Source organism: Streptomyces sp. 63XJN7_1_ISO-PGPR-S23-121, from assembly GCF_056173025.1.
Map to the genome: position 1 here is coordinate 3,866,621 of NZ_CM149653.1, position 113,395 is coordinate 3,980,015.

General features: G+C 68.3%; 97 protein-coding genes and 15 pseudogenes. 42 read left to right on the plus strand and 70 right to left on the minus strand.

Going from position 1 to position 113,395, the window contains the following annotated elements; genetic code table 11:
* Positions 1 to 219 precede the first annotated feature (219 nt).
* From AC0VYN_RS17100 to AC0VYN_RS17115, 4 genes are all read left to right on the plus strand, one after another.
* Complete coding sequence (locus AC0VYN_RS17100) at positions 220 to 564, plus strand: ankyrin repeat domain-containing protein (RefSeq protein WP_475536902.1); 345 nt, start codon at positions 220 to 222, stop codon at positions 562 to 564.
* Complete coding sequence (locus AC0VYN_RS17105) at positions 561 to 1,070, plus strand: hypothetical protein (protein WP_475536754.1); 510 nt, start codon at positions 561 to 563, stop codon at positions 1,068 to 1,070. The genes AC0VYN_RS17100 and AC0VYN_RS17105 overlap by 4 nt, the downstream gene beginning before the upstream one ends.
* Positions 1,067 to 3,724: a helicase associated domain-containing protein gene (locus AC0VYN_RS17110; protein ID WP_475536755.1), complete on the plus strand. Its 2,658-nt coding sequence runs from the start codon at positions 1,067 to 1,069 to the stop codon at positions 3,722 to 3,724. The genes AC0VYN_RS17105 and AC0VYN_RS17110 overlap by 4 nt, the downstream gene beginning before the upstream one ends.
* Before the next feature lie 811 nt (positions 3,725 to 4,535).
* On the plus strand, positions 4,536 to 4,934 hold the full coding sequence (locus AC0VYN_RS17115) for a replication-relaxation family protein (RefSeq protein ID WP_475536756.1): 399 nt from the start codon (positions 4,536 to 4,538) through the stop codon (positions 4,932 to 4,934).
* A gap of 242 nt (positions 4,935 to 5,176) precedes the next feature.
* On the opposite strand, the gene AC0VYN_RS17120 is transcribed toward AC0VYN_RS17115, so the two are convergent.
* The 4 genes from AC0VYN_RS17120 to AC0VYN_RS17135 all read right to left on the minus strand — a co-directional run bounded on the left by AC0VYN_RS17120 (position 5,177) and on the right by AC0VYN_RS17135 (position 17,668).
* Entirely contained in the window at positions 5,177 to 5,365 is a 189-nt protein-coding gene (locus AC0VYN_RS17120; protein WP_475536757.1) for a hypothetical protein, read from the minus strand.
* Between the two features lie 630 nt (positions 5,366 to 5,995).
* Positions 5,996 to 6,748 (minus strand): hypothetical protein, encoded by a 753-nt coding sequence (locus tag AC0VYN_RS17125; RefSeq protein ID WP_475536758.1) that lies wholly within the window; start codon positions 6,746 to 6,748, stop codon positions 5,996 to 5,998.
* Between the two features lie 81 nt (positions 6,749 to 6,829).
* A complete protein-coding gene (locus AC0VYN_RS17130) occupies positions 6,830 to 13,885 on the minus strand; it encodes a polymorphic toxin-type HINT domain-containing protein (RefSeq protein WP_475536759.1) in 7,056 nt (2,351 codons plus the stop codon).
* A 126-nt stretch (positions 13,886 to 14,011) separates the two neighbouring features.
* A complete protein-coding gene (locus AC0VYN_RS17135) occupies positions 14,012 to 17,668 on the minus strand; it encodes a LamG-like jellyroll fold domain-containing protein (protein WP_475536760.1) in 3,657 nt (1,218 codons plus the stop codon).
* Positions 17,669 to 18,735: 1,067 nt separating this feature from the next.
* Between AC0VYN_RS17135 and AC0VYN_RS17140 the strand changes: the two genes are divergently transcribed.
* Entirely contained in the window at positions 18,736 to 19,296 is a 561-nt protein-coding gene (locus AC0VYN_RS17140; protein WP_475536761.1) for an EF-Tu/IF-2/RF-3 family GTPase, read from the plus strand.
* Here the strand turns inward: AC0VYN_RS17140 and AC0VYN_RS17145 are convergent.
* Positions 19,297 to 20,543 (minus strand): IS3 family transposase gene (locus tag AC0VYN_RS17145; RefSeq protein WP_475532227.1). Its coding sequence is split into 2 segments (ribosomal slippage): positions 19,297 to 20,210 and positions 20,210 to 20,543, totalling 1,248 coding nucleotides; the frame shifts between segments, so codons are not numbered across the junction.
* A 213-nt stretch (positions 20,544 to 20,756) separates the two neighbouring features.
* On the minus strand, positions 20,757 to 21,107 hold the full coding sequence (locus tag AC0VYN_RS17150; protein ID WP_475536762.1) for a hypothetical protein: 351 nt from the start codon (positions 21,105 to 21,107) through the stop codon (positions 20,757 to 20,759).
* Between the two features lie 384 nt (positions 21,108 to 21,491).
* On the opposite strand from AC0VYN_RS17150, the gene AC0VYN_RS17155 reads away from it, so the two are divergent.
* Both AC0VYN_RS17155 and AC0VYN_RS17160 read left to right on the plus strand, forming a co-directional pair.
* On the plus strand, positions 21,492 to 21,770 hold the full coding sequence (locus tag AC0VYN_RS17155; protein ID WP_475536763.1) for a hypothetical protein: 279 nt from the start codon (positions 21,492 to 21,494) through the stop codon (positions 21,768 to 21,770).
* A gap of 96 nt (positions 21,771 to 21,866) precedes the next feature.
* Positions 21,867 to 22,283 (plus strand): Imm10 family immunity protein, encoded by a 417-nt coding sequence (locus AC0VYN_RS17160; protein ID WP_475536764.1) that lies wholly within the window; start codon positions 21,867 to 21,869, stop codon positions 22,281 to 22,283.
* 167 nt (positions 22,284 to 22,450) lie between these two features.
* Here AC0VYN_RS17160 and AC0VYN_RS17165 read toward each other — a convergent pair whose 3' ends face one another.
* Complete coding sequence (locus AC0VYN_RS17165; protein WP_475536765.1) at positions 22,451 to 22,888, minus strand: DUF4259 domain-containing protein; 438 nt, start codon at positions 22,886 to 22,888, stop codon at positions 22,451 to 22,453.
* 460 nt (positions 22,889 to 23,348) lie between these two features.
* The gene (locus tag AC0VYN_RS17170; protein ID WP_475536766.1) at positions 23,349 to 23,534 is read right to left on the minus strand and encodes a hypothetical protein; all 186 of its coding nucleotides are present in this window, start codon (positions 23,532 to 23,534) and stop codon (positions 23,349 to 23,351) included.
* 412 nt (positions 23,535 to 23,946) lie between these two features.
* Here AC0VYN_RS17170 and AC0VYN_RS17175 point away from each other — a divergent pair, with 412 nt between their 5' ends.
* Positions 23,947 to 24,240, plus strand: coding sequence for a hypothetical protein (locus AC0VYN_RS17175; RefSeq protein ID WP_475536767.1), 294 nt, complete (start codon positions 23,947 to 23,949; stop codon positions 24,238 to 24,240).
* A 466-nt stretch (positions 24,241 to 24,706) separates the two neighbouring features.
* Positions 24,707 to 25,225, plus strand: coding sequence for a hypothetical protein (locus AC0VYN_RS17180; RefSeq protein WP_475536768.1), 519 nt, complete (start codon positions 24,707 to 24,709; stop codon positions 25,223 to 25,225).
* Positions 25,226 to 25,501: 276 nt separating this feature from the next.
* On the opposite strand, the pseudogene tpg (AC0VYN_RS17185) reads toward AC0VYN_RS17180, so the two are convergent.
* Both tpg (AC0VYN_RS17185) and AC0VYN_RS17190 read right to left on the minus strand, forming a co-directional pair.
* A pseudogene (tpg, locus tag AC0VYN_RS17185) lies at positions 25,502 to 25,866 on the minus strand (telomere-protecting terminal protein Tpg); the annotation flags it as partial.
* A 42-nt stretch (positions 25,867 to 25,908) separates the two neighbouring features.
* A complete protein-coding gene (locus AC0VYN_RS17190; protein WP_475536769.1) occupies positions 25,909 to 26,094 on the minus strand; it encodes a hypothetical protein in 186 nt (61 codons plus the stop codon).
* 1,035 nt (positions 26,095 to 27,129) lie between these two features.
* Here AC0VYN_RS17190 and AC0VYN_RS17195 point away from each other — a divergent pair.
* The 4 genes from AC0VYN_RS17195 (at position 27,130) to AC0VYN_RS17210 (ending at position 32,058) form a co-directional block, all read left to right on the plus strand.
* Positions 27,130 to 27,741: a hypothetical protein gene (locus AC0VYN_RS17195; RefSeq protein WP_475536770.1), complete on the plus strand. Its 612-nt coding sequence runs from the start codon at positions 27,130 to 27,132 to the stop codon at positions 27,739 to 27,741.
* 94 nt (positions 27,742 to 27,835) lie between these two features.
* Positions 27,836 to 29,905, plus strand: coding sequence for a hypothetical protein (locus AC0VYN_RS17200; protein ID WP_475536771.1), 2,070 nt, complete (start codon positions 27,836 to 27,838; stop codon positions 29,903 to 29,905).
* 994 nt (positions 29,906 to 30,899) lie between these two features.
* Positions 30,900 to 31,052: a hypothetical protein gene (locus tag AC0VYN_RS17205; protein WP_475536772.1), complete on the plus strand. Its 153-nt coding sequence runs from the start codon at positions 30,900 to 30,902 to the stop codon at positions 31,050 to 31,052.
* Between the two features lie 13 nt (positions 31,053 to 31,065).
* Positions 31,066 to 32,058, plus strand: a complete 993-nt coding sequence (locus tag AC0VYN_RS17210; protein ID WP_475536773.1) for a hypothetical protein — start codon at positions 31,066 to 31,068, stop codon at positions 32,056 to 32,058.
* Between the two features lie 182 nt (positions 32,059 to 32,240).
* On the opposite strand, the gene AC0VYN_RS17215 is transcribed toward AC0VYN_RS17210, so the two are convergent.
* Entirely contained in the window at positions 32,241 to 32,570 is a 330-nt protein-coding gene (locus AC0VYN_RS17215; RefSeq protein ID WP_475536774.1) for a ParA family protein, read from the minus strand.
* A 262-nt stretch (positions 32,571 to 32,832) separates the two neighbouring features.
* Here AC0VYN_RS17215 and AC0VYN_RS17220 point away from each other — a divergent pair, with 262 nt between their 5' ends.
* Genes AC0VYN_RS17220 through AC0VYN_RS17230 form a run of 3 tightly spaced genes read left to right on the plus strand, consistent with a single transcriptional unit; the run spans position 32,833 to position 38,662 of the window.
* On the plus strand, positions 32,833 to 34,404 hold the full coding sequence (locus AC0VYN_RS17220) for a type I restriction-modification system subunit M (RefSeq protein WP_475536775.1): 1,572 nt from the start codon (positions 32,833 to 32,835) through the stop codon (positions 34,402 to 34,404).
* Positions 34,397 to 35,581, plus strand: coding sequence for a restriction endonuclease subunit S (locus tag AC0VYN_RS17225; RefSeq protein WP_475536776.1), 1,185 nt, complete (start codon positions 34,397 to 34,399; stop codon positions 35,579 to 35,581). The genes AC0VYN_RS17220 and AC0VYN_RS17225 overlap by 8 nt, the downstream gene beginning before the upstream one ends.
* A 3-nt stretch (positions 35,582 to 35,584) precedes the next feature.
* A complete protein-coding gene (locus tag AC0VYN_RS17230) occupies positions 35,585 to 38,662 on the plus strand; it encodes a type I restriction endonuclease subunit R (protein WP_475536777.1) in 3,078 nt (1,025 codons plus the stop codon).
* Between the two features lie 129 nt (positions 38,663 to 38,791).
* On the opposite strand, the gene AC0VYN_RS17235 is transcribed toward AC0VYN_RS17230, so the two are convergent.
* On the minus strand, positions 38,792 to 38,983 hold the full coding sequence (locus tag AC0VYN_RS17235) for a hypothetical protein (RefSeq protein WP_475536778.1): 192 nt from the start codon (positions 38,981 to 38,983) through the stop codon (positions 38,792 to 38,794).
* A 447-nt stretch (positions 38,984 to 39,430) separates the two neighbouring features.
* On the opposite strand from AC0VYN_RS17235, the gene AC0VYN_RS17240 reads away from it, so the two are divergent.
* Positions 39,431 to 39,697: a hypothetical protein gene (locus AC0VYN_RS17240; RefSeq protein ID WP_475536779.1), complete on the plus strand. Its 267-nt coding sequence runs from the start codon at positions 39,431 to 39,433 to the stop codon at positions 39,695 to 39,697.
* A gap of 50 nt (positions 39,698 to 39,747) precedes the next feature.
* Here AC0VYN_RS17240 and AC0VYN_RS17245 read toward each other — a convergent pair whose 3' ends face one another.
* On the minus strand, positions 39,748 to 40,518 hold the full coding sequence (locus AC0VYN_RS17245) for a transposase (protein ID WP_362241495.1): 771 nt from the start codon (positions 40,516 to 40,518) through the stop codon (positions 39,748 to 39,750).
* A 38-nt stretch (positions 40,519 to 40,556) separates the two neighbouring features.
* Positions 40,557 to 41,153, minus strand: a complete 597-nt coding sequence (locus AC0VYN_RS17250) for a hypothetical protein (RefSeq protein WP_475536780.1) — start codon at positions 41,151 to 41,153, stop codon at positions 40,557 to 40,559.
* Positions 41,154 to 41,255: 102 nt separating this feature from the next.
* On the opposite strand from AC0VYN_RS17250, the gene AC0VYN_RS17255 reads away from it, so the two are divergent.
* Positions 41,256 to 41,972 carry a hypothetical protein gene (locus AC0VYN_RS17255; protein ID WP_475536781.1) on the plus strand — a complete coding sequence of 239 codons (717 nt, stop codon included), beginning with the start codon at positions 41,256 to 41,258 and terminating at the stop codon, positions 41,970 to 41,972.
* 581 nt (positions 41,973 to 42,553) lie between these two features.
* Here AC0VYN_RS17255 and AC0VYN_RS17260 read toward each other — a convergent pair.
* The 5 genes from AC0VYN_RS17260 to AC0VYN_RS17280 form a co-directional block, all read right to left on the minus strand.
* A complete protein-coding gene (locus tag AC0VYN_RS17260) occupies positions 42,554 to 43,066 on the minus strand; it encodes a hypothetical protein (RefSeq protein WP_475536782.1) in 513 nt (170 codons plus the stop codon).
* 372 nt (positions 43,067 to 43,438) lie between these two features.
* A complete protein-coding gene (locus tag AC0VYN_RS17265) occupies positions 43,439 to 43,708 on the minus strand; it encodes a hypothetical protein (protein WP_475536783.1) in 270 nt (89 codons plus the stop codon).
* The gene (locus AC0VYN_RS17270; RefSeq protein WP_475536784.1) at positions 43,705 to 43,950 is read right to left on the minus strand and encodes a hypothetical protein; all 246 of its coding nucleotides are present in this window, start codon (positions 43,948 to 43,950) and stop codon (positions 43,705 to 43,707) included. Before AC0VYN_RS17270 ends, AC0VYN_RS17265 begins: the two co-directional genes overlap by 4 nt.
* A gap of 100 nt (positions 43,951 to 44,050) precedes the next feature.
* A complete protein-coding gene (locus AC0VYN_RS17275) occupies positions 44,051 to 44,833 on the minus strand; it encodes a hypothetical protein (protein ID WP_475536785.1) in 783 nt (260 codons plus the stop codon).
* 607 nt (positions 44,834 to 45,440) lie between these two features.
* Positions 45,441 to 46,258 (minus strand): IS5 family transposase gene (locus tag AC0VYN_RS17280; protein ID WP_475536786.1). Its coding sequence is split into 2 segments (ribosomal slippage): positions 45,441 to 45,910 and positions 45,910 to 46,258, totalling 819 coding nucleotides; the frame shifts between segments, so codons are not numbered across the junction.
* Between the two features lie 81 nt (positions 46,259 to 46,339).
* Here AC0VYN_RS17280 and AC0VYN_RS17285 point away from each other — a divergent pair.
* Positions 46,340 to 47,160 (plus strand): IS5 family transposase gene (locus AC0VYN_RS17285; protein WP_475536787.1). Its coding sequence is split into 2 segments (ribosomal slippage): positions 46,340 to 46,687 and positions 46,690 to 47,160, totalling 819 coding nucleotides; the frame shifts between segments, so codons are not numbered across the junction.
* Here AC0VYN_RS17285 and AC0VYN_RS17290 read toward each other — a convergent pair.
* Entirely contained in the window at positions 47,150 to 47,506 is a 357-nt protein-coding gene (locus AC0VYN_RS17290; protein WP_475536788.1) for a hypothetical protein, read from the minus strand. The genes AC0VYN_RS17285 and AC0VYN_RS17290 overlap by 11 nt on opposite strands.
* A 203-nt stretch (positions 47,507 to 47,709) precedes the next feature.
* Between AC0VYN_RS17290 and AC0VYN_RS17295 the strand changes: the two genes are divergently transcribed.
* Entirely contained in the window at positions 47,710 to 48,447 is a 738-nt protein-coding gene (locus AC0VYN_RS17295; RefSeq protein ID WP_475536789.1) for a hypothetical protein, read from the plus strand.
* Positions 48,448 to 48,941: 494 nt separating this feature from the next.
* The gene (locus tag AC0VYN_RS17300; protein ID WP_475536790.1) at positions 48,942 to 49,193 is read left to right on the plus strand and encodes a hypothetical protein; all 252 of its coding nucleotides are present in this window, start codon (positions 48,942 to 48,944) and stop codon (positions 49,191 to 49,193) included.
* Positions 49,194 to 49,589: 396 nt separating this feature from the next.
* Here the strand turns inward: AC0VYN_RS17300 and AC0VYN_RS17305 are convergent, their stop codons facing one another.
* Positions 49,590 to 55,373 carry an RHS repeat-associated core domain-containing protein gene (locus tag AC0VYN_RS17305; protein ID WP_475536791.1) on the minus strand — a complete coding sequence of 1,928 codons (5,784 nt, stop codon included), beginning with the start codon at positions 55,371 to 55,373 and terminating at the stop codon, positions 49,590 to 49,592.
* 255 nt (positions 55,374 to 55,628) lie between these two features.
* Between AC0VYN_RS17305 and istA the strand changes: the two genes are divergently transcribed.
* The gene (gene istA, locus AC0VYN_RS17310) at positions 55,629 to 57,257 is read left to right on the plus strand and encodes an IS21 family transposase (protein ID WP_475536903.1); all 1,629 of its coding nucleotides are present in this window, start codon (positions 55,629 to 55,631) and stop codon (positions 57,255 to 57,257) included.
* A complete protein-coding gene (gene istB, locus AC0VYN_RS17315; RefSeq protein WP_401981210.1) occupies positions 57,254 to 58,051 on the plus strand; it encodes an IS21-like element helper ATPase IstB in 798 nt (265 codons plus the stop codon). The genes istA and istB overlap by 4 nt, the downstream gene beginning before the upstream one ends.
* Before the next feature lie 98 nt (positions 58,052 to 58,149).
* Here istB and AC0VYN_RS17320 read toward each other — a convergent pair whose 3' ends face one another.
* Both AC0VYN_RS17320 and AC0VYN_RS17325 read right to left on the minus strand, forming a co-directional pair.
* Positions 58,150 to 58,398 carry a hypothetical protein gene (locus AC0VYN_RS17320; protein WP_403514080.1) on the minus strand — a complete coding sequence of 83 codons (249 nt, stop codon included), beginning with the start codon at positions 58,396 to 58,398 and terminating at the stop codon, positions 58,150 to 58,152.
* A gap of 478 nt (positions 58,399 to 58,876) precedes the next feature.
* The gene (locus tag AC0VYN_RS17325; protein WP_475536792.1) at positions 58,877 to 59,341 is read right to left on the minus strand and encodes a hypothetical protein; all 465 of its coding nucleotides are present in this window, start codon (positions 59,339 to 59,341) and stop codon (positions 58,877 to 58,879) included.
* Between the two features lie 170 nt (positions 59,342 to 59,511).
* Between AC0VYN_RS17325 and AC0VYN_RS17330 the strand changes: the two genes are divergently transcribed.
* Positions 59,512 to 59,871, plus strand: a complete 360-nt coding sequence (locus AC0VYN_RS17330; RefSeq protein ID WP_475536793.1) for a hypothetical protein — start codon at positions 59,512 to 59,514, stop codon at positions 59,869 to 59,871.
* A 366-nt stretch (positions 59,872 to 60,237) separates the two neighbouring features.
* Here AC0VYN_RS17330 and AC0VYN_RS17335 read toward each other — a convergent pair whose 3' ends face one another.
* Positions 60,238 to 60,954: a hypothetical protein gene (locus tag AC0VYN_RS17335; protein ID WP_475536794.1), complete on the minus strand. Its 717-nt coding sequence runs from the start codon at positions 60,952 to 60,954 to the stop codon at positions 60,238 to 60,240.
* Positions 60,955 to 61,043: 89 nt separating this feature from the next.
* On the opposite strand from AC0VYN_RS17335, the pseudogene AC0VYN_RS17340 reads away from it, so the two are divergent.
* Positions 61,044 to 61,277: pseudogene (locus AC0VYN_RS17340) on the plus strand (IS481 family transposase); the annotation flags it as partial.
* Here the strand turns inward: AC0VYN_RS17340 and AC0VYN_RS17345 are convergent.
* The 3 genes and pseudogenes from AC0VYN_RS17345 to tap form a co-directional block, all read right to left on the minus strand.
* Positions 61,278 to 61,934: pseudogene (locus AC0VYN_RS17345) on the minus strand (leucine zipper domain-containing protein); the annotation flags it as partial.
* Between the two features lie 165 nt (positions 61,935 to 62,099).
* A pseudogene (tpg, locus tag AC0VYN_RS17350) lies at positions 62,100 to 62,656 on the minus strand (telomere-protecting terminal protein Tpg).
* Between the two features lie 9 nt (positions 62,657 to 62,665).
* On the minus strand, positions 62,666 to 64,906 hold the full coding sequence (gene tap, locus AC0VYN_RS17355; RefSeq protein ID WP_475536795.1) for a telomere-associated protein Tap: 2,241 nt from the start codon (positions 64,904 to 64,906) through the stop codon (positions 62,666 to 62,668).
* 477 nt (positions 64,907 to 65,383) lie between these two features.
* On the opposite strand from tap, the gene AC0VYN_RS17360 reads away from it, so the two are divergent.
* The gene (locus AC0VYN_RS17360; RefSeq protein ID WP_475536796.1) at positions 65,384 to 65,566 is read left to right on the plus strand and encodes a hypothetical protein; all 183 of its coding nucleotides are present in this window, start codon (positions 65,384 to 65,386) and stop codon (positions 65,564 to 65,566) included.
* A gap of 466 nt (positions 65,567 to 66,032) precedes the next feature.
* Here AC0VYN_RS17360 and AC0VYN_RS17365 read toward each other — a convergent pair whose 3' ends face one another.
* The 12 genes from AC0VYN_RS17365 to ribB form a co-directional block, all read right to left on the minus strand.
* Complete coding sequence (locus tag AC0VYN_RS17365; RefSeq protein ID WP_475536904.1) at positions 66,033 to 66,581, minus strand: DUF6197 family protein; 549 nt, start codon at positions 66,579 to 66,581, stop codon at positions 66,033 to 66,035.
* Between the two features lie 135 nt (positions 66,582 to 66,716).
* Positions 66,717 to 68,978: an MMPL family transporter gene (locus AC0VYN_RS17370; protein ID WP_475536797.1), complete on the minus strand. Its 2,262-nt coding sequence runs from the start codon at positions 68,976 to 68,978 to the stop codon at positions 66,717 to 66,719.
* A 225-nt stretch (positions 68,979 to 69,203) separates the two neighbouring features.
* A complete protein-coding gene (locus AC0VYN_RS17375; protein ID WP_475536798.1) occupies positions 69,204 to 69,671 on the minus strand; it encodes a hypothetical protein in 468 nt (155 codons plus the stop codon).
* Between the two features lie 403 nt (positions 69,672 to 70,074).
* Entirely contained in the window at positions 70,075 to 71,337 is a 1,263-nt protein-coding gene (gene fabF, locus AC0VYN_RS17380; RefSeq protein ID WP_475531646.1) for a beta-ketoacyl-ACP synthase II, read from the minus strand.
* Positions 71,338 to 71,430: 93 nt separating this feature from the next.
* A complete protein-coding gene (locus AC0VYN_RS17385) occupies positions 71,431 to 71,577 on the minus strand; it encodes a hypothetical protein (RefSeq protein WP_475531647.1) in 147 nt (48 codons plus the stop codon).
* Positions 71,578 to 71,646: 69 nt separating this feature from the next.
* On the minus strand, positions 71,647 to 72,657 hold the full coding sequence (locus AC0VYN_RS17390; protein ID WP_475531648.1) for a beta-ketoacyl-ACP synthase III: 1,011 nt from the start codon (positions 72,655 to 72,657) through the stop codon (positions 71,647 to 71,649).
* Positions 72,658 to 72,765: 108 nt separating this feature from the next.
* Positions 72,766 to 72,957 (minus strand): hypothetical protein, encoded by a 192-nt coding sequence (locus tag AC0VYN_RS17395; RefSeq protein WP_475531649.1) that lies wholly within the window; start codon positions 72,955 to 72,957, stop codon positions 72,766 to 72,768.
* The gene (locus AC0VYN_RS17400) at positions 72,954 to 73,373 is read right to left on the minus strand and encodes an SRPBCC family protein (RefSeq protein WP_475531650.1); all 420 of its coding nucleotides are present in this window, start codon (positions 73,371 to 73,373) and stop codon (positions 72,954 to 72,956) included. The genes AC0VYN_RS17395 and AC0VYN_RS17400 overlap by 4 nt, the downstream gene beginning before the upstream one ends.
* Positions 73,373 to 74,137 carry an SDR family oxidoreductase gene (locus tag AC0VYN_RS17405; protein WP_475531651.1) on the minus strand — a complete coding sequence of 255 codons (765 nt, stop codon included), beginning with the start codon at positions 74,135 to 74,137 and terminating at the stop codon, positions 73,373 to 73,375. The genes AC0VYN_RS17400 and AC0VYN_RS17405 overlap by 1 nt, the downstream gene beginning before the upstream one ends.
* A complete protein-coding gene (locus AC0VYN_RS17410; protein WP_475531652.1) occupies positions 74,134 to 74,754 on the minus strand; it encodes a hypothetical protein in 621 nt (206 codons plus the stop codon). The genes AC0VYN_RS17405 and AC0VYN_RS17410 overlap by 4 nt, the downstream gene beginning before the upstream one ends.
* A 7-nt stretch (positions 74,755 to 74,761) precedes the next feature.
* Complete coding sequence (locus tag AC0VYN_RS17415; protein WP_475531653.1) at positions 74,762 to 75,985, minus strand: 1-acyl-sn-glycerol-3-phosphate acyltransferase; 1,224 nt, start codon at positions 75,983 to 75,985, stop codon at positions 74,762 to 74,764.
* Between the two features lie 38 nt (positions 75,986 to 76,023).
* A complete protein-coding gene (gene ribB, locus AC0VYN_RS17420) occupies positions 76,024 to 76,695 on the minus strand; it encodes a 3,4-dihydroxy-2-butanone-4-phosphate synthase (RefSeq protein ID WP_475531654.1) in 672 nt (223 codons plus the stop codon).
* A 316-nt stretch (positions 76,696 to 77,011) separates the two neighbouring features.
* Here ribB and AC0VYN_RS17425 point away from each other — a divergent pair, with 316 nt between their 5' ends.
* On the plus strand, positions 77,012 to 77,524 hold the full coding sequence (locus AC0VYN_RS17425) for a MarR family winged helix-turn-helix transcriptional regulator (RefSeq protein WP_475531655.1): 513 nt from the start codon (positions 77,012 to 77,014) through the stop codon (positions 77,522 to 77,524).
* A 380-nt stretch (positions 77,525 to 77,904) separates the two neighbouring features.
* Here the strand turns inward: AC0VYN_RS17425 and AC0VYN_RS17430 are convergent, their stop codons facing one another.
* Positions 77,905 to 78,771 carry an IS5 family transposase gene (locus AC0VYN_RS17430; protein ID WP_475531656.1) on the minus strand — a complete coding sequence of 289 codons (867 nt, stop codon included), beginning with the start codon at positions 78,769 to 78,771 and terminating at the stop codon, positions 77,905 to 77,907.
* 764 nt (positions 78,772 to 79,535) lie between these two features.
* Here AC0VYN_RS17430 and AC0VYN_RS17435 point away from each other — a divergent pair.
* The 3 genes and pseudogenes from AC0VYN_RS17435 to AC0VYN_RS17445 form a co-directional block, all read left to right on the plus strand.
* Positions 79,536 to 80,654, plus strand: coding sequence for a DUF6192 family protein (locus AC0VYN_RS17435; protein ID WP_475531657.1), 1,119 nt, complete (start codon positions 79,536 to 79,538; stop codon positions 80,652 to 80,654).
* A gap of 2 nt (positions 80,655 to 80,656) precedes the next feature.
* The gene (locus AC0VYN_RS17440; protein WP_475531658.1) at positions 80,657 to 81,085 is read left to right on the plus strand and encodes a RacP protein; all 429 of its coding nucleotides are present in this window, start codon (positions 80,657 to 80,659) and stop codon (positions 81,083 to 81,085) included.
* 56 nt (positions 81,086 to 81,141) lie between these two features.
* Positions 81,142 to 81,953: pseudogene (locus tag AC0VYN_RS17445) on the plus strand (IS5 family transposase); the annotation flags it as partial.
* Between the two features lie 259 nt (positions 81,954 to 82,212).
* On the opposite strand, the gene AC0VYN_RS17450 reads toward AC0VYN_RS17445, so the two are convergent.
* The 4 genes from AC0VYN_RS17450 to AC0VYN_RS17465 form a co-directional block, all read right to left on the minus strand.
* Positions 82,213 to 83,034, minus strand: coding sequence for an APH(3'') family aminoglycoside O-phosphotransferase (locus AC0VYN_RS17450; protein ID WP_475531659.1), 822 nt, complete (start codon positions 83,032 to 83,034; stop codon positions 82,213 to 82,215).
* A 142-nt stretch (positions 83,035 to 83,176) separates the two neighbouring features.
* Positions 83,177 to 83,515, minus strand: a complete 339-nt coding sequence (locus tag AC0VYN_RS17455) for a helix-turn-helix domain-containing protein (protein WP_475531660.1) — start codon at positions 83,513 to 83,515, stop codon at positions 83,177 to 83,179.
* A gap of 164 nt (positions 83,516 to 83,679) precedes the next feature.
* Complete coding sequence (locus AC0VYN_RS17460) at positions 83,680 to 84,546, minus strand: hypothetical protein (RefSeq protein ID WP_475531661.1); 867 nt, start codon at positions 84,544 to 84,546, stop codon at positions 83,680 to 83,682.
* Positions 84,543 to 85,202: a hypothetical protein gene (locus tag AC0VYN_RS17465; RefSeq protein WP_475531662.1), complete on the minus strand. Its 660-nt coding sequence runs from the start codon at positions 85,200 to 85,202 to the stop codon at positions 84,543 to 84,545. Before AC0VYN_RS17465 ends, AC0VYN_RS17460 begins: the two co-directional genes overlap by 4 nt.
* A 457-nt stretch (positions 85,203 to 85,659) precedes the next feature.
* On the opposite strand from AC0VYN_RS17465, the pseudogene AC0VYN_RS17470 reads away from it, so the two are divergent.
* The 3 pseudogenes from AC0VYN_RS17470 to AC0VYN_RS17480 form a co-directional block, all read left to right on the plus strand.
* Positions 85,660 to 86,010 (plus strand): annotated as a pseudogene (locus AC0VYN_RS17470) (transposase family protein); the annotation flags it as partial.
* Positions 85,914 to 86,717 (plus strand): annotated as a pseudogene (locus AC0VYN_RS17475) (ISAs1 family transposase); the annotation flags it as partial. The pseudogenes AC0VYN_RS17470 and AC0VYN_RS17475, both read left to right, overlap by 97 nt.
* A gap of 197 nt (positions 86,718 to 86,914) precedes the next feature.
* A pseudogene (locus AC0VYN_RS17480) lies at positions 86,915 to 87,019 on the plus strand (helix-turn-helix domain-containing protein); the annotation flags it as partial.
* Positions 87,020 to 87,137: 118 nt separating this feature from the next.
* Here the strand turns inward: AC0VYN_RS17480 and AC0VYN_RS17485 are convergent.
* Both AC0VYN_RS17485 and AC0VYN_RS17490 read right to left on the minus strand, forming a co-directional pair.
* A complete protein-coding gene (locus AC0VYN_RS17485) occupies positions 87,138 to 87,326 on the minus strand; it encodes a hypothetical protein (protein WP_475537061.1) in 189 nt (62 codons plus the stop codon).
* Positions 87,327 to 87,426: 100 nt separating this feature from the next.
* Positions 87,427 to 87,561, minus strand: a pseudogene (locus tag AC0VYN_RS17490) (IS5/IS1182 family transposase); the annotation flags it as partial.
* On the opposite strand from AC0VYN_RS17490, the pseudogene AC0VYN_RS17495 reads away from it, so the two are divergent.
* A pseudogene (locus tag AC0VYN_RS17495) lies at positions 87,553 to 87,829 on the plus strand (transposase family protein); the annotation flags it as partial. The pseudogenes AC0VYN_RS17490 and AC0VYN_RS17495 overlap by 9 nt on opposite strands.
* Positions 87,830 to 87,883: 54 nt before the next feature.
* Here the strand turns inward: AC0VYN_RS17495 and AC0VYN_RS17500 are convergent.
* The 10 genes and pseudogenes from AC0VYN_RS17500 to AC0VYN_RS17545 form a co-directional block, all read right to left on the minus strand.
* Positions 87,884 to 88,014, minus strand: a pseudogene (locus tag AC0VYN_RS17500) (IS110 family transposase); the annotation flags it as partial.
* Between the two features lie 47 nt (positions 88,015 to 88,061).
* Complete coding sequence (locus tag AC0VYN_RS17505) at positions 88,062 to 88,952, minus strand: glycosyltransferase family 2 protein (RefSeq protein WP_475531663.1); 891 nt, start codon at positions 88,950 to 88,952, stop codon at positions 88,062 to 88,064.
* A gap of 14 nt (positions 88,953 to 88,966) precedes the next feature.
* The gene (locus tag AC0VYN_RS17510; protein ID WP_475531664.1) at positions 88,967 to 89,707 is read right to left on the minus strand and encodes a hypothetical protein; all 741 of its coding nucleotides are present in this window, start codon (positions 89,705 to 89,707) and stop codon (positions 88,967 to 88,969) included.
* Positions 89,704 to 90,330: a 2OG-Fe(II) oxygenase gene (locus tag AC0VYN_RS17515; RefSeq protein WP_475531665.1), complete on the minus strand. Its 627-nt coding sequence runs from the start codon at positions 90,328 to 90,330 to the stop codon at positions 89,704 to 89,706. The genes AC0VYN_RS17510 and AC0VYN_RS17515 overlap by 4 nt, the downstream gene beginning before the upstream one ends.
* Before the next feature lie 561 nt (positions 90,331 to 90,891).
* Positions 90,892 to 91,958 (minus strand): IS630 family transposase gene (locus tag AC0VYN_RS17520; protein WP_475531666.1). Its coding sequence is split into 2 segments (ribosomal slippage): positions 90,892 to 91,512 and positions 91,515 to 91,958, totalling 1,065 coding nucleotides; the frame shifts between segments, so codons are not numbered across the junction.
* Positions 91,959 to 92,012: 54 nt separating this feature from the next.
* Positions 92,013 to 92,975 carry a hypothetical protein gene (locus AC0VYN_RS17525; protein ID WP_475531667.1) on the minus strand — a complete coding sequence of 321 codons (963 nt, stop codon included), beginning with the start codon at positions 92,973 to 92,975 and terminating at the stop codon, positions 92,013 to 92,015.
* A gap of 58 nt (positions 92,976 to 93,033) precedes the next feature.
* The gene (locus AC0VYN_RS17530; RefSeq protein ID WP_475531668.1) at positions 93,034 to 94,395 is read right to left on the minus strand and encodes a hypothetical protein; all 1,362 of its coding nucleotides are present in this window, start codon (positions 94,393 to 94,395) and stop codon (positions 93,034 to 93,036) included.
* A pseudogene (locus AC0VYN_RS17535) lies at positions 94,392 to 94,716 on the minus strand (helix-turn-helix domain-containing protein). Before AC0VYN_RS17535 ends, AC0VYN_RS17530 begins: the two are co-directional and overlap by 4 nt.
* Positions 94,713 to 95,558 (minus strand): tyrosine-type recombinase/integrase, encoded by an 846-nt coding sequence (locus AC0VYN_RS17540; RefSeq protein ID WP_475531669.1) that lies wholly within the window; start codon positions 95,556 to 95,558, stop codon positions 94,713 to 94,715. Before AC0VYN_RS17540 ends, AC0VYN_RS17535 begins: the two are co-directional and overlap by 4 nt.
* 66 nt (positions 95,559 to 95,624) lie before the next feature.
* The gene (locus AC0VYN_RS17545; protein WP_475531670.1) at positions 95,625 to 95,834 is read right to left on the minus strand and encodes a hypothetical protein; all 210 of its coding nucleotides are present in this window, start codon (positions 95,832 to 95,834) and stop codon (positions 95,625 to 95,627) included.
* 137 nt (positions 95,835 to 95,971) lie between these two features.
* On the opposite strand from AC0VYN_RS17545, the gene AC0VYN_RS17550 reads away from it, so the two are divergent.
* Complete coding sequence (locus AC0VYN_RS17550) at positions 95,972 to 96,475, plus strand: hypothetical protein (RefSeq protein ID WP_475536905.1); 504 nt, start codon at positions 95,972 to 95,974, stop codon at positions 96,473 to 96,475.
* On the opposite strand, the gene AC0VYN_RS17555 is transcribed toward AC0VYN_RS17550, so the two are convergent.
* The 3 genes from AC0VYN_RS17555 to AC0VYN_RS17565 form a co-directional block, all read right to left on the minus strand.
* Positions 96,414 to 97,223: an IS5 family transposase gene (locus tag AC0VYN_RS17555; protein ID WP_475531671.1), complete on the minus strand. Its 810-nt coding sequence runs from the start codon at positions 97,221 to 97,223 to the stop codon at positions 96,414 to 96,416. The genes AC0VYN_RS17550 and AC0VYN_RS17555 overlap by 62 nt on opposite strands.
* Before the next feature lie 435 nt (positions 97,224 to 97,658).
* Positions 97,659 to 98,759, minus strand: coding sequence for a hypothetical protein (locus AC0VYN_RS17560; protein ID WP_475531672.1), 1,101 nt, complete (start codon positions 98,757 to 98,759; stop codon positions 97,659 to 97,661).
* Positions 98,756 to 99,925 carry a hypothetical protein gene (locus AC0VYN_RS17565; RefSeq protein ID WP_475531673.1) on the minus strand — a complete coding sequence of 390 codons (1,170 nt, stop codon included), beginning with the start codon at positions 99,923 to 99,925 and terminating at the stop codon, positions 98,756 to 98,758. Before AC0VYN_RS17565 ends, AC0VYN_RS17560 begins: the two co-directional genes overlap by 4 nt.
* 186 nt (positions 99,926 to 100,111) lie before the next feature.
* Here AC0VYN_RS17565 and AC0VYN_RS17570 point away from each other — a divergent pair.
* Positions 100,112 to 100,582: pseudogene (locus tag AC0VYN_RS17570) on the plus strand (DUF6000 family protein); the annotation flags it as partial.
* A 285-nt stretch (positions 100,583 to 100,867) separates the two neighbouring features.
* Here the strand turns inward: AC0VYN_RS17570 and AC0VYN_RS17575 are convergent.
* From AC0VYN_RS17575 to AC0VYN_RS17585, 3 genes are read right to left on the minus strand one after another with little or no spacing between them, the layout of a single operon-like run.
* The gene (locus AC0VYN_RS17575; protein ID WP_475531674.1) at positions 100,868 to 101,359 is read right to left on the minus strand and encodes a hypothetical protein; all 492 of its coding nucleotides are present in this window, start codon (positions 101,357 to 101,359) and stop codon (positions 100,868 to 100,870) included.
* A gap of 4 nt (positions 101,360 to 101,363) precedes the next feature.
* Positions 101,364 to 102,503 (minus strand): hypothetical protein, encoded by a 1,140-nt coding sequence (locus AC0VYN_RS17580; RefSeq protein WP_475531675.1) that lies wholly within the window; start codon positions 102,501 to 102,503, stop codon positions 101,364 to 101,366.
* A complete protein-coding gene (locus AC0VYN_RS17585; RefSeq protein ID WP_475531676.1) occupies positions 102,503 to 103,066 on the minus strand; it encodes a hypothetical protein in 564 nt (187 codons plus the stop codon). The genes AC0VYN_RS17580 and AC0VYN_RS17585 overlap by 1 nt, the downstream gene beginning before the upstream one ends.
* Positions 103,067 to 103,514: 448 nt before the next feature.
* Between AC0VYN_RS17585 and AC0VYN_RS17590 the strand changes: the two are divergent.
* Positions 103,515 to 104,057 (plus strand): annotated as a pseudogene (locus AC0VYN_RS17590) (dihydrofolate reductase family protein); the annotation flags it as partial.
* Here the strand turns inward: AC0VYN_RS17590 and AC0VYN_RS17595 are convergent.
* A pseudogene (locus tag AC0VYN_RS17595) lies at positions 104,057 to 104,549 on the minus strand (fibronectin type III domain-containing protein); the annotation flags it as partial. The pseudogenes AC0VYN_RS17590 and AC0VYN_RS17595 overlap by 1 nt on opposite strands.
* A gap of 132 nt (positions 104,550 to 104,681) precedes the next feature.
* Positions 104,682 to 104,990 carry a hypothetical protein gene (locus AC0VYN_RS17600; RefSeq protein WP_475531677.1) on the minus strand — a complete coding sequence of 103 codons (309 nt, stop codon included), beginning with the start codon at positions 104,988 to 104,990 and terminating at the stop codon, positions 104,682 to 104,684.
* Positions 104,991 to 105,258: 268 nt separating this feature from the next.
* Between AC0VYN_RS17600 and AC0VYN_RS17605 the strand changes: the two genes are divergently transcribed.
* The gene (locus AC0VYN_RS17605) at positions 105,259 to 105,885 is read left to right on the plus strand and encodes a DUF4262 domain-containing protein (protein ID WP_475531678.1); all 627 of its coding nucleotides are present in this window, start codon (positions 105,259 to 105,261) and stop codon (positions 105,883 to 105,885) included.
* Here AC0VYN_RS17605 and AC0VYN_RS17610 read toward each other — a convergent pair.
* Together AC0VYN_RS17610 and AC0VYN_RS17615 are read right to left on the minus strand one after the other, a co-directional pair.
* Entirely contained in the window at positions 105,833 to 107,326 is a 1,494-nt protein-coding gene (locus AC0VYN_RS17610; protein ID WP_475531679.1) for a sensor histidine kinase, read from the minus strand. The two genes, AC0VYN_RS17605 and AC0VYN_RS17610, sit on opposite strands and share 53 nt — an antisense overlap.
* Entirely contained in the window at positions 107,323 to 108,054 is a 732-nt protein-coding gene (locus AC0VYN_RS17615; protein WP_475531680.1) for a response regulator transcription factor, read from the minus strand. Before AC0VYN_RS17615 ends, AC0VYN_RS17610 begins: the two co-directional genes overlap by 4 nt.
* Positions 108,055 to 108,204: 150 nt before the next feature.
* Between AC0VYN_RS17615 and AC0VYN_RS17620 the strand changes: the two genes are divergently transcribed.
* From AC0VYN_RS17620 to AC0VYN_RS17635, 4 genes are read left to right on the plus strand one after another with little or no spacing between them, the layout of a single operon-like run.
* Positions 108,205 to 109,575: a ferredoxin reductase family protein gene (locus tag AC0VYN_RS17620; protein ID WP_475531681.1), complete on the plus strand. Its 1,371-nt coding sequence runs from the start codon at positions 108,205 to 108,207 to the stop codon at positions 109,573 to 109,575.
* A gap of 8 nt (positions 109,576 to 109,583) precedes the next feature.
* Positions 109,584 to 110,027 (plus strand): FMN-binding protein, encoded by a 444-nt coding sequence (locus AC0VYN_RS17625; protein WP_475531682.1) that lies wholly within the window; start codon positions 109,584 to 109,586, stop codon positions 110,025 to 110,027.
* Complete coding sequence (locus AC0VYN_RS17630; protein ID WP_475531683.1) at positions 110,020 to 110,775, plus strand: FAD:protein FMN transferase; 756 nt, start codon at positions 110,020 to 110,022, stop codon at positions 110,773 to 110,775. The genes AC0VYN_RS17625 and AC0VYN_RS17630 overlap by 8 nt, the downstream gene beginning before the upstream one ends.
* 50 nt (positions 110,776 to 110,825) lie before the next feature.
* Positions 110,826 to 111,044: a hypothetical protein gene (locus tag AC0VYN_RS17635; protein ID WP_475531684.1), complete on the plus strand. Its 219-nt coding sequence runs from the start codon at positions 110,826 to 110,828 to the stop codon at positions 111,042 to 111,044.
* 19 nt (positions 111,045 to 111,063) lie between these two features.
* Here AC0VYN_RS17635 and AC0VYN_RS17640 read toward each other — a convergent pair whose 3' ends face one another.
* The 4 genes from AC0VYN_RS17640 to AC0VYN_RS17655 form a co-directional block, all read right to left on the minus strand.
* Positions 111,064 to 111,555, minus strand: a complete 492-nt coding sequence (locus AC0VYN_RS17640) for a hypothetical protein (RefSeq protein WP_475531685.1) — start codon at positions 111,553 to 111,555, stop codon at positions 111,064 to 111,066.
* 304 nt (positions 111,556 to 111,859) lie between these two features.
* Complete coding sequence (locus AC0VYN_RS17645; protein ID WP_475531686.1) at positions 111,860 to 112,483, minus strand: hypothetical protein; 624 nt, start codon at positions 112,481 to 112,483, stop codon at positions 111,860 to 111,862.
* 4 nt (positions 112,484 to 112,487) lie between these two features.
* Entirely contained in the window at positions 112,488 to 112,910 is a 423-nt protein-coding gene (locus AC0VYN_RS17650; RefSeq protein WP_475536906.1) for an RNA polymerase sigma factor, read from the minus strand.
* 231 nt (positions 112,911 to 113,141) lie between these two features.
* Entirely contained in the window at positions 113,142 to 113,342 is a 201-nt protein-coding gene (locus tag AC0VYN_RS17655) for a hypothetical protein (protein ID WP_475531687.1), read from the minus strand.
* Between the last annotated feature and the right edge of the window lie 53 nt (positions 113,343 to 113,395).

Here is a 113,395-nt window from a genome sequence, read left to right on the forward strand (position 1 = left end):
AGTCACCTGCAGTCGGGGCATCCCTTGCACACGGCCGGTACGGCAATCGTGCTGGCGTATGGAGCCGACCCGCGTCTGCCGTCTGTCAGCGGGGAGACTCCGTTGCAGTGCGCCGAGGACTACGACCACGAGCCGGCCACGCGGCTCCTCAAGCGCTTCCTCGCACCGGCGGAAGCTTCAGGGAGTGGGCGTGGAAGTGGTCGCGGGGCTTCCGTCGAGGTGGAGTCGTGGACGCCCGCGCACAGGGCCGTGGAGATGAGTGACTACGAGACCCTCTCCATCCTCCTGGACTCCGGGGCGGATCCGGACGAGGTGTGCTTCGGGGACACGCTGCTGACTCACGCGATCGGCCTGGAAGGCGACGCTCACGTACAGACGGACTACCCCCTGAATACGGCCTCCACCGCGATCCTGCTGGCCTACGGTGCTGATCCGCGTCTGCCGGCCATCGACGGAGAGACGCCCCTGCAGGTCGCCGAGTACTACCACCACGAACCGATCAAGCGGCTGCTCCAGCGCTTCCTCGCCCCTGGCCCCGGCGGAGACTCCAGGGAGTGCGCGTGACGAATGACCGCGGGCCTTCGCCCCTCGATCCGGACTCCGCTTACAGCGATGCCTCGATCTACGTGGACGCGGAGGCCGCTCCGCGGGTCGTAGGCCGGCTTCGAGACTTGCTCGGCCTCGTCGAGGACGACGGCGCGGAACTGGTGGTCGGGCCCGTGCGCGTGGAAGGCGAGCCCAACGACTACGCCACAGGCCGGCACGCCCACCCCTTCGACTTCCTTCAGTGGCCGACCGTGCTGGAATGCGAGGCCCCCGCGGGAGCGCCGGCCGAGGAGGTGGTCCAGGCCGTCACAGCCGTGCTCGAAGCACTGTGGCGTGGCGGGTTCAAGGCCGTAGCCGCCTGCGACTTCGAGGACGAGCTGCCCGCCCGCGGCGGCATCGACAGGTACCCGCTCCCCGCCTCTGGCTCTGGCTCTGGCTCTGGCTCTGGCGGGTCCGGTGCTTCCGTGAGCTCGTGGTGGAGAAACCTGATTTCACCCGGAAAAAGGAAGGATCGAATGTCGTGATCCGCCTCCGGGAGCATCAGGTGACCCAGAAAACCGCAATCCGGGAATGGGTCAAATTCTTTGCAAGATCATCTGTGCCTGCTGAGGGGGCGCGGGGCACACTGGTGTCCGCCACCGGTTCGGGCAAGACAATCACTGCTGCCGCGGGCGCGCTGGAATGCTTCCCAGGCGGGCGGATCCTGGTGACCGTGCCGACCCTGGACCTGCTCGCGCAGACCGCCCAGGCGTGGCGGGCGGTCGGTCACCGGGCGCCGATGGTCGCGGTGTGCTCACTGGAGAACGACCCGGTCCTCACCTCGCTGAGAGTGCGCACCACCACCAATGCGATCCAGCTCGCGCTGTGGGCCGGGACCGGACCCGTGGTCGTGTTCGCCACCTACGCCTCCCTCGTGGACCGCGAGGACCCGGAGGACCCAACGGGCCAGCGCAAGGTCCGCGGGCCGCTGGAGGCCGCCTTGGCGGGCGGGGAACGGCTCTACGCCCAGCGCATGGCCCCGTTCGACCTCGCCATCGTGGACGAAGCCCACTCAACCGCCGGTGATCTTGGACGGCCGTGGGCGGCGATCCACGACAACGCCCGCATCCCCGCCGACTACCGGCTCTACCTCACCGCCACCCCGCGCATCCTCGCCTCACCCCGACCTCAGCGCGGGAAGGAGGGCCAGGAGGTGGAACTCGCGAGCATGGCCGACGATCCGAACGGCACCTTCGGGGCCTGGCTTCCCGGCGCCGAGCTGGGGCTGTCGGAGGCGATCGAGCGGGGCATCCTCGCCGGATTCGAGATCGACGTCCTCGAGATCCACGACCCCTCCCCCGTCCTCGGAGAATCCGAGGATGCGCGGCGTGGCAGGCGCCTCGCGCTCCTGCAGACCGCACTTCTGGAGCACGCCGCGGCGTGCAACCTGCGAACGGTCATGACCTTCCACCAGAAGGTCGAGGAAGCCGCCGCGTTCGCGGAGAAACTGCCCGAGACCGCTGCTGAGCTGTACGCGCGCGATGCCTCGGACGAGGACCTGGCCGCCGCGGACAAGCTGCCCGTCTCGTCGATCGGCGCGGAGCTGTACGAACTGGAGGCCGGCCGGCACGTGCCGCCGGACCGGGTGTGGTCGGCGTGGCTGTGCGGCGACCACCACGTCGCCGAACGCCGTGAAGCCCTTCGCCAGTTCGCCAACGGCATCGACGCCGCCGGCCGGCGGGTGCACCGGGCATTCCTCGCCAGCTGCCGCGTCCTCGGCGAAGGAGTCGACATCACCGGCGAACGGGGAGTCGAGGCCGTCTGCTTCGCCGACACCCGCGGCTCGCAGGTCGAGATCGTGCAGAACATCGGCCGGGCACTCCGGCTCAACCGCGACGGCTCCACGAAGGTCGCACGGATCATCGTGCCCGTCTTCCTCCAGCCCGGCGAAGACCCCACCGACATGGTCGCCTCTGCCTCGTATGCCGGGCTGGTCGCTGTGCTCCAAGGCCTGCGCTCGCACGACGAGCGCCTGGTCGAGCAGCTCGCCTCGCGTGCGCTCACCAGCGGCAAACGCAAGACCCACATCCAACGCGACACCGACGGGCGGATCATCGGGACCAGCGGTGAGATCGAGAGTGAGGACGAGGAGCAGGACGGCACCGGCGGGGCGGTCGAGTCCGCATTGCTCCACTTCTCCAGTCCGCGCGACGCGGCCACGATCGCGGCGTTCCTGCGCAGCCGCGTCTACCGGCCCGAATCCCTGGTCTGGCTGGAGGGCTACCAGGCCCTCATCCGCTGGCGGGCGGAGAACCAGATCACCGGCGTCTACGCCGTCCCCTACGACGTCGAGGTCGAAGTGGGGGCGACGAAGACTTTTCCGCTTGGCCGATGGGTCCACCAGCAGCGGAAGGCCCTGCGGGCCGGGGAGCTGGAGGAGCGGCGCAAGACGCTGCTGGACGCACCGGAAGCCGGCATGGTGTGGGAACCGGGCGAGGAGGCCTGGGAGACCAAGCTCGCCGTGTTCCGGGCCTACCAGCGCGCCACCGGGCACCTCGCACCCCGGCAGGACGCGGTCTGGGGCGAGAGCGAAGCCGAGGGCCTGGTGCCGGTGGGGCAGCATCTGGCGAATCTACGGCGGACGGGCGGCCTCGGGAAAGACTCGGAGCGGGCAGCGCGGCGGGCGCAGCAGCTGACCTCCATCGACCCGGACTGGAACTGCCCCTGGCCACTGGACTGGCAACGCCACTACCGCCACCTCGCCCACCTCGCCGCCGACGAACCCAACGGAATCGTGCCCGACATCGCACCCGGCGTGACGATCGACGGCGACGACATCGGACGCTGGCTGAAGCGGCAACGCCGGGACTGGAGACTGCTGACCACCGAGCAGCAGGAACGACTGTCGAAGCTGGGCGTAACGCCCGCGAAGCAGCCCGCTCCGGCCCCGGCAGCCAGCGGCGGCGGGAAGAGTTCAGCCTTCCAACGCGGCCTAGCAGCACTCGCGCAGTGGGTCGAACGGGAAGGCACCCAGCGGCCCGTCCCGCGCGGCGCGGTCGTGGAGATCCCGGTCGACGGCGAGGCCGAGCCGGTACCGGTGCGCCTGGGCGTATGGGTATCGAACACCCGCGCCAGACGCGACAAACTCACCACCGACCAACTCGACGCCCTGCGAGAACTGGGCATGGAGTGGGCGTAGTAGGGGCTGAAGAGTGGCCAGGCAGATCGCTGAGCTGGGAAACAGCAAGGCAGCGAGATGCTGCACCGTACGATCGCGTGACGAGCAGCATGCCGCAGGAAAGGGACCGGCCGTGGACGAGCAGAACGAGGCCGCGAAGCAGCCCGACGAGGAGTACGCCGAGGAACGCTTCGCGGAACTGGCCCGGTTCCTCTTCGCCCGCACAGACCCTCTGCTGCTGAACCGCCCCGAGGACCCCGAAACGGACCGAGCTGTCCAGGCGCTCAACAACGCGGTACGCGCCCTGCTGGGCCAGGCACGGGCCACGGGCCCACCGCGAATGGGACAACGAGCCCGCCCTCGCCGGCACGTGGGACACCCTCACCACCATCGCCCAGCAATGGCAACACCACCCCGACTTCCTCACCGACTGGGAATGGGTGAACCCGGCAGAACAACGCAGCGAGCTGAGACGCCCGCAGCACGCCTCGACGCGCAGCCCCGCCGGGGCCGCGCAGCAAGGGCAGGAGTGCAACGGACGCCCGGTGCCCCTGCCGCGTGGCAGGCGGCGGCCGGTGCCGCGCCCCACCCCACCCACCCCGCAAAAGGGCTGTGCTGCGCCCTGGCACGCCCGTGGGGGCGCTACAGAGCCGCAGCGCGGCCACAGGGGCCGTGCTGCGGCGCACTACGCTGACGGCGGATTCCTCTTTCGGAGGTTCGGAGACGATCCTCGCCGTCGGCGGCCGCCACTACCTGACTGACTGGCAGGTGGAGGTCAACCACGCGATCAAGGAGACCGGGCTGAACGTTCAACACCGACGCCGTCCTCCACGTGCCGGGCAGGATCGCCGAGGCCGGCCTCTACAAGATAGACAACGGCACGATGTCCCGGGCCAAGCTCGCCCGTGAGGTCTGGGACTACGAGCGGTACGCCGGGCACCGCGTCTGGGAGGGAGCCCGCGGCACCATCGGCGGCACGTTCCCGTTCTGGTCGCGCTACCGGTACACCCGCAGCGAGCGCTTCCCGCCGCTGCACGTCGTCCTGGCGGGCAAGGAGGAGCACCTGCTGCAGCGGCGCCTGGAGGCGCTCGCCGAGGCGGTCGACGGCATCGCGGTCTCGGTGTTCGCCACCACGCTGCCCGCCCTGCAGCGCCGTGAGAAGTGGGTGCGGCTCGGCACCGATAACCCCGACCGCCGGCGGGAGCGGTACCCGGAGCCGGTGGGCCGGTGACCGGGCCGGGCCCTGGTCGGCACGCGTCGGGCCCGGTCCTCCGACGGGAGGACCGGGCCCGACGATCGTCGAGTGCCCGACAGGCATGTGGGACGGAGTCGGTGAAGAGTGTGCCGACACGTTTGACGCAGACCAACGGCTTGGCCCTCCAGCCCTCCACGGGCCCTCGGCCCGGCGGCGCGGGGTCCTGGCCCGGTATCCCGGCCGGCGCCGTGCCCTCGCCCCCGGGAGGGGCCGGGGCGTCACCGCGTCCCTCGTCGCAGGCCGGGGCCGTCAGCGGCGGTGTAACGGGTGGCGGCCCCGATACCGAGGCCGAACAGCTCGCAGATCATCCGGGCGTCGCCGCCGGCGGCCTGGACCTCGTCCAGGATGCGGTCGGCGCGCAGCAGGCGGCTGGAGAAGGGCTGCTGGCGGTGGAGGCAGTGGGGCACGCCGGTGTAGCTGTCCAGCTCGGACCCGGCGGTGAAGAGCCATGCGGGGTCGCCGCTGAATCCAGGTGCCCAAACGGTTCCGCATGCCGGGCATTTCGGCCACTGGGGCTGCGTGGGGCGCGGGCGGCGGAAGGGGAGGATGATGCCGGGCTCGCTGTCCTCAGGTGTCGTAACAGAGTCCTCCGTTGGTATCAGCCGGGTGAACGGGCGGCCCGGCCCGGGTGTGCCGATCGGCTCCGCGCTCAGGGTTGTGGTCGCCCGGGTGCGGGGCCGGTGGCCCGGGGTGGGACTGACGGGGGTCAGTCGGTCCAGGTGGCCTGAGTGGGGCCGTAGCCGTCGCCGGGCTGGCCGGTGGCCTGCGGGCCACCGGCCAGGGCCGAGGACGAGGTAGCCGCTCACCGGGTAGTAGCCGGTGCAGTCCTCGCGGCACGGCTCCTCAACGTGGCCCAGGAAATTACCACCGCAGACACAGGCTTCGAACCAGGCGGTGACGGCGCCGAACCGACCTCCTCCGCGATCCAGATCCGCTTACGTTGCCATCAACTACTGCCTTCGTACACCACTGACGGGCCCGCAGAGACGCCACCACCGGGGCTTCAGCTTCTCTCTCAGACATGACCCGGAGAGTGATCAAGCTGTCGCACGACGCATGACTTCGGAAGAGATGTTAATGGAGAAGGAATCGACATCGACCGGCGGTTCACCCTGCATTCTTTCCAAGATGAACGAATTAATCGATGAAGTCTGCCCTTCAGACAGGGTCGGCGAAATCCGCCGCAACCATTCCCCAATCATCCGAACTCGGAAATCCATCATGACTGAACGCCGTGCAGCATCGTCATTACCCATCGCCAAAAAGACAACCTTCAGCGCAGCTGCGAGACGACTCAAGGGAATGTTGTGCGCAGAAAGAATGAGCCCAAGCTCATCAGTCGAATCAAGACTCGATGCATCCGTTACGCGAAAAGACGGAAGCGGGTAACCCCGGCAAGCAGTAAGAGCCACCTCTTGCATTCCCGGATCGAGCACGACATCAACCATGGATGCATTTCCTGGATCATCAACTGAGACGAGCATTCGCCGATTCCCTAGAACGCCGGGGCCGTACCTATAACTGGAGAATCCCAGTACGTCGCCGACACAGACCACGCCGTCATCCAAACGCAGAGAGCCATCGAAGATCACGACTCCCTCAAGTGGACTCGCCACACTCCACAGCCTCACACGCACCAGCCCAACTTGGGCGCGCGCAGCGAGGTGAAGGTGTGTTTCACTGGCGATTAGCATCGAACCCTGCAAGGCCACCACGTCGTCAGGAATCTCAGCAGAACCAATACGAAGCACAGGGTGATTCAAGAAAATATCTGCTCTACCCACCAACACTTGAGCGCTCCCTACCTACTACTCTGACAACGGTGCGCGCCGGGCATTCCAGTTCAGGAAGCCCGGCGCGGTACTCTGAAGCTACTGCGTATGTCTCGGCAAGAGTTCGACTAGCTTCTCTCTCGCGCTCGGATATCCCGGTAGGCCCGCGAACGATGGGTCATGGTAGCCATGCTCTCTCAACATCCTCTGAGCCTTCTGTACGGCGACTGATTGCAAGTCGCTGCAGTTCCCACAATGCGGGAACAGGTTTCGGGGGAGACTGGCCGGCCCAATTCCTGTGGACGGCTGATGATCTCCGATCATAGTCGGGGTCGTCCCGCCACATGTGTGGCAGGCCCTGCCTTGCATCGCGGCGCTCTGAGCAGGCGTTACAACCGGGCCAGTAGCAGGGACTGGGTTATCAGCGAATGGACCAACCTGAAGAGTGTCCAACTCCGCCTGGGTCAACAGGACATTACAGTTGTGAACCAGGACCGGTGTGGCCCCCGCCAAGACATAGTACGCATGGATGTCATCGACGGTCAGGTCATGCGTACGTTGACGCTTGGTGTAGTGGCTAATTGCGGTGACCTGGACGCGGGTGCCTGCGCTAGTGCGCAGCCACTGGCCGGGGTGGATGGCCCCTGCATAGACCCATTCGTGGCGATCGACGATCCAGAACGGGTGCGTGTCGGTTGCGACGATGCTGGAGGTTCCGTCACCCGTTTCTACGGTCAGCTCAGTGAAGTTCTTGTCGTCCTCAGTGGTTATGGTGTCGACGACCTTCTTCTGAGTTGTTTCCCCAGTTTCAGGATCAGTGGTGACGACGGTGTCACCGATTTCGACGTCCTCGATGGCCTTGTGTGTTCCATCAGCAAGCAGAACACCGGTCCCCGGAAGGAAGCTGTGACAGAGGGAACCCAGCTTGCTTGCGATGGAGAATCCGACCGAGTTTCCGGCAGCGCCCCATATAGCGCCTTCAAGCTGGCCCTTCAGTTGACCGGACATGCTGTGATCCGCGTCTGGTGTCAAGGCGTTCCCGACGGCCTTGCCGGCAGCGCCTGCGACCGCACCACATCCCGTGGCCGCAGCGAATCCCGCACCTCCGGTTGCTACCCCTGCACCTACGGCGGTGGAGTAACACAGGCCCCCCACCGCAACTTCGGTGACGATCTGACCAATCACTGCCTTATTGTCTGAAATCCAATCAGTTGTTGCATTCCAGCCCCCCTTAAGGCCGCAGACAGAGTGCCAACTGCACTCATTTCCGTTTACGGATTTAACCGTCCCTGCACTGTCCCCAGCAACAGTTCCGCAGTTGCTGTTGCAGGGGTGCTGGGTAGCGGGTGGTTCGGAGACGGCTTCATTAGGCCTTCCGTTGCCCTTCGAGCCATCGGGGCGATTCGGACAGCCCTCCGACGCTCCGCCAGCTCCGCCGCAGGCAAGACCCATGCCAGTGGGATCGGAGAATAGGAAGGGATTCTGTGCTCCATAGGAGTAACCATTAAGTGTCTGAGGGTTGACCGTTTCCAGGAGCGGGTCGACGCTGATGAACTGACCCAGCTTGGAATCGTATTCGCGCGCGCCGATATGAGTGAGCCCGGTAGTCGTGTCACGGGTCTTGCCGAGGAATCCCTTGTCGTCGGGCCAGGGGCCGTACAGCGGTTTGCCGCGGTCCTCACCGAAGGGCGTGGTGTAGCGCTTAGCGAAGGACAGGGCGCTGTCGCGGTTGATGGCCAGGCTGGAGGTGCCGTGGGGGTCGCTGATGAGGTAGGTGAACTTCTGGGTGCCGGTCTGGTTGGAGCTCATGGCGGCGGTGATGCCGTCGGCGGCGTAGTAGCGCTGGGCCCAGGTGGTGCCGTCGGCGCGGAGGTGGAGTTCGGTGGCGCCGGCGTAGAGGACGCGTTCGCCGTTTTCGGTGGTGCGGATGAGGAGGGTGCCGTCTGCGCCGTAGAGGTAGTCGGTGCTCTGGTCGTTCTCGGTGAGGCTGGTGAGCTTGCCTTCTTCCGACCAGTTCAGAGCCTGCGTGGCGTTGCTGGTACCAGGGCGCTTGGTGGTGTTGCCGGCAGTGTCGTAGGTGTAGGTCCTTTCGGGGTTCGTGCAGTCGGTCTTGGCGGTGGTACCGGTCAGAGTGTGGGGCTGGGCGGTGTTGGTATAGCAGTAGGTGGTTTTGGTGGTGGCGCTGCTGGTGTGCTGGGTTTCGGTGGTGCGCTGGCCTGCGGTGTTGTAGGTGTAGCTGCTCCAGTAGGGGGCGGGGCCTGCGAGTGCGGTGGCGCTGGGGGTGTCGGTGCACTTCTGGGCGGTAGTGGGGGTCCAGGCTTCGGTCAGGCGCTGGTGGGCGTCGTAGGTGAAGCACTGGGTGTCGGCACTGCTGGTGCCGCCGAGGGTGGTGGCATCGGCGATGGAGGTGACGTTGCCGGCCTGGTCGTAGGTGTAGTCGAGGTGCTGCAGCTGGTAGGGGTGGGTGTTGTCCTGGACGTAGCTTTGGGTGAGGCGGCCGGTGCCCTTCTCGAAGTCGTTGGCGACGAAGACGCTTCCCGTGCCGGTGCCCAGGGTCAGTGTCTGGGGTTCGGTGAGGGCCGAGTAGTCGATGTCGGTGAGGTAGGAGCCGATGGAGGTGAGGTTGCCGAGCTTGTCGTGTTTGTAGGCGGTGATTTCGGAGGGCAGGCCGCCGAGTGCCGGCTCGCTGCTCTGTTGCACTGCGCCGGGAGTGTTGTAGTGCGTCTCGAACGCGAGGGTGGCGGGCTGGCCTGCCTTGACGAACGGGTCGCTGGCGGGTAGCTGCAGCTCCGTTTTGATGGCGCGGCCCATGGTGTCGTGCTCGGTGACGGCCTGGGTGTATGCGGCGCCGGTCTTGCCTCCGATGTAGCGGGTGGAGGAGGTCGGCTGGCCCTTGAGGAGCGTGTCGTAGGTGTAGCCGGTGAGCTGGTTGGCGTCGGTCTTCGAGCCTGCCCAGGTGGCGGTGGGGCGGCCGAGTTCGTCGTAGTCGCTCAGGATCGTTTTGCCGCGGGAGTCCGTGGCCTTGATGGCCTGGTCGAGGGTGTTGTACTCGGTGGTCGCCTTGCCCTTGTCGGGGTCGTTCGTGCTGGTCTGGCGGCCGAACAGGTCGTAGTCGTAGGACCAGGTGGCTCCGTCCGGGCCGGCGATGGTCTTCTGCCGGCCGTCGAGGGTGTAGGTGAACTTTGTGGAGGTGTAGGGGGTGGTGGGGCTGGTGCCGTAGTCGGCGTCGGCGGGGGTGGTGCCGGCGTAGTTGCGGGTTTCGATGGTGTTGCCGCGGATGTCGGTGATGGTGCGCTGTGCGGAGCCGCCCTGGAGAGCGGTGGTGGCGGTGGAGTCACCGGTGTAGCTGGTGGTGGTGGCCCACTTCTTGACACCCATGACCAGCAGGGTCTTGGTGGTTGCCCGGCCGGCGCCGTCGTAGACGGTTTCCGTCTGGGTGGGGGCCCCGCCGTATTCGGACCGGGTGTAGGTGCCGTTGGGGGTGCTGGCACTGTCGAAGATGTCCGCGAACGTTTCGTCTGCCAGGCCGCGGGTGTCGTAGTGCGTGTCGGTCAGCAGCCGCCCGCCTTCGGGGGTCGGCGTCTGGCTCTGCAGGGGCCGCAGGAGGGAGTCGTACAGCGCGTAGCTCGTGTTGTAGGTGGTGCCGTCGTTGGTGAGGGATGAGGTCGACACCCATGACGGCTTGGTGGTGTCGAGGTGGTAGGCGAACTTCGCGTTGGGGGATTCGTTGGCCGGGTCCTGGTTGGGAAGCCATACCTGGGTGAGGCGGCCGAGCGCGTCGTAGGTCTGCTCGGTCTTCTTGGAGTTGATGTCGTAGCTGCGGTATTCGAGTCCCCGGCGGGCATCGAGGAAGCTGACCGAGCGGAAGCCCTTGGGGTCGGTGGTGAGCGTCCTGGTCAGGGGACCCGCGGTTGCGGGGGTGTAGGCGGTGGAGGTGGTGTGGCCTGCCGTGTCGGTGACGGCCAGGGGACGCCCGAGGGTGTCGTATGTGGTGGTGGCGGTGGTCTGCCAGCCGGAGGGCAGGCGTTGCCCGTCGCTCGCTGCGGTGGTGGTGTAGCCGGTGGCGCGGCCGGTCCAGGTGGCCTGGCCCTTGGTGGGCTTCTGGTTGGCGAGCCAGGTGGTGGCGCCGGAGGTGTCGTAGACGACCGCCGTGTCGGCCAGGACGTCACCGGGCGTGGTGCTGTTGGCGGGCAGGCTGAGGCTGCTGTCAGTGACCGAGCACTGCTTGGCGACGGTGCGGGTGCGGGAGACGAGGCTGCTGATGCCGGCGTCGGGGTTGCGTGCGTACCAGGTGCGGGTGCAGGTTTCGTCGCCGCTCACGCCGTTGAGGCCGTAGTCGTCAGCCGAGGTGACCATGCCGAGGTCGTCGTACCGCTTGGTGGTCACGTGGCTGCGCCAGCTCTTGGAGCCGGTGAGGTAGGTGCCGGTGTTGGTCGTTGTGTTGCGCACCCACAGGGCGGTGTGGTCGGCGGCGTCCGGGACCGTTTGGGTTGCGGTGTTCTTGTATGTGTAGCTGTTGAAGACACTGCTGATGGGCTGGGAGCCGTTATAGGTGACCTGCTGGCGCAGCATGCCCTTCCAGCGGTCCACGTCCGAGGTGCCGGTGAAGTCGACGTCCGTGTCGAGCAGGGGCTCGACGGTGACGGATTTGGTGGTGCCGTCCTTGTTCTTGTCGCCGTGCATGCCCTGCAGGTAGAGGGAGACGGTCTTGGACCGGGTGGTGTTGAGGGCGCCTGTGTAGGCGGTGACCTGGCGGTAGCCGCGCCAGTCGGACCAGGTCCGCTCGTCCTTCGGGGTGAAGGGGTCGTCGTTGTAGTGCCAGGCCGCGCCGCTGTAGGAGTAGGCGTACTCGACGGCCGGGTTGGCGGCCGCAGCGTCGTGGGCGCCGACGGCGGTGACGCGGTACTTGTGGAACCAGTCGATTCCGGCGTTCTCAGCGCCGTTGATGTGCCAGTACTGCGGGTAGCAGGAGCGGGTGTTGGAGTCCGGCGCGGCGTTGAGGACTTCGCTGCGCACGCATTCCGGTGACGACAGGGTCACCTGGGTGATCGCGCCGGTCTCCGAGGTGACGGTGGAGATGCGGGGGCGGGTCAGGGGCAGGATGTCGTCGGTGGCGTCGACCCGGTTAGGCCGCATCTGGTAGGTGAACGTGACCGGCGCGAGGGTGATGCTGGTGTCGGCCGCCTTGGCGGTCCGCTTGATCGACTTCAGGGTGAGGACCTGGTCGGAGCTGTCACCGATGTCCCCGCCGTCCAGGTACTCCTCAGCCAGTGCCCAGGAGTCGACCGGGTCGTAGGCGCCGCTGGTGGCGTTGTAGGAGACGGTGTTGATGCCGGTGACCCGCTTGCGGGTGAAGAATGCAGGGCCAGCGGCGTTGCACTCGTCGTCGTCCTTGGAGCAGATCGCGTCGAACGGCACGTCCGGCCAGTTCTCCGCGGTGTCCTTCGTCAGGCTGGAGCAGTCGGAGGCGGTGCAGCGCTCCGCGTAGGTGAAGGAGACCTTCGCATCGGCCTTGTCGGTGAACAGGGCGTCCTTGCGCAGCCCGTACTCGATGCGGTCGAGGTAGCCACCGCGGTCGTAGGCGGTACTGGCCGTGGTCGCCTTGTTCTTCTTGTAGTAATTCGATTCCTTGACGTACCAATAGGTGGAAGCGTTACCCCGGGTGTCTTCGACGTAGTCGAGGTTCCAGCGCCATGCCTGGGTCAGGGCCCGGTCGGCGAAGGCGCCGCCGCTGCTATAGCCGGGTTCGCCGGAGTCGTCACCGAAGACGGGCACGGTCCAGGTGGAGTTCGTGCGCTGGTCGGCGGCGCCGTCCAGCTTGTTGAGGCCGAAGACGTAGCGGGTGCCGTCGCCGGTGGTGACGGTCCAGTATTCGCCGTTGTCGTCGCCGTTGTCCGCTCCGGTGGACCGGGTCACGGTGGAGGCGTCGTCGTCCGCCAGCCTCCAGGTGCCGGTGGTGTTGTCCTTGACCAGGCGGGTGGACTTGCCGTTCAGGACCAGCGTCGCGTTGTCGTACTTCCAGCACTGGTCGAAGACGTCGTCGTGGCCGTCGTCGTCGCAGGAGCCGTAGGAACGCTCGATGTAGGACTCGGTGAGGCTAAAACCTTCGCCGACCGTGGTGGTCTGGTTGTTGGTCGTCGCGGTGCGGCCGTCGACGCTGCCCGAGTCGTAGGACAGGGACAGCGGCGGGACCGGGCCGGCCGCCGCGGGCGGCATCGTGAAGTCGTACGACCAGGTGAAGGCGCCCGAGCTGCCGCCTGCCTCCCAGGACGACGACGCCGCAAGCGGCGTCGCCGAGTAGTCACCGGCTCCCTTGGCGGACTGTCCCGAGCCCGCCGACGCTGCGGTGACCGCCAGCACCGTCACACCGGGAGCGGCGCTGCCCGCCTCACCGAGCTGCGTGGACGCACCGCCCTGCGCCTGGGTCAGGCTGACTTTCGCCGATACTGTCTGGTCGTCCAGGTCGTTGTCCGTCACCAGTGGCGTCTGTTTGCGGCACTCGGACTTGCCGGGTGTGGTCAGCGCACAGGCCGGCAACTGCACCAGGCGCAGCCGCTGCGACCAGCCGCCGCCGAGCGCTGAGGCGAAACTGCTGTAGTCGACGCGGACGGTGGCCGCGCCGGGCGTGTCCGCCGCTGCCGTCAGCAGGACACCCGTCACGCCTGCCTTCTGCGCTGCGTTCTGGTCGAGGACGGTGACCTGCGCTTCGCCGGCCGCCGCCGTGGCGGCCGATGCCGCGGAACGCGACTTGGAGGGAACTGCCGGGCTCAGCGTCACGGGGACGCCGCTTGGTGCCACCTGGCGGTTCGTGCCGGGTGTGAGCGGGACGGTGGCGGTGCCGTGCTTGGGCCAGGCGGTTTTGCGTTCCGCTGTCGCGTGCTGCACCTGTGCCGCGTTGGCCTTACGCTCCCTGGCGACCTTGGCCCGCGCCTCCTTCGCACCGGGCCCGTCGAACGCCTTGACCTTGGTCACGTGGGATTTGGGCACGTCGGGACGGCCCAGGCCACCGCTGGACTGGGCGGCCTGGGCCACCTGTGCCAGGCCGGTAGGCACGATCAGGGCCAAGGCCAGTGACTGCGCCAGCAGCCTCCCGGTGCGCCGCCTGCTTTCGTTCCCACCACCGGCAGGTCTTGAAGTGCCTATGCCAAAGACCATCGCTGTTCGCCCCACCCAGAATCGTCAGAAGAAGAAGTCCGATACGCCGTTCGCAGACCCTCGACACGTCTGCCGCATCTACCGGGTGAGGACGCCGAGCTCCTGGGCGTCCTCACCCGGCGACCGTCAGTCGCCCACGCTCTCGCCGATCTGCTCCGGGCCGGCCATCGCACCGGCCCACACCCGCGCCTCGGCCACCCGGGCGGGCAGGAAGTGCTCCCAGGCGGTCTTGCTGAAGCCCTTGCCGACGGCGAACTCACCCGCGCCGATCTTCGCGGTGAAGGCCTGCGGGTCTCCATCGGCGACGGTGCTCAGGTAGAGGCTGATTGTGCCCTGCTGGGCGTCGAAGACACCGGTCAGCCGAACCATCCCGTCCATCACGGCTTCCTCCGTCGACGTCACCGCGCTGAACGTGCCGTCCGCGTTGAGGCGGCCGAAGCGCCAGCGGCCCGTCGGGACGATTCGCTCTTCCATGGCCTCCTCGTCCCAGAAGGTTCTGTTCTCGCCCCGCACATACCAGAGGCCCCAGGCCGACCCGTCCGCCGTGCGCTGGCCCAGGACCTGCCCGGCGTAGCCGACAGGGTTGCGAGCGATCTCGTCCTCGTCCAGGGCGGTCAGCGCGGTGACGGTGAATGATCCGGTGTCGTCCACCAGCGGTCCGGCGGCCGTGGCGGCGTCGTCCACACCGTCCAGCACGATTGCCTCACCGTCGAGCGACGCGCCGCCGGCCAGGGACAGCGACCTGCCGTAGCCAGAGGTGGTGTCCGCGATGGTGGTACCGCTGCCGCGGTCGGCCGACCAGTCCGCGACCAGCTCCACCGCCGCGTGATCCGGCGCATTCATCGGCGCTGCCGCGTCGGTGATCTCTTCCGGGGTCAGGGCCCGCTGCCACACCGTGGTCTCGTCGATGGAGCCGGCGAAGTAGTCGGTGGGGGCATCGGCCCACATGGCGCGGCCGATCTGCAGTGCGCCGGTGGTCTCCCACGGGGTTCCGGCATCGGTCGTGGCCTGGAGCTTGCCGTTGAGGTAGAGACGCATTTCGTTCTTCTCGGCGTCGTGGACGCCGACGATGTGGGTCCATACTCCGCGGGGTGTGGCCTGGGGTGCGGTGGCCTTGTGGAGGGTTGAGTCGGCGGCCAGTGCGCTCAGGCTCCAGGTGTTGGCTCCGCCGCCCGCGTAGGAGAGGCCGAAGGGGGTGTATTTCTTCGGGAACGGGCTGGGGTTGTCCGGGATCTGGCCGAGTGCGGTCATGGTGTGGTTGACGCCGGGGTCGACTCGGGCCCAGGTGGAGATCGTGTAGGAGGCCCGGGTCTCCACCACCGGGGTGGTGGTGGCTGCGTACCCGGTGCTGCCGTTCAGGGCCAGGCCCTTGTCCGTGACCGGCGTCTGCAGGGCAGTGCCGTTCTCGTCTCGGGTGATCAGGCCGCGTCGGCCGCGGTCGTCGCGTCCTGCTCCCCCGGCCAGGGTCGCGTTGTCACTGCCGTCCGCCGTTGCGGTGTCCTGCGCTGCTCCGGAAGCCTCGCCGAAGTTCCATTGGCCGATGGGTCCGTCTCCGGCTGCGACGAGGAAGTCGACGCCCGACTGTGCGCCCCAGCGTCCGACGTTGTCCTTGGCCCGCACGAACACGCGCATCAGGCCGGCCCGCTTGGGCGTGATGTTCACCGAGGCCGTGGCGCCCTTCAGCTCAGCGGACCACGCTGTCTCGTCGGATCGCTTGTACTGGTAAGCGACGTTGTTGGCGTCGCCTGTCGCCGGCTTGAAGGTGAGTGTTCCCGCTACCCCGGGGCCGCCGCCGGCTGGGCATGTGGTTGTGCACGCGGTGTAGGGAGCGCTGAGGGTGATCTGAGGGGTTTTGGGTGCGGTGGAGTCGATACGGAAGTAGCAGTAGGCGGACATGGCGCTGGTCAGGCGACTGGCTCCGCCGTTGTAGTGGGACGTGGTCGCCGTGCTGAGCCGGTACAAGGTGTTGTCGGCGAGTTTCGACCACTTCAGCGACACCGCGCGGTTGTCACCCACATAGCCGGTCGATGGGCTCATCTCCCCGTTGCCCGGCGCCACGTCGACCCAGGTGGAGCCGCTCTTGGCGTCGACGTCGAACCAGACCCGCAGCTGTGCGTCCTGCTCGCCACCTGCCTTCGTCTGGGCCGTGGCCTTCAGCGTCGGCTCCGGGTAGGACATGACCGCCGGATCGCTCTCACTGCGCTCGCACACCGGAGTGGTGCTGGTGCCGCCGCCCTGCAGGCCGACGCTCGTGGGCCTGTCGGGCAGGCCGACGAAATCCACCGCGAGGACGGCGTCGTTCTTGAACCGCTTCCACGCGGAGGCGTCCGACTCGTCGTTCGCGCGGACCTCGAGGGTCAGCCGGGAGAACTTGCCGGCCGCGAAGTCCCGCACCGTGGGGGTGAGGTTCTCGTTGGGCTCTTCGGGGTTGTCGTTGAACTCGATCGGCGCGTCCGGCGAGTCCGGGTCGCACAGGGAGCCGCGGCCGGCCGACACCCACCGGTCGACCATCCAGTCCAGTTCCTTCGGGCGCGAGGACCAGGTGGTCGAGGAGGAGATGTTGTTGGTGCGGACCAGGTCCACCAGGCGCGGGTCGCACTGGAAGGCCCAGGGCTCGGTGACGCGGAAGGTGGCGTCCAGGATCTGCTTGCCGCTCAGGCTGGACGGGGAGAACTCGAAGTACAGCTTCTGCACGTAGCCGGGGCCGCAGTAGTAGCCGGCCCAGGTGCCGCACTTGCCGGCGCCCTTGCCCTGGTCGTCGTCGCCGTTGCCCCAGCCGTAGGACTCGTAGCCGTCGCTGCGCAGCAGCGTGCGCTCCGACTCGCCCCAGGTCACTGTCGGGTCGATGAACACGGGGAACGCGGATTTGGCGGTGGAGGTGAGCATGTCGGCGTCGGGGATGACGGACAGCGTTCCCTTGCCGACCTCGACGGCCATGCGGGCCACCGTGTCGCCCTGGCCCGGTTCCAGGCCCGATCCGGACGGTGCCGTCTCGGCCGGGTCCGCCGGCTCGCCCGTGGCGCCGGGTGCGGGGTCGTCGGTAGCGGCGGTCATCAGCTGGGTCTGGGTGCCGCTGGTGGTGTTCTGGCCGGCGGAGTCCCACATCCGGGCCGGCGGGGCCTTGAACACCGTGGTGCCGTTGCCGTCGACCGCCGCGAGATTGCCGGCCGCGCCCTCACGGACGGCGAGGTTCTCGGTCTCGAGGCCGAAGGTGAGCTTCTGCAGTTCCTCGCTCGCGGCCGCCTCAGGGGTCTTGACGACCAGGACGTGGTGGAAGCTCTGCGGTGTCGCCGTGACCTGCAGGTCGACGCCCGGCAGGACCTCCGGGTACAGGGCGCTCGGCCCGTCCAGGCGCGGGGCGGGCAGGGTGCCCGGCCAGTCCAGCGCGAGTGAGCGGCCGTCGTCCTCGATCCGCGCGAGCGGGCCGTCGCCGCCGCCGGAGAACGCCATCTGCACGGCGGCCCCCTTGGGGCCCACCGTGCCGTCCGCGTGCTGCACCAGCGTCGCGTCCGGCTTCTGCCAGCCACCACCCGACACCGGAACCCGCACCGGGACCGACGACTCCTCCAGCGTGAACGTGTAGCCGTCGGGGTTGGCGAACACCGTGGTCCGCTCCGTCCGCTCCCCCGTCACCTCCACCCGCTGACCGGACTCCTGCGCCTGCTCGAGGGCCTGCTGCCCCTCCGACAACGGCGCCGGAGCCGGCGGCTCCTCGTCAGCCGCGTAGGCCACCGGCCCCGGCACCAGAGCAGCAACCACTGCCGCACACACCACCGCCGTCATACCCGCAGTGGCACCGCGACCATCTCCGGCAGGTCCCCCCGCACGGCCCCTCAGACCGGGCAGCACTCCTCGCCCGCCCCACAACCGGGTCCACATCCCTGCCACACCCCACCCACAAGATTCACAAAGTAGCCAGAGGTAACTAACGCCTCAACAGAACGTCAGGTCAACGGGCAGGAAACGGACAACACTGCGCCAAGTTCCGGAACGCCACGTGAGGAATTCGACGTTTACCGAGAGTTGTACGGAAGTTGATCACGCTTCAGTCTCAGTTACGACGCAGCAAGATCAACACGGGAACGCCGCAAGACCCTTCTCCACGTCCAGTCCTGACCAGGCCGGCATCCGATCGGCCCCAGCGGGGACAGCTCGAGACCCGTCGGCTATGGGATCGCGCCGTCCTGCGCAGCCTGCCCCTCGCGTATGGTCTTCGCCGCTGACCAGTGGTGCTGATCGCAGGCTTCACCGGCCGTACACGACGAGCCCGCACGGGGCCTTCGGCACGGGCAGTCCGCCTCGAAGTCGGTGCTCATGCCGGGACGCGACCGGCCGATGTGGTGGACGGTCACAAGACTGGTCGTGCGCTTACTCCTAGAGGTGGGGGAAGGCAGGCACCGCAGGCCTGCTCAGTGGCGGGCGCGTCCAGGCACCGGGGTCCCGGAGTGAAGATGCCGGGTCGCCCGAGGGAGCCGGGCGGCCGTGGGCTCAACCGCACATGGGGGCGCGGAGCAGCCCCTTCAGCCGATGCCGACACTCCCCCGCACAGCACCAAGCCGCGCAAGTGAGCGCTCACTGCGAGGAAGGGGCGGCCCTGTCCACGTCAGCGCGGTGCGCAGGTCGAGCACCTCCCGGGCCGGCTGGGCGCGGCGGCCGAGCGCGGCGGACCTGGTGTTGCTCGGAATGGGGGGGAGACGAGGAGCGCGGCGCGACAGCCGGGCGGGGGCCTGACGTCGGGCTCTCTCTGAGCATCGAGCGTTGTTAGCCTCAAGCCTTGGTGGTGTGACGTAGGGCCTGAGGGTGGATCTGTGGGTCAGGCATTGATCAGTGCGGTGGGGAAGCCATTCCTGATGTCCGTCGAGGACGTTTTCAGCCTGCAGCAGGGCCGGATTGTCATGCTGACGGGCCGAATCGAACGTGGGCGGGTGCGCACGGGGGACGAGGTGGAGATCGTTGGCCTGGAAGGCGGCACCGCTAGCGTGGCGGGCATCGACGCCAGTCGCATCCGTATCGACGAGGCGCGCGCGGATATGCATGTGGGGATACTGCTGCAGGGCATCCCAGCGGATGCGGTGGAGAGGGGCCAGGTACTCGCGGCGCCGGGGTCCATCAGCGCCCACGCCTGCTTCACTGCCGACATCGCCCTCCTGCCGGAGGAACAGGGCGGTACGGACGTGACGTCCGGTGATCGTCTTCGTTTCCACACCCGCAGCGCCGCGGTGTGGGGAACCGTCGCACTGCACGGAGTCGATGTGGTGCGGCCCCTCCACCGTGCTGAAGTGACCGTCACCCTCGAACAGTCCGTCGCCGTGGAGGAAGCGCAGGCTTTCGCGTTCCGTCACCACGGTCGTGCCGCCGGCTCCGGCACCGTGCTCGGGCCTTCCCCCGTGATGGTGGACACGCTTCGTTGATCACGCGGCGAGCGTGAGCTTAGCGGTGTGGTGTCGTCGTTCGTATTCGTTGGGGCTGAGGTGGCCGCAGGCGGAGTGCCGGCGGCGGGTGTTGTAGCGGGTCAGCCAGGCGAAGACCGTCCTTCTGCAGGTGGCGGCGTCGCCGTAGTCGTGGGCTCCCTGGAGGGTCTCGCGTTTGAGTGACGCGTGGAAGCTCTCGCAGGCGGCGTTGTCCGCGCTGGAGCCGACCGCGCCCATCGACCGGGTGACCTGGAGCTGGTCGCAGAGGCGGGCGAAGGCTCTGGAGCCGTATTGGGCTCCGTGGTCGGAGTGGAAGGTGGAGCCTTCCAGGCCGCCGCGGGTGCGGGCGGTCATCAGCAGCGCGTCGGCGACCAGGTCGGTGCGCATGTGGTCGGCGATGGACCAGCCGACGACCTTGCGGCTGAAGCAGTCCAGGACTGTGGCGAGGTAGAGGAACCCGCCATCCGCGAGGGGCAGATAGGTGATGTCGCCCATGTATTTGCGGCCCGGCTCGGCGGCGGTGAAGTCCCGCTGGAAGAGGTCCGGGACCTGGGAGGCCGCCGGATCCGGGACGGTGGTGCGGACGCGTCTGCGCAGGCGGACGCCGGTGATGGCAAAGGTCCGCATGACGCGGGCGATGCGTTTCTCGTTGACGTGCAGGCCCTGGTCGCGGAGCTCGGCGGTCACCCGCGGAGAGCCGTAGGCGCCGCCGGAATGCACGTGGACCTCACGGATCCTCGCGGCCAGGCGCTCGTCGGCCCGCTGCCGGACCTGCCTGGCCTCCCGGCCGGAGAGCCACTTGTAGTAGCTGGACCGGTTGAGGTCCAGGACCTCGCAGAGCCGCTTCACCTCGAAGGCGTCCCGGTGGTCGTCGACGAACTGGAAGCGGCTCCTCACCAGTTCGTCTCCCCGGCGAAATACTTGGCCGCCTTGCGGAGTATGTCCCGCTCGGTCGCGAGCTTGCGCTCATTCGCCTCGAGCTCGGCCACCCTCGCCTCGAGCTGCCGGATCCGCTCGTCCGGGTCCGCGGACGGCGCCGCCTGCGTGGCTCGGGCGGCTGTCTGCCCGGCCCGGGCGGCGGCCGGGCCGGCACCCCGGCGTTCCCGGTCCCGCAGCACCCACTCGCGCAGGGTGGCCCGGTTGATGCCCAGGTCGGCGGCGATGCTCTTGTACGTCGCCCCGGGGGTGGACTCGTACAGGGCCACGGCATCGGCCTTGAACTGGTCCGAGTAGTCCTTCATCGCCATCGGCGGTCTTCTCGCTTCCTCCGGATCAAGCAGATCCAGTATCAGCGTGTCCACCACTCAGGGGGAGGCCCCCTCCGGCTCCCGCGCTGAGCTGAACTCGGCGCCACGGCGGACTGGTCCTGTCCCGCGTTGGCACCGTTGCCCGGCTAGCGCTCCTGGTGTCGTTGCTCAAGCCTTGGTAGGTACTTCCTGCCGTGAGCAGGACGGAACCCTTCAGTCACCCGAGAAGGCGATGAGCAACTCTCTGTCCTCACGGCAGCGCAGGCCCCAGGCCAGGAGCGTTGAGACGGCCCGGCTCTCGGTGCCTCGCAGCCGAGAACTCATCGATGCCTGCAACTCCCGCACCATCCGGTCCACTGCCGCACCTCGCAGCGCGGTGTCCCCGTAAGGGTCTATATCAGCCAGGGTGGGCAGCCGGTCTCGTCCCAGGGTTTCCACGGCCGTCCAGAGCTCGTCGTCGAGGACGATCCGCTCCAGCGTGCCTGCGGCGGGACGCGGTCCTGACTTCCGCCCGGTCCGGGAGGTTGAGGCTCCCCGCCGCAGCTCAATGACGAGTGTCATCACGCCCCCTCGCTCCTGCCTCGCTCCATTCGGTCCGGTCGACCGACTGCCATCTTGCATCATGTGAAGAAACCGCCTGGCCGCCGTGCACGCGTACCCTCGAGGAAGTAGGGCGCCGAGCTGGCGCAGTACGTGCCGCGCTGGCGGCGGGTCTGCGTGCGGCACGCACGGTGGCTGCTGGACGCGGACCCCGAGCAGCCGCTGGAGCACTGCTCAACACACCGACGCTGCAACTCGGCAGGGGGCAACCGCAGCATCACCACCACTGTCGACTGGGACGGAGATGGTGACGGCCTAGCGACCCGGCAGTTGCGGCGCCTTTGCACACGCCAGCGCGCCCCGCCGACCCGGCGATAGCCTGCGGGCCACACCAGAAAGGCGGGTCCAGTGGCCTTCAGCGCAGAAGGCTCAGCGCGCATCGCTGCCATGCAGGAAACCACCCGGCCCGTTTGGGAGGCAACCGGCGACAAGGACGCGCTCCAGCAGTTCCTCAAGGACAACGGCTGTCACGGAGTCGAAGCCGTGTTCGTGACTATGGGCCTGCTGAACTGCGATCTCGCCGAAGCTCAACGGGCCTTCTTCAACGCCCCCTGCCGCGACGTCGAACGCCGCTTCCACAACCACGCCATGAACCTCCTCGAAGCGGCCGCCGACACCGACACCTGACCGCGACCCCCGGCCCAGCCAAGGCCCTTGACTCAAGCCTTGAGACTCCGCCGACCTCACGTCATCGGCCGCAGCAGGCCCTGATAGACCACGCCTGTGACCTACAGATTCACTGCGAACATCGCCTACGGGTGGCACGAGCCGGGGCCAGACATCTATTCCCTGGCTGCCGGGGTTGCCGAGTCGGACGACGAAGAGAGCTTCGCCATCGAGTTCCAGTGCTCCTTCGAGGAACCCGATGCGCAGAGCATCCGCAACGGTAGCGATTCGTACTGCGTTGTCACCCCCGACCAATGCACCGCGTACGGATGCATACGAACGGCGGAGCTGGAAGGAGACATCTTGCGGGTCACGTTCGACCCCGATTCCCTGGAAGCGTTGTTCCTGGACGACCCGGTGGTCGAGGCAGTGCTCCATGCACCAGCCGCGGAGGTAGCCCGCATGAGGGAGGCCCTCACGCGCATCCTCGCCTACGGCCGATCGGACGCACGCCCCATCATGCTCGGGTTCTGAGCTACGGTCGTCGGTCGGGCCGACTCCGGGCCGTACGGACACTGCCCCGCCGGGACAAGCCCCGCAATAGCGGTTCTGCGGAGTCAACATTGGTCGTCGTTGACCGCTGCCGGCCGGCGCCGGACGGCCCAGGGACGGCCCGGGATCAGTACGGCGACGGGCACGGCTCAGATTTCGAACAGCGCATCCCTTTGTGTCTGAGGCGCCGGATCGAGTACCTGGCGCAGCTGGCCGATGCTTCGTTTCCAGGCTCTGCCGCCCTCGGACTCCTCCCAAAGCTCGGAGAGCTCGGATTCGTCTGCGAGGACCCGGTCCAGGGATGCGACGGCCAACGACCTCAGGTCCGCGGGCAGGGTCGGAATCGGCTCTTCAGGGCCGTACGGAATGTTGGCCGGCTCAGTACCGGAGCATTGGGCGGCCACCAGGGCAGCGGCCGCTACTGCTTCCTCGGCTTCGGGGGCCTCCAGGTAGTCCTTGCTGTCGGCAGCCCGCATGAGAACCATGCGGATGAGGGCTTCACGCTCCGGCGTGTCGGCGTCGTCCAGATCGTTTGCGAAGTCCGCGGCTGTGTCGTTGTCGAACGGCTGGATGTCCCATGTGCCCATGACTCCCCCACTCAGTTGGTCGACCGGGATCTTCGCACTGGCCACTGACACTGGTACATCAGCTTGGGAAGCTCAGGTGATCTAGGGGGAGGTGGGCGCCTGGGTACGGGCCAGCGTCCCTTGGCGCGCATCTGGGCGCAGCTGGGGCTGTGGCCGGAGCAGACGCGGGCGTGGATCGCCGCTGTCGGGGTGGACAGTGCTGCGCTCGTCCGCGACTGCATCGCGGCGGGAATCGCCCTGTCGGCCATGGACGCCGTCCTGGACGGGGTCCGCGTCAAGCAGCGCCTGCGAGGCGGCGAACCTGCCCTCTCCGCACTGGCCGCGACGCGGGCTGCGTGCGCAGCCTTTCCGCATGACCTTGCGGCGCTCTGCCACCCGCCATGGCGCAGCGGAGGGTGCCGTTGCCGCCCGGACCACCGTCAACGTTCCTTGACCGGCAGAACCCCTGGGGCCTGAGCCGCTACAGGGCAGTGGGAGGCTGCTTCGGTTCGAAGGCGCTTCGTGGCGCATCCGGCTGGGTGATGGACATCTGGCGCAGTACCTGTGCGAGGTCGCGGTGGATCCGGTCGGCTTCGCCGCGGACCTGGACGGGAATGTCGCCGCGTTCGGCGACCAGACGGTCGTAAACAGGGGTCTGCGAGAACACGGTGGGGCGGTTTCCCTCCTGCGGGCGGTGCGCCGGACGGGCGCAGCATACGGGCCCGCCCCCTGCCGGGGGCGGGGCGTTCAGATGCCGGGCAAGGAGACGGCCAGCGCGGTAGGGAGGGCGGCCAGCGGAACGGGCGGGCTGCGTGGTGCGCGGGAGAGCGGTCACCGTCGTTGGTGGCCGGCCACCGTCCCGTGTCGCGCTGCAGTCAGCGCCGGGAGACGGAGGAGCCGCGTCGTTTACAGTACGGGGCCACACTCGCGGCGAACCACTTGCTGATGTCCGGCTGCATCTCGGTGATGGTGCACATCCTGGCCTCCCAGTCGCGTCGGCCGGGCCGAGACTGGACTCGCAGCCCGTACAGCCGTCCTCGCCCTGGATGTGGCCGGCCACCCAGACGTTGACCGCCACATTGACGATCACCGAGCACAGGTCACCGCCCGTCTGCGCCAGAGAATCCAGAGACACCGGCAAGGAGCAGTGCCCGTTCGGGATTGTCGATCGGCAGCATCGGCGCCTGGCCCGTGTCCGGGGCGCTTTGCTCGGCGAAAGCGTGCGCGTCGTCGGCGAGACAGTCGACGAGGGCAGCGGCGTCGAAGTACCGCCAGGCGGAGCGCACCTGGACCTCAGCCGCTGCGCCGCCGTGTTCACGTTCTTCTCGATCGTGTCTTCGACCGGCGATGGCGCGAGCGTCACCCACCGGTGAGCCAGCTCTGCGAGCATGAGAGCCACAGCTTCCTTGAACGCCTTCGAGTTCCGCAGGCGCATCGGAGGCATGCCGACGCGGCGGCGGGACGCCTTCACCGGACGCTACAACCGCTGCACAGAAAGCACGACCAACCCCACCCCCAACACCACAACCAGCACATACCAACAGTCAACGAACCTAAACAGCATGCAAGGAGCCTGAACACTCCTGACCAGCACTACTCCACCTGCCAAAGCGACAGCTCAGGACACAGCCCAAGCCACCAGTCCTCCACAACCGAGCCCAGCCGGAAGCCCCGCACTACCAGCACCGAACTGATCAGCCCAGGCCAACCCAACCCCCACTGATCAGACAGACCACTCGTGGACATGGAGGCGCTGCGGGCCCTGGGGGTGGAGTGGGCGTAGCAGGGGGCTGAAGAGTGGGCTGACAGATCGCTGCGCACAAGGGCGAGGGAGTGGTGGTGGGCGAGACCGGGGCGTCGCGTCGGATGGTGGACGGCTCGTGGGTGGTGAGCCGGGCGTGGGTCATGGAGTACACCGGGGCATCGGCAGCCACAGTGAACCGCTGGGCGGGCCAGCGCGAGCGCTACCCCGAGCAGCGCCGGTTCCCCCAGGTGGCGTGCATCGTGAACTGCACCCACTACTACACCCAGGAAGCCGTAGAAGCGTTCTGGACCGTCTGGAAGACGGAAGTCGGCACCGGCCGGCTCGGAGCAGCGGGGCGGCGCCCGGGAGACGGCCGGGGTAACCAGGGCAGCGGGCACGGCCGGGCCTGGCGCGACCGCGCTGTCGCCATAGTCCTCGCCGAACTCCGGGAAGCCGGCGGATACCCGCGCGGCACGGCCGCCCGCCTCGCCCACGAGCACGGCGGCGCCAAACGCAGCTGGCAACGCGCCATAGCCGAAGCACGCACCCAGTACGAACACAGCCAGGAGCACGGCGGAACGGTCGAGGGCGCGGCTGGACAGGCGGTGCCCTGACGGCCGCCGTGGGTCGGTAGGAGCCGGGGTGTTGGCGCCCCCCGCGCCCGCGGGGGTGCTTCGTAGAGCTGGTGACACGCCGCCAACTCCCCGGCGTCCTCCCCGCCGACGCGGGGGTGCTTCGCCTTCCTGCCTATCCTTGACCAGGCCCGTGCGGTCCTCCCCGCCGACGCGGGGATGCTTCGAAGCTCGCGGACCAGGCGAAGACGGCGGAAGTGTCCTCCCCGCTGGGTCGGAGCCATACGAATGCACACAAGCCCTGCCGTACCTGCACCCCTACAGGTCGAACTCCACGTGCTCGACGTCCACGGCCTCCAGGCCTGCGGCGCGGCGGCCACCGTCGCCGAAGTAGCCTCGCCGAGCGCTTCGGCCGCCAGGGCCCGCAGCTGCTGTTCACCGGCGCCTTGGTCCTGGGAGTCGAGGAGGCGGGCTGCGTGGGACAGGGGCAGGGCGAGGGTGAGGTGGCGGATGCGTGCGTCGTCGGTGATGCCGGGGGCGGCGGTAAGACCGAAGCGGGCCCGGGTATCGAGGGCCAGGCCGGTACTGGTGGCGGCATGCTTGCGGGCCTGGGCGCGGACCCGTGGCTGCCAACGGGCACACACCGCATCCTCGAGGCGTCGGGCGAGGTCGGCGCGAGGCCGGATGCTGGTGCCGACCTAGCCACCGCGGCTGGGGACTGACGCTCACCGCCGACGGTTCCTCAAGGCCATCGTGATGAACGGAGTGACCAACGTACCCATGGCGCCCATAACGGTCGCCATCACCGTGATAGGGGTCGCAGCGCCGGGCCGCAGCCAGGCGATGACGGCAACACCGCCGCACAGCACCATAAAAACCACCGCGCCGAGCACGGCAAGGACAGCCACCACCCACGTAGCGGTAGAAGGCGCCGCCGGCACAGCAGGCGGAACGGGGGCGGGAACGGGCGGCTGCGGAACGGTCGTAGACATAGATTCTCCCTCGGGACAGGACGACGGGCGAGCAGCTGGTGCTGCACCCCTTGGACTCTCAGGACTGCGGAAATGAAAAAGGCCCTGGCGGGAAACCAGGGCCTACTCATTGATGCGGGCATAAAAAAAGCCCCCGTCAGATGAAAAAGACGAGAGCTCGTTGTCTGCGGACAGACCTGTTGCGCAGTAGTGTTGTCTCTTACGGACACACTGATGGTGCAGTTTCCTGAACCCCTGCGGACACGCTGGGGACGGACACCACTATCGGGGTCCAGAGCCGCCCCGTCAAGTCATCCTGCGGTGCCGCCCGTTGGCGAGGGCTGACACAGGACGGTCAGTTGAGTACCAAGACCATCACCACGGGGGCGGAGGGCGTACCCGTCAGGTGACGGATCGTAGGCCATTCGACGTCGGCACCGGCCGGCTGGGCGCTGCCGGACGGCGTCCCGGGGACTGACAGGACAACCATGGAGGCGGGTACAGCCGCGCGCAGCGGGACCGGGCCGTCGCCATCGTCCTCGAGGAACTGCGTAAGGCCGGCGGGTACCGGCGGGGCAGACATCTCGGCCTCATGTCAGTGAACCACCATGGGATATACCGCGCCGTGACAGTGGGACCCGCTGCCCGTGTCAGCAGCGAAAAAGTCACTCGCCCCCACCAGGACCAGGGAAAAACGACGAAAGCAGCCACCAGCGACTGCTGACCACCCCACTGACGCGAAGCCGACAGATCGCATGTGAGGAACTGTTCGACCGCATCAATGATGCCGTCCAGCACTTTTGGGACCAGCCGCTCCCCATCGGATAGTGCCTGACCCGCCTTAGCCCGGCCGCGCCCCCACTGCGGCCGGGCTTCTCCGTGTCCTGGTCTGGTCACGATTCAACTAACGGTCCTTCACGTCTCCGCCACAAGCCCGCATCATTCCCTGTATACACCAGCCATATAGGGGGACCCGTGACCGCCAACGCGCCGCAGCCGCCCATGCCCGACGTTCCGCCCCAGCCGGAGTCTCAGCCCGAACGGCCGGCGCAGCCCGAGCAGTCTTCGGTCGCGGTGGCGTCGGCGGAGAAGCATCTCAGCAATCGGATCGTCATCGGCGCTGCAGCCGCCATCGTCGCCGCGGTCATCGGCACCGGCATCGTCGTCGTTCAGGCCGTCGACAACGACAACAGCAAGCCCGCCGCCACCGCCTCGAGCGCCCCGTCCACCGAGACCGCCACTCCTCTCGCGGAGGAAACGGTCCCGGAACCCGTGTACGCCGACCTCACGCCCGACAGCTTCACCATGACGCTGCGCACCACCCGGCAGCAGTGCTTCGGCTCCGCCGGCTGCAACGTCACCGTCGAACCGTCCCTGTCCTACCCGGGCGACAGCGCAAGCCTCGACCCTGCCGCCACGTACGACATCACTTACGAGATCACGGGCGACGAGTCCGGGCCGGTCATTGGCACGGCGGAGCTGTCAGACCGGACGACGTTGAACTACACGCCGTCGCTGATCAGGACTGCTTCCTCGGGTACGAAGGTGTCCGTGAAGATCACTGACATCAGAACCCAAGGGATCTGAGGCACCCTCGCAACCGTGCTGTGGGTAAAACAGTTAGCGCCTTTTCCCCGATCCGCCCGAGAACGCTTTCCTTCCTACGTCTGCGAGGTCCACAATGTACGACGCATTCGGGGACACCCGCTTGGTCCAGACCGCCGTGATCGGTAGCGCCAATTCTGACCACCCCGTGGTGCTGCCCACCGAAGCCAAGGACCTGGACCGATTCCGTATGCAGCACCGCTACGACACCTTCTGGTGCGGCACGTTGCTCGGCGGGTGTGGCAAGGAACTCTCGGACAAGCGTTACACAGACCGGGTCTGTCATTTCGCTCATCATCCGCCCGTGCGCTGCCGTCGCGTCCGAAATGGTGCTGACAGTGCCGACCACCTCTTCATCAAGCGCGCCTTCGACAGGTGGCTCCGCCGCCAGGACGTGCAGGCCAAAGCTGAGTTCCACGGAACGCCCGGAAACGGTCTTCTTGGCCTTACGTACAGCGTTCCTGATAAGGGCGCAGCAATCAGTCTTCAACTTGGCCGTCAGCCCAGCACCGCCTGGGCACAACGCGACGCGATCCTGTCCCGGGATGGCACCCATGTGGAGTGGGTGTTCGGCCCTGACACCATGCTGGCCCGATACATGACCGAACGTCGCGGTTACACCCTGCGCGTCACCTGCGAGGACCGTGACCTCTCCCGCCACGTCAGGGTTGGAATCGAGAACGCACAACACGCCATCCGCTGGTTCGAACTCTCCCAGTTCCGCATGAGCGTCGACGGTATCGCCGGTCCGAATCTGGAACCGAGGCGCCGCGTCCCCTTCTCGCCCCCTCGAACCAATGTCCGGCGCACTGTAGCTGTCCGGAGGGCAGAATCCGATGGCGCAAACGATACGTTCGAGCCCACTTACATCGAGGTACTCAGCAAAATGAAGCGCCCGAGGAAACTCAGGCGTCGACTGAACACTTTCCACTGCACTTGCTTCGAGGCCAAAGTCTTCTCACGCGACCGGACCCGGACGATGATTGCCTGTGTTGCCATCGCGTCCTCTGTAGAAGTGCACCTTGGCGTGACCTACCTCCTCCTAGGCGCGCTACTGCCAAGGAAGGCCGATGGAGGTGATGGCGGAGGACTGGAGTGGATCGTGGAGGCAAAGGCCCTGGAGAGCATTACCGACCTTCACGGCGATTCGATCTCCCACCCGGGTAAGTCGCGCTCCGTGCCCGCGCCCCCGTTGAAGACGAGCAAGGCAACGATCACATCTTTCTCCCCGCAATTGAGCAGCGTTGATCTGGCGTCCCGGATCCGCAGGGCCCAGAACCAGAGAGACCACAATTCCGTGAGGGCCCTGTGCGTATCAGGACTTCTCGAGCTCCCGAAGCTGTCCAAGGTGGATCGTGCCCAGGCCCGTCAGACGATCGCCAACACGTGGGTCTGGCTGCTACGCCAACAACCGCATCTGGCCGATGTACGACGAAACCGGCTGCTTGACGAGTTGCGCACGGCAAAGGCGAAGTCGGGCCCGGACCAACTACTCGACATACTGACCATCTGCCAGGTCCTGGCGCGCAGGGACAGCCATACGTCAGCGCTGAGGTGGGAGCCGACCCTAACGTCCACCCGTCTCAGACTTACAGCCATTCGAGTTGGGCAACGGACGACCAGCGTCGGTCATGTTCCGATGAACACCATGAGCGAAAAGTACGGGACGCAGCCAGAACGGCTCGCGGGGATCCTGGACGTCGTGGGTGACTCAGCGATGGTGCTGTCCTATGAGGAGGACCGAACGTTCTCCGCACTGAGTCTGGAACGCCTCGCATCGGTGGAATCGAACCGGCTGAACCGGCCTGCGGGTGCGGCCATCAGACGATGTCGGTCTTTTGACCGTGGGCAGCTGAGCCGGATGGTCCGCGCATGCGCCGCCGCGGACGAACTTGTGGTCGTGTTCAGGGCCGACCTCTCGGTACCGTCAGTCGCACTGGGAGCAGCATTGGTATCGGATCATGCTGAGACGGTGTTGAAGAGCTCACCTGAGGGCTGGATCTATCTCACCGACAGCGAGGTGTTGATCGAATTCTGGAAAAGTGAGGAATTTACGGCCTGGTCAATACCGAGCGCTGACCCGCAAGCACCGGGGTGTGAATTGCCAAGACCGCTACGAGGAGGGCTCCAGACCAATAACCCGTAACCCCCTACAGGTTGTCCCGTAACCGGTGGTGCGGCTGGTGCGTTGGTCGGGCATGGGTGGGGTGATCTCAGCTGATGATCCGAAGTTGAGCGGCTGCGGACCTCTGCGGGCGGGTGGTGGTCAGTGCCGTCCGTCGTAGCAGGCCTGCCCGGGTGAGCGTTGCGGACCGTGACCAGCGTCAGGCGTACGACGGAGATGTCGCTGGGCAGTACCTCCGCGCGTGGAGAGAGGAGTTGCCTGCCCAGCTGATGCGGCGTCGGCCGGACTGTACGCATCGCTGCGTGGGGGTGCAGGTGTGCCCGGGGTGGCGGTGAGACGTGGAAGGGGCCGCCCGTGACGGTGGGCGGCCCCTTCTTGAGCGCCGGGCACGCATCACCGTGCTGGGCGGAGGGTTCCCTGTTCGCGTCGGTTTGCGGCCAGTAGCGGCTCAGGGGGCTCGGGTCCGAGGCTGCGGCGGGGCCCCCAAGTCCTTGGGGGCCCCGCCGCGGCGTCGGCGTCCGAGTTGGAGGGCAGCATCTTTCCTGACGGGGCGGTGCGGCAAGTCCGGCTGAAACACCGGCGGACCGGTCGGCGGGGGTCGGTGGACGGAAGGGGCCGGTCACGGGCGTTCGGGTGGCCTGCAGGGAGATCCGCTGTCCGGAACACCTACGGACTAAGAAACCGGCATAAAGAACTTCCGTTCTTTATCGGGTGAGCGGGAATGCTCCTGGACGTGCCATCCTCTTCGGCACCGGAGGACGACAGCCATCAACTGCCGTCCGCACGTCCGGTTTTGCGGCCAGTAGCACGTTCAGCGCGCGGGCTGCCGGATCCCGTGTGCGGGGGCGGCGGCCGCGCATCCCGTCCGGAGGTTCCCGTCATCGTGTCCCCGTACCACCCCCGAGTCGTTCCCCCGTCCGGTCCGGACCGTCCCGCCGGCCGGTCGGCGGGACCCGCACAGGTGTGCGGGATCATTGTTTTCCCCGTCGTGGGGGCCGCCCTGTGCGTGCACGGCATGCCCGTGAGCGACGTGCTCGGCCTGCTTGCGGGCTGTGGCCTAATCGGTGCCGTCACCACCGCGGTCGCCGGAGGCGGCAGGGCCCTGCTGTCCGCAGTAGCCGGCGCCGCGGTCCGCGCGGCCGCCGACACCGAGCACGGCGTCCGGTAGAAGGGGACATGCTATGAACCCGACCCCCGGCCCAGGCAGCGCCCCCGCTCCCGGCCGCCACCACCTGCGCCTCGTCGGCTACCTGGTGAGCCTCAAGGAGCGCAGCGGCTGCAGCTACGCCCGACTGGCGTCCAACTCCCGCACCACGGGCAGCACTGACGGCACCGGCTCCGTCTCGGCGACCACGCTCAAGCGCGTGGTGGACCTCACCAAGGGTGTGCCGGTCGAGCGGGCCGTCACCGCGTACGTCCGCGCCTGCGGTGTCGGCGGCGAGGAGGAGGCCCTCAAACTCTGGCGGGCCGCGCGGATCGAGAGCCGCGGCCGTCTCGCCGGTCTGCGGGCGCCGCACGTGGACGGCCTCCGTACCCGGGCCGACCTGGCCGCGGCCCTGGCAGCCGCCTATGAACGCGCCGGTGCCCCCGCCCTCCGCGTCCTCCAGGCGCGCGCCGCCGACATGGGGGTTCCCGGGCACGTGCTTCTGCCGCTGTCCACGGTCTGGCGTACCGCCGGGCGCAGAGGTCTGCCCACCACCTGGAAACAGTGCGCGGCATTCCTGCGCGGCTGCGGTGTCCCCGCCCGGCAGATGGGTCGCTGGGAGGAGGCGTGGGAGCGCGCTGCTGTTGGCCGCTCGGCGGTGCGGGGCCGTTCTCTGTCCCGTCCAGCACGAGGGGCCCTGGTTCGCCGCGGCTGGACGCATTCCCCTGTCATCAACTGGACGCCCGAGCTGGAGCAGTCGCTGATGACGCTCGGGAAGGCGTTGGCCATCTGCGTCGAGGACGTGAAGCCCATGACGGACAACATGGCGAGAGTGGCCATGACGCTCGGGAGGACTGTGGACTCCCTGCAGGTGGAAAGATCGGGCAAGGTTGCGGTCAATGCACTGTCGGCCTTGCTGCGCTCGCTGGAGGCCACCGCCCGTCTCAACGGCATCGGTCCATCGTCCTTGGACAACGGGCAGCTTCCCCCGGTGCAAGGGCGTCGGGCCATGGCCCCGGCAGCGGGGTGACGGGTCCCGTGCCGCTGGCCGGCGTGCCTTGCAGGGCGCCGCGAGCCGGTACCTGGGCCGCCGGACAGCGGCGCTGCCTGCCGCGCTCCCGGTCCTGGTCATCGCCCGCCGTGGTCCCGGCCGCGCCGTCCCGGCCCTGTACGGGCTTCCCGCGTGGATGTCGCCTGTACGTGACACTCGTGTCAGCTCAGCACGACATTTCGCGGTGTTGTGTCCCCCCTTGAAGTGACACAACACGCCCCTGCAACCGCGTCCATGATTCTCCTGGGCTTGGCCACCCACGCGGCGGCCAGCTCGACGGCGGTCGTCGTCTTGCCCGCACCGCCCTTCTGATTCACACACACGTACGCGCGGTGTCCGGCGAAGGTCGCGGGCACGGTCAGCTCGGGCGGGACGAACAGCTGGGCGCGCAGGTCGCGGTTGTAGTCGAGCTTGGCGAGGGCGGCCTCGACGACTTCCTTCTCGCGGCCCGACTCCGCGTCACACCAGACCGCAGGCTCTCGCCTGGGCACCCCGGCGGGCGTCCGGTCCGGCACGCAGCGTGACCCGGCCGGACGCCCTTCGTTGGGCCGGGCGTCCACGTCGACGGTGGCGGCGGGCCCGGTGCTGTCATGGCGACAATCCGGGCCCGCAGCTGCGCCGTTCGCGGGTCACGCCCTTGAGCCCGAGGGCACCCCGTCCTGTACGTGCCAGGCACGACCGAAATAGGGTGACCAGTCGGAACGCTACGGCCTTCGGGTCGCCACCTTTGACGAGCAAGGACATCCCCGACTGATGGCAGTGACCCAGCAGGAGATCGAGAACCGGCTGTGGGACGCCGCCGACGAGTTGCGCGTGGCGATGCCCGAAGCGCAGTACTCCTCGGTCGTCTTCCCGCTGATGTTCTGGAAGTACCTGTCGGACACCTGGGAGCACCACCACCAGGAGTTTCTGGACGAGAACGACCTGGACAGCCTCTCCGCCGAGGAAGCCCGCGAGATCGAGTACCGCGACTACCAGTCGTTCGAGATCCCGTTCATCTACCCCGGCACCGTCGCCGAGCGTCGCGCGTCCTGGTCGTCCATCCTTGCGACGATCACCCAGTCCGGCCTCGGCCAGCGGGTCCGCGCCTCCCTGCAGGCCATCGAGACGGCCAATCCCGACAAGTTCCCCCGCCTGTTCGGGTCCATGACCTGGACCTCCGAAGAGGTGCTGTCGGGGGAGGTGCTGGCGGCGGTCATGCAGGCGATGGACCGCACCCCGAAGATGCACGAGGGCAACATGTCCCACGACGTGCTCGGCGGGGCGTACGAGTACCTGCTGAAGCGGTTCTCCGACGGGTCCGGCACCCGCGCTGGCCAGTTCTTCACCCCCCGCGAGGTCGTCGAGCTGCTCGTCGAAATCCTGGAACCCCAAAACTTCGAGTCGGTGTACGACCCGACCTGCGGGTCCGGCGGCATGCTCATCGCCTCCGCGAACCTCCTGAAGTCCCACGGCGGCCGCGGCTACACCCTGAAGCTGTACGGGCAGGAAGCCGTCGCGGACACCGCGGGTGTGGCCCGCATGAACCTCTTCATGCACAACCTCACCCAGTTCCAGGTCGAAGTCGGCGACACCCTGAAGGACCCGCGCTTCATGAGACCGGACGGGTCCGTTGCGCAGTTCGACGTGATCCTCGCCAACCCGCCCTACAGCCTCAAGTGGAAGCCGTGGACCAACGACCCGCGCGCCCTGGGCGGGGTCGCCCCGCAATCGTCGGCGGACTGGGCGTTCGTCCAGCACATGATCGCCAGCATGGACCCGAAGAAGGGTCGCGCCGGCGTCGTCCTGCCCCACGGCGTCCTCTTCCGTGGCGGCCAGGAGGCAGCCATCCGCCAGCGCGTCCTGACCGATGACCTGCTCGAAGCGGTCATCGGCCTGCCTGCCAACCTCTTCTACAACACCAGCATCCCTACGGCGATCCTCGTGTTCCGTGCACCCGGCACCAAGGCCTCGGGACGGCAGGAGGGGGTGCTGTTCATCGACGCCTCCAAGCGGTTCGCCAAGGCCAAGAATCGCAACATCCTCACCGACGCTGACATCGCCGACATCGTGACCGCCTACCACTCAAAATTCGACGCCGACGGCAATCCGGTGGACCCAGACGGAGAAGGCGGACTCGGGGCGCGATTCGTCCCCGCCACGGAGATCGTGTCGAACGGGTACGACCTGAACATCGGCCGCTACATCAAACAGGCCGCCGCTGAGCAGGAAGACCTCGGCACCCTCATCGAGGCCTACGTCCTCGCCAGGGCAGAACGTCAGCGAACCGAGAAGCACATGCTCGCAGTAATGGCGAAGGCCGGAATCGAGGGCTTCGATGAGTGACGACTATCCGCTTCGTCCGCTCGGAGAGGTGATGCGCCTCGACATCCAGCGCATGCCGATGAAGCCTTCAATCACCTACCGCCTGGCCGGGGTCCTGAACGCAGGACAGGGGGTTGTTGCTAAAGGGGAACTCGACGGCGGAGATACAGAGTACGCGGCAATGAACGTGCTGCACGTTGACCAAGTCGTGATGCGAAAACTGACGGCGTGGGAAGGCCCGATCACCGTAGTACCTGCCGAGTTCGATGGATTCGTCGTCAGCAACGAGTTCCCGACGTTCACGCTTGGTCCAGAACTGATGCCCGACTGGATGAGGCACGTCTGTCGCTCACCGCGACTATGGGCGGAAATGAAGAACCGAGTGAGCGGGACAGTTCAACGGCGCAAGCGTCTCAACCCAGAGCAACTCTTGCAAATTCAACTCCCGATACCACCCCGCAAGGTACAAGCACGGATCGTCGAGATACTCGATGCTGTCGACGACCAGATCAGCGCACTCGACACCGAGGCCGACGCCTTGGCTAAGGTCGAGTCGGGCCTCCGGCGCGACCTCTTCAGCAAGCTTGAAGTGCCCACGGTTCCAGCAGGCGAAAAGTTCGAGATGCGGCTCGGGCGGCAGAAGTCAGCCCGACAGTCTGTCGGTGACCACGTACACCCGTACCTACGTGCGGCCAACATCGGTGTTGGAACGCTTGACCTGAGCGATCTGAAGACCATGAACTTCGAGCCTCGGGAGCAGGAGAAGTACGCGGTGCTCCCTGACGACGTTCTCTTGGTCGAAGGCGGGTCGGTCGGCCAGGCGGCACTCTGGACGGGCGAGGTGGACGGGTTCCTCGGCTTCGACAAGCACGTCATCCGCATCCGGGCACGAGAGGGCGTCTCGACACCCGAGTACGCACTCCAGTGGTGCCACTGGGCGCGCGAATCTGGTCAGTTCGCAGGGCAGGCCACCGGTATCACTATCAAGGCGCTCGGCTTTTCCCGCGCCAGCAACATGAGCGTCCCTGACCTCCCCATCGCAAGGCAAGCCAAGTTGACTGGCTCCCTGGCCGCAGCCGCCGAGCAGGTCGCCGCGACACGCGCGGAGGCCGACCGTCTTCGTCAGGTGCGGGCGGGACTGCTGTCGGGTTTGTTGGATCGCACCATCGACATTGAGTCTGCCGAGCTGGAGGTCTAAGCCGTGGCCAAGGGTATTCGGGAGCGTGAGTTCCAGAGCCTGATGATCCAGTGGTCCCTCCCGATGGGCTGGGGCTTCACCGCGGGGCGAGGGTTACCGCGTGAGACGACGCAGACGGTGGTCGCCAGCCAACTGCGGGACGCCCTCGTCCGGCTCAACCCTAGGGTGATCGACGGGTTCGACGTGGACGCGGTGGTCGAGGAGATCGTCGCCACCGTCAATGCCGTCGAAGGCGGGCTGGTGCGGGCCAACGAACAGGTATTACGCCTGCTGCGCGGGCACAAGGAGTTTCGGGACACCGACGGTGTGTGGCACGCCCTGAAGATCATCGACCTCGAGAACCCGGCCGCCAACACGCTGGTCGTGTCGGACGAGGTGACCATCACCGTCCCCGGCAAGACCTCCCGCCGGTTCGACCTCGTGTACTGGGTCAATGGCCTGCCCCTGGTGGTGATCGAGGTGAAATCCCCGACCGCGAAGTCTGGATGGGTCGACGCCGCCCGTGAGATCAACGACGTATACGCCGCCGAGTATCCGTGGTTTTTCACCCCCAATGTCTTCGCCGTCGCCTCCGACGGGCTGAGACTGCGGTTCGGTGCCGCCGGCGCGCCCACGAACCTGTGGCAGCCGTTCCGATCCACCGCGGATGACGAGAACCTGTCCGGGCAGGCCGACGTGCAGCGCTCCGTCGAGCTGCTGCTGAACCCCGCCACGCTCCTGGACATGCTCGCCAACTTCGTCCTCTTCGACACCTTCGGGGGCGGGGTGGACAAGAAGTACCTGCCCCGCTATCCGCAGATGGAGGCCGCGCACCTGATCCACCAGCGGGTGCTGACGGGCGGGTCGAAAGGCCTGATCTGGCACCATCAGGGGTCTGGGAAGACGCTGCTGATGGTGTTCGCCGCCTCGCTGCTGCTGGCCGACACCCGCACCGACTCGCCCACGATCATCCTGCTCTCGGACCGAACACAGCTCGTTCGGCAGACCTCCGGGGTATTCACCTCAGCGATGGGCGACGCCTACTTCCACCAGCCCGCCACCAGCGCCGAGCTGTGTTCCCTGCTGGCCGACGACGTGCGCGGCGTCATCTCCACGACCGTCCATAAGTTCGCCGACGCCGGCAAGGGCCTGTCGATACGGGACAACATCATCGTGTTGGTCGACGAGGCGCACCGCACCCAGTCCGCCCGGTCGAAGTCGTTGGCCGGGCAGACGCGCGCGGCGTTGCCGCACGCGAAGTTCTTCGGCATGACCGGCACCCCCGTGCGCAACCTCGCCACTGACACCTTCGCCCTCTTCGGTGAGGAGAGTGACCCGGGCCGGGTGCTGCACCGGTACTCGGTGTCCCGGTCCCTGCTTGACGAAGCGACCGTGCCGGTGATGCTGGACCCGCACCCGGTCGCCTTCGAGATAGACGACCAGGCGTTGCAGGCCGAGTTCGACCAGTTCGCGGACGACTTCGACCTCGACGACCCCGACCGTGAGGTCCTGTCCCGCAAGTTCGGGCGCCTCACCAGCGTGTTCGCCAACCCCAACCGCATCCATGCAGTGTGCCAGCACATCGTGGACCACTACCTGGCCGGCGCCTACCGCAACGGCCTCAAGGCCCAGGTCGTCGCCTACAACCGTGAGCTGGCCGTGGCATACACGGATAAGATCAACGAGCTGCTGGCCGGCTTCGAGGCCTCCCAGGTGCTCGCCGAGGTCGGCAGGCACGAGCGGATCACCGCCGAGGTGAACATCTCCGTCTCGGACTCCAAGGACGAAGTCCCGGCCATGCGGGCATACCGGCTCTCGGAAGCGCAGGAGGAGGAGCAGAAGCGTCGGTTCCTTACCCCGGACGATCCGCTGTGCTTCCTGGTGGTGACCGCGAAGCTGATGACCGGGTTCGACGCCCCCAACGAAGGCGTCCTCTTCCTGGACAAGCCGCTGAAAGCCCACACCCTGTTCCAGACGATCACCCGCCCGAACCGCACCTGGATCTCCCCGACCGGGTTCGTGAAGACCTCCGGCGTGGTCGTGGACTACATCGGCCTGGCCGAAGAGGTCCAGCGGGCCGTCGTCGACCCCACCTCGAACGGGGCCGGCGGCAAGGGGGGAGGGTTCGTCACCGACGTGTCCGAGCTGGTCTCCGAGTTCCGCACCGCCTTCGCCCGCATCGAAGACCTCCTCGCGGACGTGGAGGGCCTAGACCTCACGGTCCACGGCTACGAGTCCGTGCGCGCCATCAACGTCTTCCTGGACGCCCACCCCGGCGCCGCCGAGGTGTTCAGCAGGGATTACCGGCTGCTGGCTCGCCTGTACCCGCTCATCAACACCGACAAGCGGATCAGCAAGTACCGCGACGGCTTCGCTCTGTTCGGGTCCGTGTACACGACCTTGTTCAAGAAGTCCTCCGACGAGGAACGCAAGGAACGCCTCAACGAGCTCGGGCCGATGGTCCTGGAGATCATCAACGCCCACGTCCACTCCTTCTCCGTGGTCGCCTCGCAGCAGAAACCCCTTGTCCTGGACGCCCAGGGCATCGCCATACTCAAAGAGCTGCTGACCCTCGTCCGCCCCAAACCCGGCAAGGACAACAGCGACAAGACGCCGCCGTCCGCGGCCGAGATCCTGGATCACATCAAGGCCGCCCTCGACAAAGGCATCGAACCGGAATCCGCGAAGTACACCGCCCTCGCAGAACGGATCAAACAACTGCGGGACCGGATCATCCAGAACGCTCAGGACGCCCTGATGTTCCTATCCGAAGCCCTCCGGGTCGCCCGCGCCATCGTCGACGCCCAGAAGCACCCCGACGAAGCCATCGTCGTACTGGACGACGACCACGTGGGCGTCCTGTTACGGATCATCCACGACCACGCACCGCCCGGCCTCACCATTACGGAGAAGAACCTGGCCGAGGAGATCGACCAAGTCGTCACCCACACCCTCACCCGGTCATGGGACAACGCCGACGCCCGCAACCGAGGCGTCCGCCGCGCCACCGCCACGGTATTCCGCCGGTACGCCCTAAAGCCGGTGGGAGAGCCGTACGACTCCACCGTCGCCTACATCGAAGCCCACTACCTCGTCGACTGACGAACCGGGGCCCGGCTCCCTCGGCGCGGAGAGCGATGGTGTACTTCGCGCCCTTCCGGGCAGCGGCCCGGGCGCGGCGTGCGCGTCCTGCCAGACACCGCGGTAGCCGCCCGGCCCTGGGATCGTGGCTCAGTCGACGGTGAGAGTGCGGCGTAGCGGGGCAGTGACGACGCGGATCCAGGCCAGTGCGCACTGCAAGGCGGCCTCCTCGCGCGTCTTGTACGGGCCGCTGACCACGAAGGACTCGGCGAGGCGGTGGTTCCAGCCGTTGCGCCCTGTCCGGCCGTACCGCCGTACGACGGCTCCACGTAGCCCAGCCATAGGCCCTCCGTGAGTCAATCGTCACGTGACGTTTGCCGGAAACGATAGCGGTCCGGATGCCGTTCAGCAGGGTCGGGGGCGGCCTTCTCAGCTCCGGCTTCGGCGCGAAGTGGCACGTCTCGTTGAGTCTGCGCCGGGCCCCCGGCGACCTGGGCGGAGCAGATTGGATGGGACGGTACGGCTGCAGGCAGTGTCATCAATCCTGCTCCCTCGGGGCCGTTCTCGTGCTAGGTCTCACCGCATCTGCTCCGTTCCGGCCGTCCTGACGTGGCGCGGGCCCTGTGCCGAGAGCGTTGGCCGGTCCGGTGCCATGTCGTCTGTCACGGGAACGTCAGTGGTTCTGCCACCGGAACTCAGTCGGTCGTACGCGTGTGGTGTATGAGGAAGTCCGCCCGCACGCGAGGCCTCGCGGGGCAGAATGTGGCCTTTCAATCTTGGAGGGGTGGCATGGCAATACCCAGCGCGTTCAACAAGAAGGTCGCGGATGACCAGCTCGCGGAGAGGTGCCGTGCGCAGCAGGAACTCATTCGGACCCAGACCGAGGTGATCGCGAAGGGTCAGCGCTTGATCCAAGAGCTTCAGGAGCGCGACGAGATGCGGGAGGCCGCCTTTCTGGAGCTGAAAGCGCAGGTAAGGGCCCGGAGCCAGGAACGGGACCGGCAGATCGACGGTCTGGTGATCAGCAAGGGCGAGACCCTAAGGGCTGTCCCGTAAAGATCTTCGAGTCAGCAGGGCCGTGATCGGCTGCTGTCCGCTCGGCTCGCCTATCGGCCGAGTGCGAGGTTGTGCAGGCGGGCGATGCCGCTCATCGCGTGATGGACGCCGTCGCCCTTCAACCGGCAGTCTCGGAGGATCTTCCAGGTCTTCATGCGGGCGAAGGCGTGCTCGACACGGGCGCGGACCTGACGGTGAGAAGTGTTGTGTTCTTCCTTCCAGGCCGGCAGTTCGCTCTGCCCGCGCTCGCGACGGTGTGGGATCACCAGGCCCGTGCCCCGGTAGCCGCCGTCGGCGATGACGGTGGTGCGGCCGACGGCCTCCTCGGCTCCGGACAGTGCCCACGCCTTGCAGTCGTTGCGGTTGCCGGGCAACGGTCGGCCGACCACGACGACGCGCCGGGTATCGGCGTCGATGACGACCTGGTGATTGGTGGAGTACCGGTAGTTCTTGGACCGCTCGGCCACCGTGTGGTCGCGGGTGGGGACCAGAGTTCCGTCCACGATGAGCACGGTGTCCTTGCGGAACCGTCTGCGAGGCTTAAGCGCGAGCCGGGGGCCGAGGTGGCCGACGATGCGGCTGGCCGCGGACTTCGAGACACCGAAGAGCGGTGCGAGCTGGCGCAGTGTCAGGTTAGTGCGCCAGTACGCGGCCACCAAGAGCAACCGGTCTTCCAGCGGAATCCCCCACGGCCGGCCGCGCCGAGCGATGTCGGCGCCTTCGCGCCGCAGCGCACGCACCACCCGGTTGAACTGGCGCGGAGCCACACCGGTGAACGGGACTATCCAGGACGGCTCCGAGGCCGTGATCACACCAGGCACGAAAGAGATCATTTACATCGGAATCAGCCGGGGCAATCTCAGCCGAGGAAGTCCTTCCAGAATGGCACGGACGCCTGCGGAGCCCAGGGCGCGTCCTCGTCGACCTCGCCGAACTCGCGGTCGATGTAGTCGGCCAGATCGTGGCCGTAGCAGATGATGTCGGTCCCCCACACCGATAGGACCGGATGTCCCGGAGTGTCACGACCTGCGGGTATGAAGCGGTGCGCGTAGATGGGAACGAGCCGTGGCGCTCGTGCGAGTACCGCTCGGGCTACCTCCAGGGCCTCTTCCTTGGAGGTGGGACGCGCTCCCAGGGCCGGATGCCAGCTGCCATGGGCGACGTCGCCCAGCACTTCGCGTACTGGCCACTCCAGCCGATGGCGCAGGTCGTCTTCATCAGCGTGACGCCAGTCGGGCCAGGGCTGCTGCCACGTCGCGCCTTCCTCTGGGGGTGAAGCGACCGGCAGCCCTGCCGCCAGGAAGGCACGATGCTCCGGGGAGAACTCAAGCTCATAGGTTGCCTCGATCCGGCTGAACTCTTCCTCCGTGAGCCCTGGAGCTATCTCACAGCAGTCCGCCTCCGCCAACCGCCGCGCGGCCTCCGCACCCAACCTAGCGCCATCAAAGTCGATCACTCCGGCACCGTACACACGCTGCGTGCAGGGCATCACATCTTTTCGAGCCCCGACTCGGGCCTCCAGGCCATTGCGGGACAGCCCTTAGCCCGGCTTGAGGCTGTGATCCAAGAGCTCTACAACCATCCCGAGGCCGATCTGCAGAGAAGATACGCCGAGGTTGTTGCGGAACGGGACCAGCTGATGTCGCAGTTGGAGGACGCGCAGCGCGAGCGTCGAGCAGCGCTTCAGGTCCGTGATGCTCTTCGCGCGCAGTCGCAGGCCTATCGCAGCTCTCCCCCCAGTGACGAGGCTGAGAACACCCTCCCGCTGCTCCAGGCTCACCGCGTTACGACTGTCTTGGAACAGGCCGGTGAAGTATGCACGCTGGTGCGGATCACTGCGGACCGCGATGAGGCCGCAGCTCTTGACCGTGATGCCGAGGCGCCGGCCGTTCGCCGACGTCTGGCTGAGGCCCTCGCGACTATGCAGGCGTACGGAGAGGCCAAGGCGCAGGCCCGCGCCGAAGGTCGACCTGCGGGGCCGGCCCTGGCCAGCCTGCGTAGCTACGTCGAGAGCGGCAACGGTTGGCTCGGCGCGCATCATGTTGCGCCAGCCGAGGGACGGGGGGCTTCTACCAACCGTCAGATGAAGCAGGCGCGTACGTTCCCTCTTCCAGAAGAACTCGGTGGACGCCGCGCCGTGATGAACGAACACATCCGGATCGGCTCGGGCAGGGGTAAGGCCGCCCGACTTCATTACCTGGACGACACCGACAAGAGCGGTCTGCTGGTGATCGGCTATGTCGGCAAGCATCTGAAAAATCTCAGCACCAATTGATGCCGGACGCCATGGATGTCGGGCACGGCGACTGGAGGCACCGTCGCCGGGTTGATTGACGCCGGACTCCTGGCCCGTGTCAGGACGGCCCCGACGTCGACGAGGACATGCGGCGGCTCGCGGAGGAAGAGCACCTCACTGACGCCGGAGACGATGACGGCTGGTAGCCCCCGGCGGCCTGGACCAGGTTCGGCTTACGGCGGTGGTCGACGGAAGTCCGTCCCGTCGACCACCGCCGTGTGACCGTCTCGTCAGAAGCCGATGCCTTAGGTTGGAGCGTCCTCGAACATGGCGCCCTTGTCCACGTACTCCCAGAACACCGGGCTGTTGGCGGACCAGCCGCTCTGGCGGCGCAGCTTGTCGACGCGCTTGACTTTCTTGATGCCGGTGGTGACCAGTCCGCGCCGGGCGGAGTGACCGGTGATCCGGCGTCCGGTCAGGCCCGCGTACTTCGCGCAGCGCGCGAGCGCGCGGCCGACGCCGTCCGGCGACAGCCGCGTGCTGCCCGGGTGGCCCCACTGGTCGACCGACAGGAACGCCGGGCCGCTGGGGTCGGCGCCGGCGGCGTGCTTGGCCTACTGCTACGGGTTCCAGCAGCGCACCGGGCAAGTGGCGCGATTCTCGCCGTAAGTGACGGGCACGTCCCGGGGCGGGCGGCCCCTCACGCTGGGCACGTGCCACTTCAGGCCCTCGTCCACGACCTGGATGTACGCGTTGTCCAGCAGGCTCATCTCCTCGTTGCGTCCGGCGACCGCGAGTTTGAGGGAGTTGAGCGCCTGGTCCCGCAGCCGGGCAAGCTCCGGTACGCGGTAGACCGTGCGGCGCCGGGCGGTCGGCTGCGGCGGACGCTCGCGCGGGGCCTCGGCCATCGTCCGGAGGTCGGCCGGGGCGATGGCGGCCGCCTTGCCGCGGCCGCGCTTCATCCGGCTCTCGTCCAGCTTGAACGGCTTCAACGCCCGTCGGGCCGCTCCGGTGGCCTCCTTGAGCACGGTGCAGCCGCGGCTGCGGGCCTCGGAGGTGACCCCGGTGATGCGGCGCTCGATCGTGTTCGGTGGCGCTTTGACCACCTGGTCCAGGTAGGTCACGAACGACACGAAGGGGCCAACCGTGATGGAGCTGAGCGGCAGGAGGGTGCCGGTCTTCTCGGCGAGCCAGCCGTGGAACTCCTTCTACACTCCCAGTCCCGAGCGTAGCCGTCCCTGGTCTTTTTCGGCCGGATGCGGTTCAGGTGGTCTTTGGCACCCGGGTCCAGGGCCGCCAGGACGGCGGCCACCGGATCGAGCACAGCGACCTCGCCGGGCGCGTCGTCGTCCATCAGCTCGGCGTCGGTCACCTCCGCCAGTCCTGTAATCCTCCTCGACAGAGGTCCCTCGGCCGCCCTCACCTGCAGCGTGCTCGACGTGCGGCTCGGGGTGCTCCTTCTTCGCGCCCTTTCGGATGTGGCACTGTGGGCTCCAGCTCGGTGGTCACAGCTGCCTCAGAACGGAGTGCGTCGTCTGGATGGCTTCCTTCAAAGAGGCTCCCGGAGCTGCCAGTTCGCTGCCGTGGACGGCCTCCGGATACTCTCCAGCCCCGGTCACCCAGAGGTCGAGTGGGGTGACGAGCGAGGACAGGGCGGAGGTCAGGTCGTAGAGCGCCCGGCGGGTGTTGTCCGGCTCGGCGAGATCGGGGTGCGTCTCCAGTTGGTGTGCGAGCTGGCTGATCTGAGAGATCAGCTCATCCGGGGTTGCGCTCACCGGCTTGCCTCCGTTCCGGTCGCGGTGGCCGACTCGTCGTCACCCAGCTCGATCGTCTGGCGGACCCGGCTTCCGCGCTCGGCCTCGATGTGACGGTGCAGGGACTCGCGCAGAGCGATGGCCGCGAGGGCGTCGCTGCGCGGTGAACTCTCCACGTGCCAGGCGAGCGGCGTGGCCGGCGGGACGTCGCCGGGGCGGCGCACCTCGAGGGTCTTCCAGCGTTCATAGGCATCGGTGCTCATTGATTGTGGTCCTCTCGTAGTCGGCGGGCCGGACAGCGCTGCGCCAAGACTGGGTTGCACGGTGAGAAGGTGGGGCGGGGCTCGGACACGCCGGATCGCCTCATCCGATGTCTTCCTGGGGAAGGTAGCGGCTCAGAACGCCGCCGAGCGTGAGCAGGACGCCGTCGATCGCGAGGTGGTCGGCGGCGGTGATCCGGGTGTCCAGCTGCTGGTGATCGGTGCGCAGGCGTGTCCAGCCCCGGTACGGCCCGGCAGCGACGCGGCTGATCTGCACGGTGAATGGCGCTCCGGTGCGCGGTTCGATCACAGTGAGCTCCGCGGTTTCGACGACCGCCTGTTCCAGCTCTTGCAGGCCCCGGGTCGTATCGGCGGCCAGAGCTGCCAATTGCTCCTTGGTGGCCAGGTCCGCCCACACCTTGTGCGCGGCGTCCTGGGCCATGCCGAGCTCCCCGGCGAGAGCCTGGGCCACGAGCGCGCGGTGGGCGTCGTCGACGTCCTGCAACAGGAAGGCAATGTGGCCCAGGGCGACGGCCAGTTGCCAGGCGGCGTCCGGAATCCAGCCGGGGCGTTCGGTGAGCATCGCAGGCCGTACGAGGGCTTGGGCTTGCTCGGCAAGGTCGTGCACGGCCTCCGCGGTGAGCGGCGCGTAGGGCGGAAGACGGTCGTGGGCGGCGGTGGTCTTGTCGGTGGGCTCGATGCCGCGGGCGCGCAGGTCGTCGTAGACGGTGTCGCGGGAGACGTCGGCGGCGCGGGCGAGTTCGGCGACGGTGCGAGTGCCCGTCCACCAGGCGGCGGCCATCAGGTCGGCCCTGTTGTCGGCGAGGCGGTTGCGGCGGGCGGCCCAGCCGCGCAGGGCGGCCAGGGCGGTGCCACGGACGTCCACCTGGTTAGTGTCGAGTGGGTCGACAGTAGGGTCCATGACACTAAACGGTATGTCGAGCCAATCGACATGTCGAACGGCTCGACACTTTCGAGGTCACCAGGACTGGACGCCGTCTTCAGCAGGGTCAATGAGGTGGTGGACATGCCGGAAATCCAGCGTGAGAGTGCTGAGGTCTGACGTGCCTGGACGCCGCGCTGCCTGGTCCGTCATCGACTTCCTCTCAAGGTTCAGCCGCCGACGGCGACGCGTTCCCAGGCTAGCCAGCACGTAGCTTCGCGTAGGGCCACATCGGGACATTGCACCTGATCCAGCATCCCTATCAGGTGAAGACCCTGGATCGTTCCGGGGAGTGGTCACCTTCACCCTCGCCCAGCCGAAGCCACAGAAAGGCACCTCAGACAGCGTGCACGTGAGACACGGTGTGCGGAGGTACAGCAGCCGCGCGGCCCCCTGGGGCCGTGCGGCGGAACCCGAGTCCGGCCCCAGCCATGCCTTGCTGATGCTTGTTCGTCACGGTCGGCACCGCCCGAGACTCAGAGCCGTTGGTGCCGCCTACGGTCCGCAGCCTGCCTACGGGGCCGCACGCGAAGCCGCCTTAGACCGTGTCCTACATGGTCAGTTTGAGGAATCGTTTGTAGCAGCAGAGAGCTGCTGCCAGCCCGAGAAAGGCCAGGTAGTTGCCTGGTTTCCGCTCGTAGCGGTGGTTGAGTCTGCGGTAGCCAGTCAGCCAGGACATCGTCCGCTCGATGACCCAGCGGCGGCGGCCCAAGCGTTCGCTGGACTCGATGCCCTTGCGGGCGATGCGCACTCCGATCCGCTTGCCGCGAAGCCATTTACGCAGGTGGGGGACGTCGTAGGCTTTGTCGGCGTGGAGACGCTGAGGTTTGAAGTGGCGGCCGCGGTGGGGGTCGTGTCTCGTTTGGTGACCCGCCACCATGGGCTTCAGTCCTTCACTGTCGTGGACGTTGGCGGCCGAGATCCCGACGACCAGGGGCAGTCCGTTCGCGTCCGACAGCACGTGCATCTTGGAACCCGGCTTGCCGCGGTCCACGGGGCTCGGACCTGTGTGTTCGCCCCTTTTTTAGCGCGTACGTGAGCAGAGTCGAGAACCACGCGGGAGACATCCACGAGGCCGGCGTCGTCGAGCCGGTGCAGGACGGCTTCGTGGAGGCGGCCCCAGACGCCGGCCCGCGACCAGATCATGAAGCGGCGGTGTGCGGTCGACTTCGATATCCCGAAACACGGCGGCAGAGCCCGCCAGGCGCACCCGCTGACCAGTACGTAGATGATCGCCGCGAACAGCGTCTCATCAGGCGTGTTCTGCTTCCCGCCGCCCTGCGGCCGCACCCGGTCCTCCGGGATCAGCGGCTTGGCGATCTCCCACAAGCCGTCCGGAACAATCCAACTCCACGTACCCCGCCCCATGAACGTACCAACGAGCCACCGCCACGTAGGACACGGTCTTAGACGTCGTTTCTTATGGCGTGATCGTTCGTTGATCCGTGCATGACGGGCCTAGTTAAGCGGCTGGTGCCGGACGAGTTGTGGGTGCTGTTCAGGCGGGTGGTGCCGCTGACAGTGGTCACACGTCCACAAGGCGGTGGCCGACGCCGGGCGGGTGACCGTGAGACCCTGGCCGCGATCATCTTCGTAGCGACTTCGGGCTGCACATGGCGGCAGCTGCCGCCGGTGTTCGGACCGGCCTGGCCCACGGTCTACCGCAGGTTCGCACAGTGGAGCCGCGACCGGGTCTGGGCCAGGCTCTACCGTGTGATCCTCGATGAACTCGGAGCGCGGGGCGAGCTGGACTGGTCGCGGTGCGCGATCGACTCGGTCAGCCTGCGGGCCGCAAAAGGGGGCCACTGACCGGACCGAATCCGACCGACCGCGGCAAGCTGGGATCGAAGATCCACCTGATCTGCGATCGGAACGGACTGCCACTGTCCCTGGGCATCTCCGGCGCGAACGTGCACGACAGTCAGGGCCTGGAGCCGCTCGTGCGCGGCATCCCGCCCATCCGGTCCCGCCGCGGTCCACGCCGCCGGCGCCCGGCAAAACTGCACGCCGACAAGGGCTACGACTACGACCACTTGCGCCGATGGCTCTGCCGGCGGGGCATCCGCCACCGCATTGCCCGCAAGGGCGTCGAGTCCTCACAGCGGCTGGGCCGGCATCGCTGGGTGGTTGAAAGAACCGTGTCCTGGCTGGGAGGATGCCGCCGGTTGCACCGCCGCTACGAACGCAAAGCCGAACACTTCCTCGCCTTCGTCGGCATAGCCGCAGCCCTCATCGGCTACCGCCGTTTGGCGAGCTCGCTCACGGCCTGAGGCGGTTCTGCTGCACGTCGAAGCAGATCAGCCCCATGGACTCCGCCAAGGCTGCCGCGTAGGACGACACTTCCTCGGCCCTGTCCCAGGCCAGCCCGAAGTAGACCAGCGGGCCGCTGGCACCGTCGATCAACGGCCCAACCGACCACGGCGACGTCTCATCCTCATCCTCGGTGATGTCACACCACCGCTTAAGAAGCGCCGCGACGTAGGCCGTGATGCGTTCGCACGGAGGCTCCTTGGCCTCACCGTCGAGATAGCGGTCGTACAGGTCACCGAAGGATTGGCGGGCGTTCTTGTCGTCCGCCGGCCTCTCGCCTTCCCAGACAGCCAGGTCGTAGCTCATGCCAGGAGGCTCTCACGCCGCTCTGACAGCCATAAGAAACGACGTCTTAGCAGCGAATCGAGCGCAGCAAGGTCCGGCCACGCTGAACCGGTGTGGTCACTGGCACTCACGCCCGCCACGGGGTGCTCCAAGATGGGCCTCAGCATCGTCACGAAGGGGGATCAGTGCCTGGCCTTGGGTGGGAAAACTGGACAGTCGCGAGAGTGGACCCGAACCGCCTGCCGGCCGACTGGGGCTGGAAGGTCACACGCCCTTCAGGCCGCGGCTTCAACGACGACCCGGTCGACTACGCCGCCTCCCTCCGCGATCGCCTCGACATCCTCGTCGAGGAAACACCCGGCGTGTCGCTGCGGCGCCGCAAGCAACCGTGGCACCGCGCCGCACCATATGCATCAGGTGCCAACTACTTGCCGTTCACGGCCGAGACGCCATTCGGGCTGTGGATCTTGACTCTTGTCCCGAATGACGACAACCAGGAGCGCTCCGGACGGACCTGGAGCCAGCGAATATGGTGTCGGGTACCGGCCTGGTGGGCGCTGGGCCCCCAAGGGCGAACAGCGGCAGCACTGCTCACCCGACTGGAGAAGCTGACGTGGGACGAAGTCCTCACCCTGCGCCGCTCCTACAACAAGGCGTGGCCGACCGATCGTGAAGATCCCGCCTGGTATGAAGCACAGGACCTCGCCAGGACCGCCGACCGGGCCACGCTGAAGAACGCGCTGATCAAGCACACGGAAGCAGCACTGGACCGAGCAGCGCGCATCCAAGGCAAGCACGTACGGGACTTCTCAGATGAACAGAAAGCCGTGTGCTTCGCCGCTACGGCCCTCGCAATCGAGGACCTCTCCCCCGGCCTCGCCCACCGCCTCCTCGGCCCGCTCCGTCTCGCACTCGGCGACGTCCACACCTACCTCGTCCCCTCATGGGCCGACAGCGTGTAACACGAGGCGATCTCGCGACGCCGCATACCAACGACCATTGAACCTGAACCTTGCGCAGCGCAGATGACACGACCTGATTACCCATCAGCTAACTGACAAAGCCACAGGTCAGGCCGCTGATCCAGCACAGCGCCCACAATCACTGCAGCTACTGGCACACTGCACTCCCCCGCCCACCGAGGCACCACAAACTGATCAGTGCAGGCCAGACCACCAATGACTGATCAGAAAAACCGCTCCTGGACAACGCCTTGCGGGAACTGGGCGTGGAGTGGGCGTAGTTGAGTCTGCGGACTGCAGATCACTGCGCGCGGGGGCAAGGGAGTGGTGGTGGGCGAGGCCGGAGCGTCGCGTCGGATGGTAGATGGCCGGTGGGTGGTGAGCCGGGCGTGGGTCATGGAGTACACCAGGGCGTCGGCAGCCACGGTGAACCGCTGGGCCGGCCAGCGCGAGCGCTACCCGAACACCGCCGGTTCCCTCCGGTGGCATGCATCGTGAACTGCACCCACTACTACGCGCAGGAGGCCGTGGAAGCGTTCTGGACGGCCTGGAAGACGGACGTCGGCACCGGCCGACTCGGAGCAGCGGGGCGGCGCCCGGGAGACGGCCGGGGCAACCAGGGCGGCGGACGCAGCCGGGCCTGGCGCGACCGCGCTGTCGCCATAGTCCTCGCCGAACTCCGGGAAGCCGGCGGATACCGGCGCGGCACGGCCGCCCGCTTGGCCCCGCGAGCACGGTGGCGCTGACGGTCGCCCTCTGGACGGCTGCGGCCGACGCGCGGGAGTGATGCGCACCGGGTCGACGCGGTGCTGTGGAGTGGGCCAGGTGGAGACAGTGGAAGGCGGTGCGCTTCTCCTTGACCTGAGCTGTGGTCGAGGAGAAACGCACCGGGTAGATAGAGAACCTCGATAAAGTCGAGGTGATTCTACCTAGGACGCCTGGCGTCTTCTTCATTCCACACTGAGATCACGTGCCCTTCACCATACTGCTCGACAACCAGCGCTCGGGCTTCACTCAACGACGATGCCATCAGGCGGAATCGTGTTTCCGATTCCGGTTGACCATCGATCCAAATGAAGCCGACATACTCGCGCCTTTGTCCCCCTGCCCCGGCGTCCACCATTCCTCCCCTTAGCTTATCGTTAGGATTTTAGGCAGCTTCCACTATAGCAGAAAGCTTTGACAATCGTCCCCGGTCCTTGCAGAACTCCACTAATAGCCTCCGGCGACATGGACGGTACATCGTGAACCGTGACACCGGGAAGAATCCCGAAACGCTCCATGTCCTCAGTATAGAATCTGCGCTCCGCCCTCATTCTACCATTCCAATCACCATGTGTTCCTGTGAGTATATGGACGCGATCCCCGCGCTTCACAGCGTCGGTCACGATGTCGGCGAAGTCGTCCTGGATGACCAATCCGTTCGCGCCATAAACTTTTCCACCAGCCGCATTATCACTCTGTCCCCATGTCGGCTTTATTCGAGGAGGAGGCACACCGTCCACAGGGAGAAGGATCCTATCGTTCGCCGCATTAACGGCATCATCGACCTTCTTCGCCTTCCCGAATTTCAGGAGCTTCAGGGCTTTCAGGGCCTTGGCGAATGGGAGGTCAGTTGCAGCCCAGCCGCAGTGGGAATTGAGGCCCGGGTCACCCGCGCATGCCTTCCATTCGTCGATGTCCGGCAGTACGAAACTCTTGATCACCTGGAGGAAACTCGGCAGCTCGGGAACGGGGCCCGAATTAGGCATCTTGCTTAGTGCATGCCGGTCGGCGGATGGCCCATACCCTGTAAGACCAATGCTATAGCAGCCCCCACACCGGTAATCAGCAGCTGCTGAGATCCCGGTTGAAACGCTGCCAGCACTGTCGACCGTTGCGGTTCCACTCCCGCATTTCCCCTTATGGCAGGAGCCTCTGCCGGGGTTACTGGGGTCGATCGGGCCGTCCGTGATGATTCCGCTGGAGCCGCCAACTACATTCCCCTTCGGGGTGCCGATGCCGCATATGTCCGCACGGCACAGACCGGTGGGATCACTGTTGGTCGTGGGGTTGTTTCCGGCGTAGGAGTAACCGTTGAGGGACTGGGGATCAGAGGGGGTCAGAACAGGGTCGACGCTGATGAACTGCCCGATGGTGGGGTCGTATTCGCGGGCGCCGATGTGGGTGAGGCCGGTGTTGGTGTCGCGGGTTTTGCCGAGGAAGCCCTTGTCGTCGGGCCAGGGGCCGTACAGCGGTTTTCCGCGGTCTTCGCCGAAGGGGGTGGTGTAGCGCTTGGTGAAGGTCAGGGCGCTGTTGCGGTTGATGGCCAGGCTGGAGGTGCCGTGGGGGTCGCTGATGAGGTAGGTGAACTTGAGGGTGCCGGTCTGGTTGGAGCTCATGGCGGCGGTGATGCCGTCGGAGGTGTAGTAGCGCTGGGCCCAGGTGGTGCCGTCGGCGCGGAGGTGGAGTTCGGTGGCGCCGGCGTAGAGGACGCGTTCGCCGTTTTCCGTGGCGCGGATGAGGAGGGTGCCGTCTGCGCCGTAGAGGTAGTCGGTGCTCTGGTCATTTTCGGTGAGGCTGGTGAGCTTGCCTTCTTCCGACCAGGTCAGGTTTTGCGTCGCGGCGGTGCCGGGGCGCTTGGTGGTGTTGCCGGCTGTGTCGTAGGTGTAGGTCTTCTCGGGGTTGGTGCAGTCGGTCTTGGTGGTGGTGCCGGTCAGGGTGTGGGGCTGGGCGGTGTTGGTGTAGCAGTAGGTGGTTTTGGTGGTGGCGCTGCTGCTGTGCTGGGTTTCGGCGGTGCGCTGGCCTGCGGTGTTGTAGGTGTAGCTGGTCCAGTAGGGGGCGGGGCCTGAGAGTGCGGTGGCGCTGGGGGTGTCGGTGCACTTCTGGGAGGCGGGCGTCCAGGCTTCGGTCAGGCGCTGGTAGGCGTCGTAGGTGAAGCACTGGGTGTCGGCGCTGCTGGTGCCGCCGAGCGTGGCGGCGTCGGCGATGGATGTGACGTCGCCGGCCTGGTCGTAGGTGTAGTCGAGGTGCTGCAGCTGGTAGGGGTGGGTGTTGTCCTGGACGTAGCTTTGGGTGAGGCGTCCGGTTCCCGGCTCATAGTCGTTGGCGACGTACACGCCGCCCGTGCCGGTGCCCAGGGTCAGCATCTGCGGTTCGGTGAGGGCCGAGTAGTCGATGTCGGTGAGGTAGGAGCCGATTGAGGTCAGGTTGCCGAGCTTGTCGTGTTTGTAGTCGGTGATTTCGGAGGGCAGGCCGCCGAGTGCGGGCTCGCTGGTCTGTTGCACTGCGCCGGGGGTGTTGTAGTGCGTTTCGAATGCGAGCGTGGCGGGTTGGCCCGCCTTGACGAACGGGTCGCTGGCGGGCAGCCGCAGCTCCGTCTTGATGGCGCGGCCCATGGTGTCGTGCTCGGTGACGGCCTGGGTGTATGCGGCGCCGGTCTTGCCACCGATGTAGCGGGTGGAGGAGGTCGGCTGGCCCTTGAGGAGCGTGTCGTACGTGTAGCTGGTGAGCTGGTTGGCGTCGGTCTTCGAGCCTGCCCAGGTGGCGGTGGGGCGGCCGAGTTCGTCGTAGTCGCTCAGGATCGCTTTGCCGCGGGAGTCCGTGGCCTTGATGGCCTGGTCGAGGGTGTTGTACTCGGTGGTCGCCTTGCCCTTGTCGGGGTCGTTCGTGCTGGTCTGGCGGCCGAACAGGTCGTAGCCGTAGGACCAGGTGGCTCCGTCCGGGCCGATGATGGTCTTCTGCCGGCCGTCGAGAGTGTAGGTGAACTTTGTGGAGGTGTAGGGGGTGGTGGGGCTGGTGCCGTAGTCGGCGTCGGCGGGGGTGGTGCCGGCGTAGTTGCGGGTTTCGATGGTGTTGCCGCGGATGTCGGTGATGGTGCGCTGTGCGGAGCCGCCCTGGAGAGCGGTGGTGGCGGTGGAGTCACCGGTGTAGCTGGTGGTGGTGGCCCACTTCTTGACACCCATGACCAGCAGGGTCTTGGTGGTTGCCCGGCCGGCGCCGTCGTAGACGGTTTCCGTCTGGGTGGGGGCCCCGCCGTATTCGGACCGGGTGTAGGTGCCGTTGGGGGTGCTGGCACTGTCGAAGATGTCCGCGAACGTTTCGTCTGCCAGGCCGCGGGTGTCGTAGTGCGTGTCGGTCAGCAGCCGCCCGCCTTCGGGGGTCGGCGTCTGGCTCTGCAGGGGCCGCAGGAGGGAGTCGTACAGCGCGTAGCTCGTGTTGTAGGTGGTGCCGTCGTTGGTGAGGGATGAGGTCGACACCCATGACGGCTTGGTGGTGTCGAGGTGGTAGGCGAACTTCGCGTTGGGGGATTCGTTGGCCGGGTCCTGGTTGGGAAGCCATACCTGGGTGAGGCGGCCGAGCGCGTCGTAGGTCTGCTCGGTCTTCTTGGAGTTGATGTCGTAGCTGCGGTATTCGAGTCCCCGGCGGGCATCGAGGAAGCTGACCGAGCGGAAGCCCTTGGGGTCGGTGGTGAGCGTCCTGGTCAGGGGACCCGCGGTTGCGGGGGTGTAGGCGGTGGAGGTGGTGTGGCCTGCCGTGTCGGTGACGGCCAGGGGGCGCCCGAGGGTGTCGTATGTGGTGGTGGCGGTGGTCTGCCAGCCGGAGGGCAGGCGCTGTCCGTCGCTCGCTGCGGTGGTGGTGTAGCCGGTGGCGCGGCCGGTCCAGGTGGGCTGTCCCTTGGTGGGCTTCTGGGTGGCGAGCCAGGTGGTGGCGCCAGCGGTGTCGTAGACGACCGCCGTGTCGGCCAGGACGTCACCGCTGGTGCTGCTGTTGGCGGGCAGGCTGAGGCTGCTGTCGGTGACGGAGCACTGTTTGGCAACGGTGCGGGTGCGGGATACGAGGCTGGTGATGCCGGCGTCGGGATTGCGGGCGTACCAGGTGCGCGTGCAGGTTTCGTCGCCGCTGACGCCGTTGAGGCCGTAGTCGTCGGCGGCGTAGACCATGCCGAGGTCGTCGTACTTGCTGGCGGTGACGTGGGTGCGCCACTTGCCTTGGGCGGTGAGGTAGGTGCTGGTGTAGGTGGAGACATTGCGGACCCACTGGGCGATGTGGGCGGCGGCGTCCGGGACCGTCTGGGTGGCGGTCACCGTGTTGGTGTAGTTGTTGAAGACGCTGGAGATGGGCTGGCTGCCGTTGTAGGTGACCTGCTGGCGCAGCACGCCCTTGTACTGGTCTCGGTCGTAGGCGGCGGAGAAGTCGACGTCCGTGTCGAGCAGCTCGGGCACGGTGACGGACTTGGTGGTGCCGTCCTTGTTCTTGTCGCCGTGCATGCCCTGCAGGTAGAGGGAGACGGTCTTGGAGCGGGTGGTGTTGAGGGCGCCGGTGTAGGCGGTGACCTGGCGGTAGCCGCGCCAGTCGGACCAGGTCCGCTCGTCCTTGGGCGTGAAGGGGTCGTCGTTGTAGTGCCAGGCCGCGCCGCTGTAGGAGTAGGCGTACTCGACGGCCGGGTTGCCGGCCGCAGCGTCGTGCGAGCCGACGGCGGTGACGCGGTACTTGTGGAACCAGTCGATTGCCGCGTTTTCGGCGCCGTTGATGTGCCAGTACTGCGGGTAGCAGGAGCGGGTGTTGGAGTCGGGAGCCGCGTTGAGGACTTCGCTGCGCACGCATTCCGGTGACGACAGGGTCACCGCGGTGATGGCGCCGCTCTCCGAGGTGACGGTGGAGATGCGGGGACGGGTCAGGGGCAGGATGTCGTCGGTGGCGTCGACCCGGTTGGGCCGCATCTGGTAGGTGAAGGTGACCGGGGCGAGGGTGATGCTGGTGTCGCCCGCCTTGGCGGTCCGCTTGATCGACTTCAGGGTGAGGACCTGGTCGGAGCTGTCACCGATGTCCCCGCCGTCCAGGTACTCCTCAGCCAGTGCCCAGGAGTCGACCGGGTCGTAGGCGCCGCTGGTGGCGTTGTAGGAGACGGTGTTGATGCCGGTCATCCGCTTGCGGGTGAAGAAGGAGGCGCCGGCGGCGTTGCACTCGTCGTCGTCCTTGGAGCAGATCGCGTCGAAGGGCACGTCCGGCCAGTTCTCCGCGGTGTCCTTCGTCAGGCTGGAGCAGTCGGAGGCGGTGCAGCGCTCCGCGTAGGTGAAGGTGACCTTCGCGTCGGCCTTGTCGGTGAACAGGGCGTCCTTGCGCAGCCCGTACTCGATGCGGTCGAGGTAGCCGCCGCGGTCGTAGGCGGCACTGGCTGTGGTCGCCTTGTTCTTCTTGTAGTAGTTCGATTCCTTGGTGTACCAGTAGGTGGAGGCGTTGCCTCGGGTGTCTTCGACGTAGTCGAGGTTCCAGCGCCAGGCCTGGGTCAGGGCCCGGTCGGCGAAGGCGTCGCCCGCGGTGTACCCGGGTTCGCCGGAGTCGTCGCCGAAGACGGGGACGGTCCAGGTCGAGTTGGTGCGCTGGGTGTCGGCGCCGTCGAGTTTGTTCTTGCCGAACACGTACTTGGTGCCGTCGCCGGTGGTGACGGTCCAGTATTCGCCGTTGTCATCGCCGTTGTCCGCTCCGGTGGAGCGGGTCACGGTGGAGGCGTCGTCGTCCGCGAGGTGCCAGGTGCCGCTGGTGTTGTCCTTGACCAGGCGGGTGGACTTACCGTTGAGGACCAGGCTTGCGTTGTCGTACTTCCAGCACTGGTCGAAGACGTCGTCGTGGCCGTCGTCGTCGCACGAGCCGTAAGAACGCTCGATGTAGGACTCGGTGAGGTTGAAGCCCTCGCCGACCGCGGTGGTCTGGTTGTTGGTCGTCGCCGTGCGTCCGTCGACGCTGCCCGAGTCGTAGGACAGGGACAGGGGCGGGACGGGGCCGGCCGCTGCGGGCGGCATCGTGAAGTCGTAGGACCAGGTGAAGGCACCTGAGCTGCCGCCGGCCTCCCAGGAGGAGGACGCCGACAGTGGCGTAGCCGAGTAGTCGCCGGCACCCTTTGCGGACTGTCCCGAGCCCGCGGATGCGGCGGTGACCGCCAGCACTGTCACACCAGAGGCGGCGCTGTCGGCCTTACCGAGCAGCTGTGTGGAGGCACCGTCCTGTGCTCGGTCCAGGGCGACCTTCGCCGAGACTGTCTGGTCGTTGGCTTTATCGACCAGTAGCGACGTCGCTTGTCGATGGGTTTGGGAGGCGCCCTGTTCCACGGATGGGTGATGTCGACGAGTTTGGGAGGCACCGGGGTTCTTGCCAGGGCAGCATCGACATGCTCCTGGTGAAAGGTGCTGGTCATGCCGCGGATGTCGAAGGTCGAGCTGTACGCGGCGATCCGGCGTGACCACCGCGGCGGCATGTCGATGCGGGAGCTTGAGCGCAAGCACGGCGTGACGTGGCGGACGGTGCGGAAGGCGTTGGACTCGTCCTGGCCGGAGCCGCGCAAGAAGCTGCCGCCGCGGGCGACCGGACTGGACCGGTACAAGCCGGTGATCGACGAGATCCTGCGGGCGGACCTGGACGCGCCGCGCAAGCAGCGGCACACGATCACCCGGATCTTCCATCGGCTGGTCGAGGAACACGGCGCCGACGTCTCCTACGGGATGGTCCGCTACTACATCGCGGCCCGGAAGCCCGAGATCCTGGTCGAGTCAGGCAAGGCCCCGTTGGAGGCGTTCGTCCCCCAGACCCACCAGCCCGGTCACGAGGCGGAGGTCGACTTCGGCGACGTGACGATCCGCCTCGCCGGCGAGCTGGTGACCTGCTACCTGTTCTCCTTCCGCCTGTCGTATTCGGGCAAGGCCGTCCACCGCGTGTTCGCCTCCTGCGGCCAGGAAGCGTTCTTCGAAGGCCACGTCCACGCGCTGCGGACACTGGGCGGGGTCCCGCGAACCAAGGTCCGCTACGACAACCTCAAGGCCGCTGTCGCCCGTGTGCTCGGGCTGAGCCGGGCGAGGGTGGAAGCTGACCGGTGGATCGCCTTCAAATCGCACTACGCAATCGAAAGCTTCTACTGCCGCCCAGGCATCGAGGGCGCCCACGAGAAGGGCGGCGTCGAGGGACAGATCGGCTACTTCCGCCGCAACCACTTCGTCCCCGTCCCCGAGGTGTCCTCGCTCGCCGAGCTGAACGAGTTGGTCGAGCAGTGGGACCGGCAGGACGACGCCCGCCGGATCGGATCCAGGTCCAGGACCATCGCCGAGGACTTCGCGCTCGAACGACCGCTGCTGATGCCGTTGCCAGAGGAGCCGTTTGAGACCGGGCGGCTGTTCACCCCGCGGGTCGACCGCTACGGGCAGATCCCGGTCCGCACGAACCGCTACTCGGTTCCCATCCGGCTGATCGGCAAGCGGGTGCGGGTCATCCTTCACGCCTCTCACCTGGTGGTTTACGACCAGAACGTGGAAGTGGCCCGGCACGAGCGGCTGATCGCCAAAGGCGCCGTCCGTCTTGAACTGGACCACTACCTGGAGGTTCTGGTCCGCAAGCCCGGCGCCTTCCCCGGCTCGACCGCTCTCGAACAGGCCCGCTCGGCCGGCAAGTTCACCCCGGTCCACGACGCCTGGTGGACCCAGGCCATGAAGATCCACGGCCAACGGGACGGCACCCGCGCGCTCATCGAGGTACTGCTGCTCGGACGACACATGACGCACGAACACGTCGTCGCCGGCCTGGCCGCAGCCCTGCGGGCCGGGGCCATGACCGCGGATGCGGTCGCGCTGGAGGCCCGCAAGGCCGCCCAGGCCGAGACCGAGCCCGCACCGGAACCCCGGACCCCCGGCCAGCCGTCGGCGACGGTGACGTCCCTGCACGAGTGGCGCCTGGCGCATCTTCCGCCGGACACCAGGCCGCTGCCCTCGGTGTCTCACTACGACCAGTTGCTCCGACGCCGCCGCACCAGCGGCAGCGGCCACCGTGAGGGAGAAGCGCAGTGACCATGCCCCGCCAGCGAGGCTTGACCGAGCAGGCCGCCGACGCCGCGATCGACTCCGCCTGCCGCTTGCTGCGGCTACCGTCGATCCGCAACGAGTTCTCCGACATCGCCGACCGGGCGATGAAGGACCAGATGAGCTACCGCGGCTTCCTCGCCGAGCTACTGATGGCCGAGTGCGACGACCGGGCCCGCCGCAGGTCAGAGCGACGGATCAAGGCAGCCGGCTTCCCCCGCGAGAAGTCCCTGCGGTCCTTCGACTTCGACGCCAACCCCAACATCGACCCGGCCACCATCCACACCCTCGCCAGCTGCGAATGGATCAAGAAGAGCCAGCCCCTCTGCCTGATCGGCGACTCCGGCACGGGCAAGTCCCACATGCTCATCGCGCTGGGAACCGAGGCGGCGATGAAGGGCTACCGCGTCCGCTACACGCTCGCCACGAAGCTGGTCAACGAGCTGGTCGAGGCCGCCGACGAGAAGCAGCTGAACAAAACCATCGCCCGCTACGGCCGCGTCGATCTCCTCTGCATCGACGAACTCGGCTACATGGAACTCGACCGCCACGGCGCCGAACTCCTCTTCCAGGTCCTGACCGAACGCGAGGAGAAGAACAGCGTCGCGATCGCCTCCAACGAGTCGTTCGGCGGCTGGACCAAGACGTTCACCGATCCCAGGCTCTGCGCGGCCATCGTCGACCGGCTGACGTTCAACGGCACCATCATCGAGACCGGCACCGACTCCTACCGCCTCGCCAGCACCCGAGCCCGAGCTGAGGAGCCCGCCAAGGCCGGCTGACATCTGCCGCTGCTTGACTCGACGGCCTGCCGCCCGTCAGGGCGGCAGGCCGGCCCGCATTCGCGGGCAGTGCTGTCCTGTTGCGAGATTCGATCGGCTCAGTCTTGGCTGTCGTCATCGAGCGGACGCAGGCGGCGCCGGGCCTCCTCCAGCCGCACGTCATAATCGGGGAAGAACAGCGCGGGCAGCATCTTGTCCAGCTGGCCAGCGATCCGATGGATCGGGGCCCATGCCGCCGGATCGTCGACCGTGTTGCTCAGATCGGTCATCTGCAACCGTTCCAACCAGTCCGACAGGATCGTCGCTTCGTCGCGGGTGAGCTTGATCGTGATCGCTGGCTCTTCCACCCCGGCCCCACCCCTTCGAACAGACGATTCAACGTTCGGCGACACAACCTACCGATCACCAGCTCCGCGAGATCGACCAGCTCTCGTCGGGGCCGGACACGTGCCGTCATCTCTCGTCGACATTCCCGAGCCGGATGATCGCCAACTGCCTCCGCAACCCATCGACAAACGCTGTTCCTGAAGATGAACGAAGCCAGCGCACCTCATCCTCTCCCCCATGATGAGGATCATCTTTTCTTGGAGCACTGGCGTGGCGGTCCGGACGTCCGGTAACACTGACGAACGACGCCCGTCACGACGCACCGTCGGCCTCGTTGCCGGTCAGGCAACCGAGGCCGACGGTGCGGAGCTCTTCGAGCAGTAGCGGGGCGGGATGCTCGTCTTCCATCCGCGGGAGTTGTAGAAGGCGTCGTCGCCGCAGGCCACGCAGGAGCCGGGCGCGGCGTCGAGAAGGGTCTACAGAAGCCCAATGGAGCGTTCAGCTATCCCGTCGGTCGGCGTTGCGGCGTAGTGTCGTCGGCCTCTTGGGCTCGCGGATGATGTCCTTGTCGCCCGCCTCGCGCGGGACGTAGAAGAAGCCCTCTGCGGTTTCCGGCTCGTAGTGGACGACCGCGTTCTCTTCCTTCAGCATCCGGCGCCACGACTCCAAGCGCTTCACCTTTTCGTCGTCTATGGGCATCCCGGCACGCTTGCGGCCCTCCAGGCGCAGCATCATCAGCGGGTAGAGCGCGCGGTGGTTCCTCTTCACCGCCCAGGGGATCAGTAGGTCATCGCGAGCGGTGCGACGCGCCAGCCCTTTGCGGTAGCGGAAGTTCCCCCACGCGGAGGGCTTCATCTCGATGTTGTACTTCCGCAGGTACTCCGCGGACATCTCGTCGTAGGACCATCCCTCTTCGAACCACCTGATGACCTCGCCATCGTCCTGGATCTTCTTAGCCGGCATCGGCTCCCCCTCTGTTTCGTGTGGCTGTGTAAGCTCGCGAGCCTCTAGGGCCCGTCGTCAGCCTTACACGTTGACCGTACGCATACTGTTGTCACGTTAACACACTCAGTAAAACTCGGCACGCAGCCACCAGCCACCAGCCACCAGCCACCAGCCACCAGGAGCAAACGATGAAGATTGAGATCATCGCGTGCGACATCGACCAGGAGACCCCGGCCAAGTCCTACGCGATCACGATCGACGGCGAGACGCATGAGCTGGACTTGTGCCGGACGCACGCCCGGCCGATCGAGGAGCTGATCGAGGCGACCAAGGGTGAGACCATCGAGCCGCCAGCCAAGGCCCTGGCCTCTCCGCCCACGCACTTCGCTTCCCCGTCCTCGTACGAAAAGACGACCGCCGCCAACAAGGACGAGAAGACTGCCAAGCGCCGGGGCGGACGCCGCCCCAAGATCACGAGCATGTCGGAAGTCGAGGCCGCTAAGGCTGCTCACCGGGCGCAGGCATCCGCCTCGAACTCCGCGAAATAGTGCCTCCTGACCACGACACGTCCACTCTTGGCGTGGGTCCGTCGTCGCCTGATGGTGTGAGTGCGGGGGGGGGCCGCCGGTCTGCAGCCGCTGGCGTGATGATGTGAGTGAACGCCATCCGTACCCGAGCGACTTATCGGACGAGTAGTGGGCTCTGATCAAGCCGGTGATCACCGCCACCGCTCGGGTCAGCGGCCACCTACGACACCCTCGGACGGCCCCTAATTAGCCCCAGGCCTTCGAGGCGGATCGTCGCCCTTCCGTCGCAGGAGGCGGCGATCCTCAGAGGGTGACGCGCTCTTCGGCGGCAGATCGTGCGGGAGGTAGGCCGACCGGCAGCCCATCCGGCCCGGCGGAGGACCGCGTTCACGTTCTCCCGCATGGCGTAGGCGCCCTGGTGGTGGTCTGCCAGCCGGACGGTGGGCGCTGTCCGTCGCTTGCGGCGGTGGTGGTGTAGCCGGTGGCGCGGCCGGTCCAGGTGACCTGGCCCTTGGTGGGTTTCTGGGTAGCGAGCCAGGTGGTGGCGCCGGCGGTGTCGTAGACGGCCGCGGTGTCGGCGAGGACGTCACCGCTGGTGCTGCTGTTGGCGGGCAGGCTGAGGCTGCTGTCGGTGACCGAGCACTGCTTGGCGACGGTGCGGGTGCGGAAAACAAGGCTGGTGATACCGGCATCCGGGTTACGTGCGTACCAGGTGCGGGTGCAGGTCTCGTCGCCGCTCACGGCGTTGAGGCCGTAGTCGTCGGCGGTGGTAACCATGCCGAGGTCGTCGTACTTGCTGGCGGTGACTTGGGTGCGCCACTTGCTTTGTGCGGTGAGGTAGGTGCTGGTGTAGGTCGAGACGTTGCGGACCCACTGGGCGATGTGGGCGGCGGCGTCCGGGACCGTCTGGGTGGCGGTCACCGTGTTGGTGTAGTTATTGAAGGCGCTGCTGATGGGCTGGCTCCCGTTGTAGGTGACCTGCTGGCGCAGCACGCCCTTGTACTGGTCTCGGTCGTAGGCGGCGGAGAAGTCGACGTCCGTGTCGAGCAGCTCGGGCACAGTGACGGACTTGGTGGTGCCGTCCTTCTTCTTGTCTCCGTGCATGCCCTGCATGTAGAGCGAGACGGTCTTGGAGCGGGTGGTGTTGAGGGCGCCGGTGTAGGCGGTGACCTGGCGGTAGCCGCGCCGGTCGGACCAGGTCCGCTCGTCCGCAGGGACGAAGGGATCGTCGTTGTAGTGCCAGGCCGCGCCGCTGTAGGAGTAGGCGTACTCGACGATGGGCCTACCGCCGGCCCTACACCTCAGACCGCGAACGCCAAGCCGCGTTTCCCGACTGGCTGGACTGGCACAACTACCACCGACCCCACACCGGCATCGGCGGCCACCCACCAGCCAGCCGCGTCACCAACCTGTCCGAACAGCACACCTATCGTGATGCCACGTGTGGCGAACCAGGCTGCGGCCCGGGTGAGGAAGCCGGCGCAGGTGTCGGCCTTCTCGTCGGGGAGGTCTTCGGTGTAGGCGAGGCGGGTGTGGTCGTCCAAGGCGGTGTGGAGGTAGGCGTATCCGGCGCCGTTGCGGCGGTCCTTGTTCGGGCTGCCGGCCGCCCGGCCGAGGACCTTGTGGCCGCCGCCGTCGGGGATGCGCCCGAGTTTCTTGACGTCGATGTGGACCAGTTCCCCGGGCCAGGCACGCTCGTAGCGGCGCACGGGCTCGCCGGTGGCCCGGTCACAGGCTGCCAGCCCGGGCATGCCGTGCCGCAGGAGGATGCGGTGCGCGGTCGAGGCGGCGATGCCGCAACGGGCGGCCAGCCGCACCGGACCGATCCGGTGTTCGCGTCGCAGCCGCACCACCCGCTGTTCGACCGGGGCGGGCGTCTGGCGCGGGCTGTGGTGGGGGCGGCTGGAGCGGTCGAGCATCCCGGCCGGGCCCAGTTGCCGGTAGCGGCCCGCCCACCGGGCGGCGGTGGTGTGGCTGACCTGGAAGCGTTCCGCGGCCCGCCGCAACGGCCAGCCTTCGTCCACGACGCACCGCGCCAGGCGAAGCCGTCCGGTCGGAGTCAGCGGGGCGTTACGGTGGGACACGAGGGCCTCCTGCGGTCGGGTGCAGATGTCGCAATCCACACCGAACCCAGAAGGCCCTCACCCGTTGAAGCACCCAGCACGCGTGTCACCAACGTCCCGGAACAGCACACCTAGGGCCGCGGACACCGACCGCAGCACCAGCTTCCTTCCACCTAACAGCCCGTCCTACAGGTCGAACTCGAGGCGCTCGATGTCCGTGAACCGGACCTCTTCCAGACTGCCGGCGCGGCGGCCGTTGTCCTGGAAGTAGACCTCCTTGAGGGCTTCGGCCGCGATCTCTTGGAGTCGGGCGTCGCCGGCCCCGGCCTCCTGGGCGGTGAAGAGGCGGGCGGCGTACTGCGGGGGCAGGGCGAGGTCAGGTGGCGGATGCGGTCCTGGTCCGTCGACCCGATCGGCGCGGTGTAACCCATGCGGGCGCGGGTGTCGATGACGATGCCGTCGGTGGTGGCCGCCTTCTGCCGGGCCCTGGCCCGGATCTGCGGCTGCCAGCGCTTCTTCACCTCGCGTTCCAGGCGTGCGGCGAGGTCCGGTCGGGGCTTTTTGATCTGGTTCTTTACGTACCGTTCGACGGTGCGCTGGGAGATCCGCAGCATCTGGGCGACCGCCTTGGTGCCCTTGAGCTGCTTGACCAGGTACCGCATCTGCGCGCCCGCGCTCTTGGGCGCCGGGCGGGTGAACGCCTTCTGCACAGCGGCGTCCAAGCCGTCCCCGAACAGGCTCATCGCCGACTCCTACTCTCCGCTGTCGGCGTCCGTGACGGTGCCGTCCTTGATGTACCGGGCGAGGTTCAGCTCCGGAGCGTCGAACCGCTCGCGAACCTCCTCACCCCACAGCACGCTCTGCGTGCCCTCGTGCTTGACCAGGCCGGGGTTGACACCCAGCTTGAAACCGCCGGGCAACGGCTTGCCGTCCCGGTAGGGCAGGAAGTCCAGCGGCGAAGGCCCGCCCGCCGCGTAGACGACGCAGTCGGACAGGACCGCGACCGGGTACTGCCCGGTGAACGCCGCGTGCTTGACGATCTTCCGGTGCAGATTGATGCGGGTGCGGGAGATGACCGCCCCGCGGATGTCCGGCCGCCACGTCGGGCGGGACAGGGCACGCCACGGCTGTCCGGGCTTCCAGCCCTCCCCGCGGGGGCGCTCCCGCAGCTTGCCCAGGCCCCCCTTGACCGTCGCCTTGATCGCCGAGACGACGATCGCCAGCTCCGGATCACGGCTCCTATAGTCGGCCATCGCGGCGAGGAAGCCGGCCGGCGTCAGGTCGGCCGTGACGCCGAGGTCGGCCATGGTGGCGAGGTAGGCGTCACGGAGCCGGTTGTACCAGCCGTCCAGGTAGCGGCCGTTCTCGTAGCGGACGTACGCCTCCACCGGGCGGACCTCGTAGCCGAGCTCCGCCGCGTAGGCGACGGTCGGTGTCGCGTACCAAGCCGGTCCCTCGGGGCGCTCGCCCTTCGGCGTGAACGGGCTGGGCAACAGCGAGGCGTCGAGCTCCACCCACTCCTTGCCGACCTTCACCGTGGACAGGTCGACGTGGGACAGGTCGACCAGCCACGAGCCCGGCAGCTTCGGGTCGAACACCGGCTCCTTGACGTGAGTGGGCGCGCCGAGGCCGACGTTGAGGCCGTTGGCGCCTGCGGCGAAGGCCATGTTGACGTCGATACCGACCAGGTGCCGCAGGGTGCACTCCGCGTCGGTCATCGGCCGCGCCCAGTCGTGCGCCTCCTCGAACAGCTTCTCCGCCGGGCCACGCACGTGGAAACGGGGCAGGTCCTTGATGAGCGGGTGGCCGTCGGGGGCCTCGCACGGCGCCGGGTCGACCGGGTCCTTGCCCAGGGAGCCGGGATTGTGCTCGGGGTGCCGCTTGCCGTCGGCGTCCGACTCGGACGCGCGGGTGGGCGGGTGCAGGACGGTCATCAGCTCCAGGCCGGTCACGGCGGTGGAGCCGCGCGGCGTCATCACCCGGGACGCGTACACGCCCAGCACGCGCGCGAGTTCCGCCGGCGGAAGCTGTGCGGCCTTGCCCCAGTGACGCGCGTCGAGCGCGTGCCAGGACGGGATGCACAGCTGCACGCAGGCCCGCTTCGTGCCGGTGGCCGGGCGATAGATCCGCGCCCACGGCCCGAACCCGCGCTTCGTCAGCTTCCACTCCGCGCGCACCAGCTGCTTGACGACCTTGTGGTTCTCCGGGATCCGGCCGGCGAGCCGCTCCTCCTCCGTGAGCGTGACGGGGAGGCCGTAACGCTCCAGCGCGGACTCGGTGAGGACGATGAGCGGGTCGGCGTCCTTACCGGGGCCGGCGAGCTTCGGCTGACCGAGCTTGGCCTCGCGCAGCGTCCAGTCGACCAGGGCCGGGATGCTCTTGGCGGGCACGTCCAGGACCAGGCCACCGGTGCAGTAGGCCAGCACCCGCCCGTCGGCATCGACATCGACGACCGCCAAGGGCCCGTTCTCGAACCGCGGGTCAACGGCCCCAGCCGGGGTGCCTGCCGGGACCGTCTTCTTCGCACCCGGCCGGCGCGACGTCGACGAGGGCCTGGTGGTGGCCTCCGAACGCGACGCGCTGGCCGGAGCAGCGGTGACAGGAGAAGAGGCAGGAGCAAAGGTCTGCGTGTTCACGGGCGCAGGCATGGCCGCGGCTTCCGAGGTCTGGCCTGCGGGCACAGCCGGTGCTTCTACCGAGTCGGAAGCGCCGCTCCCGGAGAGCACCGGGGCGGCATGCTTTTCAGGGGCGGGGTAGAGGTCTGCAAGCCGCCGCAGCAGCCGCGCGTACGCCTCACGCTCCGGACCGCGCGGCTCGACCGGCTTCTTGACCGACTCCCAGCCGGACACCGTAGCCCGGCGGACCTTCAGCACGGCCGCGACTTCGTCCAACGTTAGGCCGTGTGCGACCCTCAGCCGCTTGCGCTCAGACGCCGGCGGCAGTGGAGAGCGGGATGCAATCAGCGCGTCAACAGCGTCGAACAACTCGGACATGGAGCACCTCCAGCCACATCCTACATACTCCACCGCACAAATTCCGTACGTTTACCGTACAGATTACGTACGTCCTCTCGCACTGCACCAGCACGGCAGAGGCTCCTGAACTACTCACTACCGAAGGTTCCATAAGTCTCCTGAAAGCAGCCCGCCTCCTGACGTCCGTTCCGTAGCCGTGTGCGGCCGGCGTCTGGCACTCCTGGTGCGCCCGGCTCCTGGCGGCGCGAAGCGCGGAGGTCCCGGCCGACGCGCAACGGGACCAAGGACGGCGCCGATCCCCCGGCCGCACGCCGCCCCGCCGCCCCTTCCCTTCCCTTCTTCTTTCCGGTCCGGGACCAGTGCAGAGGGGGACGGCGGGCTGCCGACCACGCCACCGAGGGCATGGTGACCTGCGCCTTTGAGCTGGCGAGGACTGGTGGAGGGAGACGGTTGTCGGCGGGGTTGTCGGTGGGGTTGTGGACCTGGTCGGCGGCGGTGTTGTCGCATCGTGACCGTGGTCGGGCCCTGGACGAGGACGCCGCACGCCTCGCACGCGAACACGGCGGCGGAGAACGCAGCTGGCGACGCGCCACGGCCGAAGCCCGCGCCCTGTACGAGCACGGCCAGGTCCTGGACGACGCGGCCGCGGCCGCGTACCCGGAGCAGCCCACGTCCTGACGTCTGATGCCGCGACACCGTCCGGTCGGCATCCCTGTGAGAAGTCGGGGACGTTCACGGGGGCCTCGCCACCCTGGCTTCGCCCGACGTCGAGAGCCCCCGGCCTTCGAGGGGGAGGCCGGGGGCTACTTGCCATGACAGAGCGGTCACCAGAGCCAGCGGTTCCCAGGCCCACGCCGGCGAGAACGAGAACCGCAGGGCACCGATGCACGCGTGTCGCCTTGCCCAACGGACAGAACCCGCCGCGGTCACGGGGTCATCGACTGCCGTTCAGAAACGGCGGCCCATGCTCGTGCCGAGCTTAGGGGCGCAGGCAGGCCGTTGTGCGGTCAGCGCGCAAAGGCCCGGGCCGACGCGCAACAGAACCAAGGACGGCCCCGATCCCCCGGCCGCACGCCACCCACCGCCCGTCCCGCCCTTCCCTTCCTGAAGCCGGGCTCAGGCCGACAGTTCCGACCACGACAGGTCACAGGCCCGTGTGGGGAGTCAGCTGACGACTTGGAGCTCCCCTACTGGAGACCAACACCTTTTTGGCCGCGGCGAGTTCGGACGGTACGCAGTCGGCCTCCGTCTGGAGCTGGTCCACTCGCATCCGGGCGACTGCCTCTCGCTCTTCCAGCAGGCCCATCAGCCTGTCGCCTCTTCGGGGCAAGGGCAGGGTGGGGTAGCGGCAGGACTGGAGCAGGGCGATGATCTGCCAGCGGGTGCGGGCCGGCGCGTCGTTCCAGGCGCACACCAGCTCCCAGTCGCTGAAGTAGGCGCTGTTGTGGGGGTCCAGGCAAGCGCGTACCGCGGCCAGGGCGGCTCTCACCTCGGTTCCGCAGGACTCTGCGTGTCCGGTCGCCGCCCAGGCGAGGGCTCCGACCAGGCTTGCTGCCTGCGGGTCGTGGGGGGATCCGATGTACAGCAGTCCCTGTCCTTGGCACCAGCCTCGGCGGGTGATCAGCAGGGCGCTTCGCTGGAAGATCTCGTCGTTGCCCGCCTGCTGAAGCGGCGGTGGAGTGGGGTCCGTTATGGTCTCCCTGTCCTGGTGGGTTGTGACGTCGGGTTCGGGTGGGGCGGCGGAAGTGACCGCTGCGCCGTCGGCTCGGGAGGTGAGCCGATCGGCGCAGCGGGTTTCACGGAGGGGGGTGGGGAGGGGCGGGTCGGGTCACCGTGTGGTGTGGTCGGCCAGCTGGGGGTGCCGGCTCGTGGTGGCCGCCGTCGCGGCCGTCGCGGGGACCGGCTCGGGGCCGGTGGGCTGCTCGGAGGCGGGGGGCTGCTGTTCGGTGCGGCGGTGGCGGCCCCAGGTGCGGTCGCCGATGAGCAGGAGTGTGGCGGGCATGACCAGGCGGCGGATGACGACGGCGTCGAGGATGACGGCGGCGGCGAGGCTGATGCCGAGTTCGCGGACGATGCTGATCTGCGCGCTGGTGAAGGAGGCGAAGACCGCGACCATGATCGCTGCGGCGCCGTTGACGAGGCCGGCGGTTCGCGCGAGGCCGCCGAGGACGGCCTCGCGGTGGGAGGCGCCACCCAAGTAGGACTCCCGCATGCGGGAGATCATGATCACCATGTAGTCCATGCTGAGGCCGAACATCACGGCGAAGAGCATGAGCGGGGTGACGCTGTTGATGGAGTTGTCGGCGTTGCCGGTGAGCATGGCGAGGAAGCCGAGGCTGGCGCCCACGACGGCGATGTTGAAGGCCAGGGCGAGCAGCGGCAGCAGGACCGACCGGAAGGCGTAGAGCAGGATCAGGAAGCTGAGCAGGGCGACGGAGAGGACGACCAGGGGGGCCGAGCGCAGGACAAGGTCGTCGAAGTCGGAGCCGGTGGGGGTGGCGCCGGCAAGCTGGACGGTGACCTCGGGCTGGGCGCGGTCGTCGAGGTGGTCGCGCAGGTCGTCGACGAGGTGGTGGGCCGAGGAGCTGTCGGGGTCGGCGCTGGGGGTGATGATGACGCGGGTGACCAGGTTGTCGCCGTCCTGCGTCCACAGCTGGTGGAGTGCGGTGCGGGCGGTGGCGTCGAGGGAGGCGGGGTCGTCCAGGGACCGGGAGAAGGGCTCGACGGACTGGACCTTGTCGGCGCCGGGTGCGGACTGGGCGTAGGAGGCGATGTCGGTGGCGCTCTTGAGGAGGGCGTCGGACTGGTCACGGTCGGCGCTGAGTACGACCTGGATGGGGAACATCTCGCGGACGCCGATGTCCTGCTTGATGCGCTCCATCCCGGTGCGGGCGCTGTCGTCGGCGGGCAGGATGTCCGCGCTGGCGACGGGGACGCGCAGGGTCAGCTGGGCGGCGGGGGCGGCGAGTGCGGCGAAGGCGACCGCGAGGGCGGCCAGGACGAGGCCGGGTCGGCGGGTGAAGCGGTTGCGGGGGCGGTTGTTCTTGCCGGCCTTGGCGGGGGTGGTCGTCTCGGTGGTGTTCTTGCGGCGGCGCAGGGTGCCCCAGTTGATGCGGTGGCCCAGCAGGCTCAGCACGGCGGGCAGCAGTGTCACGGCAATGGCCACGGCGACCAGTGAGACGGCCACGCCGCCCAGCGCGATGCTGGTGAAGGACATGGCGCGGGGGATGAAGAGGGCCGAGAGGGCGACCACGACGGCCAGGCCGCTGAAGACCACGGAGTGGCCGACGGTGCGCATGGTGCGGTCCAAGGCGTCGGGCACGGTGTGGCCGTCGGCCAGCTCCTCGCGGAAGCGCTTGATGATGAAGAGCGAGTAGTCGACGGCGACGGCCAGGCCGACCATGCTCACGATGTTGGTGAAGAGGCTGTTGACGTCGGTGAACTGTGTCATCCCGTAGCCGATGGCCTGGGTGGCCATCAGGGTGACGCCCGCCATGAGGAGGGGGACGACCATCGCGGCCACGGACCGGAAGACCAGCAGCAGCACGATGAAGAGAACTGGGAAGGCGATCATCTCGGCGCGGGTGACGTCTTCCTTGGAGTGCACGTTCAGTGCGTAGTCCAGGGCGGGGGCGCCGGTGACGTCGACTTCGACCTTGTCGCCGACGGCGTTGCGCACGTCGTCCTGGAGGTCGGGCACGAGGTTCTGGACTGTGGTGTTGTCGCTGGTGAAGCCCACCTGGAGGAAGGTGGTGCGGCCGTCCTTGGACAGCCACTCGGGGTGGGTGGTGCGGTCGGTTACGGCGGAGACTCCTTCGCGCTGCACCGCCTTGCGGGCCTGTCCGATGGCGTCTTGGACGGCACCGTCCTTGCTGTGCAGGACGACCAGCAGGGAGTTGGGGGCTTCGTCGAAGGCGCGTTCCAGGGTGCGCTGGGCCTTGACGGACTCGCCGCGGGGGTCGGAGAAGCCGCCGGTCTTCAGGGCTCCTTCGAGCTGGAGGGCGAAGGGGACGGCCAGGGCGAGCAGCAGCAGCCAGCCGGCGATGACGGCTTTGGGCCGCGCGGCGGCGAGGTGGGCGATTTTCTTCACTTCTACTCCTGGGTTCCGGGGGTCCGTCCACCGCTTGTGGGAGCGGGCCGTACGACAGCAGCCAGACAGGGCGCATTTCGATGTTGGAACAACGATGATGCATCATCGATGACCCATCATGCGTGATGGAACATCGATACGCAACATCTTTGAAGACGGGTTTCTGTCGGCGGACCGGCCAGGAGCCTCAGCAGTGGCTGTGGCTGCGCGGAAAACGGCAGCGCGTCAGAGCAGGATCTTGGAGAGGCCAGGCGCCGCCGCACGCCCGCCGGCGCTCGGGCGCAGGGCGCGGAGCCTCACAAGTTCGCCGTGGTCGGCACGCAGGATGAGGCGGTACGGGGGACGGCTCTCCTGGCGCGCCACGGTGACCCAGCCCCGCCGGGCCCAGGCGTACAGGGTGATGTGCGGCATGGAGAGTTCCGCGGCCAGGTCCCTCAGCCACCACTCGTCGGCCGCCAGGCTCTCCTCGGGAGCCGGGGCGGGCCGACGGCGGGCCGGGGGGACGTTCTCGCGCAGCAGCCGGCGCACCGTGGTCAGGCTGATGGCATCGCTGCGGCCGGGGGCCATGGTGTAGCCCTCGTTCCGCAGCACCCGGGTGATGGTGGGGGCGGTGCAGCCCTGTCCGGCCAGGTCGGTAATGCGCGCGACGATCCGGACGTAGTGATGCTCCGGCGGGACGGCGGCCGGTGTCATGAGCGCTGTGACAGGCCCAGGGTGCCGACCTGTCCGCAGCATGGCGTACATGGCCCGGTGCGCGGCGAGGAGTGGGCCTCGACGAGGCGGGAAACGGCGGGATTCAAGGTGGCGTCCTTCATCGTCCCTCTGTCACTCACTGCGTCGGTTGCCGGTACCGCGGAGGATCAACGCCTGTCGTTCGCCACAGCGCGATCGTCACGCTAAAACGTGCCCTGGTGCGCCGGGTGGACGGTTGGGCAACACGGCTTGAATCTGCCGCAGGGCCGCCGCGGGGCCTTCTTCCGTCGCTATGCGTATGGCCTGGGCTTTCGCCGCCGGGACGGCGGCGGTGGTTTACAGAATCGAGTCTCGTGTTGACCTGAAACGGCGCGGCCGGGCGTGGCCCGGTCGCCCGTTCGGCTCAGTGCTGACGGGTGGCGTCGCCGGTGCTGTGGAAGGCCAGGCAGACGTTGTGGCCGCCGAAACCGAAAGAGTTGTTGAGGACGACGGCGGGGCCGGGGGCCAGCTCGCGCGGTTTGTCGCGGACGACGTCCAGGTCGACCCGCCCGTCGAGGGCGCCGATGTTGATGGTGGGCGGCGCGAGACGGTGGTGCAGGGCCAGGACCGCGGCCACCGACTCCACCGCCCCGGTCGCGCCCAGGAGGTGCCCGGTCATCGACTTGGTGGCAGAGATCGGCACCCGTTCGGCGTGGGAGCCCATCACCTGGCGCAGGGCGGCGAGTTCGGCGAGATCGCCCAGCGGCGTGGAGGTGGCGTGGGCGTTGACGTGCGTGACCTCCTGCGGGGAGCTGCCGGCGTCGGCGAGCGCCGCGCGCACGGCGCGGGTCACGTCACGGCCCTCGGGTTCGGGCTGGGCGATGTGGTGGGCGTCGGACGTCAGGCCGACGCCGGCCGCCTCGCCGTAGACGCGGGCGCCGCGCGAGCGGGCGTGCTCCTCGGATTCCAGGACGAGGACGCCGGCGCCCTCGCCCATCACGAACCCGTCCCGGTCACGGTCGTAGGGGCGGGAGGCGGCCTCGGGGCCGTCGTTGCGCCGCGACATGGCCATCATGTTGGCGAAGGCCGTCATGATCAGGGGATGGATGGGGGCCTCGGTGCCTCCGGCGACCACGACGTCCGCCCGGCCGGAGCGGATCATCCCCATAGCGTGCCCCACCGCCTCGGCCCCCGAGGCGCAGGCGGAAGCCGTCGTGTGGACGCCGGCCCGCGCGCCCAGTTCGAGGCCGACGTGCGCGGCCGGCCCGTTCGGCATGAACATCGGCACGGTGTGCGGGGAGACGCGGCGCGGCCCCTGCTCCCGCAGCACGTCGTGTGAGGTCAGCAGCGAGGTGAGGCCGCCCAGGCCCGAGGCGATGACGACACCGAGCCGGGTGGGGTCCACGTCCGGCCGGCCGGCGTCCTGCCAGGCCTCGCGGGCCGCGACGAGCGCGAACTGTGCCGAGCGATCCGTCCGCCGGGCCAGGGTGTGGCCGATGTGCGGGGCGGGTTCGCTCGCTGCCGGGCAGGCGATGCGTACGGTGAGGTCGCTCGCCCACGGCTCGGTCAGGGCCCGGGCGCCGGAGCGGGCGGCCAGGAGGGACTGCCAGGTGGAGGCGGCGTCGCCGCCCAGCGGCGTGGTGGCTCCTAGCCCGGTGACAAGCACCTTGCGGCCGGCGTGCGTCATCGTGGGTCTCCTGGAGGTGGGGATCGCGAGGTTCGGCTGGTCTCTCGCGCCGGATGTGCTCCAAGGGCGGGGAGGACCTGGCCGGACGGCCTGTCAGACGGACTGGAAGATGCGGGCCATGATGTCCAGCACGGTGGTGAGCTCCTGGGGCGCCGTGCCCGGCCGGTCGGCGTCGGTGGCGAGGGTCTCCTCGCCGCACGCGAGGAGGTCGGTGTCCGGCTGCGCGGTGGTCACGTTCATGGCAACTCCTGAGCTGGGTCGGACGGGCGGGGAGGTGTTCCAGGGTGTGCGCGGGGACGGGGGCGGGCGTCAGGGCAGCGTGATCACCTGGGCGGCGTAGGAGAGGCCCGCACCGAAGCCGATGGTGAGGGCGAGCGCGCCGCTGCGGGCGGCTCCGGCCGCCAGCATGTGCTCGATCGCCAAGGGAATGGAGGCCGCCGAGGTGTTGCCGGTGTGCACGATGTCGCGGGCGACGGCCACATGTGCGGGCAGGCGCAGTGTGGTGGCGAGGGCCTGGACGATGCGCAGGTTCGCCTGGTGCGGGATGAACGCCTCGAGGTCGGCGGTGTCCATGCCCGCCTCGTCCAGGGCGCGGCGGGCGGCGCGGGCCATCTCGTAGACGGCCCAGCGGAACACCGTCTGGCCCTGCATGGTCAGAGCGGGAAAGCGCGGCGGGCGGCCGTGGCGCAGTTCGAGCCAGGAGGCGCTCTGGTCGATGGCGCCGCCCTGTGCCCCGTCGGAGCCCCAGAACACCGGACCCATGGCCGGGGTGTCGCTGGGGCTGACGACGACGGCTCCGGCCCCGTCGCCGAAGAGGAAGGCGGTGGCGCGGTCGTCGTGGTCGATCAGGTCGGACATCCGCTCGGTCGCCACCACCAGGACGTGGCCGGCGCTGCCGCCGCGGACCAGGTCGTGGGCGACGGCCAGGGCGTGGGTGAAGCCCGCGCACGCCGCGGACAGGTCGAAGGCAGCGGCCTGCGCGGTTCCGATCCGGTGGGCGATGTCGGCTGCCAGCGCCGGCAGTTGCCGGAAGTGGGTGGAGGTGGCCACCAGTACGCAGCCGACCTGGTCCACGGTGACTCCGGCGTGCGCAAGGGCCTTCTCGGCGGCTGCGGCGCCCATGAAGGCGACGCTCTCATGCTCGGCCGCCCAGCGCCGTTCGGCGATGCCGGAGCGTTCGCGGATCCACTCGTCGCTGGAGTCGATCCGGAGGGCGATCTCCTGGTTCGACACCACGCGAGAGGGCCGGTAACCGCCCACGCCGGTGATGCGGGCGTACGCCGGGCCCGTGGCAGGCCGGAGCACGGAGGGTGCGGACACGATGCGTCTCCCTGGGACGGGGGTCGAGGACGGCCGGAGGGAAGGGCGGATGGTGACGGGCCCGGGCGGGGGATGTCTGCGGGCCCGTCTCGAAGAGGGGCGGTCTCTTCAGTCGAGGCCGCGCAGGATGTGCTCCTCGGCCGCCTCGCCGTTCAGCCGGGCCAGGTGCAGCGGCACCGGCAGCGCCCAGCAGTCGCTACGGGCGGCAGCGGGCAGGAGCGCGGTGTCCGGCTGCGTGTGGTCACCGGGCGTCGTGGTGGCGGACGGGGCGGCGGGCGGGGCGGCGGGCGGCATGGTCATGCCACCGAGGCCAGGGCGCGCTGCCGGGCCCGCTGGGACAGGCGTCCCAGGCGCAGGTCGGCGACGCCGGCGAACGCCGGGCGCAGCAGGGCGGCGAGGGTTCCCCGGTTGGTGAAGGAGTGCATGACATGGGTGCCGTCGCCGTGGGGCAGCAGGCGCCAGCTGTTGGTCTCGGCAAGGCCGGGAACCTCCCAGCAGCCCTCGATGTGGTTCTCGCCGATGCTGCGGTACGCCCAGTGGCCGGTGAGACCACCGCGGGCCGTGAGAGGGTAGCGCCGGCCGGTGGTCGCCGCCTCGGGGCCCCCGACCGACAGGAACGCGGGGTTCCATTCGGCCAGTCTGGTGGGCTCCAGGAGGATCTGCCGTACCGTCCGCAGGGGGGCGGGGATCAGGATGTGTGCGTCGGCGGTATTCATCAGTACCTCATTCCTCCGTCGGAGCGGATGACCGTGGCATTGATGTAGTCGGCGGCCGGAGAGGCCAGGAAAGCGATGGTCTCGGCCGTCTGGGCGGCTTCGCCCAGACCCAGCAGGGAGCGGTCGGTCATGCGCCGCCGCTGCGGGGCGGCCACGGCGGCGCCCAGGCCGGTGTCGAGGATCCCGGGAGCCAGGGTGGCGGTGCGGATGTTGTAGGAGGCGTACTCCTGCGAGACGGTCATGGCCAGGCCGTGCAGGCCGGCCTTGGAGGAGGCGTAGGCGGCCTGCCCCGCGTTGCCGGTGAGCGCGGTGATCGAAGAGATGTAGATGATGCGGCCGTAGCGTGCCCGCATCATGCTCTTCACCGCGTACTTGGTGGTGAGGAAGGCACCGCGCAGGTTGACCCGCTGCACCTCGTCCCAGTCCTCGACCGACATCCGCACCAGAGGCTGGTCGCGGGTGATCGCGGCGTTGTGGACGAGGACGTCGAGCCGGCCGAACCTGCGGGCCTCCGAGGCCAGCAGGGCGGCCGTGTCGTCGGTGGCCACGTCACCGGGGACGAGCCGGAGCCTGTCGCGGTACTTGCCCGCCAGACGTTCCAGTCCCTCCGAGGGTGAGCGGTGATTGGCGACCACCATGGCTCCCTGTTCCAGGAGCGTCTGCGCGGTCAGCAGGCCGAGACCCCGTCCCGCCCCGGTGAGGAGCACCACCCGTCCCGTCAGCGGGGTTGCCGAGGGCGGGGCCGGTGAAGTCGGAAGAGTCATGGCGTGATCTCCCAGGTACGGACCGCGGCCACCGCCCTGCCGGACGGGCACAGCGTGGCGGCGGGGTCGACGGTGGCGGTGATGCCGGTGGTCAGGTCGCTGGTGAACAGGTGGTCGGTGACCGGCGCGAGGCGGTCGTCGGCGAAGGGGCGGGGCGGGCGCAGACGGGCGAACCTGAGGTTTGCCAGATGGCGAGGGGGGTCCTCGACGATCAGATGCGGCAGCAGCAGGTCGGGCTCCTCGCGCAGCAGCCGCGTGCTGTGCTCCAAAAAGCGCAGGCCGCGTTCGCGCAGCGCGGCCGGCATCCAGTCCAGGACCGGCAGGTACAGCTCGCTCACCACACCGTCACTGGTCAGCGTGGCCCGGGCGGCCACGTCGGGCGGAAGACGCTCGGCCTCCTCGGCGTACATCGGTACCGAGATGCACTCCTGCTCGATCAGGACCAGGAGACAACCGCCGCTGTACAGATGGTCCATGACCTCGGCCGCCTGCGCGGGGCTCGGCCACAGAGCCGTGGGGATGTAGTCGCCGGGTGCGGAAGCGTGCCAGGACAGGCGACGGGGCCCGTCGAAGACCACGAGTGTCTTACCGCACCGCAGGAACGCTGATGTGCTCATCGTTCTCTCATGACCTCGGATTCGAAGGGCCGCCGACGCCGGCGAGCTGCTGGTAGTGGGCTTCGGCCCGGCGCCGTCGGTCCGCTGTTCTGGCGTCGGGGGCCGGCGCGGCGAGGATGCCGCGCAGGTGCGGCGCCGCCTCGTCGTCACGGCCGACCGCGATCAGCGCCTCGGCGTACGCCATGGGATAGCGGGTGTCGTGGGCGCCCAGGCGGGCCGCGTGCCGCAGGTGCTCCAGTGCCTGGGGGCGGCGGCCGCCCAGGGCTCGGGGCATCAGCAGGTGCCAGCGGCCCAGCAGATAGCGGGCCATCAGGTGGTCGGGGTGTGTACGCAGTACCTCCTGCGCGGTGTGGCGCACCCCGCGCAGCACGGCGGGCCGCAGCGGTGCGGGGGCGTTCAGGGCGCGCAGTCCGGTGAGCCGGGCCTCCAGAACGCGGGCGTCGGCGCCCAGAGAGGTGCCGAGTCCGGTGAAGCCGCCGGGATCGGTGACGCGGGCCAGGTCGAGCAGCAGGCGCGCCTGCTGCAGCCGCCGCCGGGCGGGCAACTGGTCGGTGTAGCTGAGCATCGTCTCCACGACCGTCTCGGCCCGCTGGACGAGTTCGGCGGCCGCCTGCCGGGCCCGCCGAGGGTCGGGGGCCGTGCGCGCGGTGTCCACCAGCCGCTCCAGCGCCTGACGCGCCCCCTCGACCAGGGCCGCGACCCGCTGAGGCCTGGGCCGTGCGGTGTCGTCGGGCAGCGCGGGGCCGAAGACGACCCGCACCTGGGCCCGGCGGGGCCGCCAGCCCCCCTTGGGCAGGACGTCCTGCGCCCCCCACAGCGCCACGGGGATGACGGGCACGCCCGCCCGGACCGCGAAGCGGAAGGCACCGTCCTTGAAGGGGAGCAGCGGCCAGCCCGGCCCGCGGGTGCCCTCGGGGTAGACCACCAGGGCACCGCGGGCGGCGAAGACGCCGTCCACCGCGGCCAGCAGTTCCTTGTCGGGCCGGTCGCGGTTCACCGGGATGCCCCCCATGCCCTCGGTCCACCGGCGGCGCACGGGGTGCACGAAGGCCTCCGCCTTGGTGAGGTAGGACGTGGGAGTGTCCCGCAGGCCGTCGAGAACGGCGTCCAGGACGAGGTGGTCCGCGAAGCTGCTGTGGTTGGCGACCAGGACGAACGGCGTGTCGGCCGGCAGGTGCCGCACTCCTTCTACACCGGCGAGGTACCGGTGCGTGACCGCGGGGCGTGTCACCGCGGTCGACGCACCGGCCATCCACCGGGACAGGCGGCTCACAGAACCCGCTCGCCGCGGGCGGCGGCGTACTCGCGCAGCTTCTCGATGCTGGTGAGCACCAGGCCCTCGCGCCGGGCGAACTCCGCCAGCTGGGGCAGGCGCGCCATCGTCCCGTCCTCGCGGATGATCTCCACGATGACACCGGCGGGCGCCAGCCCCGCGAAGCGGGCGAGGTCGACCGCGGCCTCGGTGTGGCCGGGCCGCTCCAGGACACCGCCCGGGCGGGCCACGAGCGGGAAGATGTGGCCCGGCCGGCGCAGATCGCCGCTGGAGCCCTTCAGCATCAGCTCGATCGTCTTGGCCCGGTCCGGGGCGGATATTCCGGTGGTCACCCCGTGCTCCGGGCCGCCGTCGACGCTGACGGTGAACGCGGTGCCGTGGTGGTCCTCGTTGCGCTCGACCATCGGCGGCAGCTCCAACTGTGCGGCGCGCTCCTCGGTCACCGAGACGCAGACCAGGCCGCGACCGTGAGTGATCATGTAGTTGATGGCCGCGGCGTCGGCGTACTCCGCCGCCACGATGAGGTCTCCTTCGTTCTCCCTGTCCTCGTCGTCCACCACGACGACGAGCTCACCCCGCGCGATGGCCGCCACGGCCGCCGCGGCGTCATCGAGAACGATCGGGGCGTCGAGAGCGACGGGAGTGCCTTCAAGGATCTGCGCGGTCATCTTGCTTCCTTTGCTTGACGTGGGCTTGCGCTGAGGTCGTGCACCGGGTTCAAGAAGCGATGCACGACACCGACATCGATGTTCCGACATCGATGGCGTAACACCGATGCTTCATCATGCATGTCACAGCATCGTTGTTGCAACAACATTCCTGGAGTCACCCAAAGTGACAAGCGAGGCTCCGGAAAAGGCCGAAGCGACGTATATCGATGACGTAGCATTGAATGACACGCCATGGATGCTGCATCATCGAGAAACGATGCACCCCCGTCCGGCTGCGGCAGCCGCAGCCGGCTCGACACCCAGGAGAGCCGCCATGTCCCACTCCCCCGCCACCATCGAAACGCCACCAGGCGCGACGCCCGAGCCGCCCCGCAACGACTCCGAACTGCGCTACCTGCTCCTGGCCGCCCAGCGCGAGGGAGCCCGGCAGATGACCGGGCACCTCCGCCCCCTCAACCTGACCCCGGCCCAGGCCGAAATCCTCCTCGTGCTCGCCGAGCGCGCCCCCCTCACGCTCGCCGAGGTGGGCCGCCTGATCGTCTGCGAGAGCGGCAGCCCCAGCCGCATCGTCGACACCCTCACCAAGCGCGGCCTGATCGACCGCGAACCCGGCCAAGTGGACCGCCGCGTCGTCTACCTGCGCCTCTCCCCACGCGGCGAGGACCTGCTCCCCGCACTGCGCGACATCGACACCCGCACCGACGCCATGGTCAACGACTGCCTCACCCCCGAGGAACAACAGGCCATGACCCACGGACTGCGCCGCATGCTGAACGGCACACCCAGCGGTACCGCGCTCGCAGCACGCTTCCGACGCACGAACTGACCGGCCACCCCGGCGGCCCCGGCCCGCCGGGAAAGGCCCCGGACAACAACGGCCTCCCCCACAGCCGAACGCACAGGACCCGGCACCACAGACCCCGACACAGACAACAACTACGACGCAAAGGGACGGTGACCGGCACGCAGAACACGGCCCGGACACCCGGGCTCCGCCACCGCGCGCGGCACGGCACGGCCGCGCGGCTGGCTCGCGAGCACGCGGCGACGAACACGCCTGGCAGCCTGCCATGACCAAGGCCCCCGCCCTGTACGAGCACGGCCAGGAACAGGGTGACACGGACCCGGCCCCCGGCTCGGAGCGCACCGCCGGCCGACCGGCTCCTCCCGGCGCGCCGGTCTCAGAGGTCGTTTTCGTCCGATTTTTCATCCCGAGATCGGCTGTTTAGCGGGCTTTGGGTCGCGCCAGGAGATCGTGTTCTCGCCGGTGAGGCGGCGGGCCATGAGGTCGGCCATGGCGAGGTGAACGATGGCTTCGGAGCGGGTCGGGAGGGTTTCGTAGTCGCGGGCCAGTCGGCGGTGGAGCATGAGCCATCCATAGGTCCGCTCGACTGCCCACCGTTTCGGGATCGGGGTGAAGCCCCTGGTCCCGGGCTTGCGGGCGGTGATCTCCATGTCGATGCCGAGAGTGGCAGCGCGTTCGACAAGGTGCTGGCGGTAGCCGCCGTCGACCCACGCCTTGCGGATGCCGGGGTGGTCGGCGGCGACTTGGTCGATGAGCCGGGTGCCGGCGACGGAGTCCTGCACGCTGGCCGCGGTGACGAGCACGGCGAGGAGGAGGCCGAGCGTGTCGGTGACGATGCTCCGCTTCCTGCCGACGATCTTCTTTCCCGCGTCGATGCCCTGGCCGGTAGCGGGGACGCTGGTGGAGGTCTTGACACTCTGTGCGTCGATCACGCAGGCCGTTGGCTCGGCGTCCCGGCCTTCCTTCTCGCTCAGCAGCTGCCGGAGCAGGCCGTTGAGCTGGGCGAACACGCCTTCGTCGGCCCATTTGGCGAAGTAGCCGTAGACCGTGTTCCAGTGCGGGAAGTCGTGCGGGAGGTAGCGCCACTGGACCCCGGTACGGTCCACGTACAAGATCGCGTCCATGATGTCGCGCAGGTCGTGTTCGGGGGGCCGGCCGAAGTCCAGGGCTCGGCCGCGGCGCTCGAAACGCCAGGCAGCCAGGACCGGCTCGATCAACTCCCAGCGGGCATCGGACAGATCACTCGGATACGGGCGTCGCTTCGGCATGCTTCCGTCGTACTGCCGCGAACCGAGTGCGCCCAGTCGCACGCCGACGGCGGTCGAAGCACACAGCCTCGAAGGCCGGGCATCCTGGGATGAGACAGGATTACGGCCTTTTCCGCCTCATCCGCAACCTCCCACGACTCGCTGGCATCGACGGTCTCCGTGACCTCACCTGTACCGCCATCCATCGCTTAATGAATCGCCCAATAAGTGGGCACCGCAGATGAAAACGACCTCTCAGTGCCTGTTTTCGATCCCCGGATTTGAGTAGTTTTGGGTCCTAGGCTGGCTGGGTGTCCGAGGGCGCCAGGGAGGCCGGGGAACGAGTGTGCGGGAGCTGTGGTGAACGGCTGCGGCCGGACGCACGGCCCGCTGCGGTGTACTGCTCGGCGGCATGTCGTGCCAGGCAGTGGCGCCGGGACCGTCGGTTGCGCAAGCGGGTAGCCGCTGAGTTGAGCGGGGCGGGCCGGGCCGAGTGTCCCGAGTGCGGGGCGACTTGGGTGGCTGGGGCGGATCGGCGCTCGAACGCCGTTTACTGCTCGCGGCGGTGCGTCACGAGGGCTTGGCGGGCCCGGAAGGAAACGTTCGGCGAACGGTCACTGTGAGCGCATCACGAACGCATCTGAATCCCAACTCCGGTCAGAAGCTGGTCAATTACGGTCATCTGTTGTGATTGTCATAATACGGTCTGACTCCCGGTCGGGAAGCGGGACGGGTCTCGCCGCGGCCGCTGGCCGTGCTCCGGCCCGCGGTGGGTGGTGGATGCCATGCCCGAAGAGATCAAGGACGTCGACAAGGTCGGCAGTGTCAGCGCGAACCGGTACGCGGAGATCGTGGCCGAGCTGCGCAAGCTGGTGGAGACCGCCAGCCGGATCCAGTTCACGGTCGGCGACTACGCGCTCGAAGTGGAGCCGATGCGTGAGTCCGGCGGTCAAGAGCGGAGCGACGCGCTGTTCACGGTCAGGGAGTCGCTGTTCCGCCTGGCCGAGGACATCGGGCTGTCCTACGCGATGGTGGACAAGGCCCGGTGGACCGCGTCGAAGTGGCCGAAGGACCGGCGGGTGACGGGAGTGTCGTTCACGGTCCACCAGATCCTGGCGTCCATCGCCGACGACGAGGAACGGTTCGCCACCATCCTGACCCCGCCTGCGGGGAAGTCCCGCTGGACACCGGACGAGGCGAACCGGAGGGTCGGCCGGCAGGTCGTCAAGCCCGTCACCCCGCAGGAAAAGGTCAGCGCGATTCACACCCTCGCCCAGGATGAGGAGGTCGCCGCCACCGTCACCGGTGACCTGCTGCGGCGTCCGGCGGTCGTCGCGCAGGTCAAGGACGAGGACAAGGTTCGGGCGGTGGAGGAACTGACCCGCGAGGACCAGGTCGCGGCGGCCGTCGCCCCGGACTTCCTGCGCCGCCCTGCGGTCGTGGCCCGCGTCGCCAAGGCGGACAAGGTGAAGGTCGTCGAGGAACTGACCCGTGACGAGCACGTCGCCGCCGAGGTGACCACCGGCCTGCTGCGCAGGCCGGACGTCGCCTTCAAGGCGATGTCGGACGACACCGCCCGCCACCAGGTCAACCACGCCCAGGTCGAGCGGGGCCGGCAGGCCCGCGAGCACTTCGAGGACACCAGTCCCGTCGCCCCGGCCATCCGCAGCATCGACCGGTCGGTGGAGTTCTTGGACCTGGCCACCGCCTGCCACGCGTTCGTCGCCGCGGCCGGCCGGGTCGTCCCGGGCATGCGCGACCGCCAGCTCGGCGACGACGAACGCGTGATCGTGCACGAGAACGTCGCCCGCGTGAGGGCGACGCTGGACTGGATCGAGACGGCCGTTGACACTGGCAAGGTCGACGCCGACGGTGAACTGGCCAAGCTCCTGCAAGGCGAGTAACCGTGCCGCGCGCCTCCGAGCGCAGATCGGCAGCCGCTCAGCGACACGCCGACACCGTCCGGTTCGTGCTGTTCGAGGCACGTCCGGCCGGTCTGACTTTCGTCCATCTGGTCAGATCCAGCGAACTGTCGCCCCACCAGACCCGCTCGGGCCTGGCCTGCCTGCGGGACACCATCACCGAACGCGGCTGGCCGCCGCTGATCTGGACCCGGCCGGACGGCTACAAGTTCTGCGCCGACCCCGCCGAACTCCAGGCCTACGAGGTCGCGGTCATCCGCGGCAAGCTCACCGAGATCCGCCGCTTCATCACCGGGACCGTCGCCCCGCACGCCGCTCTCCAGCCCAAGGGCCGGTGGATCAAGCACCTGAACACCCAGCTCAACTCGGTCGAGTCCACGCTCGATGTGATCGCCGACTTCACCGACGCCTGACCGGCGGGACCGGCCGCGAAGCGGCCGGTCCCGCACCGTCTTCGGGGAGGGACACATTGGCACAGCGACGCTGCTATCCCTCCGACACCTGGGACGACGAATGGACCCTGATCGAGCCCCTGTTACCGAGGCCGGCCTGCGAAACGAAGGCGGGCGGCAGACCCGAGAAGCACCCCCGCCGGGAGATCGTCGACGCGATCCGCTATGTCGTCGACACGGGCTGCAAGTGGCGGGCCCTGCCCAAGGACTTCCCGCCCTGGCGCACGTGTTACGGGTTCATGGCCCGCTGGGCCGCGGCCGGTGTCATCGGACAGATCCGTGACCAGCTCCGCAAACGGATCCGCCGCGAGATGGGCAAGGCGCCCGGAGCGGTCGCCACCGTCATCGACTCCCAGTCGATCAAGGCCGCCGACACCGTCGGTAAGGACTCCCGCGGTTACGACGCCGGCAAGAAAATCAACGGCCGGAAAAGGCACCTGGTCGTGGACACCAAGGGTCTGCCGCTGTTCGTCATGGTCACCCCGGCCGACATGACCGACCGCAACGCGGCCAAGGAAGTGCTGTTCCGGCTGCGGCTGATGCACCCCTAGATCACCATCGTCTGGGCCGACTCCGCCTATGCCGGACAGCTCGTGACCTGGGCGAAGACCTACCTGAACCTGACGATCAAGACTGTCAGCCGCCCGAAGGACACCCCCGGCTTCGTCGTCCTGCCCCGGCGCTGGGTCGTCGAACGCTCACACGCCTGGATCAGGCATGCCCGTCGGCACGCGCGCGACTACGAACGGCTCATCCAGCACTCGGAATCGCTCATCACCTGGGCCGCGATCACCCTCATGACCAGGCGCATCACCCGCCGAAACTCCCGCAGGAGCGGACAGCCCGCCTCCCGCGAGGCCCAACGCGACTGATCGTTTCGGCACTGACGGTCAGCAGTCCCGCCAAGAGGTCACCGGGCGCTTGAATCGGCCCCATCGTCGCACCACCAGTACGGCTCCGTCGGGCAATCCGCAACGAGGCCAGCCGTCGACCAGCCGACCTCACCCCTCATACCCTGCCGTTCGAGCTCTGAGCTGGGAGAACACCGTGGCCCCACCGGCTGCCGTGTCATGGCCAGCACAGAGCTCTTATCCCCAGGTGAGCGGGTCAAGATGGAGGTAAAAGCGCAGGCGGTCGTGGTCAAAGGAGATGTCGTACCTCTTGGCGAACGCCACGTCCGCGGTCCGCGCCTGCTCCTCATCCACCCAGGTCTCTCGCGCATTGGCGAGTAGCAGCGCCAGGTCGGCGTGGCGGTCGGCCAGTCCGAGGCGGCCCAGGTCAATGAAGCCCGACACGTCCAGGGTTTGCGGATCGAGGATGATGTTGGGCAGGCACAGATCCCCGTGGCAGACGACCTTGTCGGCGATCTCCTGATCCCGTCGCCGGGAGACCTCCCGGGAGACGCGGGCCAGCAGCTCCGTGGCGGGCGTGTGCTGCTGCTCGACGGGAAGAAACTCTGGGTTCACGGCATCACGGGCCACGACGTCACGCGCCACGGCGACCATGGTGTCCAGGTCCCGGCGGAATGGACACTCCGTCACGGGTAACTCGTGCAGCCGACGGACCGCATCCGCGATGCGCTCCCAGGAGGCCCACAAATCATCAGCACGCACCTGATCAGCAGGTATGCCGGAGACGGCACTTGTTACCAAGCAGGCGCCCGCATCACCGGAATACCAGTCGAGAACCTGCGGCCCTGGTACGCACTGACCGCTCAGCCACGCGATCCGGTCCTGCTCAGCCCTCAGATCGGCTGCATCCGCGGCAGGTACGCACTTGGCATACCGGGTGGCATCCGCACTGCGAAAGACGCGGGCTCCCGACTCACCCGCGGTGACAGGAAGCCAGTCGCCACCACCGGCGCCGAGCAGCGCGGGCGACACGGCCTGAGGTCCGGAGTGATCGCTCATAGCAGCCACTCTAGCCAGCCCGGAACCCGGACTTTGGGCCGTATGAGCCCCGTCCCTGCCACCCGCAGCACACCACTGATGTCGTCGCCGGAGTAACCCCAAGCCGTCCCTACTCGAGTCCTGCTCTGGGCAAATGCGCAGCTCAGGATTGAAAACAGGCACTGAGGGTGCCGTCCAGCAGCAGGCTGCGCTCCTCGCCCGCGGCGACCAGGGCCTCCTCGAGCGTCGGGGCGCTCGGGGCCAGGACCTCCAGCGTCTCGTTGACGTAGCGCCACGCGGTGTCGGTGGACACCTTGAAGTGCGCGCCGAGCTGCGCGAAGGTGTCGCCCTTGGCGAACCAGACCAGCGTTATGACGGCCTGCTCATAGGAGGTCAGCGCCCTCCATCGACTGCCGCGTTCGCTCCTTCGGGTGGCGATGAGGTTCTCGAGCCAGGAAACCAGGTTGTCGGGGACGTCGAGGGTGGCACGATAGGTGACCACGAAGCTCCTTGCCATGCAGGTTGGTTGACACCTCTGCAACGGCAAGGAGCTTCCTGCGTCACGGGCCACCACGTCCCCCGAACCGGTCACGATCGGAAGGCTCAATGTAACTAGCGGCCGACTATCTCCACATCGCCCTCGGATCTGCGGCCCCCCTCGCTGGATCAGTAGCCGACCGGCTGCAGAATCGGACCACACACGTGCCATTCGTCTCCGCTGTCATGGGCGTCGTGGTGGAGGTGTCCGGTGTACCAGAACACGACGTCCTTCCCATCGACGTCCTCTGTGTTGTTCATGTGCAGCCAGATCTGATCGTCATTGGGAGTCCCGAGACGTCCCTTCAGGTCTTCTTCCCCGTGATAGGCGGTCACCGACGCGTCATCGGTGGAGAAGAAGTCGAACAGGGCGTCGTTCGGGCCGGGGTGTATCAAGTAGCCCACGTTGTTCTGCTTGTTCATCACTTCCCAGGACCATCCCGGGTTCAGATCGTCCCTCCGGGTGCCCCTCTCCCTTAGGATAGGCATCCATCCCGGACCATAACCCCAGATATTCCCGAGGTTGGGGATATGCTGCAAGGCCAGGTTGGAAGACGCACCGAGGATGTCGAAGTCGAATCGCCAATAAACGTGGTGCCGGTGCGAGGCGTTGTGCTGGAGGCCGGCGCTGTGTAGTTGCGGCAGAATGATGCCGTCGCTCCGGAAGATCCAACGGTTGACGATGTGGTACATCCCGATCCGGTGATAGCTCTCCACCACCAGAAATCTGACGCCCGAAGTATTTCCTTCGTAGACCTTGACCGGCCCCTGCATGTTCGATCCGCTCAGCGGGTCCTTGTACGGTCCAGGCCTGCTGCCCCCAACGAAGTCATAGTGCACTCGGATCATAGGAAGACTTCCCTTGTGCAATACCTTTTTCCCCCGGAAGTGCACGTCCCGGAAGGCAATGGCTTCACTGTCGAAGTCTGCGACCTCCCACAGGAAGGTCCACAGCGGGGCCTCGGGGGGCCAGCTGATCCTGCCGGAGCTGCTCATGATGACTCCTCCTGAGGGAAGGCTCCCGTCCTGATGACGTCCTGGCTGCTCAGATCGACCAGAGCGAAGGCTGTGGGCAACCGCCTGTCAGCCGGACCGAACCTGAGGTCGACGAGCCTGTGCCCGTGTTGAGGACTCCGGACGTTCACATCTTCGACCGCGAGTCCTCTTCCGGTGTCGACGTCGACGCCGTGCTCCGCGAGTTGACCGTCCTGGCGGACCATGTCGACGGCTCGGTCACGCTCGGAAGCAGCGAGCGAGGGTTGGTACTGCTTCGTCTGCACGTCAAGTACAGAGGAGCGGACCAGATCCACCGTGGCCTCCACGACGATGTCGTCGGTGTAGTTGTAGCTGACCACGAGCGGATACTGCGTCTGCCGGTCAACGGACTTCGTCCCGACCCCCAGGACCTCGTAACGCTTTCCAGCTAGCTCCTCGGCCAACTCCCCGGAGAGAGCGGTGCTGACTGCTTGCTGGGCTCCCGATTCCGTGAGTTTGGGCTCGACGTTCTCGCTGTAGACCGGTGTTGTCTCCACTGGAGGCAAAAAATCACTCCAGTCACGGGCATCGGAGAATGGCGGATCGATGACTGGACCCAGATTGATGACCTCGACGCTGAAGAACGAGGGCGGTGGCAGGGTGAATTCTTCGCGCATGATTCTTCCTCGCAGGGCAGAGGTGCGGGGGCAACCGATGAAATGGTCAGGTCACCGGCCCAGCCCCCAGGAGGTGATGAATCCTGCTTCCCTCTCACCGTACGACCCTTATGCGCGCCTCGCTATTGGGAAGAACGTGGCTGTGGGAATGAGACTGGCGAACGCAACCGACGTCCGTGGCAGGACCACTACGTACCGGTAGTTCGTTACTCAGGTTGAAGTCGTGATGTCCGTGGGCCGGTGACGGTTCATGATCGCTGCGGTACAACGTCATCATCCGGTATGCGCAAGGGGGCGGGCCGACGCCCAAGAAACAGGAGAAGCGGGAGCGGCTGCGGTTGGAAGCGGCCAGGCGGTTCCCACGCAGGGCTTCGGCGTAGTCGGCTGACGTCCGCTTCTTGACGGATGACCAGGTTGGGCGGGGTCCGATGCAAAACAGGCACGGACGCCCTTGATCATGGAGTTCTCTACGCTCTGTGATCCTGGGAAGCCCGTGCCTGTCGACGTATCATCTCTGATCCCTCCCGCCTTTGACCAACTTGGCCCCCACTCGATAGCTACATCCAGGGAGATCCCCGACCTGCTGGAACGCCTCGCGCAGGTCCCCGACCCACGTGATCCCCGCGGAGTGCGGCATCCACTGGTCACGGTGCTGGCGCTGACAGCCTGCGCGGTCCTCGCCGGCGCGAGGTCACTGCTGGCCGTGAGTGAATGGGTGGCCGACGCCCCCGCGGAACTCCTCGAGCGGCTCGGCATCCGCGTCGACCCACTCTTCCCGAAGCGCTCCTGGCCTGCGGAATCAACGATCCGCAGACTCCTGGCCAGGACCGACACGGACGCCCTGGACCGGGCCGTCGGAGCCTGGCTCGCCGACCGGCAGAAGGATGCGGCGGTTTACGGGGACTGGCCGTCGACGGGAAGTCGCTGCGGGGCGCCGCCCGCGCGAAGGGCCGGAAGATCCATCTCCTGGCCGCCTGCGACCACGCCAACGGCCTGGTCCTCGCGCAGATGGACGTCGGTGAGAAGACCAACGAGATCACGCGTTTCCAGCCCCTCCTGGACACGCTGCACGACCTGTCCGGCACCGTCGTGACCAGCGACGCCATGCACACCCAGTACGACCACGCCACCTATCTGCGCGGGCGGGACGCCCACTACATCGTGATCGTGAAGCGCAACACGAAGAAGCTCCGCACGCAGTTGAAGTCCCTTCCCTGGAAGCAGATACCGCTCCAGGACCGGACACGCACGACCGGTCACGGACGCTCCGAGATCCGCAGGCTGAAAGTCTGCACGGTCAACAACCTGCTCTTCCCCGGTGCCCGCCAGGCCGTCCAGATCGTCCGCCGCCGCGTCCACCGCAAGACGGGGAAGATCAGTCTCAAGACCGTCTACGCGGTCACCAGCCTCGCCGCCGAGCATGCCCCACCCGCCCAGCTCGCCCAACTGGTCCGCGGGCACTGGACGGTCGAGGCCCTGCACCACGTCAGAGACGTCACCTTCACCGAGGACGCCTCACAGTTGCGGACCGGGAATGCACCCCAGGCGATGGCGACCTGCAGAAACCTCGCGATCGGAGCCCTCCGCCTCGCCGGCGTCCGCAACATCGCCGCCGGCCTCCGCCGGACAGCCCGGGACCAAACCCGCGCCCTCAACCTTCTCGGCCTCACGTGATCAAAAAGGACGAGGGCCGACTACGCCGAAGCCCTGGGTTCCCACGTGGCGATAAGACCGAGGCCGTTGCGCGGGATCTGCGGGTGACACCGCGGTCGGTGCGGCGCTGGCGGCGCTCGTGGGAGCAGGGCGGGGCCGACGCGTCCTGCGTCACGGGCCACCACGTCACCCGAGCCGGTCACGATCGGAAAGGCTCATTCTTCAACGTGAACCCGAGGGTGCGGTGTCCCGATTCTGGGCGATGGACCCGTGGGTTCGCGGTCAACTCGCGGGTGCGGCTTCGGCGGCCTTCATCAGTAGGGCCCGTGCGGACTCCGCGTAGCGCATTGCCGTCTTCTCGTCCAGCCCGAAACCCTCGGCGAGGTGGAGGGGGGCAGGGCCCTGGATCATGGCCTCTTCGAGCTGCCGGTCGACGCGGGGCCTCTCCAGGGTCGCGTCCTGCCCGCACATCGACACGCTGATCCAGTGGTTGCTGGCGCGGCCCGTCTTGGTGGCGGTCTGGTTGTTGATCAGTAGGTGGAGGTTCGCGGTGTTCGGCCCTGGCTCATTGCTTGAGCCGGGCGAAGGCGCGTTCGCCGGGCGCGAGGAGGCGTGCGTGGACGCGGTTGAACCGCTGGTAGTGGCGTGGGAGTTCGTGGTGTCGGTAGTAGGGAGTGCGGACGGTTGAGCCGGCACCCTGGTACGCGACCGCGCCTACATGGGAGCTGGCCCGTGGCTGACGACACCCCCAGACGCCCGCCGGGCCGCGGCCTCACACCAACCCAGCAAACCATCAACCGCGCACTGTCTGCGGCACGGGCACCGGTCGAGCGCGGCGTCGCGCGACTGCAGTCATGGCGGATCTTCCGCAGGGCCCGCTGCAGCCTGAATCGAAGTCGTCAATCTCCGCCGCCATCCTCACCCTGGAGCGCAGCGCTGAAACAGCTCAGTCTCCTCCGGTCGGGTCATGGTGACACCGGGGATGACGATCTCAGAGACCCGCTCGGCGGTGCCTCTATCGTCTTTCGTCAAGTGAGGCAGGGTGTTCTGTGTTCGTAGAAGGTGCTGTTCGCGAAGCATCGCGAACAGCACAGACCCGGTGTCGGGCGAGGCGGAGAAGAGCCTGGGTGTGGGGCTTTCCGCGGGCTCGACACTTGTCGAGCGCGTCGAAGACCTTGTCGATCAGCCGGGCGGTGCAGGGGTCCGTCATGTCCAGTCGCCGAAGAGTTCGAAGAACTCCTCAATGCTTCGCAGACTGGTCGCCGCGAGCATGTCCCTCTGTTCTTCCCAGTCGCCAGCGAACGCATCAACCAGTACCTCAGCGGCCCTGGGCGTGCCGATGATCCTGCGCAGGCATTCCGCACGGCGAGAGCCGCTGAAGTGGACGAGCGCGACACGTGCAACGTTGTAGGACCTGCTTGCGGAGCTCAGGCGGTAGGGCGGGTTTGGCCGGAAACGGTGTGTCAGGCGTGCCGACGGGACGGCCAGGACATCAATGCCCGCACGCCATGCGCGCAGGCTGAAATCCACGTCCTCCAGTCCGAGTTCGCGAAAGACGCCGAAGCCGTTCAGGTGGTCGAACGTAGCCCTGCTCAGCGCGAGGCAGCCTCCTGGTGCGATGGGCACGGAGTACGAGGCGCCGTCCGGTCCGGGTGGCAGCCAGCGCACCCGCAGTTCGGCATCGATCAGGCGGGCGCCGCAGCCGTACGCCGTGCTGCCGACGTCGCACAGGGCAGGTGCGAGGATGGCGTCGGGCTCGGCGATCAATGCGGCTTGCAGTCGGGCGAGGCAGTCCTGTTCCAGGCGGCAGTGGGCGTCCAGGAAGAGCAGGTATGTGCCCTGTGCGAGCCTGCCGCCCGCATTGCGCGCCGCCGCGACGCCGCTGCGCTCGATGTGGTGCACCGTGACGCCTCGCGCGCGCCACTCGTCCCGCTCCAGATCGGCACAACTGCCGTCGCTGCCCCCGTCGTCGACGACGACGGTTTCGGCAGGGGCGACCGATCCGGCGAAGACGGACCTCAGGGTTTCACGAAGCTCGGCGCCCTCGTCCAGGCTCGAAATGATCAACGATAAGGTCGCCGGCCGCTTCGGTGTCACCGGAGCCGCCCGGTTCATCTCACCGGAGGACCGGGAGTGCCGGGCGGCACGCCCCCGATCGGAGACGTGGCGACCGCGTCGATCAGGCCGGGCAGCAGCGCAGCGTACCGGATCGAGTCCTGCAGATAGGACGTCAATCCGGCAACCAGCGCGAAGTGATAGGTGCTCAGGCGATCGAGCTCTTGGCCGTCCAGGGTGAGCGTCAGGAGGTCCCCAAGCCTCAGCCGGCCGAGGCTCAGTGTGTCGAGGACCTTCTCGGGCGCCGCAGAGTATTCGAGGTATTCGGCGAAGTCAGTGGACGACTGAAAATCGGCCTCGGCGAACCCGGCCTGTTGGAGGGCGCGTTCGAGGGCGCGGTCGCCCTGACGGACCAAGTATCTGGCCGACGGCACCTTCGCATCGCGCAGATTCTCCAGCAGCTGCTTCGTCACGGCGCCGACGAGACCGATGTTGGTGGCATGCCTGCGGTCGGTCAGGACCGGAGTGAGATGGGCCTGATCCTCACTGCCGATCATGGCGATGCCCACGGCCTCGATCGTTTGCGACCCGATCCCCTTGGGCGGCCACGGTCTTTCTGTCGTGGCGAGCGCCAGCACGAGGTCGGTCCGGGACAACAGGGGTTCGAGGACCTCGAAATAGAGGTACGGGAACCGGTTGCGGCGGCAGAACGTGGCAAGAGCGGTCCTTGTTTCGAGGTCGACATCCCTGGTCACCCGCATCCGGATCGACTCGTTGGCGGGGGCGTGGTGGTTCATTGCTGACCTCCGAGCGGCAGGGAACTTGAACTGGACATCCAACCCGCGGCCGCATACCGCGTGCCTTCGCGTACGGTCGCCACCTCGTGCATCAAGGCGGACCGGAACAGCAACAGCATCCCGGGCTCCGGCACGATGACCACCCGGCGATCACGAAGGTGGGGGTCGGTTTCGTAGATGGTGAGCGCGCCGCCGTCGAATGTCGGCAGGGCATCGACGGCGTTGCGTCCGTTGAGGTAGAGCAAGAGCGACCAGCGGTGCGCGGCCAGCCGGGGCGGGTCGTTCTTGTGGTTGGCGACGTCGCGATGCGCCCGGAAGTAGCTGCCCTTCTCGTACGACATGAAGTAGGGGCCGTACAGGTAGTCCGCGTCCGAGTCGAATGCCATGCGGTGGTCGGCAAAATAGGACGCCATGCGATCGCCGACGGCCCGCTTGAAATCTTCGGGAATATGGTGATCGAAGCAAAGGCGCAGCGACTGGTCCAGGATTGATTCGCCCGCGCGTACGACCTGGGCCGGCTCCCGCGGCGCGTCCTCCATGGCCCGGACGACATCGCGGCACTCGGCGATCGACAGGAAACCGTGGGCCGACGCAACGTTCTGCGTCCTGAACTGGAGCTGCATGTTCTGACGCCTCCGAGTCACATACGTCTCATGGGCGTGTAAGAGCCCCTTCCAGTGAAGCGGGAGGCATCCGAGTCCGCACGGTGGACTAGCCCGGAGGACTGGTCGGGGGTGCCGCTACGTCTTTCGTCAGCACCCCCGGGCCCGTTGACACCACCCTCCAGGCCATCCCTTCGACAGGGGGACACAGTCATGGCGGGCCCCGGGGGCCAGCGGCCCTCTTGCAGGACGGCGAAGAAGATAACGGGCGATGAGGTGGTCTGTGGTGTTGTAATCGAGGCTGACAGCTGACAGAACGATCCGGTAGACCTCGAGATTGAACATCTTTCGACTGCCGCGGCGCCCCCGCTGCCGGGGCCGCCGTGCACGCACAGCGCTGCCTTTCCATTGGGGTTGCCGCTCGTTTCCCAGTAGATCTGGGTGCCGTCACCGACATCGAGGAGACCGTGCGCGTACGGTTCGATAGGCGGGAACGGCTGAGCCAAGATGGTCGCCTCCTGAAGGTGCAGAGAAAAACCTCGTGAGGTTACTGAGGTTGAACTCGTGATGTCGTGCCGTTGCTCAGGTGGGCGTGATGGTCAGGCCGGTCTCGGCAAGGCAGCCGTCTATGAGGTCGCTGCGGTACTGGATGTGCCGTAGGCCGCGTCGGATGCGCTGAACGAGGTGTTCAGGGGTGTGGAAGGCGACGTTGGAGAGCCAGCCGCGCCGCAGCAGTGACCAGATCCCTTCGACGGGGTTGAGGTCGGGTGCGTAGGGCGGCAGGTAGTAGATGGTCAGCCAGTCCCGGGCTTCGGCGAACTTCCGCAGGTCGGCGGCCTTGTGGACGTTGAGGTTGTCCCAGACGAGCACGATCGGGCCGCCGAGTTGCTGGTGGGCGGCGATCAGCAGGTCCCGGTAGTCACGCCAGGAGAAACTCTTGCGGCCGTCGCGGTTGCCGTCGTCACGGCGGGGCCGGTAGATCAGCCGGGACCGGTGGCCGGGTTTGTAGCAGGTCAGCGCGGCGATGGACACCCGTCTGCGGGAACGGCCCCGCACCCGCACCACCGGGGTCCGGCCGCGCTGGGACCAGGTCCTGGCCTGCGGCGGCGTCATGGAGAATCCGGCCTCGTCCTCGAAGACGAGCCAGGCTCCACGGGCCGCCGCGAGCCTTCCGCGCAGGGCCACACCTCCTTCACCCATCCGGCCACCGCGTCGTCGTCCCGCTCCATGGCACGTCGGGCCGGGACCTGGCAGGACCAGCCGCCTCGCACCAGCAGTTTCCGCACGCCCTGGATGGTGTAGGTCAGGTGGAAGCGCCGGCCGATCACCGTCTTGATCCGCGCGAGCGTCCAGCGTTGGTCCTCCCAGCCGTGCGCGGCCGGCCCCTTGGCCAGCTCCGCCTCCAGCTGGGCGAACTGCTTCTGGCTCAGCCTCGGCAGCGACGCCGGCCCCTGTGACCGCAGAGCCCGCGGACCGCCCTCATCCCACATCCGCCGCCATCGCTGCACCGAGCGGACGCTGACCCGCAGGTCCTTGGCGATCACCGAGCTCGCCTCGCCCTGGGCGAACCTCTCGGCCGCCTTGAGCCGTAACTCCTCGCGGAACTGCTGCCGTTCGACGGTCAGTCCGCCCCCTTGTGGATACCGCATGCCCCCGTGATACCGCACGGGCGACGAGCCGTCAGCCCCTACGACACCGCGAGTTCAACCACAGTAGTCGATGGTTGGAACGACGTCTCCCGATTTGTCCGCAGCCCGGGCGGCGAGGTACTCGGCCCAGTCGCGTCGGGCGTAGGCGACCCAGCGGAGTGCGGTGTGGCGGTGCATCCCGGTCACGTCGGCGAGAATCGGGCTGGGGAGATCAGCGGCGAGGGCGGCCAGCGCCGCGTTGCGCGCGGTGCGGACCGGGATGCCGTAGCGGCCCAGCTTCTGGGTCATGCCGTGCGTCGAGATCGGCTTGCCCGGGACCATGCCCGGGAAGAGCCACCGAGGGCCTGGGTGGGCTCGCGAGAGCTGCGGTCGCAGTTGGGGTTGTTCGGCAAGTTGCCGAAGGAGCTCGGCGAGCCGTGGCGGTAGCAGGACGGGGTGACGGCCCAGGACCAGGTGAGCGTGTTTGTCGCCGAACTTGAGGTGCTCGGGCGTCAGATGGCAGAGACGTTCGGTGGACGGACCGAAGAGCAGGGTGATCGCGCCACCGGCGCGGACGTCCGTGGGCAGGGCATCGTCGGTCAGGCAGCGTTGGACGAGCGGCCACCGGTCGTCCTCGTCGAGCAGGTTCTGGGGCTCCTGGCTCGGGATGGAGGGGACGGTCAGTTCGCGGGTGAGCCGCCGGCTCGTGGTCCATTTCAGGAAGTAGCGGATCAGGTAGCGTCGCTGGCTGCTGGCTCCGGCGATCCAGTCGTCGATGTGCTCCTGGGCGAGATCGGCGAGGGCCAGGCCGCGTTGGTCCATCCAGGCCAGGAAGTCCAGGGCGACACTGACGCGGCGCCGCAGGTCGCGGTCGGCGGAGGCGGGATGGCGGCGGGTGGCGGCCCGCTGGCGGGCGCGTCGGAGCAGGAACCAGTGCAGGAACGGGCGGGCGAGGTTGGCGTGTGCGGCCGGCTTGTCCGCGAGCTCGCGCTCCAGCCAGCCGGGAATGCGTTCGAGGTCCTCGTTCCGCTCGTCCAAGATGCCGGTGTGGACCAGGAGTTGGCGGATGTAGCGCTGGTTCCGGCTGGGCGGGAGCTCATCCAGCAGCTCGTTGGCTGAGCTCGTTCCCGTCGGCCGCCAGCCGTGCGAGGAGCTTGGTGTTTGGGCTCTCCTTGATCCACTGGATGGCGCGGAACGGTGAGGGAGCGTCCGCCAGCGCGGCCGCGAGCGGTTCCAGCTGTGGGGAGACTGTGCCGTTCGGCCCGGCCAGCAGGGCGTTGACCCGCTCGGTGAGGACGCAGTGCGCGCATCGGCCGCGGCTGTGGGGGTTGCCGGCCCGGCCGCACTGGCGGCGGGTGTAGTCGGCGGCGAAGCCGACGCAGGGTCCACAGACCTCGGCGCCGTCGTCGTCTCGCGCGATCAGCGGCTGGACCGTGCCGCAGCGGGGGCACTGGGCCGGTGACCGGAGTACGGCGGTATAGCAGACATGGCAGACCGGCCCGATCGGCCATCGCGCGTTGACCGGTTTGGTCTGGCCGCAGCCGGCGCACGGTTCCCCGGTGCGAGTGCGCCGGTAGCAGGTGCCGCAGACCGGCTGTCCCTGCTGGTCGTGGCTAACGCAGGGGCGGACCCGGCTGCAGATCGAGCAGGTTGCCTCGGGGCCCTGGTAGCAGCCGTCGCAGAGGTCTGGCTGCCCGTCGCGCGCATTGCGGGCGATGCGCTTGAGCTGTCCGCACCGACCGCACGCACGCCGCGGCCGACGGTGCTGGTTGTAACAGAGGTGGCAGAGCGCGCCGTTATCGTCAACGAGGGCAGCGGCTGCAGTCTTTCCACAGCTCACGCAGGTGTGCATCGGGCGTTTCCAGCACTTGATGCACAGCCCTCGGCCGTCGGCCCGTCGCACCACCGGGTGTCTGAGCTGACCGCAGTCGGCGCACTCTTCGAACGTGGCGGGGTCCGCGCGGTAGCAACGATGGCAGATCGGGCCCTCGGGGCGGCGGGCAACGACGCGCTGGCCGTCACGGTGGCACCGTGCGCAGGTTTCGCGTTTGCGGCTTCGGGCGTCGCACGAACCGCAGACCCGCCCTTCGGGTCGGAGTTGCCGCAGGTCAGACCGGATCTTTCCGCAGTGCGCGCATCCGGGGCGAACGACCGAATGTCCGGCTTCGTGCAGCACCTCGGCCAGCCGCAGCAAAACCGGTGGGCAGAGGGAGCTGCCCGAGGTCAGGGCGTCAGGATGAGTGGCCATGTGATCGGCCAGCTCTTCCAGGAACCGAGCGGCGCCACGGACAGGGATCGGCACCGCCGCCTCCAACGCCGCGTTCGCGTCGGCGGTGCTGAGGGTCGGCAGAGCCGTAGTGACCTGGCCAACGGCGGCCGTCGTGGCGGCTTCCATCCGTACCGCCTGTGCGGCAAGCCGGGCGACGACCGACGGGGCGGTCGGCGAGGGTGCGGTCACAGTCCCTCCGGCCGTCGGATCGAGGTCCGGCGCACGGCCGGGAGCGGGCCGGGCGTCTCGCCGCCGGCGGTCTTGCGTACCTCTTCGTTGACGCTGGATCTCGATGAGGTCGTTGGGCTGGCAGTCGAGGATGTCGCACAGGGCCGCGAGGGTGTCCATCGACATCCGCTGCGGCGGCTGCGTGACCAGGCGGAAGACCTGCTCGCGCGAGAGGTTGACGCCCCGTTCGGCCAGCAGCGGCACCAGGTCTGTGGTCTGGAACATCTCCCGGTCGGCCATGAGCTTGCGCAGGTTCCAGCGGTATCCCATCTTCTTGATCACTTCGGGTCCTCCCAGATGCCGGGAATCGCTGGCCCAACTTCTTGTGCAGCAGCCGGTTGCGGTACTCGTCCGAGACGCCGGTAGAGGGCCGTGGTGCTGGCATAGCCGTGGCCAGCCTGGTCCTGGACGAATCTTTCCGGGTAATCAAATTCGGTCAAATGTGTGATATAGGAATGCCTCAGGCAGTGCAATTCGAGTTCTTCGGGCAGGTCAGCGGCTTGCTTGGCGGCATCGAAGGCTTCGTTCGCCGATCGACGTGATAGCCGCCCGGCGCGTTCGGTGACCCAGATCGCGGGGTGCTTGCCCACGTTGAACCGGGGTCGGACCTCGGTCAGGTAGTGGTCGAGGTCGTCGACGATCCAGTCCATCTCGGGGACGGTGAAGATGGTGCGGCGCTTGGGCGGGCTGCCCTTGGAGGATTTGCCCCAACGTACGAACACCGCTCCGTGGCGCCTGTACTGCGGGGCCTTCGGATTGCGCCGCAGGTCGGCGAGGTCGAGGCCGACGTTCTCCCGGCGCCGCATGCCGTAGGCGTAGTAGGTCTTGATCAGGGCGGAGTCGCGCATCGCGGTCAACGCGCCCTTGCGGCCGCGCTTTCGGATCTCCTCAACTCGCCCGTCGGCGGCGTCGAACAGGTCCTGGATCTCGTCGTAGGTCAGCGGTCGTCGGCTCGGATCGCCCTCGTACTCGCTGACGTGGGTGACGGTGTTCCATTCGTGCAGGACCTGGACCGGCACCTCACCGAAACGATCCTGGCAGACGGACATCCAGCCGTAGCACGGATCGGTGATGTACTCGCAGAACAGCCGCAGGTGGTTCTGGTAGTTGCGGCCGCTCGACACCGTGAACGTCGGCGTCTTCGTGCGCAGGTGGTCGATGAACGCCTCGAACTCCGCCGGCTGCCACTGTCACGGGTACTGGTTGGAGTACTCGGCGAACCGGCGGACCAGCGACAGCCGCGGCTTGATGGTCCCGTCCCACTTCAGGAAGCGGGCCCGCTGCTGCTTGGTCCACCCCTCCAGCATGGCCTCGAACACGGCAGGCGCGGGGTCCATGTAGGAGATCCCGTCCACGAGCGTCAGGTGTGCCGCACCCGCCAAATCGGCCGCTTTCGCCACTCCAACCTCCGTTGCGTTAGAGGTCGTTCTCTTTCCGAACCTCATGTGCGGTTTCTGCTGGTCAGACATGAAGTGGCGGCTGTCGCGGAAGTCTCGCTCCGCTGATCGAGACTTCATGGGGGTGGCGGATGCCGTCGATGCGGGCGGTCTTGGAAGCGCGGCAGAAGTCCGCGGCGAGGCGGGTGGAGGAACTCGAAGCCGAGCTCGAGCGGGTGCGGGCGGCTCTGGCGGACGCCGAAGATGTGCTCAGGCGCCGGGTGATCGGTCTGGAACAGTACTTGGAGGCGCTGGCCGAGGAGGAAGCGCCGACCGCGACCGTCGTGTCGCCCAGGAAGCCGGTGGGTCCGCGCCGGGCGGTGCCTCACCGCTATGACGCGGCCGGGGTTGAGGTGTTGTCGGTGGACTACCAGGCATTGATGGCCGCCGCACTGGAGGCGGGATCCGATGGGCTGGGCGCCCGGCGGGCAGCGGTGGTCCTGGGCTGGGACAGCGCATCCGTCTCCCGCGTCGAGGGAGCGCGGGCCCGCCTGAAACGGCTGGTGGGAAGGGGCTGGCTGGTGGAGGAAAAACCGGGCCGGTTCATGATGCCCGCGCCGCAGCAGGACGCTGCCGGCGTTGGGCGCCCAGGCGGCGGCTCATGAGCATGGTCATCGACCACAGGATGACGCTCTCGCTGGTATCGGCGCGTCGCTCGTAGTCACGGACCAGGCGGCGGCTGCGCAGGATCCAGGCGAAGGATCTTTCGACGACCCAGCGGCGAGGCAGGACCTGAAAACCTTGGACGTCGTCGCTGCGGCGGACGATGTCGAGGACGACTCCGAGGTGCTGGGCGGTCCAGTCTGTGAGGTGGCCGGTGTAACCACCGTCGGCCCAGACCCGCACCAGCCGCCGCCAGTGATTCTTCGCCGCGGTCAGCAGCGTGCGAGCGGCGTCCCGGTCGGTCGTGGAAGCCGGCGTGACCCGCACGGCCAGAAGCAGGCCGAGGGTGTCGGTGAGCAGGTGGCGCTTGCGACCGTTGATCTTCTTGCCGGCGTCGTATCCCCGCGAGGTGTGAGGGACGGTGGCGTCCGCCTTCACCGACTGCGAGTCCACGACCGCCGCACTCGGTTCGTCGTGGCGGCCTTCAGAACGGCGGACGGCCTCGCGCAGCCGGTCGTGCAGCTCGGCCACCAGCCCTGCATCCCGCCAGCGGGCGAAGAAGGCGTAGACCCGTGGCCAGGGCGGGAAGTCGGCGGGCATCGCCCGCCACTTGATGCCGTTGTCGACGAGATAGCGCACAGCGTCGATCATCTGCCGGTGGCAGTAGCCTTCTGGCCTGCCTCCCCGGCCTGCCAGCCATCCCGGTAGCGGCAGCAGATCCCGTACCAGTGCCCATTCCGTATCGCTCATGTCCGAGCCGTACCGGGGCCGGCGCTCTGGCCGGTCGGCCGCGTTCCCGAACCGATGGGCGAGACAGTCACACCCAGGAGTGGACGGACTGGACCCGGCAACCACGACCACGCGACACTTCGACAACAGGGCCTCTTGCTCCTCGCTGGACTCGACAACCGCGAGCTACCAAGAGGCCCTTCCTCTATGCCCCACCAGTCCACGAGTCACCCGATCCAGGACCCCGTTCGAACCAGACCGAGCGCACGACCGGATAGAGAACGGCCAGTTAGACGCATCATTGTTGGGATGGCATCGGCGAAGCGCAAGAGTTGCTGGTAGATCGCCTGCGCAGTGCGAGAGGATGGCGGGGCAGGGGCCCAACACCTGTTGATTTGCGCTTACTTGGAACCTGCGGAGTGCTGCATCAGATGCAACTCCGCCCCGTTCTCGCAGTCACGCATCATCGACAACGCGGCGACGAAGACGTAGCAGGCGTTGCGCAGGGCCAGGCACTCGACCCAAGAGCTCACTGGGCTGGAGACCCCGGTGCCAGGGGCCGCTGCTGCCGTCCGGTCGGGAGACCTGGTGCAGGTCGTCGATCAGGCTGTGCCGGATCCGGTCGGCGGCCACGGCCTCTTCGACGGCTGCCCGCCGGGCCAGCCCGGAGCGTTTTTGTGTGGTGAAGAAGTCCGTCGTGTGGGGATCGATGCCGATCAGGCAGGACATCAGCTGCCAGTTCACCGCCTGTTTCCCGGTCCGTTCGTGGATCGGGACCCGGTTGCCGGAGTCCGCGAGCCAGGCGGTGAAGAGTGCGTCGGCCTCGGCCATCGGCAATGGGCGGGCCGCGGCCTGCAACCCGTGCCAGCGCTCCAGCGCGCGCAGGATGTCGGGACCGAAATCGTTGATGTAAATCCAGGCCGCTCGGACCAGCGGGAACCAGGTACTCGGCTGGATCACGCGCGTTTTCAGCTCGGGGACCGTGGGGACGTTGACCACGGCGTTCGTGCTGGTGTCGGGCCAGGGGTCCCGGGCCAGTCCTCCGCGGGCGAGAGTTCCTCTAAACCGGTGCAGGGCCTTGATCACATGGACGTGTCCGATGGCGCTGGCCGGCTCGCCTTGCTCGCACCGGTGCTGGATGTAGCTCTTGAAGTCGTCGTCGCTCCATTCTCCGACCCACTGGGGCAGTTGGCGGAAGACGCCGAAGGTGTGCATGGCCCGCAGGTGTCCGATGCGCTGAGAGGCCGTCATCGGTGTCACCGGGTCGGGCGGCAGATGCAGGCCGCGGGCGAGGACGGCCGGGTGGCACGGGTTGAACCAGATCATGGCCATTTCCCGGGCCAGCAGGTTCCACTGGAAGTCAAGCCCGCGGAAGATCACGCGCATGCCGGCGGCCTGGAGGTTGGGGGCTTTGCGGACAACGCCGTTGAGGTCCCAGAGTCCGGTGTGGCCGAACAGCGGAAGCCGGGCGTCCTTCAAAAGCGGATGCGACTGGATGACCGGCTCGTCGTCCCGGAAGACGGTATCGGGAAGAGCCAGGGGCAGGCGGCTGCTCACGCGTCGAACTCCACATGCGCTGAGAGGGGAAGCGGCAGGGCCAGCTGGTCCTCGGCGATCTGCTGGCGGGCCTGGCCGATCTCCGCGTTGGTGCGGGCCCTGATCGCCTCGGTCACGTTGACACGGCTCTGCCCCCAGAGCGCGTGGAAATGCTGAGGCGACAGCCGCAGTTGAAGCCGCTCAAGATGGTCGGAGAACAACAGAAGCTGGGGCAGGTTCGACGGCAGCACGAACGCGTTGCGGCATTCCAGGCAGCGGGTCGGAGCAACCGGGCAGAGCTGACCGGGACGCCCGTAGGGGGAAGCGAACGGATCCTTGCAGCTGGAGACCCCCATGTCGAGCTGCCCGGAGCGCAAGTGCTCGATCTGCTCCCCCGTCAGCCCGAGGGCGGCGGCGGAGCCCGGCTCGCCCAGCGACTGCTCGGCCTCCCCGCTCAGCACGACGGGACCGTTCAGGGCCTTGTCGAGCCACCGGCTCTGAGCCGTGGTGATCACACTCCCGGCGATCACCTTCAGCGTGGTGCCGTGCGCGTAGTGGCGGTGGAAGGTCTGCACCGAATGGTCATCGGCGATGTCGCTGACACGCCCCTTGAAAGCGATGGCCTTCTCGACCTTGCTCGACTTGCGCAGACGCCGGATGTCCGGCTTCCCGTCCACCGACACCCCCTGCTCCTTCAGCCAGCGAGTGAAGGGCAGCGCCCGGTCCATCACCGAGGCCGTGACCTCCGGCCAGACCACTGCGGCCCGCAGGAACAGCGGGACGGGCATAACACCGAACCGCTCGGCCAGAGGTCTGTTCAGCTCCAGCAGCCGATGGCTGATCTCACCGGCGTCCAGCCGCGGTCGGGCCGGATGCAGCAGCGTCGGGCTCTGCGGCTCCCCGGTGCTGAACGCCTGCCGCATCCGCGCGCGGGCCCTGCCCTTGCTGAAATCGATCGTCACGCTGGACGGGCCGAACTCGATCTCGTTCTCACTCAGCGCGGTGACCTCCTCCGGGGCCCGGCCCGTGGCCGCCATCAGCAGCACCCGGTAGGCATGCAGGTCACGATTGTTTAGGAACAGCCGGTTCACCAGGGCCCTGACGAGGGCGTGCGGTTTCGGCTCGTAGGCCAGCCCGCCCGGCAGCGCCCGCTCGGGCGGCAGCACAGGGCGGGCCTCGGCGAGCATCGGCTGGAGGGGCGGGCAAGGACCACAACCCCAGGTGTATGCCGGGATGGAGCTGGTCGCGGGTGGGCACCAGGGTGCCGTCCACGATCAGCACGGCGGCCTCCCGCACGCGGCGAGCCGGCCGGCTGGTGTGTGCGGGTGAGAAATGCACTGGTCGAACGGCTTTGCTCGGGTCAGGATGCGGTTATGCGTTGTGCCAGCGAGGATTCCGAGCTGCTTGCTCTTGTTCGCCGTTATGTCACGCCCGGCAGGCGCTACCTCAGACTCGGCGGTCCTCTCATCCGCATGGCCGAGCCTGAACGTGGCGCTTTTCTGCGGGAGTTCGGCGCGGCTGCCGGTGACGTCACGTCCCGTGAGCTGTCCGTTCTGCTCGATGGCGGGTGGCGCGAACGCAGGACCGCGGCCTGGCTCATCGCCGTCGCCCGCAGGACCGAGTTCCGCGAACGTCTCGGCGAGCTGCTGCTTGCCAGTGAGGTCTGCTACGCAGGCTCGGCCTACTGCGTCGCCTTGGCCACGTTCGCGACTCCCGCCGACGCGGATCTGCTGGCTGCCTACCTCGATCGTTACCTGCGACGCCCCGACCTCTTTTACGACCAGGCGGCCGCCATGGGTGCGCTTCTCCACCTCGATGCCGAGCTCCGTGCCGATCAGGCAGGCCGGTTCCTGACCGCGGACGGCCTCTGGCAGCAGTGGATCGACGGGCCGCCTCACAAGAAGCACCACGGCACGCCGGACGCTGTCGCGCGGCCGTCAGCCGGCTCCGCGTCTTCGTCGACGAGAGCGCCGCGCACTGCCCGGCAGCGAACCGATGACGTCGTCGTCGGCTCCGGCCGTCGGCCGGCGACGCCTCCGGCACTCCCCGGCCCGGTCATCGGCGGCTGGGCGGCCGCAGCCGGCGAGGACCCTGGGAGGCGCTCACCGGCTGCCGCGCGGTGCGGGGGGTCAGCTGCTCTGGAGCCGCAGCCGGAAGGCGGGGCAGACGTCCGGGTCGTCGTCCTCGTAGAGGTAGGTGCGCCCGTCGCCGTCGGCGATCGACAGGGAGTCGAGAGTGTCCCCGTTCAGGAAGCGCTTCGGCGTGGTGAAGGACAGGGACATGTGCGCGAACTCGGTGGCCGGGGTTCCGCCTTGGACCACGGACCAGGTGCCGGACCCGTCGAAGGTCTCGCCGAGTTCGCTCCGGTACCAGTCACCGGTCGGCCAGTGGCGCACCGTGACCGTGCCGCTGCCCGGCTTGCTGCCGGACGCCTTCAGGGTGAGTGTCACGCCTTCCGCGTCGCCCTCGCCCCGGTAGGTGCCGGCGAGTTGCCCGGAGGTGGCGCCGGCCGCCTGCTTCCCCATGCAGGCCTCGACGGCGGTGGGCGCCGAGGAACAGCCCGGCAGGCAGGTCAGCAGTGCCAGCACGGCGGCGGCCGCCGGCAGACGTACTCGGGACACCGACTCACTTCTCCTTCGCCGGGATGCGTTCGGTCCAGACGACCTTCTGGTCCACGGACGAGAAGGCGCCCTCTTCGCGGTTGGCCTTCTCCAGCCAGTCGTAGTAGCCGATGTAGTGCAGGAACGACTCGTTGCTGGTGTTGTTCTTCAGGGTGTACTCGACGACCAGGGAGCCGTCGGGGTCCTGGCCCTTGACCGTGTAGTTGAGGTTGTAGGAGCCGGTGAACGCCTCGCCCAGGTGGTCCTCGTCGCCGGTGACGATCGCCGGCAGGTCGGTGGTGATGAGCTTCTTGAACGCGCCCAGCTTCCCGCTCTCCGAGATCGAGTACGCCACGCTGCCCTGCGGCTGGCCGGTGGAGCGCCACTGCTCCAGCGTGTCCAGCCGCAGTTGCTCCATGCTGTCGCTGGATCTGATCAGCTCGGTCATCTCGTCGCCGTAGTAGTAGTCGCGGTGCCGGGCGCCGTCGCCGGTCATCCAGTCCCAGCCCAGCGAGTATGGGTCGTCCGAACTGAGCCCCGGGTAGGGGTTCTTGCCCTGGAGGGCGAGGTCCAGCGCGTTGTACGCGTCCTCGCTGATCTTCTTCGTGGAGTCGATGTCGGTGAGTCCCGGTTTTTTGTTGAACCACTGGCTCAGGCCGATGTCGGCCATCAGGCTGAAGGCGAGGTTGCGGTCGGCCGTGACACCGCGCTTGAGGATCTGGCCGATCTCCCGGTCCGCCGCCTCTATGGTCTTCTTCTCCTCGTCGGTCAGCTCGACCTTGCAGACGTTGCCGATGACGTCCGGGGACAGTGTCCCGTCCGTTTTGATGTGCAGGCCCTTCTCAGTGGCCCGGCGGGTGGCGTCCTTGAGGTCCTTCTGGGCGGACCTGAGATCGCCCACGCCGTCCTCGACGACGCGTCGGGCCGCGTCCGCCACCTTCGCGGCGCTCTCCAGCTGGCGTTCGATGTCGTCGATCATCTTCCAGGCGTACGGGGCGGCCGCCCCTTCCCAGTAGCCCTTGTCGCGCAGCGGTGTGAGGGCTTCGTCGTGCATGCGTTTGCCGAGGCCCTTGATGTCCCGGTGGATGCTCTCCCAGCGGTCCGCCAGGCCGTCCAGCGCCGACAGGTCCACGGCCAGCAGGGTGAGGTAGAAGGTCTCCGCCATCAGTAGTCCTCCAGCGCCGAGCGGAGCCGCACCTGGCCGACGGTCTGCTCCACGGCCATGTCGGCCCGGGTGTAGCTGCCGTCGCTGAGGCGCAGGCTCTCGGCGATGTGCGCGAGCCATGCCGTGACCGTGCCGGCCTGCCGCTCCCACTGCCGGTGGGCGAGCCGGACCGCCCGCGCCGATTCCAGGCCCTCCAGCGCGCCCACCGCCTTCAGCGCGGGCTCCTCCAGCGACGCGGCCGGCTTGTAGAAGTGGTCGTAGATGTCGTCGATCTGGCCGGCGGCCTTCTTGAGGACTCCCGGTGCGATGTTCAGGTCGACCGGTCGTCCGCCGGAGGGCGGTGGGCGGAGGAGGCCGGGAGGGTCCGGGAGCAGCTGCGGCCGGTTCAGCGGGTCGGCGGTGCTGTCCGCGGGCGGCGCCGTGTAGTGGCCCTCCCAGCCGGGGAGGACCTTGTGCCGCTCGATCTCGTCCGGGGACAGCGGAAGCTTCGCCCCGTCGGGCTCCGGAAGCCGGTCGTCTCCTGTGGTCTTGCCGTCACTGCCTGCTGTTTTGTTTTCGCTCATGTGTGGTCCCCCGTTCGGTGTCGCCCCTCAGGTAATCATGGTGACGTCCGGGTGATCACATCGCTCCGCCTTGCCGCGGTCGCGCACGGGCCGGGCCCCGCATCTGCGTACGGGTTGGTTGCGGCGCGTTTTCTCGGTAGGGGCCCGCGCAGGGGGCTGCGGGCGCTCATTGGGCGCCCGGCCCACCAACGGCCGAAGGGGCGCCCCTGCTCGGTGGGGTGGGCATGGCGGGTAGACGCCAGGCGTGACGAGGTGGGGCTCTGCCGTGCGTGCGGTGGCCGCCTACGCGGTGGGATTCGGGGTCCTCGTCGATGCAGAAGAGGGCGGTCACTGACCGGGCCGGCGCCGGTGTCGAGTTTCCGTGGCCGGCTCCGTCCCCGCGTTGAACCCCTCCTTCAACGAGGAGCACGACATCAACCAGCCGACCGGCGGCCGCATCGTCACCAACATGGCGCTCTCCCTCGACGGCCGCTACGCCGCCCCGGACAACCCGCTCGACATGAGCTGGGTGATGCCCTACACGGTGTCCGGCGTCGCCCGCGACCATCTCACCAGCCTCTGCCGGACGGCGACGACGGCCCTGCTCGGTCTCGTCAACGCGCAGGGGTTCCTCGGGTTCTGGCCCACCGTCATCGGCATGGAGGGTGCCGACCCGCGCGACGAGGGCTTCGCGCGGTGGCTCGTCGAGACCGACAAGGTGGTCCTGTCCTCCACCCTCGGCACCGCACCGTGGGAACGGACGACGGTCGTCGACAAGCAGGCCGTCCAGGTCGCCGAAGACCTCAAGGGCACACGGGACGGCGACGTCCTCGTCCTCTCCAGCGCGAGCGTCATCAAGGCCTTGCTCGGGGCCGGCGCGATCGATCGGCTGGCCCTCACCGTCCTTCCCGTCCTCCTCGGCGGCGGACCGCGCCTGTTCGACGACGGCCTGCCCGCCGGCGAGTGGACGCTCGTCAGCCGGGCCGCGGGCGAGGACGGCACGCTCGCGCTGAACGGCATGATGGTGAAGTTGTCGATGTCCGCGCCGAGGGCCTGGGTGCGCTCGATGAGGGGGTTGCCCCAGGAGTTGAGGCCGGTGTTGAGGGTGGGGAAGGTGAGGATCGTCCGCAGTCCCGGTTTGGTCTGCCTGACAATTTTCAGGGCGCCGAGGATGCGGTCCTGGACCGCCGGGTTCTCGAACTCGTCGGTGTTCTCGATGTCGATGTCGATCGCCTTGAGGCCGTAGGCGTCGATCACCTTCTGGTAGGCGCCGGCCGGCCCGCACGGTGAAGCGGTACTCGGTGCTGGGCGTGAGGCCGGAGACGGTCGCGGTGGTGCCCGTCACCGAGGTGGCCAGGGTCCCGTCGCGGTAGACGTCGTAGCCGGTGAGGCCGACGTTGTCGGTGGAGGCGTTCCAGGTGAGGGAGACGCTGGTCGCGGACGTTGCGGTGGTTCGCGGGGAGCCCGGGACGGAGGGGGCCTCGCGGTCGTCGGTGCCGCCGGGGCACGGCAGGCGGCGTCAAGGGCGTCGGCAGGCCAAGTCGGGTGCCGAGGAGGGCCGGTTCAGCACGGGAATCGGTGACGGTCGCGCCAGGTGACGTCAGGTGCTTCCTGGCGCCGGGACCGGACGGGAGACTCAGCCGGTGTGGCCGGGATGGCCCTGTGTCAGCAGGGTGTTCCAGGCCAGGGCGAAGACGGGGAAGCCGAGTTCGGCGAGGGCGAGTCGAGCCGTCTTGACCTTCACATCCGCAGCGCCGGTGGCCTCCTCGATCAGGTCGACCACGTAGTACAGGTGGGTACCGACGAGGCCGTACCAGCTCCGGTTGGGGTGCGGATGGGCGGAGTCGGCGGGTGTCAGGTGGGCGGCGGCAGCCCGGACCATGTCTCCCGTGAGCCGGTGGGTTGCGTCACCGGAGGTGAAGGCCGTCTCCGTGGCGGTGGGCATGCCGGCTCCTGGTCTGTGGCGAGTTGGAGACGAGGATACTGGACAGCAGTGACGCTCTGTCTGCCTTCGATCACCTTTGCGGCATCGCTTGTCGACGAGGCAGCGTTCGCGGACCACGAGGGTCCGACGACTGCGGGCACCGTCCTCCACCGATTCCATGGCCGGACCCCGGCCTTACCGGTCCGTCCTCCTCCAGCCCGTGCGGGGCCCGCCGGCGTCGCCGGGCAGGCCGGAAGCGGCCGAAGGCGTGCACGGTACTGTCACGGGCATGCCTCGCGAGCTGCCTTCCTGCCGCTGTGCGATCTGCCATGACTACGGTGACCGGGACGAGGCCGATCACATGGACCTGCGGACCATCGAGCAGGTCGAGGAGCACGGCTGGAGCGTCGTCATGGTGCCGGCCGACGACGAGGGGCCCGGCTTCGCGTACACGATCGGGCTCTGGCACACGCACGCCGTGCCTGAGCTGGCCATGTTCGGACTGGACATCCAGACGATGCACGTGATGCTCAACGCCCTCGGCCGCAGGGCCGCGGCCGGGGCCGTGCCGGAGGGTGACGCGGAGCACCACGGCATCGTCGAGGACCGGCCCGTCGTCCTGAAGCCCGCGGATCTGCGCTGGTACCGGAAGTTCTTCGGGCGTGCGATCTCCTTCTACCGGCGGCCGCCCTTCCCGGTCCTCCAAGCGGTGTGGCCGGACTCCGACGGCCGCTTCCTCTGGCAGCCGGGGACCGGCGAGCGCTACCGGCAGCCGCAGCCGCAGCTGTGGCTCGAGCCGGCCGAGCACCCGCCGGGGGTCTGGACGGCACTCTCGACCGGAGGAAGACGCGCGGCGGGGGTGATCACGAACGGTCATGGGCGGTGTCCGGGTCCGGGTACGGAAGGCGGACCGTGAAGCGGGTCGTGTCCTGGTCGCTCGTCACGGTCGCCGTGCCGCCGTGGGCGGCGGCGACGGCGGCGACGATGGACAGGCCGAGGCCCGTGCCGCCGCCGTCGGCGCCGCGCGGGCCTTCGCCGTGGACGAATCGTTCGAAGAGGCCGCCGCGCAGCGCGGCCGGGATTCCCGGGCCGTTGTCGGTGACCGTCAGGTGGGCCGTGCCGTCGTCGCCCGGGGCGACGCCGACGGTGACGGTGGTGCCGGGAGGCGTGTACAGCCGGGCATTGGACGTGAGGTTGGCCAGGAGCTGGTGCAGGCGGTGTTCGTCGCCGGGCACGAGGACCGGCTCCTCGGGCAGTTCCAGGAACCAGTGGTGCTCCGGGCCGGCGGCGCGTGCGTCGGTGACGGCGTCCAGAACGAGCCGTGTCAGGTCGACGGGTTCGCGCCGCAGGGGGCGGCCCGCGTCAAGGCGCGCGAGCAGGAGCAGGTCGTCGACCATGGCGCCCATGCGCGTGGACTCCGCGGCGATCCGCTCCAGCGCCCGGGTCACCTCCGGCGGCACGGGGCCGGGGTGCAGCAGTGCCAGTTCGGCGTGGCCGCGCACCGATGCCACAGGGGTGCGCAGTTCGTGGCTGGCGTCGGCGGAGAAGCTGCGCAGGCGTTCCTCGCTGCGCTGGCGCTGGGTCAGGGCGTTCTCGACGTGGCCCAGCATCCGGTTGAACGCGACGGTGACCTGGTCGACCTCCGCGCTGCGCGGCCGGGTGTCGGGGGCACGGGCGGGCAGTGCCACCTCTCCGCTGGCGAGGGACAGTTCGCTGACCTTGGTGGCGGTGTCGGCGATGCGGCTGAGGGGGCGCAGTGACCAGCGCACCCAGAGGGCTCCCGTGACGCCGGCTCCGGTCAGCGCCAGGCCGAAGACGCTGCCCGCGACGAGTTCCAGCCGGTGTACGGCGGCCTCGACCGGTTCCAGGGGGAGGCCGGTGATCAGGGTGTCGCCGTCCCGGCCCTGCCAGGCCATCACCCGGTAGCCGCCGAGGCCGGACAGTTCCACGCTGTGCCCCCGGCCGTCGCGTGGGACGGCCGCGAGGGCCCGTGCGTCGCCGCCGCCGACGTCGACGGCGTTCACGTCGCCCGCCTCGTCGCCGCCCCTGACCACGGCGGCGTTGGTCACGTCACCGCCGACGAGGCGGACGCCCAGGGTTTCGGCGGCCTGGCGGCGGGTGTCGCCGCGCTCGTCCCCGTCGTGGTCGTCCCGGTCTTCGTGGCCGGTGATCGGGTGTTCCAGGCTCGCCGCGAACGTACTGCCGGTGGTGGAGAGCTGCTGGTCGAGCCGGTCCGTGAGGAATCCGCCGAGTTCCAGTACGGCCGCTCCGCCCACCGCGGCGCAGCCGACGGCGAGCAGCACGAGCAGTCCCACGGTGAGCCGGGCCCGCAGTGTGTGGAGGTGTGGCCGCCTCACGGGCTCACCGGCTTCAGGACGTATCCGGCTCCCCGCACCGTGTGGATCATGGGTTCGCGGCCCGAGTCGATCTTCTTGCGGAGGTAGGAGATGTACAGCTCGACGACGTGGGCCCGGCCTCCGAAGTCGTAGGACCAGACCAGGTCGAGGAGCTGTGTCTTGCTCAGGACCTGACGAGCGTGCCGCATGAGGCAGCGCAGCAGCTGGAACTCGGTCGGTGACAGGTCGATCGGGTCTCCGCCCCGGGTGACCTCGTGTGCGTCCTCGTCCAGCTCCAGGTCACCGACGACGAGCAGCGCGTCGGCCGCCCGCTCGCGGGTCATGCCGGCGCGGCGCAGCAGGCCGTGCAGGCGTGCCACGAGTTCTCCGAGGCTGAAGGGTTTGGTCACGTAGTCGTCGCCGCCCGCCGTGATCCCCGTGATGCGGTCCTCGACGGTGTCGCGTGCGGTGAGGAACAGCACGCACACGTGGGGCTGCTCGGCGCGCAGGTCGCGCAGGACCGACAGCCCGTCGCGGTCCGGCAGCATGATGTCCAGGACGACGGCGTCGGGGTGGAAGGCGCGGGCTTCGCCGAGGGCGGCTCGTGCCGAGGCCGCGCTGCGTACCTCCCAGCCCTCGTAGCGTAGGGCTCCGGTGACGACCTCGGCGAGGTCGGGCTCGTCGTCGACGACGAGGACGCGCACGGGGGTGCCGTCGGGGCGGGCCAGGGCCGCGGGGTGTGCGTTCATGTCCTGCCCAGCATCCCCCGGAATCCTCTGGATTTCCTCTGAGAGTCCCGCCGGGCCGTGCCGTGCGGGCGGGTGCGGGGCGCCGCTCAGAGCCGGCTCAGAAGTTGCGGTCCCACAGTGGGCAGCCCCTGCACCCCTGAGGAGACCGTCATGGCCACCGTAACCGACCGACCGCCGCCGGCGCGGCACCGCGCGGCCGGCGCGTCGTGGCGTGGATCGCCCGTCGTGCCGCTGCTCGCCGTCGCGTGGGCGGGCGGCCTCGCCGTACTGGCTCTGTGGTGGCGGGACACGGGCGCGGTCGTCGGCGCGGCCGGCTGGCTGACCGGCGCGGGCCGTATCACCGGGCTGCTGTGCGGATACATGTGCGCGCTGCTGGTCGTCCTGATGGCGCGGGTGCCGTGGCTGGAGAACCGGGTGGGCAGTGACCGTGTCGCCCGCTGGCACGCCTCGGCCGGACGCTGGACGATCGGGCTCCTCGTGGCCCATGTGCTGCTGATCGTGCTGGGCTACGCGGCGCAGGCCCGCGTGGGGCCGCTGCGCGAACTCGGCACGATCGTGTTCGACCTGCCGGAGATGGTCAAGGCCACGGCGGCGGCCGTGATACTGCTGGCCGTCGGCTGCACCTCGGTGCGGGCCGTGCGCCGCCGGATGCGCTACGAGACGTGGTACCACCTGCATCTGTTCACCTACGCGGCGGTCTTCCTGGCCTTCTCGCACCAGCTGGCCGCCGGTGCCGACTTCGTGGCCGCCGCACCGGCCCGCGCCGCCTGGTACGCCCTGTACCTGTGCGCCGCCTGCCTGGTCCTGTGGTTCCGCGTCCTGACCCCGCTGCGGCTCAACCGGCGGCACCGCATACGCGTGGAGGCCACCGTGCCGGAGGCACCCGGCGTGTACTCCGTGTGGCTGCGCGGGCGCCAACTGGAGCGTCTGGGGGTCCTCCCGGGGCAGTTCCTGCGCTGGCGTTTCCTGACGCCCGGCATGTGGGGAGCCAGTCATCCGTACTCGCTGTCGGCCGTGCCGCGCGGCGGGCTGATGCGCATCACCGTCAAGGCACTGGGCGATCACAGTGCCGCCGTCGCCGCCCTTCCGCGCGGCACCCGGGTGTGGGCCGAGGGACCGTACGGTGCCCTGACCGCCGAGCGGCGCAGGCGCCGGAAGGTACTGCTGATCGCGGGCGGCACCGGGATCACACCGCTTCGCACCCTGTTCGAGACGCTGCCCGCCGCCCCCGGTGACCTGACCCTCCTGTACCGGGCGCGTACCGCGCGGGAGCTGGCGTTGCGCGGTGAGCTGGAAGCCGTCGCCGCCGCGCGTGGCGCCCGCCTGGTGTACGTCCTCAACGGCCCCGACGGCACCCGGGCCCGGATCACCGCGGACCGGCTCAGGGCGCTGGTGTGGGACGTCGACCGGCACGACGTGTACCTCTGCGGTCCGCGCGGCCTGTCACTGGCCGCGTACGACGCCCTGCGGGACGCGGGAGTGCCCGTGTCCCGCATCCATCACGAGTCCTTCGAACTGTGAGCCCCGCCATGCGCGCCCATCCCGTCCGCCGTACCGTCCTGACCTGCGTCGCCACCGTCACGGTCACGGTCCTGGCGCTGTCCCTCAAGCCGCACCACGTGACGTCCGGCGCCCTGCCGTCCGCCGTGCCGCCCGCGCCGAGCGGCGGCCCGGGTGCGGGCGGGCCGTCCTCGGGCACGCGTACGGTCACCGGTGCCACGGTGCAGACCCGTTACGGGCCCGTCCAGGTGGAGCTCACCTTCAGCGGGTCGCGGATCACGGCCGCGCGGGCCGTCCGGTCCCCGGGGGGCGATCAGCGCAGCCTGCAGATCAACGCCTCCGCGGTGCCCGTTCTCGTGCAGGAGACCCTGGACGTGCAGAGCGCCCACGTCGACACCGTCTCCGGCGCCACCTACACCAGTGAGGGCTACACCGGTTCCCTGCAGAGCGCACTGGACCAGGCCCATGCCTGAGCGGCCGGGACTGCACCGTGTGGTGCACACGATGGGCACCGTGTTCTCCTGTTCGGTGCGCGCCGAGCCGACCGCCCGCCTTCGCCGGGCGCTCGATGCCGCCGAATCCCTGCTGCACCACGTCGACGCGGTCTTCTCCCCGTTCCGAGCCGACAGCGCCGTCAGCCGCGTCGGGCGCGGGGAGCCGGTGCCCAGGGAGTGGGAACCGGAACTGCGTGAGGTCCTCGATCTGTGTGCGGACGCCCACCGGCGCAGCGACGGCTGGTTCTCCTGCCGGCACTCGGGTGTCTTCGACCCCAGTGGTCTGGTCAAGGGCTGGGCGGTGGAACGCGCGGCGCTCCTGCTGCGCGAGGCGGGTGCGGAACACGTGTGTCTCAACGGCGGCGGTGACGTCCAACTGCACGGCGGGCCGTGGCGCGTGGGGATCTCCCACCCGCTTCTGCCCGGCAGGTGCGCCGCGGTCGTCGAGTCCGCCGGCGGGCCTGTGGCCATCGCCACTTCCGGTCCCGCCGAGCGCGGCTGCCACCTCGTCGACCCGCACACCGGGGCGCCGCCCGCTGAGGCCCTGGCCTCGCTGACCGTGACCTGCCCCTCTCTGGCGGAGGCCGACATGCTGGCGACGGCGGCGTACTGCATGGGGGCCGGGGCCCGGGAATGGCTTTCCTCGCTGCCCGGCGTCACCGCGTTCGCCGTGACGGCGGACGGGGGGACCTGGACGGCGCGGGGCCCGTCCGGGGCCGCAGCGTGAGCGGGGGGGGGTGCCTGGTGGCGGCGGGAGGGAGGGGTCAGGCTGCAGGCGTGCGACGGAGGGCGGTCCTCGTCGTGAGCGGGCTCGGGCTGCTGCCGTGGCCGGTCCTGGGCGGAGCCGCCGGCAGCGACTGGTCCCGTTACCACGGGGCCGGCAGGATCCTGGCCATCGGCTGCGTCGTCGCCGGCACGACACTCCTGGCCCGCCGCCGCGGCCGGGACGACACCCCGCACGACGAGGCGGACGGCCCCGCCCGCACGGAGGGCTGAGCGGCGGCAGGCGACGCCCCTACTCCCCGGTTTTCATCGACGGGCAGAAGGTGTCCTGCGTGAACCCGTAGAACGCATCCACCTGCGCCTGCGTGCCACCCGTGCTCTTGTCGTCCTCCTTGTAGTAGTTCCACGTCCGCTCACCGGAGGCGACCGTCTCGCAGTGGTCCCCGATGACCGTGGCGAACAGCCTGGCGCTCTCGTCGCCCATCGGCGGGTCCGCGTAGTTGTTGGCCTCGGCGACGGCCGCCAGCTGCCTCACCATCGCGTCGGTGATGCCGTGTTCGTCCAGGTAGTCCTGCACGGAGGTGTCCTGGGACTCCTCGACGGCGGGCTCGGGGGCGGCCGGTTCCTCCGTCAGCGGTTCCGTGACCTCGTCCGGACGGCTGGTGGAAGCAGGTTCGGCATCGCTGCCGCACGCGGTGAGGAGAAGCAGGGCGGCGGCGAGGCCGGCTACGGCGTACTTGGCGATGCCGGCCGGGATGAGGCGGGACTTGACGTTGCCTGACATGCGCTCAAGGTAGCGAGTCGGGCCTGTCGCCGAGAACGAGGAGCAAGGCCGGGGTGCCGGACGTTCACGCGGTCGGGGGCGGTGTGCACCGGGGGGCGGTTGCCGGTATGATTGATCTTGCAAGGCGGGCCGCTGCGGCGGCCGTCCGCTGTGCGTTGGTCGTCTAAGGAAGGACGCCCCGCTTCCTGCGGGGAAATGCAGGTGCAAGGCCTGCCCGGCGCTCCATCAGGTCCCGTCCCCCGATGCGGGGGACGGGACCTTTCTGTCTGCCGGGTATTTCGTCTTCCGGGTTCGTCTTCCGGGTTCAGCAGGCGCCGGTGAGTTCCTCGAGTTGGTCGGCGAGCCGGTGGTCGGGGTGGTGGAAGGGGGCGCCGGCCAGTTCCTCCTCGACCCTGAGGCGTTCGACGGCCTCGCGCAGCGCCAGGGCCGGGTGCGGCAGGCGGCGGGCGGGCCAGGCGGCGGCAGGGGTGAGGGGGATGGCGTCGTCGAGGTGGAGGGCCTGGTGGGCCCAGTGGTCGGCGTCGCGCAGTTCACCGCGCAGCAGGTGGTGCAGGCAGTAGGCGGCGGTGGCGTTGTCGGCGCCGGCGGCGAACTGCCACCACCACAGGGCGCTGTCGGGTTCCTGGGCGAGGCTCAGCAGGCAGCCGAAGTACAGGGCGCCGTCGGCGTCGTAGGGGACGTCGGCGATGCGAGCGAGGTGTCCGGCGGCGTCGGTGCGGCGGATGAGTTCGCTGGAGAGCGCGGCCAGGGCCGACCGCGCCTCGTCGAGAGCGGTGGGATAGTAGCCGTCGGGGGCCGGGCGGGCGCCGAACATGAGGGTGGCGGTGACGTCGCGGACGATCTCCTGGCGCAGGGTGTCGAGGTCGGCGTCGGTGACCGTGTCCGCGAGGGCGGTCCGATCGAGGTGGTCGTCGATGCTGCGTGGCACGGTGTTACTCCTTCTCCTCGTCGTCACCCAGGTCTATGCCGAGTTTGGCGGCGATGCGCTTACGGGCCAGGCGGCGGTGGGTACGGGCGGTGGCCGGGGTGATGCCCATGGTGTTGGCGGCCTGTTTGCAGGAGTAGCCCAGGACGTACTGCAGGATGATGACGTCGAACTGGCGCTCCGGCAGGGTGGCGATGGCGGTGTAGAGGCCCAGGGGGACTCTATGGCCGCCAGTTGCGTGCGCATGCGTTCCAGCGTGGCACGGACAGCGTCGTGGACGGCGGTGGTTCGCGCGGTTCCGGCGGGTGCGGTGCTGCGTCCGTCGGCGGCGGGGCCGAGGTTCATGCGCAGGTGGAGTTCGACGCGCATCTTCAGCAGGCGCCAGGCGTAGGCCTCCGGTCCGCCGTCCTCGAGCAGGACGACGGCCCAGTTGAGGGCGAGGTGGCTCTGGAGGCGGCGCACGACCTGCTGGGCGGCCTTCATGTCGCCCAGCACGGTGGCGGCGTAGCGCAGTTGCGGCCGGGCGTACATGCGGTAGAAGGCGTCCAGGTCGGACGGCATCTCGTAGTGGACGCCCTGCAGGGAGTTCAGCTCCCTCAAGGGGGCGTTGCCGTCCTCGGGGAGGGTGTGCGGGGCGTTGCTGTCCTCGGGGATGGCCATCTCATGCCTCCTCGTTGCGGACGGGTGCCGCGCCGGGGGTCTCGGTGGCCGCGGTGCGTGCTGGCTGGGTGCTCAGCAGCTCGGCGATGCCGACCCGGGCGCCGGCGCGCAGCATCCGGCGCGCTCCCGCGACGACGTCGGGGAGGAAGACGCGCACGGCGGTGGTGACCGCCAGCAGCGCGAGCAGATCGTTCCCGGTCATCGGGACCTGGTCCTCTCCTGCCAACACGGCGTCAACTCCGCCCGTGGGAAGGT

Coding starts and splice junctions, on each gene's coding strand:
- fabF (WP_475531646.1), bottom strand. CDS start 71,337: ATGACGCACGCCGGCCGCAAGGTGCTTGTCACCGGGCTAGGAGCCACC.
- AC0VYN_RS17580 (WP_475531675.1), bottom strand. CDS start 102,503: ATGGCGGAGACCTTCTACCTCACCCTGCTGGCCGTGGACCTGTCGGCG.
- tap (WP_475536795.1), bottom strand. CDS start 64,906: ATGTCCGAGTTGTTCGACGCTGTTGACGCGCTGATTGCATCCCGCTCT.
- AC0VYN_RS17290 (WP_475536788.1), bottom strand. CDS start 47,506: ATGAGCTACGACCTGGCTGTCTGGGAAGGCGAGAGGCCGGCGGACGAC.
- AC0VYN_RS17335 (WP_475536794.1), bottom strand. CDS start 60,954: ATGCACGGAGACAAGAAGAAGGACGGCACCACCAAGTCCGTCACTGTG.
- AC0VYN_RS17385 (WP_475531647.1), bottom strand. CDS start 71,577: ATGAACGTGACCACCGCGCAGCCGGACACCGACCTCCTCGCGTGCGGC.
- AC0VYN_RS17515 (WP_475531665.1), bottom strand. CDS start 90,330: ATGCAGCTCCAGTTCAGGACGCAGAACGTTGCGTCGGCCCACGGTTTC.
- AC0VYN_RS17460 (WP_475531661.1), bottom strand. CDS start 84,546: ATGAGCAGCTCCGGCAGGATCAGCTGGCCCCCCGAGGCCCCGCTGTGG.
- AC0VYN_RS17130 (WP_475536759.1), bottom strand. CDS start 13,885: ATGGTCTTTGGCATAGGCACTTCAAGACCTGCCGGTGGTGGGAACGAA.
- AC0VYN_RS17135 (WP_475536760.1), bottom strand. CDS start 17,668: ATGACGGCGGTGGTGTGTGCGGCAGTGGTTGCTGCTCTGGTGCCGGGG.
- AC0VYN_RS17210 (WP_475536773.1), top strand. CDS start 31,066: ATGAACCCGACCCCCGGCCCAGGCAGCGCCCCCGCTCCCGGCCGCCAC.
- AC0VYN_RS17270 (WP_475536784.1), bottom strand. CDS start 43,950: ATGAGCACCGATGCCTATGAACGCTGGAAGACCCTCGAGGTGCGCCGC.
- AC0VYN_RS17465 (WP_475531662.1), bottom strand. CDS start 85,202: ATGCGCGAAGAATTCACCCTGCCACCGCCCTCGTTCTTCAGCGTCGAG.
- AC0VYN_RS17400 (WP_475531650.1), bottom strand. CDS start 73,373: ATGAATACCGCCGACGCACACATCCTGATCCCCGCCCCCCTGCGGACG.
- AC0VYN_RS17600 (WP_475531677.1), bottom strand. CDS start 104,990: ATGCCCACCGCCACGGAGACGGCCTTCACCTCCGGTGACGCAACCCAC.
- AC0VYN_RS17325 (WP_475536792.1), bottom strand. CDS start 59,341: ATGCCGGCTAAGAAGATCCAGGACGATGGCGAGGTCATCAGGTGGTTC.
- AC0VYN_RS17565 (WP_475531673.1), bottom strand. CDS start 99,925: ATGCTCGCCGAGGCCCGCCCTGTGCTGCCGCCCGAGCGGGCGCTGCCG.
- AC0VYN_RS17550 (WP_475536905.1), top strand. CDS start 95,972: ATGCGGGCGGTCTTGGAAGCGCGGCAGAAGTCCGCGGCGAGGCGGGTG.
- AC0VYN_RS17605 (WP_475531678.1), top strand. CDS start 105,259: ATGCCTCGCGAGCTGCCTTCCTGCCGCTGTGCGATCTGCCATGACTAC.
- AC0VYN_RS17375 (WP_475536798.1), bottom strand. CDS start 69,671: ATGACACCGGCCGCCGTCCCGCCGGAGCATCACTACGTCCGGATCGTC.
- AC0VYN_RS17405 (WP_475531651.1), bottom strand. CDS start 74,137: ATGACTCTTCCGACTTCACCGGCCCCGCCCTCGGCAACCCCGCTGACG.
- istA (WP_475536903.1), top strand. CDS start 55,629: ATGTCGAAGGTCGAGCTGTACGCGGCGATCCGGCGTGACCACCGCGGC.
- AC0VYN_RS17140 (WP_475536761.1), top strand. CDS start 18,736: ATGTCCGTCGAGGACGTTTTCAGCCTGCAGCAGGGCCGGATTGTCATG.
- AC0VYN_RS17330 (WP_475536793.1), top strand. CDS start 59,512: ATGAAGATTGAGATCATCGCGTGCGACATCGACCAGGAGACCCCGGCC.
- AC0VYN_RS17450 (WP_475531659.1), bottom strand. CDS start 83,034: ATGAGCGATCACTCCGGACCTCAGGCCGTGTCGCCCGCGCTGCTCGGC.
- ribB (WP_475531654.1), bottom strand. CDS start 76,695: ATGACCGCGCAGATCCTTGAAGGCACTCCCGTCGCTCTCGACGCCCCG.
- AC0VYN_RS17200 (WP_475536771.1), top strand. CDS start 27,836: ATGTACGACGCATTCGGGGACACCCGCTTGGTCCAGACCGCCGTGATC.
- AC0VYN_RS17395 (WP_475531649.1), bottom strand. CDS start 72,957: ATGACCATGCCGCCCGCCGCCCCGCCCGCCGCCCCGTCCGCCACCACG.
- AC0VYN_RS17240 (WP_475536779.1), top strand. CDS start 39,431: ATGGCAATACCCAGCGCGTTCAACAAGAAGGTCGCGGATGACCAGCTC.
- AC0VYN_RS17630 (WP_475531683.1), top strand. CDS start 110,020: ATGCCTGAGCGGCCGGGACTGCACCGTGTGGTGCACACGATGGGCACC.
- AC0VYN_RS17410 (WP_475531652.1), bottom strand. CDS start 74,754: ATGAGCACATCAGCGTTCCTGCGGTGCGGTAAGACACTCGTGGTCTTC.
- AC0VYN_RS17620 (WP_475531681.1), top strand. CDS start 108,205: ATGGCCACCGTAACCGACCGACCGCCGCCGGCGCGGCACCGCGCGGCC.
- AC0VYN_RS17220 (WP_475536775.1), top strand. CDS start 32,833: ATGGCAGTGACCCAGCAGGAGATCGAGAACCGGCTGTGGGACGCCGCC.
- AC0VYN_RS17640 (WP_475531685.1), bottom strand. CDS start 111,555: ATGTCAGGCAACGTCAAGTCCCGCCTCATCCCGGCCGGCATCGCCAAG.
- AC0VYN_RS17225 (WP_475536776.1), top strand. CDS start 34,397: ATGAGTGACGACTATCCGCTTCGTCCGCTCGGAGAGGTGATGCGCCTC.
- AC0VYN_RS17205 (WP_475536772.1), top strand. CDS start 30,900: ATGCCCGTGAGCGACGTGCTCGGCCTGCTTGCGGGCTGTGGCCTAATC.
- AC0VYN_RS17430 (WP_475531656.1), bottom strand. CDS start 78,771: ATGCCGAAGCGACGCCCGTATCCGAGTGATCTGTCCGATGCCCGCTGG.
- AC0VYN_RS17485 (WP_475537061.1), bottom strand. CDS start 87,326: ATGTGCGGGCAGGACGCGACCCTGGAGAGGCCCCGCGTCGACCGGCAG.
- AC0VYN_RS17165 (WP_475536765.1), bottom strand. CDS start 22,888: ATGGGCACATGGGACATCCAGCCGTTCGACAACGACACAGCCGCGGAC.
- AC0VYN_RS17625 (WP_475531682.1), top strand. CDS start 109,584: ATGCGCGCCCATCCCGTCCGCCGTACCGTCCTGACCTGCGTCGCCACC.
- AC0VYN_RS17425 (WP_475531655.1), top strand. CDS start 77,012: ATGTCCCACTCCCCCGCCACCATCGAAACGCCACCAGGCGCGACGCCC.
- AC0VYN_RS17510 (WP_475531664.1), bottom strand. CDS start 89,707: ATGAACCACCACGCCCCCGCCAACGAGTCGATCCGGATGCGGGTGACC.
- AC0VYN_RS17555 (WP_475531671.1), bottom strand. CDS start 97,223: ATGAGCGATACGGAATGGGCACTGGTACGGGATCTGCTGCCGCTACCG.
- AC0VYN_RS17655 (WP_475531687.1), bottom strand. CDS start 113,342: ATGACCGGGAACGATCTGCTCGCGCTGCTGGCGGTCACCACCGCCGTG.
- AC0VYN_RS17585 (WP_475531676.1), bottom strand. CDS start 103,066: ATGAGCGAAAACAAAACAGCAGGCAGTGACGGCAAGACCACAGGAGAC.
- AC0VYN_RS17615 (WP_475531680.1), bottom strand. CDS start 108,054: ATGAACGCACACCCCGCGGCCCTGGCCCGCCCCGACGGCACCCCCGTG.
- AC0VYN_RS17435 (WP_475531657.1), top strand. CDS start 79,536: ATGCCCGAAGAGATCAAGGACGTCGACAAGGTCGGCAGTGTCAGCGCG.
- AC0VYN_RS17235 (WP_475536778.1), bottom strand. CDS start 38,983: ATGGCTGGGCTACGTGGAGCCGTCGTACGGCGGTACGGCCGGACAGGG.